Below are 114,098 nucleotides of genomic sequence, written 5' to 3'. Positions count from 1 at the left end.
GAGGAAACTCATGTTTCATATTAGGCAACTCTTGTCGAGTGTGCCGGGAAGAAGCGCTCATGAAAGAAGTCCGGATCGAAGAAAATGGGAACATTGGACCCATCAATGCCGCGGTAATTCCGCGCTATGCCGGAGGCGGAACCTATGCACGGCTTCCGCGGCTGGACCAAGTCCAGAAATCCGATATCAAGATCGTCGGTGTGCCTTTTGACTCCGGTGTTTCCTACCGTTCCGGCGCACGCTTTGGAGCAAACCACGTCCGTGAGTCCTCACGGTTGATCCGCCCATACAACCCGGCCACCGAGGTTTCCCCCTTCGCCTTGAGCCAGGTTTCCGACGCCGGTGACATGGCGGTCAACCCGTTCAACATCAACGAGGCCATCGAGACCATCGAGCACAATGCGCTGGAACTGACCGAAGACGGCTCAACGCTGGTGACCATCGGTGGCGACCACACCATCGCATTGCCCTTGTTGCGTGCGGCCTCGCAACGCGCTGGTGCGCCGGTAGCGATGCTGCATTTCGACGCCCACCTGGATACCTGGGACACCTACTTCGGAGCCGAATACACCCATGGAACCCCATTCCGCCGAGCGGTCGAGGAAGGCATTCTCGATACCGAGGCGATCTGCCATGTAGGAACCCGAGGCCCGCTCTACGGTAAAAAAGACCTCGAAGACGACAAACGCTTCGGGTTCGGCATCGTCACCAGCTCAGATGTCTACTATCAGGGCGCAAAAGAGATCGTTGCAAAACTTCGCGACCGCATCGGCAACCGTCCACTGTACATTTCGGTCGATATCGACGTGCTGGATCCGGCGCACGCACCGGGCACCGGCACCCCGGAAGCAGGCGGCATCACCAGCCGCGAACTGCTAGAAATCTTGCGCGGCTTGCGCGGGTTGAAAATCGTGGGAGCCGATATCGTGGAGGTGGCACCGGCATACGATCATGCGGAGCTAACCGGCGTAGCTGCCTCACATGTCACCTATGACCTGATCAGCCTGATCAGCGAATACCGCCAGCTGAACGGACAGAACAACTAATGGGCAACGAAGTACAACGTAACGGTGGAGATCTCGTCGTTGAGACGCTGACAGCGCTCGGCGCGAAAACGGTCTTCGGCATTCCAGGGCAACATGCGCTGGGGCTGTTCGACGCACTCTCACGCTCCAATCTGCAATTCATTTCTTCCCGGGTAGAAAACAACTCGGCCTTCGCCGCCGACGGCTACAGCAGGGCCACTGGAGAGGTCGGAGTGCTTTTCCTCTCTACCGGCCCGGGAGCGCTGACCGCCCTCGCCGGATTGCAGGAAGCCTATGCCACCGGCGTGCCCATGGTGGTGGTTGCGAGCCAGATTCCTTTGGATGGACTGGGCGCTCGCCGAAAAGGCATGCTGCACCAGCTCGATGACCAGAAGGCCTCGGCCGCAAACGTCACCAAGTTCCAGCAGACGGTGCACCACGCCTCGGGTATTCCCTCGGCGATCCAAGATGCCTGGGCGCAGGCGATCACCGTGCCGATGGGACCGGTCTGGATCGAGGTTCCGCAGGATGTCTTGCTGGCATCGGTGCTCATTCCTCCGGTGCATGATGCCCTTGCCGAAGCCTACGATCATCCACCACGTGTGGAATTGATCGATGAAGCGGTTCGCTGGCTTTCGGAAGCAAAGAGGCCGGTGGTTGTTGCAGGCGGAGGTGTCCGTCGTGCCCAGGCCGAAAACGAATTGCTGGAGGTGGCCGAAAAGCTCAATGCCCCGGTGCTTTGCACCCCGGGAGGCAATGGCGCATTCCCGTGGGATCACGAATTGTCATTGCAATCTTGGGTGGAGGATCGGCATGTCACCGAAGTTCTCGAAGATGCTGACGTATTGGTGGTCGTGGGCTCAGCGCTCGGCGAAGTCTCCAGCAATTATTTCTCCCTCGCACCTCGTGGGCACATAATCCAAATTGATGCCGAACCGCGCGTCCTTGAGTCAAATACGCCAGCATTGGGTATCCGAGCGGATGCCAAGGCCGCGTTGCAGTTCCTAACTTCGAAGCTTAAGGAAGTAAGCCTGCCTAACGCGCCAGATTGGCATGGGCAGAGCCCGACTCAAGTCGTCACCCAGACCTTGGCAAAGGTGCAGGCACGGCTGGCGGAGCAGGGCCTGGACCATGAACGAAGGTTCATGGCTGATATCCGCGAGGCGGTGCCCGCGAAAATGCAGACCTTCTGGGATATGACCATTGCGGCTTATTGGGGTTGGAGTTGCTGGGATTCGCGCCAGGGAGAATTCCATTCGGCGCAGGGTGCCGGTGGACTAGGTTTCGGTTTCCCCTCGGCCATTGGAGGTTCCATCGGGTTGCAGATCGAGGGAGCTACGCCCGAGCAAGCGCGAGTGCTCGCGGTCTCGGGTGATGGCTCGTCGATGTATTCCATTGCAGAATTAGCCACGGCAAAACAGCACAACGTGCCGGTCACTTGGCTGATCGTTGACGACGGTGGTTACGGAATTCTGCGTGAATACATGGAAGGGGCCTTTGGCAAGGCAACGGCCACCGAGCTGGAACGCCCGGATTTCGTTGCCTTAGCCCAGGCTTTCGGAGTTCCTGCGCGACTGGTCGAAGCAGACCAGATCGGTGACGCGTTACGCGAGTCATTCGCCGGAGAAGGCCCAAATGTCATCGTAGTTCAGACGCTCTTACGCATGTTCGCCCCGACGCATTTAGGCGAGTAAGGCATAGCTTCGGCGCCCTTCAAAGGGGGCGCCGAAGTGACTCTTGTTAGTGCGTGAAGTGGTAAACCACGCCAAACATTAATGTGGAGAAGCCCAGGCTGATGCCTATGAGCAGTGGCACCCAGTCTAGAGACTGGCTTGCCAACATCACTGCGAAGATACCGAAGAGCAACATGGCTCCGATTCCTCCGATGATCAACCCTCCGCCACCATGATGCTGCACGGCGGAATGTGCAGTTCGTTGGATACGTGGTGTCATGCACTCATGGTACGACCGAAGCCAAGCAATCTGTGGTGCACCGGATGAGAATCTGGGTATTGTCAGATTTGTTTGACTTGGCTCTGGCTTCTCAACTGATGAACCCGCGAGGCTGATCGAGCCAACGACTCGTAGTCGGCGCCTGGGCCTTGGGCGATGAAACCCTCGCAGAGATGGTCAGCGGCCACCTGCTTGCCGAAAGCCAAGCCTCGGTAACTGCCGCCGGACATTCGAATCAGGTGCGCTCCCGCGGCCACGTCCCAAGGCTTCGTATCGAACCCCACGCTTGCATCGCACCAGCCAGCGGCCACATGAGCGAGCCCGAGAGCGGCAGAAACTTTGCGCCGCACGGTGGCGAAGTCCTGAATCCACTGCCCAAAGAGCTCAAGCGCCAATGGGCCGTCCTTATGCATGGACTCGGCTCCCGGGTAATCTGTCATCAAGTTTGCGCGTGCTTGTTCAGGTCGATTGCCTGGGCTCAACAATTCCCCATTGTGATAGGCAGCCTGATAATTGGCACTGAACTGATCTCCGGAGATCGGGTCGACTATTGCTGCTGCGACCAATTCGTTGTCAATTGCCGCGGCAATTGAAATACAGAAGAACGCGACGCCGTGAACGAAATTACTGGTTCCGTCTATCGGGTCCACAATCCATTGCACTTCGGTCGGGGTAGCTATGCCTGAGTCCGCGGCTATGTCCTCTTCGCCGAGTACCCAAGACTTTGGGAAGGCCTCGCGTAGCGATTGGGTAATGATCTCTTGGCTTTGCCGGTCTATATCGGTGACGAGATCATGGGCGTTCGTTTTTTCTTCGGCTCCGACGCTTCCGCGGAACGCCTCACGAACTCGTGGTGCCGCCTTGAGCGCAGCAATCAGTGCTGCCTGACGCAGTGATTCGGCCAGAGCTTGTCGGGCGGGGGTCATCTGAGCATTCACAGTTCAACCCTATCTTGGTGTTCTAAGTGCACCTTAATCTTATTGACTGAGAACGCTGGCAGAAGAGCGAAGTCTGTAAGGAAGCATTCGGGAACCAAAGTAAGTCCGAGGCCCAACAGCGTTCAAAACCGCAGGAACTCAGGAGCATGATGGCCTGGGGTGCCGCGGTATTGGCGAACGCCGGCGCCGGAATCCGCGAGGTACGAAACCTCGTAGTGCAAAAGTGTTGCGGGGCGCTCAGCGCCCGCGTTGACAGGGGAAGATAGACTTCAAATATGAGTAGCATGCAACCGATCTCGCCCAAAGAATCGTTGACCGAGCAAGTCACCACCAAGATCCGCGCTGCTATCGTGTCCGGCGAAATGACCCCGGACAACCATTATTCGGCAATTGCTATCTCCGAAAAGCTCGGAGTTTCACGCACGCCGGTCCGCGAAGCGCTGCAGCTACTAGAAAAAGAGGGCATCGTGACCGTCGCGAAAAATCGTGGCGTGCGCGTGAACCAGATTTCGCTAGACGACATCGTGGAGGTATTTCAGGTCCGGCTGATCATCGAGCCACCTGCAGCCGCACGAGCGGTGCTCAACGCTAGCGAGGGAGACCTCGAAACGCTTCGTGAGCTACACCGTGAAATGCTTAAGGTGGGGCAGACCGGGGACGGGCGGGCAACGCTGGAGGCAGATAAAAAGTTCCACCTCTATCTGCTAGGCCTGGCAAACAACGCCAAGCTTGACGGCATCGTGGGGGAGCTGCGCAATCTGGTGCTCGCGCACGGACAGGTAACGATTCCTCAGGCAAGAACCAGCCAGGACCTGGCCGGCGATCGCGATGAATTGATGAAGTCCATCTTGGAACGCGACCCATCTGGCGCGGCTACTGCGATGCGCAACCACGTGCTTCGTACTGCGCAGATGCTCGTGACGGCTGTCTGCGCGCGGACCCCGGGACTTGAGGCCGAACGCTATTTGACGCGCTTGGATGAATTGATCTTTTAAAGCCATAAACATATAGCGGTGGTCTTGAACACCGAGGCCACTTGCCATACAGTTGCATGCAACATGTAACAACGTTTTTTCGATGACGAGAACGTAGGTAATCCGATGGCTCAACCAATGCAGGGAATCAAGGTCATTGACCTCTCCCGCATCCTCGCCGGTCCGTTATGCACCATGACATTGGCCGATTTTGGCGCCGAAGTGCTGAAAGTTGAAAGCCGAGACGGAGATGAAACCAGGGCCTGGTTGCCGCCGGTCACCGAAGACGGGGTAAGTACCTACTATTCGGCAGTGAACCGCAATAAGCAGGCAATCGTTGTAGATTTCAACAACTCCGCGGAACTAACCGAGCTGCGCGAGATCATCCGAGATGCCGACGTTGTCGTGGAAAATTTTCGTCCGGGCGTGCTCGCCAAGTTCGGCCTGGACTACGAGTCCTTGAGAGCATCGAATCCTGCGTTGGTCTACTGCTCAATTTCGGGATTTGGCGATGGGCTCGGCGCCTCGCTGCCCGGCTTCGATCTCCTGGTTCAAGCGGTCGGAGGCCTGATGAGCATCACCGGTGAGTCCGAGGGAACGCCAAGCAAGGTGGGAGTGGCGCTGGTTGATGTCCTCGCGGCACAGAACGCCACGACGGGAATACTCTTGGCGCTTCGGGAACGGGATATTAGCGGGCAGGGGCAAAATGTAGGAATCTCATTGATGACCTCCCTGCTGGCGGGATTGACTAATCAAGCTAGCAGCACCGCGGTTACCGGTAATCCGCCACCGCGTTTGGGGAACGCACATCCAAGTATTGCTCCCTATGAAACCTTCGCAACTTCTGATGGTGTCATGGTGATCGCGGTGGGAAACAACCGCCAGTTCACCGCCCTTGGCACAGAGCTGGGGCTGACCGACCTGCCGCAAGATCCACGGTTCGCAGACAATCTTTCGCGTGTGCAACACCGGCAGGAACTCAAAGACCTGATCGAAGAAGTCACCAGGCAAGGATCGGCGGCCCAGTGGACAAATCGACTCATGGAGGTCGGAGTACCTGCAGGAAAGGTTAACTCGGTTCTTGAAGCCTTGGAGTTCGCCGACGAGCTAGGACTGGAACCGGTGGTAACGATCAACGATCTAAAAACCGGACGAAGCTCCCGGCAAATTGCCAACCCGATCGTCCTGTCCCGAACTAAGCCCACATATCGGCTAGTGCCCCCGGCCTTGGGTGAACACCAGCATATCTTCCTCAGCACCACCAGCCTCTAAAGGAGACAGCTCAAATGATTGCCCCTTCACCTAACACCGCCATTGACCCAGCAGACCTGATCAATTTTGATGCACTGCTCAGCGGCGAAGAACTTGCCCTGCGGAATCAGGTCCGCTCCTTCGTGAACGAAAACATCAAACCAAACATTGCCAGCTGGTACGAAACAGCGACGTTCCCCCTGGAAATCGTTCCAGAAATGGCCAAACTCGGTCTGCTGGGCATGCACCTGCAAGGCTACGGCTGCGCAGGACGTTCGGCTGTCGAATATGGGCTTGCGGGAGCCGAGCTGGAAGCCGGCGACTCCGGACTGCGCACCTTCGTCTCGGTCCAAGGATCGCTAGCCATGAGCGCCATTTACAAACATGGTTCTGAGGAACAAAAACAAGAGTGGCTGCCACAGCTGGCCTCCGGCGAAGCAATCGGCTGCTTTGGCCTGACGGAGCCAACCGCCGGATCCGACCCGTCGAGCATGACGACCTTTGCCCGCCGCGACGGGGACGACTGGGTGATCAACGGAATGAAGCGCTGGATTGGCTTGGCAAATGTGGCAAAGGTTGCCGTCATCTGGGCGCAGACCGACGAAGGCATCCGCGGGTTCGTGGTCCCTACCGAGACCGCTGGATTCAAGGCCACACCAATCGAGCCGAAGCTATCGATGCGAGCTTCGATCCAGTGCGAGATCGAATTGACCGATGTGCGGCTGCCAGCTAGCGCGGTGCTACCGAACGTTCTCGGTCTCAAGGGCCCATTCTCCTGTCTCAACGAAGCCCGCTACGGCATTATCTGGGGCGCCATGGGAGCGGCGCGTGACTCCTTCGAGGTGGCGCTGAAGTATTCCCAGGAACGCCTGCAATTCGACAAGCCATTGGCCGGTTATCAGATGACCCAGCAGAAGCTGGTGGATATGGCTTTGGAAATCAACAAGGGCTTCCTCCTCGCCCTGCATATCGGGCGCCAGAAAGATGCAGGAACCCTCGACCTGCACCAGATATCCGTTGGCAAGCTGAACAACTGCCGCGAAGCAATCGCGATCTGCCGCGAAGCGCGCACCATCCTTGGCGGAAACGGTATCACCTTGGACTACTCGCCACTGCGTCACGCAAATAACCTCGAGTCGGTGCGCACCTACGAAGGTACCGACGAGGTACACACCTTGATTTTGGGTAATAAGCTCACCGGTGTCCCGGCCTTCCGCTAAAAATCAGTACAAGGAAAAACTTAGAATATGACACAGCAGACGAAAGTGGAAAGCCTTCGCCAGTACCTGAACGGTGTCTGGCTTCCGGGAAACGCCAGCGAGCTCAGCTCCACCAGCGCCGCCGATTCCTCCTTGACTGTTGCCGCAGGCCAAGCGGCAGATGCCAACCAGGTAGTTGAAGCCTTTGAAGCCGCGAACGCGGCGAAGGCAGGGTGGGCGGCCACCCCGATGGCCGAACGTGCCAGTTATCTGCTGAGAGCTTCGGCCTACCTCACGGAGCATGCGGAGAGAATCGGTACGGAACTTACTCGTGAAGAAGGTAAAACGCTCGCAGAAGGAATAGGCGAGGTACGCCGTGCGGCACAGATCCTCTCCTATTATGCAGGTGAAGCCGAACGTAGCGCCGGAACAATGTTCCAATCTCCGCGCGCTGGGGAGCAGATCTTGGTCTCGCATAAGCCCTTGGGCGTGTTGGGCATTGTGACCCCATTCAATTTTCCGATAGCTATCCCCGCCTGGAAGATCGCCCCCGCGCTGATCTTCGGAAATACCGTGGTTTTCAAGCCGGCGAGCCTGGTCCCGCTGCTGGCGGTGCGGTTGGTCGAAGCCTTCGAAGCCGCCGGACTACCTGCCGGGGTGCTCAACCTGGTGATCGGTCCGGGCGCACTGGGAGACTCGATCATGAGCCACCCCCATCTGGAGGGCTTGTCATTCACCGGATCCACAGGTGTCGGGAGAAAGCTCTGCGCTATGGGTGCTGCGCGTGGCATCCCAGTGCAAGCAGAAATGGGTGGAAAGAACGCCTCGGTGGTGCTGGCCGATGCAGACCTGGACCTGGCCAGCGAACAGGTACTCTTTGGGGCATTCCGCTCCAGCGGGCAAAAATGCACCGCTACGAGTCGACTGATCTTGGATGACTCGATTGCCGATGAATTCTTGGAAAAGCTCACCTCGCGACTGGCAAACTGGGTAACCGGAAATCCACTGGATCCAGGGGTCCAGATGGGACCGGTCATCGACGCCAAATCGGCGAAATCGGTCAGGGCGGGCGTCGCAAAAGCTAGGTCGGAAGGCGCCACCGTTATCTTCGAGGGCGCAGTTCCAGCCAGCGGAAACTACGTGGCACCGACCGTGCTTGGCATCCCAAGCGATTCTCGGGGTCGGGAAAATTGCGCTTGGCGTGAGGAATTCTTCGCCCCGGTACTCAGTGTGCTGCGCGTTTCCGGAACCGAGGCCGCCTTCGAAGCCGCCGCGGATTCCGAATTCGGGTTGAGTCTTGCGCTGTTCACTCGCGACCTGGCTACGGCGATTAGCGCGCAAGAACGCCTGGACGTCGGTATTTTGCATGTGAACTCCGAATCTGCGGGAGCCGATCCGCACGTACCATTTGGCGGGGCGAAAGCATCCGGATACGGGCCGAAAGAACAGGGAGCCGCCGCCCGCGAGTTTTATACCCACACCACTACCGTGTATCTCCGCGGCTAGGAAGAGGAACTAATGGATATTAGGACTATTCTGATCATCGGCGCCGGAACTATGGGCCGGCAGATTGCGATGAGTTGCGCACTGGGCGGTTACACCACGATCCTGCAGGACATCTCGGGCAGCGCTTTGGACGCGGCTCGCAGCGATCTGGAAAGTTGGGCCGCCGGACGTGTCGCTAAGGGCAAGCTGCAGGCAGAGTTTGCCGACGCCGCCTTGGCACGGCTGAGCCAATCTACCGAGCTGGACGCTAGCGCGGCCCAAGCGGACCTAGTGATCGAAGCGGCAGTCGAACGTTTAGACATTAAACGCTCAATCTTCGCCGAACTGGGCAAAAACGCTCCAGCTCATGCCATCTTGGTAACCAATTCCTCGACCTTGGCTTCGTCCCAAGTGGCTGAGGCCAGCGGGCGCGCGAGCCAGGTCTGCAATATGCACTTTTTCAACCCCGCCTTGGTCATGAAGTGCGTAGAAATTGTGCGCAACGAGCAAACCAGTGATGAGACCATCCAGGCGGTGACGGCGGTCGCCCGCGCGCTAGGGAAAGAGCCGGTGCTGGTGAATAAAGAAATCCCGGGTTTCATTGCTAACCGCATGATGGGGGCAATACAGCGTGAAGCGCTCAATCTGGCTTCTGCGGAGGTTGCCAGCATCAAAGATATAGACACCACGGCGCGCACCGCGCTGGGGCACCCGATGGGGCCTTTTGAGCTGATGGACCTCGTGGGTCTGGACGTTATCGATTTCATTGCCCAAGCGACCTACGCAGAGACCGGTGAGGAGGTGGACCAACCGCACCCGTTGATCACGCAAAAAGTGACCGAGGGGAAACTAGGCCGTAAGAGCGGTGAAGGATTCTACGAATATCGCAGGTAGCAGCAAACTGCAGAATCTGGACTCGCGGCCGGTATCGACAATGTGCTGTCCGCGAGCCCATCGTGTTGCTACCGCATATGCGGAGGGATTAGATGGCTTCCGGTTGCTCACCGAGGATGAAATGACGTCCGGAGATCGAGTTGACGGTCACTCTGATCCAAAAATCTTTGATGCTCTGTGCCCAGGGGCTGACACCGCTTTCGAGAGCCTCATTGATATCTGCTTCGTGCTCCAAAATTTCTGCGGTACCGTGCACCACTACGGACCAGGCCTCGTCGGAAAGGATTCCGTCGGCCTCCAAAGCAATCGAGGAGTTCACGACCATCGAAGCGAGTTTGTTTCCCGGCGCAGTGCGTAGGTAGATATTTCCTTTATGCACCGCGTAATTTACCGGAACGATGTCCACGGTTCCGGCCGCCGCAGTGGCTATTCGGCCATGTGCCGTGTGAGCCAATAGCTCCCAGGACTGTTCTTCGGTGAGCACCAAAACTGGAGCATCATTAGTGTGCTGATATCTCATGCAACTAGTTTTCTACGTTATGTAGAAAAGTTCAAGAGTTTGTGACGCATTTGTTTTTAGACGCGTTGCAGTCCCCGAACATGAAAGACTACTAACATGAGCCATGCAGCAAGTAATAGGGTCGCACGCCACGTAGCCTCGCGACTTGAGGACCATGTCCTGCAATGGCGAGCACGCCGTGCCATCGACAAGGGATTGGGTCCGGTTATCCTTCCTTACAACGGGTACGGATATGCGGCCAAAAAAGGCGGATGGGTGCGGGTTCTCGCTCGCGTGGTCATGGCTAAACCCGGCGCGTTCGAGGGTGGCAAGCACCATGCCAAGGTTGTCGAAGATGGGATCCGAGGGTTCCGCAACTTCACCTCGGCGGTACTTCCTTTTGGGAAAGTCACTGTGCTTGCTGACGGAAAGCGGTTCGAAGTCCTCGCGGACCGCGGCGGCGTCCTAGATGTCAAACTTTCGGTGGATCTGCCAGCTGGCTGGAACGATATTGAAATCACTGCCCACAATGGGCAATCCGCCACCGCGCAGATTCTCGTCATCGACGAGACGCAACGTTTCGGCATCATTAGCGATGTGGATGACACGGTTGTCGTGACGGCGCTGCCTAGGCCACTGCTCGCCGCGTGGAATTCCTTCGTGCTTTCGGAGCATGCCCGCGTCGCGACGCCGGGTATGGCGGTGATGATGCAACGCGTTTTGGCGGAGCACCCGACGAGCCCAACAATTTATCTTTCTACCGGTGCGTGGAATGTTGCGCAGACTCTGGAACGATTCATCTCGCGCAATTTGTATCCACGGGGTCCGCTGCTTCTGACCGATTGGGGGCCAACCGACCGAGGCTGGTTCCGTAGCGGTATGCAACATAAAGTTGACCAATTGCGCAGGCTCGCTGTGGAATTTCCAAACATTGAGTGGATGCTTATCGGAGACGACGGGCAGCATGATCCGACGATTTACGCGGAGTTTGCCCGGCGCTACCCGGAGCATGTGCACACGATAGTCATCCGTCAATTGACGCCCTCCGAAGCGGTGCTCGCCGGTGGGCGTTCAACTGATTTGCGCCGCACGACACCAGGCATTCGCTGGAGCTACGAGCCCGACGGGTCCCAGATCCTAGAGCAATTAGCTGCTTATGATGTGATTCGTCCCGATGATCGCTTGGGGGAGGAAAAATAATGTCCGGCTCGGTACTGTGCGTAGAAGTACCCATGCGTTGGGGCGACATGGACGCATATGGACATGTCAACAACGTCAATCTGATTCGGCTTATGGAAGAGGCGCGAATCGCTGGCTTCGGCGTACCTGGCGGAACGGGCGCACCAGGTTCCAAGCCTAAGGTGGATATATTCTCCGCGGTCCCCAATGGGGTGCAGATCCTTGTTGTTGAGCATCGCGTGCGCTACTCCAGGCCGCTGGAATATCGGAATGTTCCGGTCAGAGTCGATCTGTGGGTAGCGAATATCAAGCCTGCGAGTTTTGATATTTGTTATGAATTCCGAGATCCTGTGGAGGGCCACGTCTGCGTAAAGGCCTCGACAACGCTGGCCTATTTTGACCCATTAACTTCACGCGTGCAACGTTTGAGCATCGCGGAGCGTGAATCATTGGCTGTGTTGGAAGGTCCATCGACGTTCGCGCGATAACTGGTGGGCTGTAAATGAATTAGGGTAGGTCTATCTAGTCTTATTCAGTTAGGAAGTGTTTTTGTGGCACGAGCAGAGGGTGGGCGCCCGGTGCGCCCGCAAGTTGTTTTGCAGGTTGTTAAGCGGCAGCAAATTTCGGAACACCTGGTTCGCCTCACCTTTGGTGGCCCTGGGTTTGAGAATTTCGTCGACAAATCAGCGACAGACCGTTACATCAAGATACTTTTCGCCAAGCCGGAGCTGGGCTTGACGCTACCCTACGACATGGATGAATTGCGCGAACGGCTGCCCGGAGAAGATATGCCGGTGCGCCGGACGTATACGGTGCGCCGTTCCGATGCGGCCGCGGGCACTATTGAAGTTGACTTTGTCGTCCATGGAAGCGATGGGCTGGCCGGACCGTGGGCGCGTGATGCGAAGATCGGCGACTCTGTCTGCTTCTCGGGCCCCGGTGGCATGTATGAGCCCAAGGGCGAATTCGATTTCCACCTCCTCGTAGGTGATGAGACTGCGATTCCTGCGATCGCGGCATCGCTCGAGGCCATGCGTGAAGACATGGTGGGGCAGGTGCTCATTGAGGTCGAAGGCGCAGGGGACGAAATTGAAATGCGCGCACCCCGTGGTGTTGATATCCGCTGGATCCATCGCGGCGCGGCGTTTACCCCGGAGGCCTCAACCCTTGAGTCGGCAGTGCGCCAGCACCCTTGGCCGGGCGGACGGGTGCAAGTTTTCGCGCATGGCGAGCGTGAGGTGATGAAGGCACTGCGCTCCTATTTCTATGACGAGCGTGGCGTGGACCGTCGGGATATGTCGCTGTCGGCCTACTGGGCTTTTGGCCGCGCGGAAGATGTATTCCAAGCTGAAAAGCGGACGCCCGTGGGTCAAATATTCAACGAGTAGCCCGAACGCAATTGGCCTGGATGGAGCCTTGGGCCTGCAGTGCAAATGATCCGTGAACTGCAAGTTCGGTTAATTAGGCACCCCTAAGCTTAATAATCGGAAATATGATCATTGATGCTTGACGTTATTGGCTGAATTTGCCGTAAGCTAAGGTCAATGCCTACCCCGTGTGTGGACGGGGAAGGCAAGCAATTTGATCGACGGGGATCGTTCGGTTGCTACCACGTGGCTTACTCACCATGCAGTAGTTGCCGGCGGTACCAGGAAAATTGTAAACAGGGGATCAGCTGGCTTGCTCAATCAGCCGAACCGCAAAATTGAGACGTATCGGCCTAGAATCTGTCGGTGCGTCTCAATTTTTGTTTGCTTCGAAGGCCCACAACAAGACGGTGGCCAGTGATCTAGCGCCTTCTGGAAGCTGAAGGCATTCAATGTCTGGGATGCGCAACTGGCGCATGGCCCGTTTCACTACTAAGTCCGTATCCAAGAATATGGACTTCTGACGTAAGCCACGCAATGCAACATAGTCCCGTGTCCAGGGGCCAACGCCTTTCAGGGCGAGCAGGCTGCTGAGGAACTCGTCATGGTTTTCGGCTAGACGCCCGCCGGTGTGAATAAACCACTTGGCGACCCGGAGAAGCGTCTCTGCGCGGGAAAGCGGGCAGCGGATCACCTGCTGGAGTTCTTCGGCGGTTAGTTGCGCGGTGGCGTGCGCATCGGGGAACGCCCGCAGTCCGCAGGCGTGAAGTTCTCCGAGCGCTTCGACGAATCGGGTGGCGAGGGTTCGGGCTGCGCTCGTTGAGATCTGTTGCCCTAGAACTGTCGTGGCGAGCGCCTCAAAGAGGTCCGGGTAGCTGATAAGCCGCAGGTTCGGGAAGTTGTCCAATGCTGGCTGCAGGGCACTGATGGTGGCCAGTTGCTGATAACTGAGCTCATTCGAGTCAGCTAGGCCTAGCCAGGTGCTAATGATCTTGGCGAGTCTGGGGTGCAGCGATTCTGGGGCTTGCGTGTGCACCGTGGCCTCGTGGGTGCCGAGCAGTATTTTGAGTTCGTGGAGCTGATCATCGATGCGTAGCACGCGGACGACGCTCGACGCTTCGCGATCCAGCCGCTCCTGATTCGGCAATGAATGGATAGCCAGGACCGAGAGTGCGTGCGAGGCATCCAGAACTCCGTCCACTGGAACCGTGAACTTCATCTAGGCTGGCCAGACGCCAGAGGTGCCGCGGCGATGTGAGCCGACTAGGTGCGTATCAACGATCCCAATAGCCTCCATTAGCGCGAACATAGTCGTTGGGCCAACGAACTTAAAGCCACGCTTTTTGAGGTATTTGGCCAGCGCGCTGGACTCCGGGCTCTGCGTGGGAATTTCAGCCAAGGTGCGTGGGAACGGGGTGCTTTCAGGTTTGAAAGACCAGATCAGCTGGGACAGGCCTCCATCGTCACGCAATGCGAGCGTCGCCTGAGCGTTGGCGATGGTTGCCCGAATCTTGAGTTTATTTCTGACAATACCGGCATCGTCCATGAGTCGCTCGTAATCCTGCTCACCGTAGGCCGAGACCAACTGCGGGTCGAATCCCTGAAAGGCGGAACGGAAGTTTTCGCGCTTGGCCAGAATTGTGGCCCACGATAAACCTGACTGGAAGCCCTCTAGGCTGAGTCGTTCAAACAGGGCTTGTTCCCCGGTGACAGGCATGCCCCATTCGGTGTCGTAGTACTCGCGCAGCAGCGCGTTGCTTGCGGCCCATTGCGGGCGGGCCAACCCGTCTGCACCAATAACTAAATCTTCACTCATGAAATCATCATGCCACTTGCGTATCGAGGACGCAGAGTCATAAACGGCCATTTGCAGAAGCTCGAGCTATTATCGTCATATGGCGATAATAGAGTCTTTTGTCGATGCAAAGCTTGGAGCAACTCAACGCATGAAAATGGCAGCGTTGTTCCACGCCCTAGCTGACCCCACGCGGTTGCTCATCCTGGTGCATCTCAAAACAGGTGAACACAAGGTCAAAGAGCTGACCGAACACCTTGGGCTAGCGCAAAGCACCGTCAGCGCTCATCTGGCTTGCCTCCGCGAAAGCGATCTCGTTTCCGTGCGCACGCAGGGACGTGCAAGTCTCTATTCCCTTACTGAGACCACGCAACTGACAATGATTCTCACCCAAGCGGAGAAGTTGGCAAGTTCCAGCGCCAGCGGTCATCGATGGCACGAAGCTCACCCGCACCAATCTCTGGAGGCCTAGGGCATGGGGCATGAGCACACTTCTGGCCATGGCCATGAACATGACCACTCAAATGTGAACCGCACCAGGCTGGCATGGGCATTTGCGATTACCGTGAGTATCTTGCTCGCGGAGATTATTGGCGCGCTAGTTACCAACTCGCTGGCTTTGCTCGTCGACGCGGCCCATATGCTGACCGACTCGGTGGGGCTCTTGCTTGCGTTGACCGCAGCCAATCTGATTCAGCGCAAGCCCACACTCAAACGCACCTGGGGGTTCCGCCGCGCCGAGGTGCTCTCCGCGACCTTACAATCCGCACTGTTGCTCGCCGTCGGCATCTACGCGGCCATCGACGCGGTTCGTCGCCTCTTTGTACCGGCAGAGGTGCACGCCGAAGGCCTCCTGATCTTCGGTATCGTCGGCTTGGCCGGAAATCTCCTAGCCATGTGGATCATCTCCGCGGGGCGCGAGGCCAATCTGAACATGCGCGCTGCGTTCCTCGAGGTCATGAATGACGCACTGGGATCCGTAGCGGTCATTATTGCCGCGCTGACAATCCATTTCACCGGATGGGCGAGCGCGGACTCGGTCGCAGCGCTCGTCATTGCCGCGCTGATCGTGCCACGCGCCGTGAAGCTTCTGGGGGAGACGACGCATATCTTGCTCGAATCAACGCCCCGTGGGTTGGACCTTGAATCGGTACGCCGGCACTTGGAAGAACAGGCGGGCGTGATCGCCGTTCACGACCTGCACGCCAGTCAAATTGCCTCGAACCTTCCGGTGCTCACCGCGCATATTGTCGCCGAGGACCACATGTTCACGGCCGGTGCGGCCGGTCAACTGCTGCGTGAACTTCAACAGTGCGTGGCGGATCATTTTGAGGTCAGCATCGAGCATTCAACCTTCCAGATCGAACCCCGAAGCCACCGCGACTCGGACTACCATTCGCAGTGCTAGGCGTTCGTGACCGTGCACGGGATGAGGGTACCGGGAGGCTCTCTCATCCCGTGGTATGACTCCCGCAGCGTAGATGCAAACCTTCTGACCGATCCTCAATTGGCTAGGAGCTTTATATAATTGATGCATGACAACTGAAACACAGCAGGTAACCGACTATGCAGTCCAAGCTCGAGGACTAAGCAAGAGCTACGGTCGTGACAGCACCCGAGTCGAAGCTTTGCGCGGAGTGGATGTGGCCTTTGCCCGTTCCCGTTTCACCGCAATCATGGGACCCTCAGGTTCTGGCAAGTCGACCCTGATGCACTGCTTGGCGGGCTTGGACAACGCCGATTCTGGCGAAATCATCATCGGTGGCAAGAACCTTACCGAACTCAACGATGACCAGCTGACCACTATGCGCCGCGAGCAGATCGGCTTCGTGTTCCAATCCTTCAACCTCGTTCCAACATTAAATGCCAGGGACAACATCTTGCTGCCGCTGTCCTTAGCCGGCAAGAAGCACGACCGTGAATGGTTCAACGTCGTCATCGATTCGTTGGGTCTGCGTGACCGGCTGACGCACAAACCACACGAGCTTTCCGGTGGACAGCAGCAGCGCGTAGCCGTAGCTCGTGCATTGCTCACCCGCCCTGAAGTCGTCTTCGGCGATGAGCCGACCGGCAACTTGGACTCTCGAACCGGTGCTGAAGTGCTCTCCTTGATGCGCACCTCCACCCGCGAAATGGGACAGACCATCATCATGGTCACCCACGATCCGGCTGCAGCATCCTACGCGGACACCGTATTGCTGATGAAGGATGGAAACCTCGTCGGTTCGCTCGAAGACCCCACCGTAGCCAGCGTCACCGAGGCTCTCGCCTCCCTAGCGGAGTAGGATCATGCTTCAGGTAGCAATAGCGAACATTAAAACTTATGCGCGACGGTATATCGCCGTGCTCCTGGCCGTCGCCATTGGCACGGCCTTCCTTGGCGCCACCCTCGCGGTGGATTCCTCTACGCGTGCAACGCTAAAGAATAGCTTGGGCGACTCATATAAGAACGCCGACCTGGTGGCCTCGGTCGATTGGGAGCTAACACCCAACGATCGCGACACGAGCATGCTGAGCATGGATACGGTCCGTGAAATCCGTGATCTTCCCGAAGTCTCAGGGGTTTATGGCGACGGAGTCATGGGCGCAGCATTGCGTACCGGCGACAACGGCTACACCGTAATGCTGCAACCCATCTCCGCAGAAAATAAGCTCTCGGGTATGTCGATGCTCGAGGGACGTGCCCCGCTGGGCGCCGATGAGGTCGTGATCGACCAGGAGCATGCCGAGCAGATGGGCCTCTCAGTTGCCGACACCGTCGCGTTGTCGAGCATGGAGGATAACGCGAAGATGCGTGAATTGAAAGTCGTCGGAATCGTGGAGACTACCACCGATCCGATGTCTTCGTCCTTCGCCCAGCTCGCCATGCAAGAAGACGCTTGGGAACGCTTTGCAGGCGAGAATGCCCAGCTGAACAGGCTGGTGATCGATGCAGAGAAGGACGTCGCTCAAACCCAAGCCGCAGTGGCCGAGTATTTCCATGGCAAGGACTTGGTCGATGTGGTGGTCAACACCGCCGACGAACAGGTGCTCGACGACGTGGCAAGCATGACCGGAGGAACCGATCAGCTGACCATCATCTTGCTGGTCTTTGCCTTGGTCGCGCTGATAGTCACCGGTCTGGTGGTGATGAATACCTTCTCGGTAGTCATCGCGCAACGCACCCGCGAGCTGGCGCTCTTGCGCACCCTGGGTGCCAAACGCGCACAGATCCGCAGCTCGGTGCTGATCGAAGCGCTGCTGATCGGCGTTATCGCTTCGGTGGTGGGTGTAGCTCTGGCCGTGGCACTGATGGCAGGCCTGATTCAGCTGCTGCGAAATCTAGTACCTGAAATGTCCTACGCAACTTTGGCCGTGGATGCTCGCGGCATCATTATTCCTTTGGCCGTCGGTATCGTGATGACTGTTCTGGCTGCCTGGCTGCCGGCGCGTCGAGCCATGAGCCTGGCCCCGCTTGCCGCCTTGCGCCCATTTGATGCGGCCAGCGTCAAGAACCGTGCAGGCCTCGTACGCATCATCTTCGGCTCGTTACTGACGCTCGCAGGCGCAGCCTTGCTAGCCTATGGAGCACTCAATTCCGAGCTGCTGATTGCCTTCGCCGGTGGGCTGTTGTCCTTCCCCGGCATTTTGATGCTGGCCTCGTTGTTTGTTCCGGCCACGGTGTTCGGTATCGGCAAGCTGATGACCGGTCGCTCGGTGGCTGGCAGGCTGGCTTCGCTCAACGCCGTTCGAAACCCCGGACGCACCACCGCTACTGCCACCGCGCTGCTGATCGGCGTCACGCTAGTCTCGATGATCATGGTCGGCGGGCAGAGTGCCAAGGCCACCTTGAATGGGAGCATCAGCGGCGAATACCCGATCGACTTGACGGTGGCTCAAGACACTTTGACTAGTGACTCCGTGGCGCCTAAGCTCGCCGAGCTGGAGGGCGTTGAAAGCGTGTCGGCGTACACCATGCGCACCGTTGCCACCGAATTCCCCGACGGTTCCTCGAGCGAAGAGTACGCGATGGTTGTCGACCCGGAGTCGTACGCATCGGTAGTCCATGACGAGCAGATCGTTCCACGAGATGGCGAATTGCTTTCGACCTGGTGGCAGATCGAGGCGGACCACGCGACGGTCAACGGTCAGCCGGTGAAGCTCAGAACTACTTCGGCAAGCTTCGTTTCGAACACATTGACCGAAAACACCGCAGCCAAACTAGGCATCTCCGACAAGGAGGGGATGTCCGGGGTAGCGATCAAGGTTGATCCGTCGCTCTCCAATGGGGCGGTCACTGAGCTGGTGGAATCCATTGCGGATGTCGCGGGTGTTGAAAATTCGATGATTTCCGGCGGCGTGACGGAGAAGGCAATGTTCTCCCAGATTATCGACGTGTTGCTGATGATCGTTTCGGGTCTGCTTGCCGTAGCCGTGCTGATCGCATTGATCGGCGTGGCCAACACGTTGAGCCTGTCGGTGCTCGAACGCACCCGGGAAAACGCCCTGCTGCGCGCATTGGGGCTGAAGAAGAAGCAGTTGCGTTCCATGCTTGCCACGGAGGCGGTGCTGATCGGTGGCGTGGCAGCCTTGCTGGGACTCATTCTCGGCGCGGTCTACGGATTGCTCGGTGCGCACAGCGCCTTGTCCAGCGTGGGAAGTATGAGCTACGAGATCCCATGGCTGCAGCTGGCGGCGGTTCTGCTGGTGAGCCTCCTGGCAGCGTTGCTTGCTTCGATTACACCAGGACGTCGTGCGGCGAAGCTATCTCCGGTGGAGGGGCTCGCTACCGAGTAATTGATGATGCGGCAAGGGTCGGAATAGTTGATGAGCAACTATTCCGACCCCGTCGTGTTTAATTTGCCGAAATGCTCCTGGGAGCAGGGCTGGGTGCTGCCTGTTGTCTTGCCGCGCTAACCACGCAGCGTAATGGTGGTGGCCAGCGCCGGGGAGCGACCAGTAGTGACGAAGCCGGAGATATTAGATCCCGGATGCTTGATGATATCGATAATGGAACCCAGGTGGTGGCTCAAATCGATCTTGTCTTCCGGCGCCGCCAGAACCAGATGGAAACCGAACTCCTGCAGCGCACGGATGCCAGCTGCCGCATATTCGGAGTTCGCTTGGATGAACGCTTCGTCAATCATCACGGTGCCGTAGGAAGTGAAACCCGCCGAGGCAAAGCCCAACTGATAGGCCAGGGCTGCGCCCATGATGAAGGACGTGAAGCGCTGGCCCTCACCACCGGATAGCGTGCCAGGTTCCAGGCCGGTCTCCACCTCTCCGTTCGGCTTGTGCTCATTGCAGCTAATCACCACGTGTTGCCGAACATCCAGCACGGTAGACCGCCAGGCGTTCAAGCCTGGATCGCTCAGTGCGGAAACTAGGGCTTCAAGTGCCTGGTAGGACTTCGCCAGGGTACTTTCTTCCTTGGTGGTGTAGGCGTCATTTAATGCCGCCTTCAGTTCCTTGCGGAAGGTTCCAGCCTCAACGGGAATCGAGTTTTCAACTTCCAACCGCAGCATCGAGCCATGTTCGAAGGTGACATCGGCAAGGATCTGGTTTAGCGGTTTGATTCGCTCGGAAATCATCCGGCGTTCCTCGTCAAGCAGCTGCAACAGGTCGCTGAAGCGTTCGTAGGAACGGTTGGCAAAGTACTCGCGGAACTGTGCTTCGTGGTGGGGCAATCCGTCTGCAACGATCTGACCATGCAGTTTGGCATAGTGCTCGGCGGCTTCCGGAGTTGTTCCGTGCGTCTGCGCGTGCGAGGTACCGAATTCTCGGGCAAAGCGTTTGAAGGTGTCGCTTAGCGCCCCACCTACTTCATGGCGTTGCGAGGAGAAATCGTTGAGCTGGCCGCCTAGCTGCACCTTGACCTCGGCGAAGGCTTCGCCAATGGAATCTACTGGCGGGCAATCGCCCGCAGCCACCTGTTCCAAAATCGGGCCAAGGATCGCATGGTGACGCAGATGAGTAGGGACAGCGGAGACCCAGTTGCCGTTTGCATCCTCACCTTCGGTGGTTGCGAGCACTTTCTGCGCACGTTCGTTCTGTAGCTCTAGATCATCAATACGCGAGCGCACCAACGCGAGGTCGCCAACCAACTGCTCAGAATCTGCCTTTGCGTTTTCGATCTGCTGGCGAATTTTCGAAGAATCGCCCGAAAGCACCAGTGCGTCGCCGAGCTTCTGCTCGCTGCGACGCAGGGAATCTAGCGCAGCTGAAGCATCTAGCTGGGCAAAATTGCGTTCGTCGGCAACGATGGCCGCAAGCAGCTGAGACTTCGCAACGACTTGGTTTTTTGCTGCCGTCCGTTCATCGGCGGCATCCTGGGCTTTTAGGATCTGTTCCTTGAGGCGTTCGGCTTTGTTCTGCAATTCCGAAATTTTGGATTCGTTGGTGAAACCAAGCAGATAATCAGAGGCCGGGACGCTGCGGGTATCGCGTTCAAAGCTACCCGCACCGGATTTGATGGTTCCTGCGGGAGTGATGGCCTTGGGATGCACATGCATCGCCGCGTCATTCTCCACACAGGCCAGCGGATAATCGGCGGTGATCTTGGTGCGCAGCCAGGTTCCCGCTTCACCTGAAGCAAAGTCGAGTTTGCTGACCAAATCGGCCGGTCCGGCTTCTGCTTCGCGTGGTTTGACCGACGTATCGACCCAACGTACTCGACCCAATCCGTCGAGTTCGTCAATTGCGTGCGTTACCTGGGTGAGGAATTCGCCTGGCACCAAAATGGTGCGAGCCAGCGAGCGCAATGCCTTTTCGGCAGCCAGCCGCCAGATGGCCGAGTCAGCGGCCACATCCATCAGTTCGCCAGCGAAGGGCAACTGCTCTTCGCTCAAGGAACAAGCCGATGCGATGGCTCTGCGTGCTGCCACTGAACGGTCATCGATATTCGTGCCACGGCGCTGGTAGGAACGAATCTGCTCGTCCAATGCTTCTGCACGCTTGCGCAGCGCCATCAGCGAGGCCATGGCCTCGTACTCAACCGTCTGCGCATCTTTGGTGATGGAAGCCAGCTGTTGCATGGTCCGGGCGGCATTCCCGCGCAGCTCATCGAGCCCGGTGGCGCTGAACTCGAAGTTCAAGCCGGCAGCGGTCGCCTGTTCCTGCAACGCGCGTAACGCGGATTCCTTTTCCGAAAGTGCCTTGCGTGCCGCATCCGCCTCACGCTCTAGTAGCATCAGCGAGGCTGAACCAGCGGAATCGTGGGCCGCCGCGAGCGACTGAAGCTGGCCCTCGGTCCGGCTCTTGCGCGCCAGAATGTCAGCTTCTTGTTCCTTGAGCTCGGCTAGTTCGCGTTGATGACGGTGCAAGTCGTTGCGCAGAATATGCTGGCGGACCTTGGCATCGAGTTGCTGCAGATCGCTATTGAGCAGCTGTTCGGTCTCGCCGATGCGTTGGGCGAGCGTTCGATAAACCTGATCCTGCTCTGGAACCTGGGCCAGCACATCGCGCTGTGCGCGCGCCGTATCCAATTGACGGTAGATGCCGCGCAGATGGGCGAAGTCCTCCACCGCCGCCGCTGCCGCTTTCAGCGTGGTGGGTTCTTCCAACACCTCGTGACGGAAAAACTGGTTGACACCCTTCGCCAACCCTTTGCCGTTTTGCAAGGTGCGAAGCAAGGCAAAAGCCTTGTCGCTTTCCACCCCAAGGCGGCGGCGGACACGTTCGATGAAGGCCTTGTGCGTATCAAATGCCTCGGTTGGTTCCAAAGACTTGGACAGCGAAGACACGGTAAAACGTCGTGGCCCATGATGTTCAAGCTCCGCAATATCCAGCGCGCCTTCACTGAGCAGATAATGCTTGGACACCTGATTCTCTAACCCTGCGTCTGGCAGGTCGAAAACCGCGCCAATGCTGACGGTGTTGCCCAGGCCATCCTCGTAGCCCAGCAAGATGGCGCTCCATGTAGCGCCGGGGCGCTGATAGACGGTGCCCGAGCTGGTCTTGAACTTGCGGCCACGCAGGTAGGAGAAGGTGGTGCGGCGATCGGCGCGAGTTGCGGCATCGTTTGCAGACTCGTTGAGCTTGGGGGTCGCAAAGAAGATGTGCCCCATGGCATCAAACAAGGTCGACTTACCCACGCCGGGGTGTCCGGTGACCAGCGTTCCAGCGCGATCAATTTCAAGGTTGTGCAGGCCGTGGAAAGTGCCCCAGTTAACGATCTGGATCCGGCAGAGCCGATGCTGTCCCGGGTTGAGGGCGCCACCGAGCGGGAGGGTCATTTCTATACTCATCGGCTACTCCTGCACCAGGTCGGTTGAATCCAGGGACAGTTCTTCGGAAGTGTCGGCGGACAGATTCAGCGTCGATTCGTTTGCATCGATCGCAGCGATATATTGGGGAATATCTTCGATTCGTGAAATGGGCAGGGCCATCGCTAGGGCCGGAGAAATCCTGAATTCGTCGGCTAATTCCGTGCCGGTGAGCAAGCGCAGGGAATTCAGCCGGGCAATTGCCGCGTCACAGGATTCGGCAAAGCGTTTGTCATCGCGATCGGAGGGACTACGATGTTCGGCCAAGATCTCATGCATGGCGCTTCGTGAAAGGACTGCGTCGGTTCCGGTGCCGGAATGCTGTTCCAGCAGTAGGCGCAGGCGTAGCGCGAGCAAGGTTTCGTCGCGCTTCAAGGCGCGGCGCGGGGCAATCGGAGAGGTGTGCACCTGATCGATTTGCGCTGGAGTAAGCATCGCAATTTTTCGATCCGTGTCCATGGAGATGGTCAGAAAAATTTCCGAAACATAGGCTCCTACTACTTCCTGCTGGTCTAGCAATAGCTGCCAAGCCGCCGGGTCGGTTGACCCATCGAGGTAGGGGCCGCGTAGCAAACGTACTAGTAATTGCCGCAGCTCCAATGAGAAGTTGCCGCGGTCTCCCTCAAAGAGCGATTCGGTGATGGGTGCAGCATATGAATTTGTGCTGGTCATAGCGGCTCCTTCGTGAAAGTTAGGGCGGGAAGAATTGCTGTACGTTCAGAACCATCAATCTGCCGGAAGGTGATGGTCATCAAATCCGTTTCACTCAGTGATTCGCCGTTGGTCCGGCCTATTTCGATCAAGGCACGCACGGTATTCAGATGGCGGTGCTCTTCGGGCAGATCATTGAAAATTTCATCGAGCGGGAGCCGATCCTCTGAGCGGTGGCCAAGCTTGCTTGTTACCGACTCACGGAGGAAAGCCATATTCGCTTGCGGAGTGGATGGGGTGCGCACGATATCGGAGGCGCTGTAGTCCGGTGCTGCCGCCAACGGCGGCGGGGCCACATGCTCGGACGGGTCAAAGATGCCTAGGCCAGCAAGCGTCATGAACTGTGGGGCGAAAAGTTCAAGCGGAGCCAAAGCACTGCGTGGCCTGAGCGTCACAGACTTCACGATCGCCGCTTCAGCACTACGTACCGCCTGGCGCAGAAGCTGTGCTTGTTGGTAGTCCTCAGACTGAACAAAGGCATGCAGCGATTCGGAGAGCTTTCCGTACGAAGTATGGACTTCTGCTGCCTGACGTCGGAGCTCACGAAGCAAATTGGTCAGAATCTGGCGTTCCGGAGTATCGAGGTCGTCCACGAAGTTGCGTTCTAGGACTTCAGAAAGTGCGGCGCGGAAACGCTGTTGCGCGTCTGGAGAGTTGAGGAACTCCGTGAAGCCCCGGAAGGTCTCGCCCTCGGCGGTTGAACGGAGCTGGCGGTCGGCTTCTAAGACTTGGCCTACCGCAACGCCTTTTGCCGTAGACGCGTCCAAGATGCCTTCCCGTAGGGAATGCAACATCTCCTGAACCCCGTCGCGCATTAGGCGGAAGTCGGCAGGAAGGCTCGAAGCCAAGTCAAGCACCGAGCGAGTCGCGGACAGCGCGGTGGCACGCGAAAGCACCGCAGGAGCATCACCGGTGCGCAGTTCATTGATCTGCGCTTGCCGCATGGCAATCTGTGACTCCAAGGCACGAATACGCGCTTCAGGGTCTGGATCTGTCTCGTGGGCTAAGGACTCCAGCGAGGACAGCAAGGTATTCAAGCGAGAAGAGTTCAGGTGCGAGTCGTCAGCCGAAAAATCTGCGAGGAAACGCAGGGTACGCAAGGTCTGTGCGCTCGGTTCGTAGACGAAACGCCCGTCGATCAGGGGACGGGCCAAGATTCCCTGCTTGACCCAGACCTCGGCGAAGTCTTGGGCGGAATACGTTTGGGGAATCTGTTCGTCGCTGGTGCGAGCGAGCTTCAAGAACGAATCCAATGAAGCATGGAAAAGTTCTAGGGCTACACGTGGCTTGTCCGCAGTAAATTCTGATCGGATAAAGGCAACAGCCCAAGGCTGCGCGGTAAGAAGCCGATATGCTGCCGAACTCCTGAACTGCTGGGACTGAAGCCACAAGCTGTTCGCGCGATGCGAGGGCTGCATGTACATCCTTGATCTTTCGACGCCTAACCTATCAATTCTAAGCCATCGAGCCTGAAGGTTCATGTGAGAAATTGTGAAGTGAAAAGTGTTGCCAAGTTGTTGCCCGGCCGACTGCGTCCAAGGGTACAAACCCCAGATAAGTATGTGTAAGGTCGGAAACAAGGTGATGGCAAGGAGAAATCGTAGCGTCCATGGGGATAGCCGCTACGAGGAGAGAGATGCGAAGTGAAGCACATCAAGATCGCGGTAGTGGCCACAGTCGTCTTGGCATTGGCCGGTTGTAGTGACCAAGTCGACCCTGAAATAGCTGCTAGTAGCGCGTCTCAAGCAGCCGTAGAGGCTCAAAAGGCTGCAGATGAAGCTGCACGCGAAGAAGGCGTCCTTGCCCAGATCAATCGACTTGCCGACGGGTACGACTACAACGCCGCCATCAAACTGGCGGAGGAAGACCCTAGCGCCAAACTCAACGACTTGGTTCGGGGTCTCGAATCTGAAAAGAAGGGCACCTCTGCGTGGGAACACCCCGACCAGATTCCGCACTTATTCTTCCACTCGCTCGTTGTTGATCCGAAGCGCGCCTTCGATAAAGACAATAGGGCACAGGGCTACCGGGACTATATGGTGACGCAAAAGGAATTTGAAGCGATCCTCCAAGAGCTGCACAGCCGTGATTTCGTGCTGGTCAACCCTGCTGACTTCGCCGGTCTCGATAAGAAGAAAAATATGAGCTACCGGGAAATTATGCTTCCGGCCGGGAAAAAACCCATCGTCTTATCCCTTGATGACCTGAGCTACTACGAATATATGGAAGGCGATGGTTTCGCCGACCGGCTGGTGCTCGATAAGAAGGGCAACGTCCGAAACGAATATGTAGACGGTGACGGTAAGAAGCATGTGGGCGCGTACGACGTGACCACAGTGCTCGATGACTTTGTAGCCGAGCATCCGGATTTTTCCTACCGGGATGCTCGCGGGATCATCGCCATGACCGGCTATAACGGTGTATTCGGCTACCGGACTTCGCAAAGCCAATATCCGGATAGTAAGAATCTTAAAAAGGACCGGGAAGAAGCAACCAAAATCGCCGAGGCGATGAAAAAGGAAGGGTGGGTCTTCGCCTCTCATTCATGGGGTCATATCGCAACCGGAACCGTGAGCCTGGGCCGTTTCAAACGTGACATGAAGCTGTGGAAGGACGAAGTCGAACCAATCCTGGGCGAAACCGATCAGTTCATTTACCCTTTTGGCTCAGATATCGCTCGCACCGGGTCATACTCGGGTGCACGATTTGAGCTGTTGAAGAAGGAAGGGTTTATGTACTTCTACGGTGTAGACGGCACCATCACCGCATGGATGCAGCAACGCGATGATTACCAGCGGCAGATGCGAATAAACGTCGATGGCCTGCAATTCGACAAAGAGCAACGCGGGGATCGGCCCGTGCTGAAGTCCTTCTTTGACGTAGCAGAAGTTATCGATTCGGCGCGGTGAAAGACGCGCCGAATCGATGGACGGCCAATGGTTAAAGCGCCATGAAAGCACCGAGTTGCGACAATGCGGCGGGATTCGATGGCAGGAAGTCGGTGAGTCGCTCGCTACGCACGATCACCGCTTTCCACTGGCCTCGGGAGATGGCCACGTTGATGCGATTTCGGTTCAACAGGAAATCGATACCTCGTGAAGCATCGTCGGCACTTGAACAGGCCATTGTCACCAGTACCACTGGTGCTTCTTGACCCTGGAATTTGTCCACCGTGCCGACCTTCACCCCGGAAAGCTGTTCCCCGTCAAGGATCTCGCGCACCAGATTCACCTGGGCGTTGTAGGCGGCCACGACAAGAATGTCTGCTTCGGCCAGTACCCGCGGTTCCTTCCCGCCACCCGGATTCCACAGCATTCCCAGATGCTCGCGGACTAGCCCCGCAATGGTTGAGGCTTCTTCGGCACTGCTGGTCGTGTTCCCACGGTGCTGCACGATGCGGGTCTCAACGCCAGGGGCTGTTCCTCTCAGTTCGCGGAGCCCCGCGGCCTTCGCGGAGAACAACTTGTGGTCGTAGCTCAACGCCGAGACTTTTTCGCAAAGCTGCGGGTGCATGCGCCATGATGTTGCAAGGAAGTAGCCCAATTCCTCCGGTAGTACCGGGCGACCTTCGGATAGCCAACCCAATGCTGATTCATCCACAGGCTGGGGATGAGAACCCTGGGTTACCTGCGGTAACTGTTGCGGATCTCCGAGCAGCAGAAGGTTACGTGCTGCCCGTGAAACGGCCAAGGTGTTAGCCAGCGAAAACTGTCCGGCTTCGTCGATGACCAATAAATCCAAACTCGCGGCCGGGATCCGTTTGCCGGTCATCGTCCACGCGGTGCCGCCAACTAGCGCACCGTCTGCAGAGCGGATCGCATCGTCAATCGCCGCGGCGCTGATACCAGTCCACGGCACCGGGTCCTTGTGCTTGACTTCCTTCGCAACCTGATCGGGGTGCACGCCTGCTTCGATGGCCTTGCGCAAAACGTTTTCAACTACCGCGTGAGATTGGGCGACGACTCCAATCTTCCAGCCGTCCTTAACCAATTCGTGAATCACATGCGAAGCGACAAAGGTCTTGCCGGTGCCCGGAGGGCCCTGAACAGCAAGATAAGAATGATCCAGGTCCTTCAGGGCTTCCACCAAGGCAGGATAAACTTGGGCGTTACCGTCCACTATTGCTGGGGCGGTCGGGGTAGCTAGAGTTTTCAACCGCGGTGGAATTCGACGCAGAATATCTATGCCAGGCTGTTGCGGTAGCTCCGGGACAATGGCACCGACCTCTTGGGCGATCTGTGCCAATGCTTCGTCAATGCTTTTGGTGGCTATTGGCTGGCCTGGGGTGAGCGCGACGGGGAAAGACCCGTATTCGGAGACTTTCCCACTGGTCTTTTCTGCGATGGCAATCCATCCTTCGCCAACCTCGACCACCGTGGCGTTGAAAGCTCCGCCGCGAAGCGCGTCGTCGCCTGCTTCCATGCCTTCGGGCAGGGGTGCGGCAAACATGGCAAAGACCCCGGTGCCCGGGCTGAGCAGTGATCCTTCGGCCAGAGTTCCGTAAAGCTTGGTGACTCTGGTCAACGTCCGGGCGCGTTCGGTTGCTTTATGCCAATCTTCAAGTAGCTCTGCGGAGTCCACCGTGAAGATGCCGCGTACCTCGGACCAATCGTCCATAGGTGCGGAGAGCCGGTCGAAATGCTCCCACCAGAACTGCTTTCTCTCGCGGCGATTGTAGCCAGTGGCCGCCGCGACCATGGCGATTGCCCGGTCATCGTCACTCAGTGCTTGGTTGTGCGGGAGCCCGGCCAAATATTCTTGGAGCCGTAGCTCTTCTTCGGTGGGCTCATATTCGTCGGGGACTTCGTCCAAAAGCTCTACATCAGGATGCCTTTGTGGCTGGAAGTCTACGAGCGACAAGAGCCAATCGCGCAAGCGAAGCGTCGACAGGCAATCGTATTCATTGTAGTCAGCGATTGATTCGAGAATCTGCGCTGCCTGCGCATCAGCACCGGAGGCCAGCGCAGATACATAGTGGGCATAGGCGACCACGGAAGCACCCGCATCGGTGACATCACCGGAGCGCAGATGCTCTTTCATATATAGCGGTTCAAGCTTCTTGATTGAATACGAACGGGTGGACACCACCAACGAGTTTCGTACCGTTTCATAGAGATCAATGAGTAGATTGTCGCGGAGCCACTGGTCGACTTCGTCTTCTCCTGCAATATGAACCTGTGAGAGTTTACGTAGTGCACTTTTTTCATAGGCCGCGTAGTGGTAGATCTTCATGTTCGGGAAGCGCTGACGGCGCGCTTGCACGTACTCAATAAAGTCCAAGAAGGCTTGTCGTTCTTCGGCGCGGCTGTGTGCCCAAAAGGGGCGGAATACCGGTGCTCCAGTATCATTTTCAATGACCCCGAATAGGTATTCCAATCCCCACGAGTTATCGACGGGTTCCTGATATAGCGGGTCGCCTTCGAAGTCGAAGAATATGTCACCTTGGTCGGGGTTGGGCAGCGTCGATATCGTTTGCGACGACTTCACCCGGTAGGACACCCCCTGCTCGGTACCGTCCACCTGTCCCAAACCCAATTGCATTCTTGCTTGATCGACCGTGCGGGCCAGCGAGGTGCCTTCCTTGGCGTTCGTTGCGGCAAGCTGGTCGATAGTGAAGATTCCTTGTCGACGAAGCTTCTCACGTTGCACCATGGACATATTGGCTACCAGCAGCACATCGCGTGTGATGCTCACCTGCTCCGCGCAGAAATCACAACGGCCACAAATGCGTATTGTGTCCGAATCCCAGAGCACCGGGCCATTGGCTGCGGAGTGCTCACCGACCATCTTGATAAATCGTTCGCGCTGAGCGCGGAACACCGGGAGGATCTCGTCGATTCGGTGCACCGAGTGAGTACCGTCGCCAAGAACCAATGTTGTTTGTGGGTGTACGGCTATGTTTTCGGCTTGCAGTTGGTCTGCGTAGGCGGCAACTTGAAGCAATGCGGAAACCCTGGCATGCCTTGCGAGTTTGGTGTCCCAAACAGCCCAGCTGCCGTCGGGCTGGCGAACCAAGAAATCGGCGAATCCGATAAAAGAGCCGTCAAAGAACGTAGCTTGGAAGATGACGTCCGCACCGCTGCGAAGCGTTTGGATGGTTTCGCGGTGCGCTGCGTGCAAGGACGCAGCATTGTGTTCGGGTCTTGTGAGGAGCTGTTTGACGCCGGTGCCGGACTGCGGGTCGTAGTCACCGTATTGCTCAATTAGTTCCGCAAGCACGTTTCGTTCGTGGACGTCTCCGAGCTCCGCGGTTCTTACAAGCATTTCGTCGGTAGCCGACTCGGTCTTTCCCCGGCGCCCGAGTTTTACATCCAGCAGGCACAACGATTGAAAATGACAGTCGACTGCGACCGCAAGGTCACTAGCCGAAAAGACGAACTGATCACCAAAGAAGAACACGGGGGCGGTGCCTTTCGCAGACTGGGTGGTTACCTAGTCAACGTAGCACTCTGCCCCGACCAATTGATGTCCGTTGCCTAGTCTTGCGAAGGCTTCGTCGCGCCGCCGACAACTAGCGAAAGAACACCCACCGCGGCGGTGACCGTGTTGACCGCTGGCCAAGCTCCGATTTTCTTTGACAATGGGTGCGATGCACCGAAAGCAGTGAGGTATGCGCCGACCAAGGCAATTGCCTTGGCTGTTCCGGCATCCTTTTTCCAGATGAAGAATGCCCCGGTACCGGCTGCTGCCAACACCACCGCGGCAAGTGGGCGCTTCTTGGTGATGCGACCCGTGGCGTATCCGCCAGTCAATCCGGTGACGGCAATGGCGGTAGAAGCTAAGCGAGACAAGGAAACCTCCAGAAAACGACAACAGTATGCTGCCGTTAATCGTATTGCTCTCACCTGTGACCATCCCCAGAAGTTGGTGCATGGTCGAAGTGGCAATTCGGGGAATGCGCTAGGGATTGAAAGAATGAGAGAAATCGACGATCGAAATGCATCTGGAGCGAACATGATTGTAGATCTCAATGGAGCTTGGGCTCGGCTATGGGAATCGCAACCTGTTGATCTCGTCTCCGGGCAATGGACAATCCTATTAGTCCTTGTCCTTGGGCTGGTACTTCCACGCCCGGTATGGCGAATTACCGGAATGTATTCCACTCTGGTCCATGAGCTAGGACATGTAATCAGTGCGCTGTTCACCGGGCGCTTCGTCACTGGGCTCCGCCTCGGCTGGGACCACTCCGGCGAAGTTGTCAGCCGTGGTCGGGGAAAGGTCTCGATCATTATTTCTGGGATCTTTGGCTATCCCGCGCCACTTCTAGTCTCGGCTGCATTATTGTGGGCCACTGCCGCCGGCTATGCCGGCAGAGCCTTGGGCATATACGCGTTGTTCTTTGTGCTTGCCTTAGTTTTCGTGCGTAACTGGCCAGCATTTGTCGTGTGCAGCGCGAGCGCTTTGGTTGCTCTCGGAGTCGTTTTCTTTGCACCGTCCAGTGCTTACATATATTTGGCCTTGCTCCTTGGCGGATTCCTGCTTTGCTCGGGAATCCGTGATTACCTCAAGGTCTTGGCAGTTCATACTTGGCGGCGCCGTGACATTGAGCAATCCGATGCTTACCTGATTGCCCGCGCCACCGGGACCTTTGCCACGCTTTGGCTGTTGGTCATCATGGCGTTGGGCGGAGCCGGCATATTCTTAGGAGTCCAGAGTCTTCTTCGGCTGTTTTAGCTTTTTAGTCGCACGGCTACGCGACACCAGCCAAGCCGTGGCAGCCGCAATGCCAACCGGCAGCCACTTTGTTTTGCGCTTGGTCCGTCCGGCCGGGTCAATTTCCATATCTTGTAATGGATCTCCGCCATGATTGATGCGAATCTCCTGGGCTCGGACTAAGTCCTTGTAAACCGCAAGTTGTTCGCGAGCCACCATGGTGTTGTCGCGCAAGGGAAGATGCACCTCAGCTGCTGAGGCAAGGCCGGTTCGTAGTTGGCGCAGACGGGTAAATTCAATGTCTACCAATGCCCCGATAATGAGTGCGATATTGCTGATCCAGCAGGCCAGAACGAGAACAATGACGCCGCCAATCGCTCCGTATGTGGCCGAGTAGCTTGCAAATTTTGCGAGGTAGACGGTGAATCCCACTGCGGAAAGGCCAAGAACTATCAGAGCCGTAAATGTTCCTGGGGAAAACCAATGGAACTTTACGCGTCTAACGTTCGGGGTGAAGTGGTACAACAAGGCAAGAACCAGCAGGATCATCACAAATAGGGCTGGCGGTTTGGCGATGTTCAGCAGCAGCACGAAGCTGTCGCCGAGTCCGAAAAGATTTCCCATGGCCCGTGCGATCGAACCGGACGTTACCAGCAGTGCCAAAGAAATCACGGCCACGACCATGATCAGCACGGTGATGGCAAACATTTGCGGGCGTCTCTTCCATTGTGGACGACCTTCGCGTACACCGAAAAGCCGGTTCATTTGCCGGCTGAATGCGGTCACGTATCCGGAGGTGCTCCACAGGGCACCGAGGGAACCAATCAAAATGGCCCAAAATGTGCCCTTGGCTGAGCTCGCGAGGCCGGTGAGTAGCTGCTCAGCGGTTTCGACTAGTTGCTGGGCGTCGCCGGTTTGCTGTCCGCTAGCAGCGAGGCTTTGGCGAATCAGATCCATAATCCATTGAGTGCTACTTTCGCTTGCTCCAACCAGCGAAAGCAAAGAGATCAGTGCCAGCAGTCCGGGGAACATCGCTAGAACCATATAGTAGGAAAGGGAAGCGGCTCCGTCTAGCCCGTCGATTCGGAAGAATTCTCGCATCGCCCGGGGATAGCAGCTCAAGGCCTCCCTGACTCGTTCCTTGGTCAGTCGGTCGCTAAATGCCATCGGGTTCCCTTATCTGCCGTTTTGCAGAAACACTACTTGTTATTCCGAGTCCCACACTACCTAAATACCGTGCGGTGAGGCGGCAGTTAGAAGTGGATCGAAGTTTCCCAATCAGCGGCTCGGGAGGCAAGGAGGTGGCGAACGGTGAGGAAACAAACTTTCTCGTTAGTGCACCATCGGGCAGTGAACCTAGGTGGAGGACACAGCGAGAAAACGGTGAAAGCTGTATCACAAAAGCACAAGCAAGATCCACTTAGAAAAGATAACAACTTCGGCGGTGGATTCGAAGAAATCGCCCAAAAAAGGGATCGTCGAAAAAATTTCTTTGGCCGTTTTGACCTGTATTTACGGGGTTTCTGAAAGAATCCTGAGTTGCGTAGGGTGCGGGGTCGTGCGCTATGGTCATTTATAACGTTTCGATAACACTCGCAGTGTTATGGGGAAACACCTACTGCCGGGACTTCCAAACCGCTCACCAGGGCAGTACTTCAAAAAAAGTCGAAATGCGACGCAGAGCGGTGCACAGGGATGGCCTAGGAAGGCCTGAGCGTGGAAGGGCACTGGAGAGTCATGATCCAGCAGAAGACCAAAAACATCATTCGTCGCGGTGGAGCCACCTTGGCCGCCGTAGCAGTAGCAAGCACCGCAGTCGTCGCCTCGACCGTGCCGGCTTCCGCGGCTAGCAGCTGGGACAAGCTTGCACAGTGTGAATCCGGTGGCAACTGGTCCATCAACACCGGCAACGGTTACTACGGTGGCTTGCAGTTCTCGCTTCAGACTTGGAAGGCATTCGGCGGCAGTGGCATGCCTAACCAGGCTTCGAAGGCCGAGCAGATTCGTATCGCCACCAAGGTCCAGGCCGGACAGGGTTGGGGTGCGTGGCCAGCTTGCTCGGCGAAGCTTGGGCTGAGCGGCACGCCATCGGGCAACTCGGCTCCGGAAGCTCCAAAGAAGCAGGCTCCAAAGCAGCAGGCAGCGCCAAAGCAGCAGGCAGCGCCTAAGCAGCAGACCACCAAGAAGGCTGCGCCTTCGCAGTCGTTGGAGCGCACCGGTAGCTCCAAGAAGGTCACGCAGCCAAGCGCTGGCAAGCACGTTGAAGCGGCACCTCAGGCACCAGTTTTCAACATCAAGGTTACCGACTCGGGCAAGGACTACACCGTAAAGTCCGGCGATACTCTTGCGAAGATTGCTGACAGCTTGGGCGTCAAGGACTGGCGTGGATTGTTCGTGCTGAACGACGATCAGTTGAATGACCCAGATCTGATCATGGTTGGTCAGACCCTGAACGTACCAGCGAACTAATTTCGCTTTTGGTCTTGAGCTCGTGCCATTACCCAGCTGGGTAATGGCACGAGCTCAAGGTGTTTAACCCTGCGTCTGCAGGGCAGGCACCGCGGTATCCGCAGCATTTGCCTGTGATTGAGCGCAATGGCACGCTAGCCACATGCCTAAAAGTCAGTTCACGCGGGGATGAGTACCTCCCAGCTCCGAGGTGTGCCTTCACTCGATGCCGAATTTGCCCAGTGTGGGCTGCTTCCAGCTCTGCGTGCAAAGAACTGGAGTGGGCCCCGGCGGTGGTGGGGTGGGCCTTTGGACGTTGAGGGGCTAACGATTGCCTCCACCGAATTATGTGCCGCGGCGGTTAATCAGCTGACCGGCAGCCAAGATTTGTTCACCATCGATGCTCGCAGGGCTGCCGCCGCCTTTGCTTCCACGAAACACTTGCGCATCGCTGGGCAACGAAGAGATGCGTTCGATGCCTGTTCTGGGTTCTATCAAACGAGCGACGGCTGGATACGCACGCACGCGAATTATCCGCATCACCGTCGCGCCCTGCTCCAAGCCTTGAGGATTGACCGCCCCGAACGGCTCGCTGAGTCTCTTCTGATGGTTGAAGCCGGCGACGTCGTCGAACTGATCACCGCCTGCGGAGGGATCGCGGCAGAGGTTCGAACGCGCGCGCAATGGCAAGCTACGGCAATGGGGCAAGCGGCTGCCGCCGGACCTTGGGTCGAGTTCGCGATGAGCGAGGTGTCGCAGGGCCGATTGTGGAAATATTCTCAAGACTTAGTCAAGCCGCTTCGAGGGCTACGCGTCCTGGACTTCACCCGGGTCATAGCGGGACCCACTTCCTCGCGTACCCTAGCGATGTTGGGTGCCGACGTCCTACGTGTCGATCCTCCGCAAATGCCCGAACTGCAGGGCCAGTACATAGAAACCGGATTCGGAAAGCGAAGCACGGAAATTGACCTGCGCGATCTGCGGCAGGCAAACACCGTGCATGAGCTGTTGAGCGAAGCAGACGTGGTTTTACTCGGGTACCGTCCCGGTGCTTTAGCGGCGCACGAATTGCGGACTCAGCAGCTACGCGAACGCTATCCGAATCTAATCATCGTCGAGTTGTGCGCATGGGGTGACACCGGCCCCTACGCAAAGCGTCGTGGCTTCGACAGCATCGTACAAGCCGCATGCGGTATCGCGGATATCTACCGGGACGCCGAGGGCAGACCGGGCGCATTGCCGGTGCAGGCGCTGGATCATGCAACCGGATACGGGATGGCTGCGGCCGTGGTGTCCTTGGCGGCTGCGCGAAGAACCCAGGGAATGACCGGCCACGCGAGATTCTCGCTGGTTCGCACGGCTACGGCACTGCTGGAGCAGCCCTTGCCAACTGCGGACATTGAACCGCTGGGTCAACCCGCAGTGCGCAAGATCAACAGTACGTTCGGAGAACTGACCTATGCCCCGCCAGCTCTATCGTGTGGAGGCCTGGCACTTGATTATGCAGGGCCGCCGGCTCCCTACGGCACAGATGAGCCCGTCTGGCGCTAATCGAAGGATTTCAGCCCGCCAAGCGCAGCAGGTGCTCGGCATGTGCCGCAGCCCGGTCTTTGAAGGCGGCCGAAATTTCCACGAACCGCTCCCGGCTTGCTTGGCCAGGCCAGTTATCGGGGAGCATCTGTTCGGGGAGACCCGGATCAAGGTACGGGATGGCTCGCCACGCATCAATGAGCACGACATAGCCGAGATAGGCATCTTCAGCGTCTATCGACGTCGCGTCGAGTCCCGCCGTGGCAGCAAGAAAAGAGCGGTGGAGTTTGGCCAATTTATCCAAGTCCCACCACTGTGCGGAGGCTTCACGGGCCGATCCCGGGTGGTCGAATGTCTCCGAAATGAAAAGCGTGGCGTAGTTCCTCGCGTCCAAGGCTCCCAGGACTTCCAAGACCTCGGATTGCAAATATTCGGGGAAGATCCACAGGCCAGCCGAGACGAGGCCTCCACCTAACTGGACGAAATGTTTGCGCAGCTGATGCCGGGTGGCGCGCAGGGCTTCCGGCAAGGAAAAAGCGACAAGGACCCAACGATCGGAATGTTCCATGCAACGCGGAGTGAAAATACGCCTATTGCCGCGGGCAAACATCGCCATAGCGGGCGTGGTCACCGAAAGTGCCGCAGGCCCCGCGGTTTCCAGTACTCCGCGGTCGATGAGCCGCGAAACAGCGGTCTGTGCTGCGGGAGTCGACACCCCTGCCGCTCGAGCCATCTCAATGATTCGGGGACGTGGAACCGGCGTTGTCTCATGGCGCAGGTAGAGGCCGGCAATGGTGCGTACCACCGACGCCGCGCTACCGGTCCTAGACTCGAAATCATCAAGGGCGAATGCGGCAAGGGGGCTAGTCGGAGCCAATTTCTGTACGCACCGCAAAGAGCTCGGGGAAGAAGGTCAGGTCCAGTGCGCGTTTCAGGAAGCTGACGCCTGATGAGCCGCCGGTCCCGGATTTGAAGCCGATGGTTCGTTGCACCACGCGCAAGTGGCGGAAGCGCCAAGCTTGGAAGTTGTCTTCCAGATCCACTAGGTCTTCACAGGCCTGGTAGAGATTCCACACGGTATCTTCGGACTCGTAGATTTCCTTGAAGATTGGCACTAGCGACGCTTGGAATTCCCAGGGCTTGGTGACATCGCGTTCGAGGATTTCTGAGGAGATCTGGTAGCCCTTGCGCGAAAGCGCAGCGAGGAAGGCGTCGTAAAGTGTTGGTTCGTGCAGTAGCTCGGTGAGCGTTTCGTGTGCCTTCGGGTCTGATTCGTGCACCTTGAGCATGCCTTCGTGCTTGTTGCCGAGGATAAACTCCACCGCACGGTATTGGAATGACTGAAAACCCGAGGATGAGCCGAGGAAACCACGGAACTGCGCGTATTCGCGTGGTGTGAGCGTTGCGAGAACAGACCACTGCTCGGTGAGGGTTTTCTGGATATGTTTCACACGAGCGAGGCATTTCAGGGCCTTGCCGAGGTCGTCCGAGTCGATCAGCCGGCGAGCTTCGAGCAGTTCATGCAGCATCAGCTTCAGCCAGAGTTCGCTGGTCTGGTGCTGAATAATGAACAGCATTTCGTCGTGATGCTCTGGGACGCTGACCGGGTGCTGGGCCGAAAGGATGCGTTCCAAATCCAGGTAGCTTCCGTACGACATGGCATTTCGGAAATCGGTGCGAACGCCGGACTCGATGTCGCGCTGATTCTTGGACTCTGCATGGTCATTGCTCATAAAGATCATCGTATCAATATCTTTGCGACCGTCACAATAATGAAAACAAGTTCCCAAGATGAGCTGCAGGGGCATTCGCGCCGGGGCGGGAATAGAATCAACCGCCCGCCCGTTATTACATGCATACGCATATAAAATTTGGATTCAGGATGGGAATAATGAGCAAATCAATCGTGGTCATCTCCGGCGGACTGGGCAACCCTTCGAGCACCTCGCTGCTCGGGCGCCAGATCGGTGAAAGCGTCGCAGCGGAACTGGCCGGTGCAGGAGTCCAAGCCGACGTACTCAACGTAGAATTGCGTGAATTTGCGCAGGACATCGTGAATAACATGCTTACCGGGTTCGCTCCACCTGCGCTGCAGGAAGTCGTGGATGCGGTTGTGAATTCCGACGTACTGGTGGCTGTCACTCCGGTCTTTTCGGCCTCGATTTCGGGACTGTTCAAATCCTTTATCGACATCCTGGATCCGAGGTCGCTGGACGGAAAGCCGGTAGTTTTGGCTGCAACTGCCGGCTCGCAGCGCCATCAACTTGCCGTGGACTACGCCATGCGACCGATCTTCTCCTACCTGCGTACGCAGATCATGCCTACTACCGTTTTTGCCGCTTCGGAAGATTTTGGCGGCGAGGGCCTTGCCGGGACCCTGGCCGAACGCACCCGGCGGGTGGCTCGCGAGGTCATTGTGGCCCTTGCCGCGGATGGAGGAAACCTCCAAGCCGATACCGATCTGGCGGATACGCGCTCGATTGCTCCATCGGTCAGCGACACGGCAAACCCCAACGACCCGCTAACCACACTTCCGTTCGAAGCCCTACTGGCGAACATCCAGGGGAGCAAAAGCTGATCCACGATCTAGCCGTTGCCTCCGGACGTTGCGGGCGGCGGATGTTAGTACGATGTGCCAGAAGCCTTGAAGCTCGATAGCATATTTACTTGTGAGCTATGTCATCCACAAAGCCCATGTAGATTTAATTCGAATGCGAAAGGTGTAGCCGTCGATGCTATCCGAGGAAATTATCACGGCGATTGCCGATGAACTTGTCGAGGCAGGCGCTACCCGTACGCCCGTGCCGCTCCTGACCGCACGCTACCCGGAAATGACCGTCGAGGACTCCTACCGGGTGCAAAACCTGTGGCGCCAGCGCAGCGAAGCCAACGGCCGTGTCTTGGCAGGCAGGAAGATCGGCTTGACCTCGCGCGCCATGCAGATGGCGACCGGAATCACCGAACCTGACTACGGCATCATTTTCGAAGATATGGTGCTGGACACCGGGTGCACCTTCAACTGGGATCAATACACGTTCCCACGAGTGGAGATGGAACTCGCTTTTAAACTGAAGAAAGATATCGAAGGCCCAAACGCGAATATTTTTGACGTGCTGGAGGCCACCGAATATGTGATTCCGGCCCTGGAGATCCTAGACTCCCGCATTGAGATGAAGGGCCGCAGCATCGTCGACACCATTAGCGACAACGCCGCGATGGGTGCCATGGTCATCGGTGGCACACCGATGAAGCCGGATGCCATCGACCTGCGTTGGGTCTCGGGCATCCTGTTCAAGAACCAGACCATCGAAGAGACCGGGGTCGCAGCGGGCGTGCTAAACCACCCGGCCGCTGGAGTGTATTGGTTGGCGAACAAAATCGCTCCGCACGGGGATAAACTCAACGCCGGGGAGATCATCCTGGCCGGCTCGTTCACCCGTCCCATGCCGGTGGACAAGGGCGACACGGTCTTCGCGGACTACGGACCGATGGGAACCGTGACATGTCATTTCGAGTAGAACCCGACCCGTCGCTCAAGGACGCGCTGCGCGAGGCAGACCATGCGCTCACCGGCATCTGGGTCTGCTCCGCCTCGGCGCTCAACGCAGAGATCTGCGCGGGCGCAGGCTTTGACTGGGTATTCATCGATGCCGAGCATTCACCCAATGACTTGCAGAATATCTTGGCGCAGCTCCAAGCGGTGCGCGGTTATTCCACCATCCCGGTAGTGCGCCCGCCGGTCAACGACCCGGTCATTATCAAGCAGTTCTTGGACCTTGGCGTGCAGTCGCTGATCATCCCGATGGTCAACGATGCCCAGCAAGCGGCCAACGCGGTCGCCGCCTGCAACTATCCGCCGCTTGGCGTGCGCGGTGTTGGCTCGGCGCTGGCGCGCTCGGCGCGCTGGAACCGAATTCCCGACTATCTGCATCGTGCAGGCGAAACGATCACCGTGATGGTGCAGATCGAATCGGCGGAAGCGGTGGAAAACGTCGCCCAGATCGTTGGCACCGAAGGTGTCGATGGGATCTTTATCGGCCCCTCGGATCTGGCAGCATCAATGGGGGTGATCGGTCAGCAAGCCCACCCGGATGTGGTCTCCGGCGTGCTGCAGTCCATCGAGGCAGCAAAAGCCGCCGGCAAATATGCCGGTGTGAATGCCTTCGATCAGGCAAGTGCGCGAAAGTACATCGAAGCCGGCGCCGATTATGTGGGTGTAGGTGCCGACGTTGCCTTGCTTGCCCGGGCCACCGAGGCATTGGCCGCGAGCTTTAAGGACGATGGACAGGCAGCTGCTCCGGCAAGTTACTAGCCTCCGGTCCTATGACCTGATGGGTTGCCGTTGCGCGTCGCTTCTCAGTGGGCGGCGGCAATGGTGGCACCATTGAAGATGATGAGCCGCGAAAAGAAACCCACGAAAGCCGTGATGCTGCGCTTGCGCAACGGATGGCCAATGCCCCTTGCCCTGCAGGGTGTGTTCGAGATTGTGCAATCTGTCGTGTTCTGCATGGCGCTGCTGATCGTGCCCCTGGTTGCGGTGTATTTCAGCGGTGGATTCCTCGAAGAATCCTTTGAGACGATCCTGCAATTTGGCGGCCTGCTGTGGCTATTGATTCACGGGGTTCCGCTAGAAGTCATGAACCTCGGACCGGAGGCAGATCCCAGCTCGGCCTCCGGGTGGTTGACACTTTTGCCCTTGGGCTTGAGCTTGCTGCCATTCATTTTCTGCTGGCGCGCAGGGCGGCGAATCGCGAGGGCCTCATACACCGACCAGTTGTGGCAAGGCCTTGCAGGGGCATTCATTACCTATGGTGCCATCGGCACCGGCATGGCCTTCCTGGCGAGTAACGCATACGCGAGGGCAGACGTCGTGCCGGCGACCTTTATCCCGCTGATCATCGCCTTCATCGGACTGATCTTTGGCGCACGCCGGGAAGCCGGTACCTGGGGCAGGCTCATCGGCGTCGACGTTGCGGCACATATATCGCGTGTCTCGCCACATCGGCGTTGGGCCGGATCCTATGTATGGCACGTCATCGTGGCCGGTTTCATCGGATATATGGCCGCCGTAGCTATTTCCGGCATCTTGATGAGTGTGACCGTGGGATTGCACTGGGCCGATGTAGCAAATATTTACCAGGAGCTGCGTCCGGGCCCCATCGGTTCCTTTGCGCTGACCCTGCTGCAGCTGGGGCTGATCCCGAATGCGGTATTTTGGGTGCTGTCTTGGATTAGCGGTGGCGGTTTTAGCATCGGCGCCGGAAGCACGCTTTCAACGTTGGAAACCACCGTGGGTCCGCTGCCGTCCATGCCGCTCTTCGCGGCATTGCCCTCGGGCGAAGCGGGAAATCAATGGCTATTTCTCTTGCTCCCGGTAGTTGCCGGAATCGTTGCTGGCTGGTACTTCCTTCGTGTGGGAGAAAACCATCTGGAAGATTGGTTTGCCCGCCGCATCCCTTTTACAATTCTCTCCCTTGGCCTGTCCACCATGTGCCTTTCAATCTTCACCGGAATAGTCGCCGGTCTCGTGAGCTTGAGCGGTTCATGGTTATCTTCGGGTTCCTTGGCCGTTGGCCGGCTGACCGAGTTGGGCCCGCATATGTGGATCACCGCCGGCGCGTTGGCGCTGCAAATTGGTTTGGGTACCGCGATCGGCTATCTGGTTGCTCCCTTGTTCGAAACTGATCCCGTACTAGAAGGATAGAAAACCCCGGCAACCTCAGGTTCGCATTCAATTCAGCGAAGGGCAACCGGCCTCCGAGTTGGTTGGGCCTTGTAGCCAGCGGGGCGAGAGGCGCAGAAAAGCATGCGATCTTTTTGCACAGCGCTGCGGTGGTGGCGCACCCGCGTATGGACCGAATCAACTGTCGAGCACTTTGGCGTTTCAGCGTAGATCATTGCATCTGAGATTCCAAGGTGTTCGTTTTTGCTTTAATCCAATGGCCGTATCGTCAGCGAATCACCATTCGGGCGGGGAAGCTGGAAATCGCCCAGTTCCTGAGAAGTCTCTGAAGTCATGACAAGCAAGACGGCCGAATCATTGCTGAGGATTTCCACCGCAGGACGAAGGTCGGTGTGATTATTGGGTACTAGCTTGTTGATCGTCTCGGTGGCGGTTTGCTCTGAAATATCCGGTGGCAACAGGAATGTCACCACGTCGAAACTCGACTCGCCGCCGGTTACCGCTAGCAGGATACCGTTCTCGGCCACATGCTCGACCGGTGGACAGGTTGAGGCGGCGACTTCGGGTTCCATGCCTTGCTCTTTTGGTGCGGCCACGGTGATCAAGCAGAGCTCGCCGTTGACGCCTTCGGCCACAAAATGGTCGCCATAACTCGACTGCGCCAACATCCTCAGCGCTTCGGCGGTGTAGGCCTCGGAAGTCTCGAAACCCTCCGGTAGCCGGTCTGCGTCTCCAGCTTCTTCGCTCAACACCGGCATTAGTTCGGTTGCGTCCGGAACCGGGGCGGTAGTTTCTTCGGACGCGGTATCGGCACTGCAGGCCGAAAGCATGAACAGCCCGAGGAGAGCCAAGACCAATACCTTGCCGGCGTGATGATTCTTCATACTCTTGCGGTCCTTGAACTGTGAGGATTTGGCGTGCTTATCAAGCAGTCTAATCAAGGAGATCCGCGGGGCAAAAAACGGTTGAAATAAATAACTCCTAGTAGTCCGCTAGGCTTTCAAATCCCAAATGTGGTGCAGTACATCGTGCCAAGCGTACTGGTTCAAAGTAGCTACGGTGAAGGCTGCGCCATTGGAGCGCAGCCCCTTGCGGCCATAATCGGAGCTGTCGATGCGGGCCAGCTTGTTGCTATAGAGCGAGGCTGCGGCTCGCAACCGTGCTGCTGCCTCGTCGACTTCGAGCTGGTTGTAGTTGCCCTTTTCGGCGGCCTGGTCCTGGTCCCAGCTGGGGAAGGTCGGATCATCCTGAGTGGTCATAAGCTCCAAACGGCGAGTCATCGTCACCAGCATCTCGGCTACATGAAGCACATATTCTTGATCGCTCCAACGCGTCGGGCTGGTGCGCTCTTGCGCCTGCGGGCGGCGCAATGCGAGCAGGTAGCGGTCGACGAGCTGGGGGAGCTGTTCGATAACATCGGCTGGAGACACGTTCCTCACGTCGTGATGGCATTCGGTGCAGACGGATTCTAGGACGAAGGTCCAATTCTTGTCATCCGGAATGATCTCGGTCATGGCATGCTCCTTTTCTGGTTGCGCTTCTGCCCAGTCTAGGCTGTGCAGCGCAGCTATTGTGAGCGCCGTTACTTCACCTGCCGGCGGCGGCGATAACCGCACGCCAAAGGAACCGTAGAATAGCCTGTATGCGCATTGTTGTACTTGTTTCCGGAACCGGTTCGAACCTTCAATCGGTCATTGACGCCGTGGCAACTGGCGAATTGCCTCATGTAGAGATCGCCGCAGTCGGTGCGGACAAGCACGGCACCTACGGCGTTGAGCGTTCGGCGGCCGCCGGCATCGAAACCTTCGTGGTCAATTTCAAGGACTACGCCGACCGCGGGCAGTGGAATCATGAGCTCACCGAAAAGTGCCTGTCCTACCGGCCCGACTACGTGGTTTCCTCCGGATTCATGCGCATTGTCGGCGAGGAATTCATCGATGCTTTCGACGGCACGTACATCAACACTCACCCGGCCTTGCTGCCTTCCTTCCCGGGAGCCCACGGCGTGCGGGACGCCTTGGCCTATGGGGTCAAGGTCACCGGCTGCACGGTGCACATCGCCGACGCCGGGGTAGACACCGGCCCGATCCTACGTCAAGAAGCCGTGGCAGTGCGCGACGAGGATACCGAAGACACCTTGCACGAACGCATCAAGCTGGTCGAACGCCGCTTGCTGATCGATACCTTGGCGGATCTGGCAACGGGCAAGTAGCCAGCAACGGCACAAAGTAGACTGGATGGCGACATGACTGAACATCCACACCCGGCAGAGCCCACCGGCGACGACGCCCACTTTACCGAAGCCGAACTCGAAACCGCCCTGAAGGTCTTGGGCATGGTGCACCGGCTTCCCAGCGAGGATGAGCGGCATATCGCCGTCCGCCGTGCCACCAGCAACATGTTCAAGGCCGCCAAACGCCACCGCAAATCCCAGAAGCGCGCCGAAATCACCGCGGCAGACCGGGCGGTCATCGAACGCACCGCCACCGGCTCGCCACATCGCTTGGATGACGAAACCCTGGGTCTGGATCTGAGTTCCTCCGCCGCGGAGCAAAGCGCAGGTGAATACCTGCGCCCGCGCGGCTGCTACATCTGCAAGCAGCGCTACACCACGGTCGATGCCTTCCACCATTACCTCTGCCCCGCCTGTGCCGCGCAGGGCCGCGAACGCCGGGACGCCCGCGCAGACCTCAGCGGAAGACGCGCACTGCTCACCGGTGGCCGGGCAAAAATCGGGATGCATATCGCGCTGCGCCTGCTGCGCGACGGCGCCCACACCACCATCACCACGCGTTTCCCACGCGACGCGGTCCGGCGTTTCGCCGCGATCGAAGACTCGGCAGACTGGATGCACCGGCTGCGCATCGTCGGAATCGACCTGCGTGACCCCGCTCAGGTGATCTCGCTGGCCGACCGCGTCGCCGCCGAAGGCCCGCTTGACATCCTGATCAATAACGCGGCCCAGACGGTGCGGCGCACCACCAATTCCTACCAGCACCTGATCGAAGCCGAGCATCAGCAACTTCCGGCTGAGCTCGAATTCGTGCGCGGCGGACCGGAACTGTGGGGCGAGGCCAATCCGCCGACAGAACACCCCAAGGCGCTGGCCAGCGCGTTCCGGCTCGAAGATTCAGCCCTGCTGGCACCGGCAGCCCATGCGCAATACGATGCGCAGGCGCTCGCCGAACTAGCGATGACCGCGGGTTCGGCCACCCTCGAAAAAATTGCCACCGGCACCGCGATCGACGCCGGCGGGCTGGTGCCCGACGTGGTCACCGAAAACTCCTGGACGCAGATCCTGGGGGACGTCGACGCGCTGGAAATGCTCGAGGTGCAGCTGTGCAACGTCACCGCGCCGTTCCTGCTGGCCTCGCGGCTGCGCCCGGCGCTGGCGGCCTCGGACGCGCACCGCAAGTACATCGTGAACGTCTCGGCCATGGAGGGCCAGTTCTCCCGGCGCTACAAGGGCGCCGGGCACCCGCACACCAATATGGCCAAGGCCTCGCTGAACATGCTCACGCGCACCAGCGCCGAGGAAATGCTGGCCACCGACCGGATCCTGATGTCCGCGGTGGACACCGGATGGATCACCGACGAGCGCCCGCATGACTCCAAGGTCCGCATGGTCGCCGAGGGCTGGCACGCGCCGCTGGACCTGATCGACGGGGCGGCCCGGGTCTACCAGCCGATCGTCGACGGGGAACGCGGCATCGACCTCTACGGCTGCTTCCTCAAGGACTACGAGCCCTCCCCCTGGTAGGCCACCGGCCACATCCCGGGCTGAGCGAGGCTCGTACCGGGAGCGGCTAGATTCTTGCCCGCCACGCTGGCCGGGCGCCAACCGGATGGCAGGATCACTGGCTGCCGGCGGTGGACCGCCAGCAGCTAGCTTGACTGCGGCGCGGGATGCGCAGGCAATTGCAGCTCGGCGAGAACTTTCGAATCGACGTCGCGCAACTGAATCGAGGAAATCTCGTCCAGCTGCACGGGGACGGCACCGGTCATCTGGGTCTTGCCCGTTTTCGTGGCGCTCCAAGCGCCAGCCTGGTCCACCGCGCCGGTGGAATCGACCACCCAGAGCGACAGCGTGCCCTGAGTGGGAAGTCCGCTACCTTCGAATCGGAGTTCGGTGCCCCAGGCCTTTGCATTCAGCCCCAGACCGACCTGTTGCCCGGTGAGGCCAACAACCTCATAGCTGGCATCCGGCGCCGGGGCTGGGCGCACTACCGGGGCCAGGAAGACCCCGGCGGCCACCGAAGCTGCGACAGCGACCGCGAGCGCCGACCGCTGAATCAGGCGCCGCGAGCGCCGCCGGGCACGCAAGGAGTCCAGCAAATCAACCTCGGCAGTCACCTCTGGTTCTGTGGGGCGCGGCTCCAGCAAGGTCCGCGCAGTGCCCGCGTCCACCGAACCTAAACGCCCGGCCACGGGAGCGAAGACAGCCAATTCCTGCCGGCATTCCAAGCATCCGGACAGGTGCAGTTCGAAGGCAGCCTGCTCATCAGGGCTCAGCCCGCCGAGCACATGCGCTCCAAGATCAATGTGCTCGTTCACTGCCCAACCCCCATCTCCTCCAAGATCCCGCGCAGGGAACGCATCGCGTAGTAGGCCCGCGATTTCACCGTACCCTCCGGGATGCCTAGATCCTGTGCTGCCTGCGCCACCGTGGAACCGAAATAATGCAGATGCAAAACTACCTTGCGGTGTTCGAAGCTCAAGCGCATGAGCGCTTCCTCCATCAGTATCCGGTCCAAGGCCTCGGATATTTCTCGCGAGGTGTCGCCGGCCTCCGGATCGGTTTCGCCCAAGGGCTGAGCCGAAATTCGGGCAGCCGCCCGGCGGTGCCGATCGATAATCACATTGCGCGCCGTCGCAAACAGATAACTGCGCAGCGAGCCGGTCAATACCGGCGCAGCCTTCCAAACTTTTAGCACGGTCTCCTGCACCACATCTTCGGCCTCGTCCCGATTGTCCGCGACACGCAAGGCAAAGCGCCGCAGCGCCTCTCCATGCTCGCGGTAGATGTCGGAGACTACCTGTGCGTCTAATGGCACCTTCGCTCCAGTCGGTCGTCGTGAGGGCAAAGCTTCACCCACTAAGACGCGCCGGTACGGAAAATGGTTCATTCACATTCCAAGTATGCGCAGAAAAAATTGCAAAAACATGAACCAGAACACATTTCTCTGCGTCTTAGACATTGAGGGCAGTTTGCGGGCAACTCTGCTCAATGGCCTCGCGTGGATTCGGTCTTGGCCGGGGCCAGACCGCTCAGCCCGTCCGATGAAAGGAATGCATCATGAATACGATCAGCCGCAGGAAATTTGCTGCTCCCGCCGCGGTGTTATTTGGCGCGGCCTTGCTGCTTGCCGGTTGCGGTGGCGGCGCGGGCAGCGGCGACGACAGCGGTGGCGGCATGTACGGCGGGCCGAAGAGCACCTCCGAAGCGCCGATGGACACCGCTGCGGGCGTTGACTTGGGTGTTGCTTTCACGAGTTTGGGTGATGTCGTGGTGGACGCGAACGGCATGACCCTGTACTACTTCACCAACGACACGGCCGGCACCACGACCAGCGCCTGCACCGGCGAGTGCCTGGCCAATTGGCCGATCGCCACAACCACCAGCGACACCCCGACCCTGGAGGGAGTCACCGGCGAAGTTGGAACTATCACCAGTCCCGAGGGCGAAATGCATCTGACGCTCAACGGAATGCCGCTGTACACCTTCATCAGTGACAGCAAAGCGGGTGATGTTGCCGGCCAAGGGGTCAACGAAGTCTGGTACGCGGTCGCACCCGACGGGACGATGATCCAGTAGCGGCGCCGGATACTGCGGTCGACTCACGGAGCGTCAAGGGGTACCTGGTCCACGCGAGACAGCGCGTGGACCAGGGGCCCCTTGCCTGCAGCCGGCTAGCTGGCCAAGCCGAAGCGAACCGTGCGCACCTCGAAGGCGCCCAAGGCAAGGCGCACCTCAGCGTCTGCCACCTCGGGGCCGTCCTCGGGGAGCGCATCTTCCAGCAGGCTCACGGTACTCGCCGCCGCGATTTTTGCGTTGATTTTCAAGCTGCCGCGCGCTCGCCGTCCCAGCGACTCGTAGACCCGAACTACCAGGTCGCCGGAGCGATCGGAGGCAAGCTTCACGCTGGAAACCACCAGTCCTTCGCCGTCGAGGGTGACCAGCGGAGCCACCGGCGTGGCACCCTGGATGACCCGCTCGGCGCTGTTCAGCAAGGCTCCGGCCTCGGTCGCCGAGGCGATATCCGCACCGATGACCAAACCGTAGCGGTGGGTCTGGCGCCCCTGGTCGGTTTCCGGGTCCGGGAACCGCGGAGCGCGCAAGAGCGACAAGCGCAAGGTGGTGGAGATGCCGGCCTCGGTGGAGTCGCGGGTGACATCGAAGCCATAGATGGAATCGTTGATCAGTGCCGCACCGAAGCCGGGCTCCTGCGCGAGCACGAAGCGGTGCATGGAGGTTTCAAACTTTGCAGCCTCCCAACTGGTGTTCACGTGGGTGACTCGTTGGTGGTAGCCGAACTGCGTCTCAGCGATCGTATGCTCCGCACGAATATCCAGCGGGAAGGAGACCTTGAGGAACTTCTCCGCCTCATGCCAGTCGGTGCTCTGCTTGATCTGCAGGGTCCGGGAGCCAGGAGCTAGAACGAGCTGTTGTTCGATCTTGGAATTCGAGAAGCTGCGCAGAATTTCCAGCGTCACGCTTCCATCCGCTTCACGGGAAAGCTCCATCGAGTCCACCGCGCGCAGGTCGGTGACCTGATTGCGGTAGTACTTGTCCACGTCCCAGGCATCCCACATATTCGGGAAGTCCTGATGCAGCTGCAATAGGTTCGCCACCTGCCCCGGAGCGATGGTTTCCCGGCCGGTAGCCACATCGATTGCGGAGCTCACCAGACCCTCGGCGGTGACGAAAATCCGCACCAGAGCGTTCTCCAGCAGGTATCCGCCCTCATGCTCGGCGATCTGCACCGCCTCGTGTTCGGCTGCGCAAATTTCGCCGGCGGCCCCGAAGGGTATGCCCGCACGGGCAAAGGCTGCGCCGTTGAAGGTCAGCGACGTCGTGCCCGTTCCGGCGAGCGTTTGCTGCGCTGCGCCAATGAGCGCTTCTGCTTCCTCGATGACCTGCCCGTACCGGGCCACCACCTCGCGGTGCACCCAGGCGATCGAGGTACCCGGAAGGATGTCGTGGAACTGGTGCAGCAATACCGTCTGCCATAGCGCGTCGATCCGCTCGTAGGGGTATTCGGCGCCGGCATAGATGGCGGCGGTGGCCGCCCATAGTTCGGCTTCTACCAGCAGCTGCTCGGTGCGCCGGTTCCCCTGTTTGGTCTGGTGCTGGCTGGTGAGCGTGGCGCGGTGAAGCTCAAGATAGAGTTCGCCCACCCAGACCGGCGGGCTTGGCAACTCCTGCTGGGCGCGGTCGAAGAAGTCGTTGGGATGTTCCCACTTCACCGTGGCGCTGCCTTCAAGGTTTGCCAGGCGGCGTGCCTTGCCGGTCATCTCGCGCGTGGTTCCGCCGCCACCGTCGCCCCAGCCCACCGGGGCGATCGAATTGTTGGTCAGCCGTGACTCGCGGAATTGTCGGGAAGCCTTGGCGACTTCCTCGCCGGAAAGCTGCGAGTTGTAGGTATCCATGGAGGGGAAGTGGCTGAATATTCGCGATCCGTCGATTCCCTCCCACAAGAATGAGTGGTGCGGGAATTTATTCTGCTGGTTCCAGGAGATCTTTTGGGTGAAGAACCATTCAAAGCCTGCCCGGCGCATCAGCTGCGGCAGCGCGGGGGAGTAGCCGAAGGAATCCGGAAGCCACACTCCGGCCGAGGTGATCCCGAATTCGTCGCGGAAGAACTTCTGTCCATAGAGGAATTGACGGACCAGCGACTCCCCGGAAGGCATCACCGTGTCCGATTCGACCCACATGCCCCCTAGGGGGAGGAAACGGCCGTCGGCCACCGCCTTTTTCACACGGTCCCACACTTCGGGGCGGTGTTCCTTCAGCCAGGCGTATTGTTGAGCGCTGGACATTCCGTAGAGGAACTCATCATCGTAATCCAGCAGTTCCACCATGGAGGAACAGGTGCGTGAGACCTTACGGATGGTTTCGCGCAGTGGCCACAACCAGGCGGAGTCGATATGCGAGTGGCCGATCGCCGAAATCTGATGGGCGCTGTGTTCCGCCGGGGCGGCGAGCACCTGGGAAAGACGGTCGCGTGCGGCCTGCGCGGTGTCAACGATGCGCTGCAGGTCCAGCACGTCCATTGAGTTATCCAGCGCCTGCAGAATCTGCATGCGCCGTGGACCGTCGGGCAGCTCGGCTTGCAGATCCAGCAGCACTTCAAGGTCGAGGACCAGATCATGGACGACCGGTTCGAAGACCGCTAAATCCATGCGGCGAGTGGTGTAGAGCTTGCGCGGGGACGAAGTAAGGATATCTCCCTGCTCGGTGGGCAAGAACGGGTGATAATCCAGGAGCACCGGATTGGAAGCTGCCTCCAAGAAGAGCTCGAGTTGTTCACCGCCTTCGGCTGACTCGCTGACCGGAACCCATTGATTGCGCGGGTTCAGCGCCTTGATGGTAATCCCGTCGGGACGGTAAATCAGCCCTTCGCACTGGAACCCGGTCATGTTGGCATCGAAGCCTAGATCAATGACCGCCTCCACGCGGCGTCCGGCCCAACTTTCTGGGATCTGTCCGCGAAGCCTGAACCAGGTGGTACCCCAAGCGGCACCCCACGCGCCGCCGACCTGGGTCGGCGTGTAGTCAAGGGCAATACCTTCCACGGCGGGGATCGGTTCACCTGGCAGCTCATGCCACGACACCTCCAGCGGGACAGAATCCGAATACACCGAGGGAAGGATTCGTTCATTGAGGACGCGTTTGACGCGTCCGGTGGTCAGCGAGATGTCATCATGCATGAATGCCTTTCTCGGAACAAGGGTTCCTTGAGAACAGTAAGCTTGCTTTTAGACTATCCAATAAGCGGAATGGTTGAGCTCTCCACCGCGCTCTCACGTGGACGGTTCTGCAAGATCGCGTTCTGTGCAGGTGGTTTGGCTGCTTGCTCGGCCATTGGGCAAGCGCGATGAAAAGCTAAAGCCGGGTAAGAGCCCGAAGAGACGGCAGACAAAGGTCACCATGGAATCGACGCACGCAAGTGAATCAGTACCGCTTCGACTGATCGCGCTCGATATCGGTGGAACAAAAACGCACGCGGTGCGCTACCTGGACGACCAGATCGTTGCAGAGGTTCGCACCGGCAGCGCCAACGTGCAAAACGTCAGCCTGGATGAAGCCCGGCAGGCGCTACGCGAAGCGTTCGCGGAACTCGGCGAACCGCAGGTTGATTTGGTGATTGCAGGTGCCGGAGGGATCGACACCGACGCCGATAGCCTGGCGCTGCGCAAGCTCATCGAACCGTTTGTTCCGGATGCGGAGGTCCGGGTGGTGCACGATACCCGGCTGATCCTGGCCGCCGGGCAATCGGACCTGGGGATCGCGGTCATTCTGGGAACCGGGTCAGCGATTTGGGGTCTGAATTCCGCCGGGCAGACCGCACGGTACGGGGGATGGGGTTACCTGCTGGGAGACGAAGCAGCGGGCTACTGGTTTGGCCGAGAGGCGGTGCGCCACGCCCTGGATGAGTTCAACCGAGGTCGGCGCGAGTCGGCTCTGACCTCGTCGTTGCTGGAGCATGTCGAGTGCGCGAATCCCGAAGAGCTCATTGGGCTCTTCCACAAGCGAAGTTCGCGTGAATACTGGGCTCGGTGCGCACCGCTAGTTTTCCAAGCTATTGCGGCGGGGGATGCTGCGGCCGAAGAAATTCTTCAGCAGGCGATCACCTTTGTGGTCTCCAAGGTGTGCGTTGTCGCCGGCCAGCTGGGAATCTCCGCTCCCATAGTGCTCGGCGGTGGGGTAATCGAGCACCAGCCCATTTATCAAGAGCGCCTCCGCGCGGCACTAGCCGCCGAAGGTTTCGAGGACCTTCGCTTCTTGGCCCGAAGCCCGGTGCACGGGGCGGCATTCCTTGCCGGCCTAGCGGATGATCTCTAAGGTTTTCACAGGGATGCTGCACGAAGCGCGAGCGATAGCCAGCCCGCCGTAAATCCGGTTGTTCACCCCGGTGTCATCGCACCAGTCCACCGCGTGCGGAAAGGCGCTGATAGCCGCCTTGCCAAGTTCCATGTCCTGCGGCACTTCGAAGGTGTAGCTGAACTTCCCGGCATCGCCCATGGATTCGGTGGTGTGGATGACTTCGTTGCCTTGCACATCGGTGATGCTGATTTCCACCTGGGCTTGGGGTCCGTAACGAGGGTCGCAATCCGCATCTGGTGCCGAAAATTGCACCGGTTCTCCGCGCTGCGCGGTCCCGTGGGACAGCGAAAATTCCGGCGGCATGCAGGCCGAATCCGGCCAGGTGGCCGCGCTGCAGGAGGCCAGCGTTCCCGCCAGGGCGCCCGCGAAAATCAGCGGGAATGCTACCCGGTGCGTGACGCCGAGTGGCCGCACAGTTCCGAGCCTAGGCATGAGCTCACAATACCTCGGTAAGCGAGGAAAAAGTCGCCTCGTCCACCACGAAGTATTCATGCTCCCTTTAGCTTGCGCGGTTCCTAGTGGAGGTCGCGCCCGCGGGTCTCCGGGGCGAAGCGGGCCATGAACAACACCGCGAGGATCACCAAGAAGGTAGCCCCGGCGAAGAGCCAGGGAAGTCCGACGATCGGCCATAGCGCGGCGAAGAGCAACGGACCAAAACCCGCGGCAAAGCGGGACATGGTTGAGGCCCAGCCGAAGCCACTGGCGCGCAGTTCGGTCGGGTACAGCTCGGAGACGTAGGCATACAACACCGGAATCGCCACCTGGACCACAACGCCGAACACCAGAATCCAGGCCACCGCGGTGGCCGGTGCATCCAGGCTGACTGCGACCACGATCAGCACGATCCCCGCCAGTGGTGCGGAGATGCCGAGCAGCCATTTGCGGCCCACTCGCTCTACGAGCAAGGCGGCGATCAGCACACCGACCAGACCCATCAGGGCCATCACCGCGGTGGCGAAAAACGAGGCGGACTGCGCCATGCCGGCTTCGGTCAAAATGGTGGGAAGCCAAGTCAGTGCCAGGTAGTAGACGAGCAAGACGGTGACGAACAACAGCCAGCTGGTTGCCGTCAGCTTGGCCGAGTAGCGCCACAGCTCCACGACTTGCTCCCACCAGCGTGGTCCCTTGCCAGATGGGGCCGCCTCGATGACGTAGTCCCGAGGTGCGGCACCGGTGCGCTGCACCAATTCATCGATGACTTGTCGGGCTTCGACCTCGCGTCCCTTGGCCGCCAGGAACAGCGGGGATTCGGGCATCTTCAAACGCACCAGAAACACCATGAAGGCCGGAAGGATCATCACCGCGAGAATCAAGCGCCAGTTCTCGGCAGTGGCCATAACCCACCCGGAAACGAAGAAGGACAGCGCCGCGCCGATGGGCCACCAGCCATCCATTGCCGTGAGCACCCGTCCGCGCAGTTTTGCCGGGGTGAATTCGCCAACCAGGGCGTAGTCCACCGGAATGCAGCCTCCCAGACCTACTCCTGCAAGGAAGCGGAAGACAACAAAGAAACCAAAGTTAGGGGAGAGCGCGCCAAGCACGGTGAATATCGAAAACATCAGCAAGGTAAGTGAGAAGGCATTTTTGCGACCGTATTTGTCCGCGATCCCACCCCAGAGGAAGGCGCCAAGCGCCATGCCCACCAGGTTAGAGGTTCCAAGCAACGCGGCTGTGGGGCGGTCCAGGCCCCATTCGGCGGCCACCAACGGGATGAGCGCACCGTTCAGGGTCACGTCCCAGGCATCAAACATGAAGCCCAGCCCGCCAATGATGAAGATGGTGCCTTGCACCTTCCATTTGAAGGGCAGCTCCTGCACAATGTGCGTGCCGGAGGGGAGTATGGCAGTTGACACTGTCGTTGGCCTTTCCTTGGATTGGCCACATAAAGTGCGGCACGCTTCGCGTCGAAGCATACCGAAACCTGTAGCTTCAGCGCACCTCATTACGCCTTTTGCACCGCTTCGTCAAGGCCTGTTGCGCGTGGCCAGAAGGGAGTATTCTCTGGTCATGGGAGTAGATTGGACCGCTCTCGAAGAGGCGATACGGGTGGCTGCCCTTCGACACGCGGCGGAAGTGATTGCCGAACACCCGGAACAGAACTTCTATGCCATTGCCCTGCATGGGGTCAGCACCTCGGAGAGCGAGAACATCGCTATGCCGCTGCTGGCATTAAATTCTGTTGAAGCGCTCGAACGCGATCGCCAAAGCGAATCTCGGGACTTACTGGTGGAACGCGGCGAAGATCTCGACGAGGACGACAACTACGAGGATCGTTCGGACGCTGAGGTTCAGGGGCAGCTCAGCGTTGAGCATGTCACCGAATCCGAGGATGAGTTGCAAGACTCCGCGGATGAGACCGACGCGGACGAGGACAGCGAAGATCTCGATGCCGTCCTGAGCGCCATCGAGGCAGATCTCGAAGAAGACGATGGCGACAGTTTCTACTCAGATAAGTGGGAACCGAGCGATTGGCATTGGTCCGCAATCGATCTATGCCAAGACCCGGCCGCGCAAATCTGGTCAGATGCGATGACGGATCTAGCTACCCGCGAAGGGTGGGAGAGCACAATTAAGCGTTATTATCACACCCTCGTTGCCGTCGCTCAGTCATTGCGTGAGGAGCTGAACGAACGGACAAAAGTCGACTTGGTCGCCTATGTTGCCGACGACGATCATGCAGAAAAACTGCTCGAACTCTGCCTGACACCGCAGCAGCTCGTCGAGCATTTCCCGCAGCTGGAGCAACCAGTTCAGTAGCGCTGACATGAACTGAAGAATCGCCTGCTTCCGGCGCTAGAATAGGAAAGGCGACCATTGGTTGCCCGCCCCTTTTCATCTCACCGCCGGGAGAGCATTTTCGTGAGTAAGACCGTCTTGGATCGTGTGGCCATCCGCCGCGCCTTGATTTCCGTATACGACAAGACTGGCCTGGAGGAACTGGCCGCCGGACTGCACCAAGCTGGCGTGCAGTTGGTCTCCACCGGTTCCACCGCCAAGAAGATCGCGGCAGCAGGGATTCCAGTCACCGAGGTAGAGCAGGTAACCGGCTCCCCGGAAATGCTCGATGGCCGTGTGAAAACCCTGCACCCGCGCATCCACGGCGGCATCCTCGCCGACCGTCGCGTGGGCGAACATATGGACACCCTGTCCGCCATGGATATCGAGCAGATCGATCTAGTCGTGGTGAACCTTTACCCATTCGTCCAGACCGTAGCCTCGGGAGCCAGCCAGGATGAGGTTGTCGAGCAGATCGATATCGGAGGACCTGCCATGGTCCGCTCGGCCGCGAAGAACCACGCAGCCGTGTCCATCGTGGTGGACCCAACCTTCTACTCCAAGGTCGTCGAGGCCGCCGCAGAGGGCGGCTTCGATCTGAAGACCCGTCAGCGTCTGGCAGCGAAGGCCTACGCCCATACCGCGGCATACGACACCGCAGTGGCTTCTTGGACCGCCAGCCAGTTCCTTGACGAGGACGGCGACGGTGTTATCGACTGGCCAGCCTACGCAGGCGTAGCCCTGCAGCGTGCCGAAGCCCTGCGCTACGGTGAAAACCCGCACCAGCAGGCAGCCCTGTACGTTGATGAAGCGGCCCCAGCCGGTATCGCTCAGGCGGACCAGCTGCACGGTAAGCCGATGAGCTACAACAACTACGTGGATGCCGATGCGGCGCTGCGCGCCGCTTTCGATTTTGAGCAGCCCGCGGTGGCAGTGATCAAGCACGCCAACCCCTGTGGTGTTGCGGTCGCTTCCCCGGAGGCGGCCAATCCAATCGCCGAGGCCCATGCCAAGGCGCATGCCACCGATCCGGTGTCGGCTTTCGGCGGTGTCATCGCCGCTAACCGCACGGTGACCAAAGCAATGGCCGACACGGTCAAGGGCATCTTCACCGAGGTGGTCATCGCACCGGACTTCGAACCAGAAGCAGTAGAGATCCTCTCGGCCAAGAAGAACATCCGCCTGCTGGCATTGCCAGAGGGCTACGCGCGCAACGCAAACGAGTTCCGTCAGGTTTCCGGCGGCATGCTGGTGCAGGCCAGTGACAAGATCACTGCTGCCGGTGACGACGTGGCGAACTGGACCCTTGCAGCCGGCGCAGCTGCCGACGAGAAGACGCTGGCAGATCTTGCCTTCGCTTGGCGTGCGGTGCGTGCGGCGAAGTCGAACGCAATTCTTATCGCCAAGGACGGTGCAGCCGTGGGTATCGGCATGGGCCAGGTCAACCGCGTCGACTCGTGCAAGCTTGCGGTCGAGCGCGCCAACACCCTCGGCGTGAAGGTTGAATCCGGTGCAGATGCCGCCGGGGGCGCGGAAAACGTTGACGGCTCCGCTTCTGAACAACGTTCCGAAGGCGCCGTTGCCGCCTCGGATGCGTTCTTCCCGTTCGCCGATGGCCTGCAGATCTTGCTTGACGCCGGAGTGAAGGCTGTCGTTCAGCCTGGTGGTTCGGTTCGTGATGAGGAAGTTATCGCCGCGGCGAATGCTGCTGGCATCACCATGTACTTCACCGGAGCGCGTCACTTCTTCCACTAGGAAATTTCCACGGTGCGGGCCGTCAAATCATCAATCATTGATGATTTGGCGGCCCGCTGCCGGTTAACACTAAGTATTCGTTATTTATATTGAGAATCATTCTCATGTAAGCTCGAGCCTTATGAAGCTTATTTTTGTCTCATCTTTGGAAGTCCACTGCCGAGATGTCGCCGTCAGTCGACTGCTTGGGAAATATCCCGAGGCGCTGGTCATCGGCCACGATCTGCTAGAGGGCAATCGCGTTCTGCGCCGCGTTGAAGGAAAGCATAATGCTACCGAGCGCGCCGAATCCGTACTCGAGCACGGCTGCATAGGCTGCGCTGTGCGCTTTGAAATTCTCCCGACGCTGTTGCGCCTGCTACCTGGGCGCGAAGATGCCGTGGTGATCCAACTGCTGCCGGCTACTTGGCATAGTGATCAGGTCTTGGACATAGTGCGTTCCGACCTTGCGGGGCGTGGGGTCACAATCGACCACGTGGTCCTCGCGCTGGACCCGGCCGCGACGGAAGACCAGTTTTGGGATCGACGGACCCTGTGGGAATCAGGCTTCAACGCCATGCCAAATGATGAGCGAACCGCAGGGGAGTTCCTGATCCGCGAACTCGCGCTGGCCGATAGCCTGATGCTCGTTGAAGGGGTGAGCGTAGAGCTTCTTGGCGAATCGGCTGAGCATCTAAAAACTTCCGGTGAGCAATACGAGCATGGGGCGAGGCTGATCGCGGAATTAGCGCCGCATGCGGTGCTCAATTCAGGCGCAGGCGAAGTTGTTCTGGGCGATTACGACCAGCACGAAGCCCTTCGTAGGTCTCGCCCCGGCCATTTCTCCCAGGGTGCGGGTGCTTCGGAGATTGCAGATTCAAAAATTCTCATCAGAGTCGAGCGACCACTTGATGCCGACCGTTTCCGCGAGGTGCTGCCGGAGGTTGTCGCAACCTGCATGTGCGTTCGCGGGACGCTCTGGATGGCAAGCTGCCCCGGAGTACGCGTTGCGCTCACCGGTACGGGGCCACGGGTCTGGATGGAATCAACCGGGGCATGGGAAAGCGACGTCGCGTGCACTCATCTGGAATTGACCGGCTCGGAGCATTGTGAAGCTGAGGTCAGGGCGCTTTTGGAATCCTGCGAACTAAGCGATGAACAGCTTCTGGCCCTGCATGGCGCTTCGAGTGCAACTGGGCCAGATCAGGAGGAGTCGGATATATGGGGAAGAGGTGAAAGCGTATGAAGGTTAGAAATTCAATCCGAGCACTGAAGAAGGTGCCCGGTGCTCAAGTGGTCCGCCGTCGCGGCAGGGTCTTTGTGATCAACAAGAAGAATCCAAGGATGAAAGCGCGTCAGGGCTAGTCATGCTCGCGCGGCACCTCGGCTCGCAAAAGCCCTGAAGTTGTTTTTTTGCGGGTCGAGGTGTCGTATTTTAAGAATTCTTGTGCCAATGTTTGGGTACGCAGTTGCAGGTCAATCGCGGTCTCTGGAAAATCCGGGAAGAGGATTGTTGAACAACCTCTTGTGCAGATTGTTGAACAACCTGTATTCTTCTGTGAGTCACCAAGACTTGTGACCGCAGTCACCGCAACCTGTAATGGATGGAACCATGGCACATTCAGAGACTCAGCCGCAGCTCAGCAGTAGGGCACGGCGCACAGCCCTTATGGGCGCCATGTTCCTCATGGCAACAAGCGCAATCGGGCCGGGGTTCATCACCCAGACCTCGGAATTTACGGTCAAGCTAGGAGCGTCCTTCGCCTTCGCGATCGTCGTTTCGATCTTGGTAGACATCGCAGTTCAGCTGAACGTCTGGCGAGTTATCGGAGTCTCCGGAATGCGCGCCCAGGAATTGGGCAACAAGGTGCTTCCCGGCGTCGGCTGGTTCCTTGCAGCGCTGGTATTTATCGGTGGCATGGTCTTCAACATTGGCAATATTGCCGGCACCGGTCTTGGCATGAACGCGATGATGGGCGTTGACCCAAAAATAGGTGGCGCAATTTCAGCGGCAATCGCCATTCTCATCTTCCTATCGAAGAAAGCCGGCATGGCACTGGACCGGATCGTGGTACTCCTCGGGGCGATCATGATCCTGTTGATGCTCTACGTTGCAATCATTGCTGCCCCGCCGGTTGGCGAAGCGCTGAAGAACACCGTGATGCCGGAAAACATAGATTTCTTGGTCATTACAACGCTGATCGGCGGCACCGTCGGTGGCTACATTACTTATGCCGGTGCGCACCGCATGATTGACTCCGGCACTTCGGGCGTCGAGCATGTCAAGGCCGTTAGCCGCATCTCGGTTGTCAGCATCATCGTCACAGGTGTCATGCGAGTATTGTTGTTCCTCGCCATCTTCGGCGTCGTTGCCGGTGGCGTGGCCTTGACCAGCGACAACAAGGCCGCCGAGGCCTTCGGCGCAGCAGCCGGAGATATTGGACTACGCACCTTCGGCGTCATCCTCTGGTCCGCCGCGTTGACTTCCGTCATCGGAGCCGCCTACACCTCGGTTTCCTTCGTCACCAAATCGGTGACCAAAGAACGCACACGAAATCTGATCACTGTGGCGTTCATCGCCGTATGCGCCGCAATCTACCTATTCCTGGGCCAAGCCCCACAGACCTTGTTGATCTTCGCCGGCGCCTTCAACGGATTGATCCTCCCCGTTGGCTTTGCGGTCCTGTTGTGGGTGGCTTGGCGCCGCCGAGACTTGCTGAACGACTACAAGTACCCGGCATGGCTGTTGATTATTGGCGCCTTGACTTGGCTCTTGACCATTTACCTCGGATGGATGTCGCTCACTGGCCTGTCAAAAATGTGGGCCTGAGCTCGCGTCTGAGATCTAGGAGAACTTCATGATCCCGCTCGAACCACATCGCGACGAACGTGCCAGTATGGCCCCGTCAGCAGCCCGTAAACTCTTTCGGCAAGGACTGAGCGTACCCACCGCTGGGTATGCTGCCGGATATGCCCAAGCGAATCTGATCATCGTGCCACGCGAGCTGGCCTTTGAGGTACTACTCTTTGCCCAGCGCAACCCGAAGTCTTGCCCGATTCTAGGGGTACTGGAAGCGGGCCAGACGAGCAACGAATTACTGCCCGATGGCGATATTCGCACCGATCTTCCGAAATACACGGTCTACCAAAACGGCCAGAAAATAGCCGAACCTACGGATCTGAGCGAGTATTGGCGAGATGATCTGGTGACTTTCATCGTGGGGTGTTCATTCACCTTCGAAGCGGCCCTGATTGAAAATGGCATAGGCGTTGCCCACATCGACCAAGGTGTGAACGTGCCTATGTACAAGACGAACATTCGCAGCGCCTCGGCCGGGAGTATTTCCGGACCGATGGTCGTCTCCATGCGTCCAATACCGGCTTCTCAGGTAGCGGACGCCGTGCGTATCACTTCCCGCTACCCAGCGGTACACGGAGCCCCGGTTCACGTGGGCAATCCCGAAGAAATAGGCATCACGGATCTGGGCAAACCAGACTTCGGAGATGCACTCACCATTCCGGACGGAACCATTCCAATTTTTTGGGCATGCGGCGTGACCCCACAAGCCGCTGTCATGGAATCCCGTCCTGTGCTGGCTATCGGACACGCCCCCGGGCATATGTTAATCACCGATGCCAGGGACTCGATGTATCAGGTGCCGTAACCCCCAAAGTACGAGTACCTGTTGAGTCCAGTGCCGCGATTCCATCCCCAAGGAATCGCGGCACTTCTAATTAACGCGGCTCCGCGTCCGCCTGTAATTCGAGCCACGCATCAACCTCGGCTACGCGAGCCGCTTTTTCTCCCGCTTCGAGGAAAGATCCGTCAAAGGAATTCCGGGCCAGCGTAGCCAGCTGCGAGGCAGTCAAGGAGAATTGTTCGGTGATGGCCGAAAAGTTGGCATCCATATAGCCGCCGAAATAGGCAGGATCATCCGAATGGATGGAAACCTTCAGCCCAGCTTCGAGCATCTGAGGCAACGGATGATCTGCCAGGGTATCCACTGCACGCAATCGCACATTCGAAAAAGGACATACCGTCAGCGGCATCTGTTCATTGACCAAGCGTGTCACGAGCTCAGGGTCCTCCAAGCAACGGATGCCGTGATCAACGCGCTCAACCCGCAACAGGTCCAAGGCCTGACGGATATAGTCAGCTGGCCCTTCCTCGCCCGCATGGGCCACCAGATGCAAGCCGTGCTCGCGGGCGTAAGCGAAGACCTCAGTAAAGAGCTCAGGAGGGAATCCAAGCTCGGAAGAGTCCAGTCCGATTCCGTCGATCTCATGCTTTTCGGAAACAATCAGCTGCAGGATTTCCATGGCAGAGGCTGCCGGGGCGTGTCGCCAGAAACAGGCAATGAGCTTATGAGTCATGCCCCAACGCTGCTTGGCTTCATCAAGACCAGCACTGATTCCGGAAATCACGTCGGACAGTGTCAGCCCGCGTTCCAAATGTGCTTGGGGATCAAAGAACAGTTCAACGTGACGAACACCAGAATCGTGTGCTCGCTGCAGGTAGGCGCGAGTGATTTCATGGAAATCTTCGCTGGTGCGCAGCACGGCCATATTCGCGTAGAAAAGATCAAGGAAGGACTGAAGGTTGTTAAAATCGTACTGCTCCCGCAGCTCCTCCACCGACTGGTAGGGCAGAGCGATCCGATTTTTGGCGGCAAGGGCAAAAATCGTTTCGGGCTCTAACGAACCTTCCAAATGGATGTGTAGTTCGGCTACAGGCAGTTTCAAGTCTTGTCCTTTCGGAAAATGAACCAAAGAATGGCTGCTTCGGTCCGTCGCAGCATCGGCGCAAGGAAAATATGCAGTATCCGTGGCGGACAAACTCCACTCAAGTTGCTCTGGCCACGTACTAATTGACCTGCTAGCCGTTTCTAACGATACTCTCCAAACAGAACGCTGGGCCCAAGGCATGATGAGGTGGCGATCACCCAAGTGCTGGAAGGACCGGCTTAGCTGCCGGTTTGAGATTCACCAGAATTACCAGACCAGAGCCTAATGAGTTCCTGGCGAATTCGGTTGGGAGTGGTTCCCAACCTTTTGAAGGCTTTGGACGCGATGCCTTCGCTACCGCGAAGCAGCCCCAATAAGAGATGCTCGGTGTCGACCAAGTCATGGCCTAGCTCTTTGGCCTCGTGCAGCGATAGCTCTAAGAGCTTCTTTACATGCTTGGTGATCGGCAGCTCGCCAGTAATTCCGGACTTCTCGTTGCCTGCCAACGCGTTGACCTGCTCGCGCACATTTTCGTAGGAGATGTTCAGGGCCTCAAAAGTTTTGGCAGGAATACCAGCAGGTTCTCGCACCAGAGCGAGCAGGAAATGCTCCGTGCCTAAATGGTCGTCGTTTCGAGCAGTGGCTTCTTGCTGTGCCAAGACAACGACAAGCCGTGCTCGATCGGTGAATTTCTCAAACATGTCGGCACGGTCCTTCCCACCTAGTACTTCGATGCTACGCGCTTCACGGATCATGTGAAGAGAAAATGCCGTGCAGATTTTCAACGAAACAGCGTATTCGCGAGCACGGCTAGGGGCCTCTGCAACCGTATTGAGGACAGTTTTTGGTTAGGGATTTTCGCACACCGAGTCATCGGCACAGCCCGGACATTAATCTACGACCGGCTATGCCGGTCCCATAACCTGGTATACCTCAGGACTGGACGACCAGGCGCAGACGCACTTAGCTCGCCAGCAATGAGTGGACGTACGCGTACTTTTCCGCCAACCGGGTTCGTACCGCGTCCTCAAGCAGCGCAGTGCGTTCCGGGGAGGTGTTGTCCGCGAGGTCGGCGTACTTGACCATGAGCCCGATGGGGTTTGCCCGGACCCGGGCACAATAATCTTCGATTTTCTCCCCTTCGCGTTTGGTCACCGAAATGACAGCATCGATGACCTGCTGCGGAATCCCAGTAGACCGAAGATCCGAGGAAGTGACCGCGCAATCTTCAAGGACGTCGTGTAGCCAGGCCGCAGCGATAGCCGCTTCGCTACCGCCTTGTTCACTAACGTTGGCCGCCACGCGAGCAGGATGCATAATGTAATCCGCGCCTGACTTATCGTTTTGCCCTTCGTGGGCTCGACGTGCAATCGTTTCGGCCAATGCAGGCAAAGAAGACTCAGGCATAGCGCTCCTAGATCTTTTGAGATGACTCGTAATGGTCGAGAAGTTCGGCTTCCGCGGTATCCAGGTAGCCCAGTAGGGTTTGGGCTGCTTCGTTCCGTTGGCCGGAGGCCAGCAATTCAACAAGTGCAGCGTTTCGTTCCACATAGTGCGAATGGAAATCTGGGGCATCACTCATCGAATGGAAGACCAAGCGCATTTTGGCGAGAATTCGGCCCATGAGTTCGAGCAAGTGAACGCTCCCGGTGGCTCGCACCACGGACTCATGAAAGCGTTGATTGGCATCAGCCATGCCCGGAACGTCATGCGCTTTGGCCGCGGCGCGCGCCTCGACGATCGCCTGGGCCAGTGCCGGGACATCCAAAGCGGGCCCCCACGCAAGCGCTGCGGGTTCGATGGTGCGACGCACCGCGTAGATCTCACGGATGTCTGCGGCACCCGGGGACGACACGAACACTCCACGGTTTGGAATTCGCGTGATGATCAATTCACTGTCCAAGAGCGTGAACCCCTCGCGGAGGGTATTACGTGAGACTCCCAGCGCGTCGGCCAGCGCCTGCTCCGACAGCTTAGAGCCTGGCAACAGCCGCCCCTGGGCGATTTCTTGGCGCAACGTCGAGGCCACCCAGGTGCTGGTATGCGCATGGGTGGATCCGCTGCCCAGCGGAATCGAAGTGTAGATCTCGTTCACGCTCATTCCTCTAATCTAGCCAGTGCTTCGCAGAATCCCGCATTGGCTAAGCAATGCTTCCCAATGACTCACCACGATTAATTGCCTGTCCCGGGTTAAACGATGCCGCGGTGAAGACTCCATCGCGATGCGCGATGACCGGTGATTCCATTTTCATTGCTTCCAAGACTGCCACCGTCTGGCCTTTGGCCACCGGGGTTCCGTCCTCGACCGAGAAAGAGACCAGATTTCCGGACATGGGGGACAGCAGTGCGTCGGCGTCGACCACCGAAGCCTCGCCTCCGCCTGCCCCATCCGAGGCGGAACCACCGTGGCGGATGGCGTGCACCAGCGCGGCAGGCAGGCCCAACGCCATCGCCTTGCCGTCTAGATCGATGGTGAGCACTTCACGCTCACCGCCGACGGACGTGGTGGCGATTTCCTCGCTATTTGCCAGTTCCTCGGCGAAGTCCGATTCGATCCAAGTGGTGTAGACCTTAAAGCCTTGCTCGGCGGTGAAGTCTGGATGCTTGGCGACGGCCCGGTGGAAGGGCAAAACCGTGGGAACACCCTCGATGGTGAACTCCGCCAGAGCCACCTGGGCGCGGCGCAGAGCCTGCTCGCGAGTCGCACCATGCACGATCAGCTTAGCCATCAGCGAATCATATTGCCCGGGAATATTCGAGGTGCTGCGCACCCCGGCATCGACACGAATTCCGGAGCCGGTAGGGACCTCGAACCGGGTGATGGTCCCCGGGCCGGGCAGGAAACCACGGGCCGGATCTTCGGCGTTGATGCGGAATTCGAAGGCATGGCCTACCGGCTGCGGATCTTCCTTCAAAGACAGTTCTTTGCCCTCGGCGATCCGGAACTGTTCGATGACCAGGTCCACTCCGGCAGTCTCCTCGCTAACGGGATGCTCAACCTGCAAACGGGTATTAACTTCCAGGAAGGAGATGAGTCCGTCCGGCGCAACCAGGTATTCGACGGTTCCTGCGCCTACGTAGCCTGCCTCCCGGCATATGGCCTTGGCCGACTCGTGGATCTTGGCACGCTGCTCATCCGAGAGGAATGGGGCTGGCGCTTCTTCGACGAGTTTCTGGTGACGGCGCTGCAACGAGCAATCGCGAGTACCCACCACGATGACATTGCCGTGCGTATCGGCGAGAACCTGTGCCTCGACGTGGCGCGGCTTGTCCAGGAATCGCTCCACAAAGCACTCGCCGCGGCCGAAGGCGACGGTGGCTTCACGGACCGCCGATTCGAAGGCGTCCTCGATTTCTTCCATGGTGCGCGCAACCTTCAACCCGCGTCCGCCGCCTCCGAACGCCGCCTTGATGGCTACCGGCACGCCATGCTTCTCGGCGAAGGCGCGCACCTCGGATGCGTCGGCCGCGGGTGCATCGGTACCGGGCACCAGCGGGGCACCGGCGCGTACCGCAATTTCGCGCGCCGTCACCTTATTGCCCAATAGCTCAATAGCTTCAGGGGTTGGGCCGATCCAGATCAGCCCGGCCTCGATGACTGCGCGGGCAAAGCCGGCGTTCTCCGAAAGGAACCCATAGCCCGGGTGGACCGCGTCGGCCCCGGAGCGGTTGGCAACGGCGATGATCTTGGAAATATCCAGATAGGTTTCGGCACTCGAAGTCCCACCCAGCGCGTAGGCTTCATCGGCCCGGCGCACATGCAGGGCATCCGCATCGGGATCGGAATAGACGGCAACCGATACCAAATTGGCGTCGGCTGCGGCGCGGGCAATACGAACAGCGATTTCGCCGCGGTTGGCGATCAAGACCTTTTTCATGCCTGGGATCCTTCGGTGCTTGGGGTGGATTCGGAAAGTTCAAAACGAAGCTGTGAGCCTGGCGGCAACTGTGCCGCGGCGGATAGATCCTCGGCGATGACCGTGGCGATCACCGGGTAGCCGCCGGTGACCGGGTGATCGGCCAGGAACAGCACTGGCAATCCCGAGGGAGGTACCTGCAAGGAGCCGAGCGCGACGCCTTCGCTGGAAAGCTCGCCGGACCGAACGCGTTCAAGCGCGCTGGCGTCCCCTTCCGCGCCCAGCCGCACGCCGATGCGGTTGGACTCGCTGGTGACCAGCCAGCGCTGGTCCAGTAGTTTCGGCAGTCCGGCGGGGCCGAACCAGTCATCGCGCGGGCCAGCCTGGACGCGCAGAACATAGCAGCCCTCGGCATCTGGCCGGGGCAGGGTGCTCGGTTCGCCCTGTCCCACGATTTGCAGGTTCTCCGGCAGCGATACCGGCAGGAAGCTTCCATCCATCAGTGGAGCCGGACCCACCCCGGAGAGCGTGTCGGTGGACAGCGAACCCAGAATTCGGGGCAGCTGGATCTTGCCTCGAATCGAAAGGTAGCTGCGCAATCCGTTCCCGGTGGGCTCCAGATCCAGGCGCTCGCCGTCCAGCAAGGCGAAGGGCGCGTCCATGCAAACCTCGCGTTCGGCACGGAGGTCGTCGCCGGCCGCCGGAGTGATGACCAGCCTCGCTTCGGCTCCGCACACCGCAAGGACCTGGTCGCCGTGGGCGAGCAGGCTCATCCGACCGGTCAGGTTTTCGATGCAGGCAGAATCGGCCGTATTTCCAACCAGCCGATTTGCCTGATGCAAGGAGGCGAGATCGGCGGCGCCGCTGGCCGGTACGCCGAGCCCGCCAAAGCCCTGCCGGCCGGTGTCCTGGAGCAGGCTCTGCAAACCCGAATCGAGAATGGCCAATCCGGTACCCGTTGGAGCTTCGGTTTCGGTAGCGGCCGAGGCCGCCGTTTTCACGGTCAGCGCTTGGCGTGAGGCAATAAACTGCACACGGTCCTGCGGGCGGATGAGCGCCGGATTTTCTCGACCCAGATCCCACAGCGCGACATTGGTATGGCCGATCAGTTGCCATCCGCCGGGGGACTGGCGTGGGTAAACGGCCGAGTACTCACCGGCGAGGGCCACGGAACCGGTGGGCACCTGGGTGCGGGGGCTCTCGCGGCGGGGAACCTGCAGGTCGGTGTTTTCTCCCAGAAGATAGGCGAAACCGGGCGCGAATCCGCCGAACGTCGCACGCCACTGCTGGCCGGTATGCGCGTTGATAACTCCCTGGGCCCCAAGGCCGGTGAGCTCCCCGACGGTTTCCAGATCCGCACCGTCGTAATAGACCTCGATGGTGACAAGTTTGCCCGTAGTTGCCGCTGCCGTGTTCAATGTCAGCTTGGGCAACAGCTGCCTGGCCTGCCGGGCCTGTTCGACGTTTTCGAATTTCACCATGAGCGTCGCGGCGGCAGCTAGGACGTCGCGTTGCCCAGGCAACGGTTGGGCCTGCAACAGGGCGTCGAGGGAAAGGACGGATTCGAGATCATCCAATTCGACGAGCACATCGTGGCTTCCGGCGGCGTGTACCGCGGTGATGCTCATGCGAAGCTCTTGATCTGCACGCCGGCCGATTCAAGTCCGGCGCGGACCGCGGCCGCCATCGCGACCGATCCTGCGGTATCGCCGTGCACGCAGATCGACTCGGCTGGCATCAGGATAATCGAACCGTCCACCGCCTTGATGGTCCCCTCGGTGGCCAGGCGGATCATGTTTTCGGTGACCAGCACGGAGTCGTGGAGCACGGCGTTCGCCTCGCGGCGCGAGACCAGGGTGCCCTCGGGGGTGTAGTTGCGGTCTGCAAAGGCTTCGGCGACCGGACGCAGCCCGGCGGCCTCGGCCTTGGCCAGTGCCACCGAACCGGGCAAGAGCAGCACCGGAAGATCGTCGCCGAACGCTTTAATGGCGTCGATGACGGCTTGAGCGTGGACCTCATGGTGCACGATGGTGTTGTAGAGGGCGCCGTGCGGCTTGACGTACTTGATGCTGGATCCCGCAGCTCGGGCCAAGCTCTGCAGTGCGCCCAGCTGGTAGAGCACGTCATCGGCGAGTTCGGTAGCGGAGCAGTCGAGGAATCGACGACCGAACCCGGCAAGATCGCGATATCCGACATGTGCACCGATGGTGACGCCCGCGGAGACTGCAGCGCGGCAGGTCTGCGCAATGCCGGTGGGGTCCCCTGCATGGAAGCCGCAAGCTACGTTGGCCGAGGAGACGGATCTGAAAATGGCCGCATCGTCGCCCATAACCCAATTGCCAAAGGATTCGCCTACGTCGGAATTCAGGTCGATGCATGTCATTTGTGATCCCCGTCTCGCTGTGCCGTTTATCTAAGCATGCACCAAAAATAGAGATTGTTCAACAATCTTTTGACTGGATCGTAAATTTGCTGTGCGGGGCGGGGTGCGGCCGAAGTGAAGGCAATCGTTAAAAGAGCGCGGGGTTCCGCAGCCACTGGCTGCTGAACCCCGCGCAATTTTGCCCGCGCTTCGGGCAATCGTGGCTAGCCGCGCTTTTCAACCGTCACGAAGAGGGAAAGCACCACGCCGGCCGTGCCGAGCAACGCACCAACGATGAAGGCAGCGTGGGCGCCGGCAAACAAGGCTTCGGCAAGCTCGGCGCCCTCTTGGAGCTTGGCGTTTGAGAGCGCCGTCAGCACGGTGATGAAGATGGTGGTGCCGATGGCACCGCCGAGCTGCTGGCCGGTGTTGAAGATGGCCGAGCCGTGGCCGTAGAGGCGTGGATTCACCGAGGCCATGGCCGAAGACATCAAGCCGGTCATGAGCAGTGCCAGGCCAATCGAGAAGACGCTGTGACTGAGCATGAACATCCATAGCTCGGTCTCGGTGGTGACCGAAACGTACATCCACTGTCCCAGCGCGAGCATGATGGCACCGGGGATCAGCACCGGGCGTGGTCCGTGCCTGTCGTAGATGCGACCAAAGATGGGCGAAACGATGGCCTGGGCCAGGCCGCCCGGCAGCAGCATCATGCCGATTGCCAGGGAGCTGATGCCCTTGCCGGATTCGAGGATGATCGGAACCATCATGATCGAGCCGAGCAAGGTGCCGAAGGCGATCATGATCATCAGAATCGCGAAGGTGAAGGTTCGCGAGGTGAACGGGGTGAGGTTCAGCAATTCCTTGCCCTCGCGGGTCAAGCGAATCTGGCGCCTGATAAATAGGGCCAGGGAGACCAAGCCGATGGCGAAGGTTGCCACGGTGAGCAGCATGTTTTCGCTGGCCTTGTCGATGGTGGAGATTCCGTAAACCAGCAGACCGAATGCAAGCGCGGAAAGAATCACGGAGATCACGTCAACGGGAAGTTTGCGCGTATTCGAGGGAAGCTTGAGGAAGATGATGCCCAAGGCCAGGATGATCATCGATAGCGGGGCCATCAGGACGAAGATGTAGTGCCATCCCCAAGCATGGACGATCGCGCCGGATACGGTTGGGCCGACTGCCGGTCCGACGGAGATCACGATGGAGTTCAGGCCCATCACCGCGCCGCGCTTGTGCATTGGAATCAGCGTCAAGGTGGTGGTCATCAGCAACGGCAAAACGATCGCGGTACCAATAGCCTGGATGATTCGGGCGGCAAGCAAGACGGCAAAGCTCGGGGCGAAGATGGCGAGCAGCGTGCCGATGAAGAAGCTGGACAGCGCGAAGATGAACAGCGAGCGGGTGCTGAAACGCTGCAGCAGGAAGCCGGTGGTGGGAATGACCACGGACATGGTGAGCAGGAATCCGGTGGTGAGCCATTGGCCGGCCGCCGCCGAAATATTCATGTCGGACATGATTCCGGGCAACGCCACGGTCAGCACGGTCTCATTGAGGATCATCAGGAAGGCGGCAAGTGCCAGTGCGCCGATGATTCCGGTGAGCTGTTTCGTGGTCAGTTCGGGTTTCTCAGGCCGCGGAGGGGCGGACTCGGCCTTGATTTCGGTGCGCTCGGAAGTCACGGATTCCTCTTTCTAGGTGATGTCAACTTTCAAATTCTGTCACAGAGTGACAGAATTTCGTAAGAAGAACTGGCAGACTGTGACAGGAAATAAGTTTTCGCCGTGCGGTCATGGGACGATAAATGCACGCAGAATGACAGGGGGAGCGCAATGGGAATTCGTGACGAACGCAAAGCCGCGACCAAACGGGAGATTCAGGCCGCGACCCTCGACCTTGTCGAAAGCTTGGGGCTAGAGGCCATCACGGTGGCGCGGATCTCCGAACGCGTAGGGATCTCGGACCGCACCTTCTTCCGCTATTTCGATTCCAAGGAATCCGCTATAGTTCCGGGCCAGCGAGAACTGATCAACGCGCTCGTCGCCGCCGAAATGACCCCGGGAAGCTCCGCCGCAGAAATTTTTCACGCACTGCTCGAAGTGTGCCGCGGGCACTTCAGCGTTGAAGTCAGGCACCATGAATTCCGCAGGATCTCAAGGCTCATGCTGCAGGATCCGAAGCTGCTCATGATCGCCACGCGGCGTGAGCAGGAACTGGTCGTAGCGCTGAGCCAATCGTTGATTGACCGCGAGCTGCTGGATTCGATCCAAGCCCTGCTGCTTGCCGAAATGCTGGCGACTACCTGGCGCGTTGCGTGGCAATGTTTCGCCCATGAAGAACGGGCGGGAATTGATTCAAAGCCTGCTGAACTTTTTGAGAAGGCGGTACTGGGTCTGGCGCAAATCGCTTCATTGCCCGCTCCGAGCGCCGAAAAGACGCCATAGCCCGCTTTGAGTTATTGCGCATTAACTTAAATGTGACGAACTGCTCTACCGCCATTCATCCCGGCATTTCGGGGCTAAACGCTGTGCTGCCCGGGGAAATCTGGGCACCCAAAAGTGTGGTGCAGGCCAAAATCAGGTAAGTTTGGAACGTTGAGTTTAGGGCGGTTAGCCCGCTTCCGCACGACGTTCAGGGAGACGCCACACCTATGGCCAAGATTATTTACACCCACACCGACGAAGCCCCGATGCTGGCAACCCACTCGTTCCTGCCGATCGTGGAGGCCTTCGCGTCGACCGCCGGTGTTGAACTTGAGACCCGCGACATTTCGCTGGCAGGACGCATCATCGCCACCTTCCCGGACTACCTCGCCGAGGAACAGCGCATCTCCGATGCCCTGGCAGAGCTTGGCGATTTGGCCAAGACCCCAGAGGCAAACATCATCAAGCTGCCGAACATCTCGGCTTCCATCCCGCAGCTGAAGGTCGCCATCGCCGAGCTCCAGGCAGCCGGCTACGCGCTTCCGGATTACCCGGAAAACCCATCCTCGGATGAGGACACCGACGTCCGCGCACGCTACGACAAGCTCAAGGGCTCGGCAGTGAACCCTGTGCTGCGCGAAGGCAACTCGGACCGCCGTGCGCCGTTGAGCGTGAAGAACTACGCACGCAAGTACCCGCACTCCATGGGTGCCTGGGCAGCCGACTCGAAGACCAATGTCGCCACCATGTCCGCCGATGACTTCGCCTCGAACGAGAAGTCCGTCGTCATCGACAAGGACAAGAGCATCTCCATCCGCTTCGTGGGCGAAGACGGAGAAGTCAAGGTTCTGAAGAAGCCATTCAAGGTCCTCGAAGGCGAAGTCATCGACGGCACCGTCCTGCACGTGGCGGCACTGTCCGAATTCCTGAAGAACGCAGTGGCCCGCGCCAAGGAAGAAGGAGTGCTCTTCTCGGCACACCTGAAAGCCACCATGATGAAGGTTTCGGACCCAATCATCTTCGGACACGTCGTCAAGGCGTACTTCGCCGAACTCTTCGAGACCTACGGCGACGAGCTGGCAGCAGCCGGCCTGAACCCGAACAACGGCCTGGCGGCCATCATCGCCGGACTGGACGAGCTCTCCGACGACGTGCGCGCCGGTGTGGAGAAGCTGATCGCCAAGGGACTTGAAGAGGGCCCAGCGGTTGCCATGGTCGATTCCGACAAGGGCATCACCAACCTGCATGTCCCTTCGGATGTGATCGTTGATGCTTCGATGCCAGCAATGATCCGCCTCGGCGGCAAGATGTGGGGCCCAGATGGCAAGGAAGCCGAGACTTTGGCAGTCCTGCCAGATTCCTCCTACTCGGGCGTCTTCCAGACCGTGATCGAGGATTGCCGTGCAAACGGCGCCTTTGACCCAACCACCATGGGCACCGTGCCAAACGTTGGCCTGATGGCTCAGAAGGCCGAAGAGTACGGCTCCCACGACAAGACCTTCGAACTGGCGGCCAACGGCCACGTCCAGATCCTGGACGAGAACGACGCGGTCCTCATCGAGCACCAGGTCTTCGCCGGTGACATCTGGCGTGCCTGCCAGACCAAGGACGTTGCCATCCGCGACTGGGTCAAGCTTGCCGTGAACCGTGCCCGCGCCTCGGCCACCCCGGCCGTATTCTGGCTGGATGAAAAGCGCGCGCACGACGCGGTGCTGATCACCAAGGTCAACGAGTACCTCAAGGATCTGGATACCGCCGGCCTGACCCTCGAGATCCTGGATCCGATTGCGGCCACCAAGTACACCATCGAACGTATCCGCCGTGGCGAGGACACCATTTCGGTGACCGGCAACGTGCTTCGCGACTACCTGACCGACCTGTTCCCAATTCTGGAACTGGGCACCTCGGCAAAGATGCTCTCGATCGTTCCGCTGCTTGCCGGCGGCGGGCTGTTCGAGACCGGTGCCGGTGGTTCGGCTCCAAAGCACGTCCAGCAGCTGGTGAACGAAAACCACCTGCGTTGGGATTCGCTCGGCGAGTTCCTGGCCCTGGCCGCTTCCTTCGAGCACCTGGCCACCACCAATGACAACGCCCGCGCTCAGGTGCTGGCTGACACCCTTGATGCCGCGACCGGCACCTTCCTGTTGGAAGACAAGTCGCCAAAGCGCAAGGTTGGCCAGCTGGACAACCGTGGCAGCCACTTCTACCTGGCTAAGTTCTGGGCAGAAGAACTGGCCAAGCAGGACAAGGACGCTCAGCTTGCTGAGGCCTTCTCCGCAGTTGCCAAGGCACTGGGCGAGAATGAGGAAGCAATCGTTTCCGAGCTTGCCGAGGTCCAGGGCAAGGCAGTGGATATCGCTGGTTACTACCGTCCGGACGAGGCCAAGACCTCAACCGTAATGCGTCCAAGCGCCACCCTGAACAAGACGCTGGAACTGCTGACCAAGTAGTCTTAGCCGGCCAAAAACCGTGGGCACCAACTCGAAAGAGTTGGTGCCCACGGTTTTAACCTGAAGTATCTGAACTCGTGCATAGAGTTTCCAGGATCAGCCTTCGACCGCGGCAATCGAGATGGTCACTTCGCTGGCGCGCAGCTGCTGAAGCTGGAATGAGACGGCCTCGGCGTAGTCAGGAAGCTCGATCTCTGCGTACCTGACCGGGCTCTCTGGCGAGCAAAGAATCTCCAGCTGGCCTCGATTGTTCTCGGTGCCGCCAGCCCAGGGGATGTGTGTTGCTTGGTCCTGACCGTTGCACCGGACCGCAATCGAATAGCGACCGCCGGCGATAGCGCGGCCGATGGAAATTTCTTGATTATTGTTCTGAACAACCGTAGATAATACGGCGATCTCATGGCCCTGCAAGGACGGCGGGGCATCGTCGTTCGATCCAGCTGGCCGTATGTCACCTGTGGCATCGCAAGCAGCCAGCTGCGTCGCCACGGCAAATGCCGCAGCCACGACTGCGAGAGGTCTTAGCTTCAATTTCATTCCTCGCTGAGTTGGTTTCGGAGCAAGCCCACGAGGGGCCGCTTATTAGCCTAGCCACTAAAAGTAAAACTACGGTAGAGAGCTCCGACGGTGTCCGACCGATTGAGCGGCGAACATACGTTGTCCAAGAAAGTAATGGTCTGTGCCTCCGAGCGCACGGGTTGATTGCCCGCTGGCACATGGCGAGTGAACGCTTCCTCCAAGGTGTTGGCCGACGCTGTGGCACACCACGCGTGTTGTTTCGCGTGGCTCCAACTGCCAGACTCTACCTATGCAAGAAGTCTGGGAACTAGTACATGCCGAACGCAAGGCACTGATCGATGACCTGTCCGTCCTGAGCCCGGAGCAGTGGGAGCGTCCATCGATGTGCTCGGGGTGGACGGTTCACGACGTCGCCGCTCATCTCGTGAACAACGCGCGCACCACCACCCCTGGGCTGCTGCTCGCCATGCTCCGGGCGCGCTTTGATTTCGACCGGCAAAACTCAAATGGAGTCGCCGCCGAAAAGGGCGCGACTCCGCAACTGACCTTGCAGCGGCTGCGCGAAGTAGCTGTGCGCAAGAGCGGGCCGCCGGCTCCGCTCGCCAGCCGACTCGTCGAAGAAGTCGCCCATGGCGAAGATATCCGCAGGCCCTTGGGGATCACCCGCAGCTATCCGGCGCAGGCCGTCACCGCGGCTATTCGCTACCAGACCCGGACGAGCCAGTCCTTTGGCGGCGCGAAGGAACTGGCCCAACGCGTCAGCCTCGTGGCCGAAGATGCGGGTGTCATCTTTGGCACCGGACCCGAAGTCCGCGGCCCGGCGCTAGAGCTGCTGATGATCGCCACCGCCCGCGAGGCGCGCGAGGGCAGCCTCTCCGGACCCGGCATCGAGTTGCTTTAGTCGGGCAATGGCTTCGGCGAGCTACAGCCCGCGCCCGGCCTCCCAGAGGTTATCCGCCGTACCTGCCAGCAAGGCATTCAGCGAGACCGCCTGGGCATCAGTGAACGAGGCAATGTAATCCACGATCGCTCGGGCCTGGCCCAAACGCTGCACCTCATCCGGTCCGGCCTGCAAGAAAAGCTCGGGGGAGTGCGCGCGCAATTGACGGTATTCGTCGGTAGCGGCTTCCACCGAATCAAGCAGCCGGCGCGGGGCACGCGCCGCATCCTCCGCGTCGTTGAGCCAACTATGGAAGCCCTCGGCCAAGGACCTGACGATGCGCGTCTGGCCACGCTGGTACACGGCCAAATCCGAGCGGTCCAGCACAAAGCGCGAGTGCACGAACTTCAGCACGCCCACATCGTGCCAGGCCTCCTTGGTGAGGCGGACGTGTCCGCTGCGGATCGTCGGATTGCGTTCCACCGTGACGGATTCCTGCAGCCGGTCGATCCAGCGCCGGGTGAAAGCGGTGACCGCCCGATCCGCCTCCAGGCCACCGTCATAAGGAACCGCCAGCAGCCCCTCGACCAGGTCATGGCCCACGCGTTGCACCGAGGCGCGGAAGGCCTCCGCGTCGGCGATCCACGGGTCCTTTGCAAAGGCGCGCCGCCAGGTGGATTCCAAGGCGTGGCCCGGCTTGCGCAGGTCGAGATCGGCCTGGCGCATGGCAGCTAGCTGCGCCGTTTGATCGAGCCAGGCACGGAACTCGGCCGAAACGGTGGTGTACTGCAAGATCCCTGCACGGTAGAAATCGTCGAGGTCGTGGACCGCGTAGGCGATATCGTCGGCGATATCCATCACGGAGCTTTCCAGGGTCTGCTGGAATTTGCCGATGGCGGGGAACACCGAGAGCACATCGCGCATTTCGGCGGCCTCGATGTCGTAGGCGGAGTACTTCAAGGCTCCCGCCGCCGGGTCGGTCCCCACCCCGCGGGGCAGCATTTCCGGGGCGAGCGGAGCCATAGTGCGCCATTCGTTGCGAGTCCACGGGTATTTCAGCACCGCGCCGCGTACGGCACGGGTCAGATTCATCCCGCGTGGTGTGGCATCGCAGCTATCCAGCGCGGTGAGGATGCGGAAGGTCTGCGCGTTGCCTTCGAAGCCGTCGGGCAACCCCAAGGTATTGCGGGCAACACGATCCAATTCCTGCTCACCCAAATGCCCGAATGGCGGGTGGCCCAAATCGTGGGCCGCGGCCGCCGCCTGCACGACCACGGGGTCGCAGCCGCCGAGCTCGGCGACGAGTTTTCGGGTTGGCTCATCTGCGGTGCGCAAGCGGATCGCGATGGTGCGGGCCACCGCGGAGACCTTCAAGGAGTGCGTCAACCGGTTGTGCACGGTGGTGCCCGAACCCGCCTGCGGAATCACCTGGGTCACCGCCGAGAGGCGCGAGAAGTACGGGGAGAATCGAATGCGCTCGATATCGATGCGGAACTCGTCCTCACCTGTACGGTTAGCCTCGTCGATCGCGCGTTCCCGGCCGCCGGTGTCATGGGTTTTCTGCCTGATATCCATCGTAGGAACCAGCCTAGGTGATCGGACCCCGGGGAGCAGGCAAGCTAGGAAAATTTGGTGATGCTAATTTTGCTTCTCCGCATGGCGGACCACATGCAGTGGCTCGACTCCCGCGGCGATGCGTTGGATCTGTTCAACGGCCAGATTCATGGACAGATCGATGAACATCCACGTGTTTCCGGCAATATGCGGGGTGATCAGGCAATTCGGGGCCGCCCACAAGGTGTGGGATTCGGGCAATGGTTCCGGATCGGTGACATCCAATGCCGCGCGCAGCCGCTCGGACTGCAATTCGGCAAGCAGCGCGTCGGTATCGACCACTGGACCACGTCCCACATTTACCAGCAGGGACTGGTCCGGCATATGGGCCAAGAACTCGGCATCGACGAGTCCGCGTGTCGACGGGGCATCGGGCAGAGCCACGATCACGACCTGTACTTGGGGCAATAGCGCTGGCAGCTCATCGATCCCATGGACCGGTGTGCCATCGGGCAGTTGCCGAGCACGGCTGGCTACCGCGATCACTTCCTTGGGCTTGAAGGGCAGCAGACGGTCGCGGATTTCCTGTCCGACGCCGCCGAATCCCAAGAGCAAGACGGTGGCTCCGTGGAGCGTGCCACCCCAGAGCGGATTCCAATCCCGCTTGAGCTGTTGAGCCCCGGCCTCCGGAAGCTCACGCAGCGAAGCCAGAACCAGAGCCAGCGTGTGCTCGGCGGTGGCGTCTTCCACCGCCCCGCGGGAATTGCTCAAGCTGACGTCGGGGTTCAGGTGTTCCAGGACCCATTCATAGCCAAGGGAGAGCAGGTGCACGTGGCGCAACCCTGGAATCTGCGCGACCCGTGCACGCCGTTCGACCAGCAGCGGACGCTCGGTGATCAGCACCTCTGCTTCCGGCGCTTCTTCGTTCGAGTCGTTGAGGTGCCAGTAGATCGGAGTGATGCCAGGTAAATCCAGTTTCATTGCCAGCCGGCCATTGGGCACGAGCACACGTAAAGTCAAAGGGTTCCCTCCAGAGCTGGCTACACCGGTGACGTAAGTTTTTGGTGCGAGCCTCGGAGCTTATTCTGCGCATCTTTGCCACACCGTGCAAGTGCCTTGTCCTTGTGTGAAGCGCGCGCTGAGTAGGCGAGTCAGGCGCTTCATGAAACCCTTCTGATTGTCAAGATGTTAGAGTTTAGGCATGCCGCAGCCGGAAGAATACGTGAATACCTCCAACAAGTCCCAGGCGAATACCAGCTCGTCGATCTTCATGTATTTGGGATGCACGGTGATGGTTCTTGGCCTCGCCAGCCTCATCCTAGGTGGTGGAATCAGCGGTGGATTGCTGCTGCTCTCCGGTGCCGTGCTCTACGTGGGAACCACCATCACCGAGGCAATCCGCACCAAATAGCCTCGCCGGCCGCGTTGGCACCTCGGTGCCAAGGTGTTGCCGCAGATCCGGATGTGCCATCCTGGCCTTGCAGTTCCGATGGGTGCCGCAGGTAGCTCTGCGATCTTTATCTTGTGATATTTCCTGCGGGATCTTCCGTAGCCTGTGCGAGTATCGATTCGACGATTCTCAAATCTTCAGCAGGCTTTCGAACGATCTTGCCGCGCTTGTTGCTGAAGTCCTTGAAATCAATGATGACAAGCTTCAAGTCGTGCTCCGGAATGAGTTCTGCTTTGCGGGCATCGTAGATTCTGCGCTGTTCGCCGCGTCGTCGTCCGCTCGCCGTGATTTTGTCGTCGAAGAACGGCACCGATTCGGTGTGCTGCCTTTCGTGATATTCCACGACTACTCCTAGTTCAGCCCAATAACCGTCCACCGGTAGCGGCTTAACTTTTCCATTCTTGGCTGACGGATCGCCGACGAGCCAGGGGAACGTTTGCTGGCCTGTCCGCTTTGCCTCCAGCACCTGATCGCAGAGCTCGAGCACGTAGTGCTCGTCGCTGTCAGCGCGTTTGCTGAGCGTGGGTGCGGGCAGATGTTTCGGCGGCGCCGGCACACGGTGCCTGCTGCACCACCCCAGCTCCCAGCCGAGTGAATCGTCGAAGTAGTCGGCGTAGGCAACGGGGAGATCAGTCAGGCTATGAACTTGGGACAAAAGCATCGCGTACCAGTTGGTGTATTGCTGGTTTCCGCTCTCTTGGCGCATACCGCGCTGGAGCGACGGCATCGCCTCAAGAATTGCTTCCGCAACGCTCACATGGCTGACGTCTTCGGGAAATTGGATGTCATTGTTGAAGACGTTCTGGCCAGCGGTGGAGTAGAGGCAACGCTCTTCCGCGTTATAGGGGTCGCCGAACTCATCCTCGAAATTCCATTCCGTGACGTTGAAAATAACAATCCGCCAGGCCGTACCTGAGGCATTCATTCCGGGCAAAACACGCAGACCGTAATAGCCCAAGCGGTGCAGCAGTCCAACGGCTTCAAGTATTCGCAGAGGCAGCTGAGAGTCCAATTAATATCCTTCGATAGTGGTCTGACTCAATGCTGACATGTCCGACCGACAGTTAGGATCAACGTAGTTTGCGCAAGGTCGCATCGGCTCGATTACTTGAGAACCCGGAGAATCAGCCTAGGCGGCGGAACCGCACGAAGTAGCATCGTTGACCGTTTTGCGCATCGTGGACAGGGAGCTGGCCCCTCAGCCTTCGGTGTCGGTGGCTTCCAGCTCGGCCAGGAACTTGGCAAGCCGCGCGCTCCGGGTCTTCTCGGTCCGGGCAATCATCAGCTGGTGCAGGATGTGATAGCGCGGCTGTGACTTCAACGCGGCGAAATTCTTGGCAGCAAGCGGGGCGCGGTCCAGCGCATCTTGGAGATCTTGCGGCACCTGGGCGGTGGCTTGGCCTTGGTACGCGCGTTCCCACCGTCCATCGTCCTTCGCCTTTTGGATCTCCGCATACCCTCGCGGGCGCATGCGGCCTTGGTCGATCAGCTCCTGGGCATATCCAGTATTCTTCTCCGACCAGACAGAGGCCTTGCGCCGAGGGGTGTAGCGCTGGAGGAAGGTCGTCTCATCGCGCTTGCGACGAATGGCATCAATCCATCCGCTGCATAGCGCCTCGGGCAGGGCTTGGGTGACCGTCAGCGTTGTCGGAGTAGTTGTACCTTTTTTGGCAACTACCAGCCAAATCCCATCACTGGTTTCTTCGTGCTCGTCGAGCCATGCGCGCCAAGCGGCAACGTCGGGAAGAATCAAAGCATCGTCAGGATCCATGGCACCTATCCTGCCCCTAGTTGCTGATTGCCGCTAGGGATGCATCCGGCGCCAGGACGATTGCTCTGGACCGGTCCCTGCAATGGTGATTGTTTCCGTCCAGTGGTGGCCGGCACGCGGGTCAGAGATTGGCCCTATTTCCCGGCTCTGGAACGGCGAGACCCATCAGCCTCCGGCTGGTGCCGGGGCTGATGGGTCTTCGGCCTTCATGCAAGAACTTCGCTAGGGCCTTCCGCAGCCGGCGGCTGAGACCCAGCGTGCAAGATGAAGCCGATCCGTGAATTGGCCGTCGCCAGCTCAGACGCGTGCGGCAACCAGCTCCTCGCGCAGGATGCCGGCTCCCGCGCTGAGCGCGCTCAGCTTGGCCAGCGAGACGTCGCGGGGGAACGGTGCCATGCCGCAGTTCGTGCTGGGCACCAGCTTGTCCGCGTCGACGAATTCAAGTGCATTGCGCAGCGTCTGCGCGACCTCTTCGGGGGTTTCCACCGTTTCGCTGGCCACATCGATGGCGCCGAGCATGACCTTTTTGCCGCGCACCAGCTCAACGACCTCGAGCGGGACATTGGAGTGGTGGGACTCCAGGGAGATGGTGTTGATGGAGGAGGCCTGCAGCAGTGGGAAAGACTTCTCGTAGTGGCGCCACTGGGCGCCGAGAGTTGCCTTCCAATCGTTGTTCGCCTTGATCCCGTAGCCGAAGCAGATGTGCGCCACGGTCTCAGCTTTCAGCCCCTGGCAGGCGCGCTCCAGCGCGGCGACGCCCCAGTCCGCGACCTCGTCGAAGAACACGTTGAACGCCGGTTCGTCGAATTGGATGATGTCCACCCCGGCTGCTTCGAGTTCTCTGGCCTCCTGGTTGAGGATGGCCGCGAACTCCCAGGCCAGTTTCTCGCGGCTTCGGTAGTGCGCGTCATACAGCGTGTCGACCATGGTCATCGGGCCGGGAAGGGTCCACTTGATCTGGCGGTCGGTGCACGAGCGCAGGAACTTCGCGTCCTCAACGAACACCGGCTTCTCACGCCGCACCGCACCGACCACGGTCGGCACGCTCGCGTCGTAGCGGTTGCGGATGCGCACCGTTTCGCGCTTTTCAAAATCGACCCCGGTCAGGTGCTCGATGAAGGTGGTGACGAAGTGCTGGCGGGTCTGCTCGCCGTCGCTGATGATGTCGATGCCGCGCCGGGTCTGCTCCAGCACCGCTGCGCGCATGGCGTCCTGCTTGCCTTCGCGCAGCTGCGCGCCTTCCAGCTTCCAATCAGACCAGAGGGTTTCGGGCTTCGCCAGCCAGGAAGGCTTGGGCAGGCTGCCGACAATGGAGGTGGGAAGTAGCTTTGATGTCATCGTGTGTCTTTCGGTTCTCAGGCGACGGGAGCGGGGCAAGTGGCGGCCCACTGGTCCAGCAATTCGCGGTTCGGGGTGATGAAGTGCTCCGCGGTGTACTTGCCCTGCACTGCGCCGAGCCGGGTGCGCTCTTCGCGGTCGTAGGAGATCCTGGTCGGGGCGAAATCCTGTGCCCCCAAGCTTGGGCGATAGACGGCCGGTGCAGCGGAGCTTGCGTTGTAAATCTCGGGGCGGTAGATCTTCTGGAAGGTCTCCATGGTGGCGATGGTGCTGATCAGCTGCAGATTGGTGTAATCGTTGAGCAAGTCGCCACGGAAGTAGAACGCCAGCGGAGCGACGGCGCCCGGTGGCATGAAATAGCGCACGCGCAGCCCCATCTTGCCGAAGTACGCATCGGTCAGGGAGTTCTCATCCTGCTGGTATTCCAAGCCGAGGACCGGGTGGCTGTTGCCCGTGCGGTAGTAGGTTTTGGAAGTGGAGACGCTGATGCAGACCACGGGTAGTTGCGCAAAGCGCTGACGATAAGCCTGCGAATCCAGGAAGTGCTGGAAGAGCTGGCCATGAAGTTCGCCAAAATCTTCAGGCAATTTAGGGGCACCGGAGCCGTTGCCGGCCGCCGGAAGCACCACGCTGAAGTCGTAATCGCGCACATAGGAAGAGAAATTATTGCCCACCATGCCGTGGCTGCGGGTGCTGGTGGCTCGGTCCACGATGGTGGTGTCTAAGACTTCAAGCAGCGGGAACTGCTCCGCTGCGTTCGCCGAGTCGAAGTGCACATTGGCGGAGATGATCTCCAGCTCGAGTTCATAACGATCGCCCTGAGGATTGTCCCAGTGAGCCAGGGAATTAAAGCGGCGGTTGATCATCGTCAGAGCGTTGCGCAGGTTCTCCTGGCGGTTTTCCCCGCGGGCCAGGTTGGCGAAGTTTGTCGTGACTCGTGAGCTCGCACAGGGGGTGTAGTCTTCGTCGAATTTGGTGGTGCTGATGCTGAAGGTGAACGCGTCTGCCATGGTGGCCTATCTGGTGCTCAGTGGCCTGGGCCGGCCGAAAGTAAGTCGATGCGTCCATCATGCAGTGAGATCGAGGATATCAGGTAACTCGATATAACTATGGATTCGTATAGACTCGCACTATGGTTCAGGGGACGAGTGGTTTGACACTGCAGCAGTTGCGCTATTTCATTGCGGTCGCCAGCGAGGGGTCGATCTCCGCGGCGGCTGACCTAATTTACGTCGCACAGCCGAGCATGTCGGCGGCGATGAAGGAGCTCGAAGCCCGCGTGGGACGCACCTTGCTGGTCCGCTCGGCCAGGGGAGTGACGCTCACCGCCGAGGGAGCAGAATTCCTTGGTTATGCCCGGCAGGTTCTGGAGCAGGTGGAGCTGCTTGAGCATCGCTACCTCGGGCGTCCCTCGGTCCGTCGCCTGCTCGGCGTCTCCACGCAGCACTATTCCTTCTCGGTGGATGCGTTTGTCAGGATGGTTCAGGCCAGCGGGGCCGAGGAATATCAATTCTCGCTGCGCGAGACCCGCACCGAACAGATCATCGAGGACGTGCGCACCCTGCGCAGCGACATCGGCATCCTCTATCGCAACGACTTCAACCGGAAGGTCATCGACAAGCTGCTGCGCGAGTCCCGGCTCGTATTCCACCCCCTGTTCCTCGCCGATCCGCACATCTTCATTTCGCGCAGCAACCCGCTGGCCTCCCGGGCGCGGGTGACGCTCGAGGAACTCGAAGACCTGCCGCGCTTGACCTTCGACCAGGGTGCGAACAACTCGTTCTACTTCGCCGAGGAAGTGCTCTCCACCAGCTCCAGCAAGCGCGAAATCCAGGTTTCGGACCGCGCGACGATTTTCAACCTGATGATCGGCCTGGGCGGGTACACCATCTCCACGGGCATCATCAGCGACGAGCTGGACCCGTCCATCGTCGCCATCCCGCTGGATGTCGATGAGCGCATCGAGATCGGCTGGATCGACCATGCAGCGATTCCGCTGACCGAGCAAGCGCGGCGCTATCTGGACGAGGTGCGCTCGGTCGTCTCAAGCTTCGGAGTTGAGCTCCTGGACTGAATCCCCGGGCCCCAAGACGTAACACCGTGTCATTTGGCGGACCGCCGGCGACATAATAGTTGCGCAAAACCCTGGCTCTTCAAGGATTCTGGCGGTTGCCGCGCGTCACAAAGGGACTGCGGGCCGGGCCCCATTACGGGACTGGCGCGGGATGTGAAGCCAGGTGCCCCTGTATGAAGCGCGGGTGTGGGCGTCGTTTGCGCCGCCGGATGCCGATGTCCAACCATGGAAGAACAACAACCCATCAAGAGCGACCGAGAGATCTGGCTCGTAGACGTCGCAGCAACCATCGGGAAACCGAAAGGTGCTAATGCCAGGAACGATGGAGCAGTTCCGAACGTGCCATAAGGCGCCATGCTTCGTACCGTTGTGGCCTCAGGTCGGCCGAGGGGCGGTATGTCGCCGGGTGTTCGGTGCACTCTCTCGTGGATCAGAAACGAGAAGGAGCTATGAGCCAACGCCAAGGAACCGACGCGGTCCATGCAGGGTATCGTCCGAGCGGAGATTTCCGCCCGATGCTGCCGCCACTGCACAATTGCGCAGCGTACCAGTTCGAATCGCACGCAGAAGCGATCGAAAAATTCGCGTTGCGCCAGTCCGGCTTCACCTATTCACGCACCGGCAACCCCACCGTGGCCATCCTGGAACAGCGGGTGGCCGCCCTTGAAGGCGGAGCCCAAGCGGTAGCCACCGCCTCGGGGCAGTCGGCCGTTGCGCTCTCGCTGCTTGCCCTGACCCAGGGTCCTAAGCACATCGTGGTTTCCTCCTCGCTGTACGGCGGCACCGTGGACCTGTTCACCGACACCTTTTCCGACTTCGGCATCCGGGTCAGCTTTGTCGACCAGGCCGACCCCGCAGCTTGGGCCGGGGCCATCGAAGAAGACACCCGGGCGTTCTTCCTGGAGTCCGTCTCCAACCCGCTGTGCACCGTGGCGGACCTGCCCGCTATCTCGGCGATCGGGCACGAGCACAACATTCCGGTGGTCGTCGACAATACGCTGGCCACCCCGCTGAATATTCGCCCGCTGGATTTTGGCGCCGACATTGTGGTGCACTCGGCCACCAAGGGGCTAGCCGGACACGGCTCGGTGCTCGGCGGCGTGGTCGTGGACTCGGGGAAGTTCGATTTCTCGGATTCCACCCGCTGGCCGCAAATCGCCGCCCCGCGAGTGCGGCTGAACAATGCCTCGCTGCTTGAACGCCACGGATCGGCCGCCTACGCCATGCTGGTCCGCTCCAAATTCCTGCACGACCTGGGGCCGGCCTTGGCCCCGGCCAGCGCCCAAGGCATTCTGACCGGCATCGAAACCTTGCCGGTACGTGCCGCACACGTGCAGCGCAGCGTGAGCACCCTGATCCAGGAACTTGCAGATCACCCGGGCATTGCGGCCATCCACCACCCTTCGCTGCCGGCCCACCCGAGCCACGAGCTGGCCAAAAAGCTCACGCCCAAGGGCACCGGTTGCGTGCTGGCCATCGAACTGGCCCACCCCTCGCTGGTGTCCCCGGTGATCGACGGGCTGCAGCTGATTTCCCTGGCCGCAAATGTGGGCGATACCCGCACCATGGTCGCCCACCCGGCCACCATGACGCACTGCCGGCTCTCCGCGGAGCAACTTCTCGCCGCGGGCCTGAACACCTCCACCCTGCGCATTTCGGTGGGGCTTGAAGACCCCGCCGATCTGCTCGCCGACCTCACCCAAGCGCTGGACGGCGCACTAAACCGGGCCCTGGCCCCGCAAACCCAAGGAGCATCATGAGCGGCTTCAACACCCTCGCCGTACACGCCGGCCAGCATAAAGACCCGCACACCGGAGCCGTGGTCCCACCGATCTACCAAACCAGCACGTTCATCCAGGACGGAATCAACGTCTTGCGCTCCGGGCACGAATACTCCCGCGGCTCGAACCCGACCCGCGATGGCTTCGAAGCGCAGCTCACCGCCCTGGAAGGCGGAGCCGCGGGGTTCGCCTTCGCCTCGGGCATCGCCGCCGAAGACGCACTGCTGCGTGCGGTCCTCGAACCCGGCGATCACATCGTCCTTGGCGCCGACGGCTACGGCGGCACCAACCGGCTGATCTCCAAATTGCACAGCAAATGGGGCATCACCTCTTCTGCGGTGGATATCACCAACCTGGACTCGGTGCGCGCAGCGGTGCGCCCGAACACCGCGCTGCTTTGGGTGGAGACTCCCTCCAACCCGCTGCTGGGCATCGCCGATCTTGCCGGCTGGGCGGACATCGCCCGCGAGCACGGCGCCCTGCTGGTAGTGGACAACACCTTCGCCACTCCCTACCTGCAGCGGCCTTTGGACTTCGGGGCCCACGCGGTGGTCCACTCCACCACCAAGTACATCGGGGGACACTCGGATGTGCTCGGCGGCGCGGTGATCGTCGCCGAGCACCTCTTCCGTGGCCAGGCGCTGGCCGAAGCCGTCGGCTTCCAGCAATTCGCCGGCGGCGCGGTGGCCGGCCCGCAGGATTCCTACCTGGCCGCACGCGGCCTGAAGACCTTGGGATTGCGCATGGAACGCCACTGCGCCTCCGCAGCTAAGCTGGCACGCTGGCTTGATAGCCAGCCTGAGGTGACGCGGGTCTATTACCCCGGGTTGGAATCCCATCCCGGCCATGAGCTTGCGGCGCGTCAGCAGCGGGGTTTTGGCGGCATCGTCTCGTTGCAGCTCACCGACGAACCCGCCGCGCGCGCATTCGCCGAATCCATGGAGTACTTCCAGCTCTCGGTCTCCCTGGGCGGGGTGGAATCCCTGGTCTGCTACCCGCGCGAAATGACCCATGCCTCGCTGATCGGCACCGAGCTGGAAATCCCGGCCAACCTGGTCCGCCTTTCGGTGGGCATCGAGGAACCCGAGGACCTCATCGCGGATCTTTCCCGCGGGTTGGCCGCCGCGCGTAACGCCGCCGGCCCGGCACGCACCACTTGTCCACAGCCGGCGAGAGAACCCGCACTGCAGCTTTAACCACCGCGCACACTGGGGCCATGGACAACTCCCGCAGCACCGCAGAGGCCCTGGGCCAGCTGGCCCGGGGCCTGGCGCTGATGACCGCCGCGACGCAGGCCATCGCCGCCGAGACGCCCGCCCCGGGGCACGCCGCCTACTTCGCCTGGCTCACCGAGCGGGCCGCCGCGGCCGTGGCCCACGCGCAGATCCATGCGGCCGACGCGCTGCGCCGCAGCGGAGCGCACAAGCTGGACCAGCAGTCCCTCCAGAAGATTTCCGACGCCGGCTCGCAGACGGCACCCGAAGAGCTCGACGCACTGCACGGGCAGACCACCACCGGCCGGACGCAGTTCAAGGCGACCGCGGAGTTGCTGCACGGCTGGCTGGGCGTGCCCGCAACCACCGCGCGGGAACGCCTGGTGCAGGCCGATTGCCTGATCGCCGGGGTCGACGAAGCCGGGCAACGCCTCGACCCCTGGCTGCCGCAATTGGCAGAGCAGTTCGCCGATCCCGCCGCAGATCCGCGCCTGGTCGTGGGGACGGCGAAGAAGATCCACGCGGCCCGCAACGATCTGGGCCAAGGAGCCGAGGGCGAGGCCGCCAAAGCGCGGCTGCAGGCCGAAGCGGTGAGCTTTATCAAGAACGAACCGGAAACCGCGCGCAAGCATGTGGCGGATCTGGTCGCGCAGGTGAAGGCCGGGAAGCGGCCGATGAAGGCGCTGCTGGCGGAAATCGGCTTTTTCAAGCTCGGGGTGCGCAACGGGCTGGTGGAGTACTTGCTGCGCGTGCTGCCTGCGCAGGCGGCGCAGATCGAAGCGTTCCAGCAGGCGCTGAACAATCCGAAGACGATCGCGGGCAACCGGGAGGCGTTGAAGGATTTGGATGCCGAGCTGACCGGGGAGCCAGGCAGCGCGTGGGACGACTCGGATTCGATGCCCGGCTGGGCCAAAGGCGACGCGGATGCCGAGAACGTCGAAAACCGCCCAGCGCATGCCGAGCCCGGCAACGACGCCACCGAGCCCGCGGAAAACGACGAGCCAGGCAACGCCGTGGAGCGCGGCAGCGCAGCCCAGGATGAAGAACCGGCGGCTCCGGCGGCGGAAGCCGAAAGCCGCCCAGCGGATCTGCCCGGCGGCTGTCCTGCAGCGCCGGCGCTCCCGGGCACCGATGCGCCGCGGTTCTCGACCCCGGTGGCGCAGAGCCGCGATGCCGAGGACCTTCCCGATTCCGCGGTTGACCCGCCAGATCTTGCCCGTGCCGGCCCTGAGGCGCAGGCGCCGTGGGAAGAGCTGCGGCCCGAACGCCGGTATCTGATCGGCTTCATGGCGCTGCTGATGGCCGACCGCACCGGTTCGGGTGGTTCGAAGGGGAAGCGGCCGGGACTGGTCGCCCCGCAGGTGAGCATCATCTTGGACTACGAGAAGATGCGCGAGCGCGGCAAGGATTTCGCCGTAACCTCCTCGGGCATCGAGTTGTCGGCAGGCGAAACCCGGGCGGCGTTATGCAACGCGGGAGTGTACCCGTTGGTGCTCAACGGCAAGAGCCTGCCATTGGACTTGGGACGCACCCAGCGGTTGTTTTCCAAGGCTCAGGGCCGGGCGATACGCGCCGCCTATCGGGGGTGCGCCTATCCTGGATGCAGCATGCCCGCCGAGCGGTGCGAGCTGGATCATCTGGACGCCTGGGAGAAGGGCGGAGCCACGGATGTGGAATCCTCGGAGTTGGGCTGCTCGGTGCACCATATCGAGCGGCACTGCGGATTGTTCCACGCGGTGAAGATCAAGGGGTGCCGGCCAATGGTGCTGCTCTCCAAGGAGCTGGATCCACAACAGCGCCTGCGGGTCAATACGTTTTTCATGACGCCTTCGGAGGCCTTGGAAGCCGAGGAGCTGGCGCAGCGGATGACGCGGTTGTGGCGCGCGGGGCAGCTGGACGTGGAAATCGTCGATCCCTGACCGCCTGCGCTTGATCGAATTGCCGTCACAATTGGCGCAACGATGATCGATTTGCCAAGATTATCCCATGTCTTCTGATCTTCCTGTTCACTCCGCGCCCGAAAAGGCCGGCGAGGAACACAGCGCCAAAGTTGCGGTCACCCTCTTCCCGCTGCTGGTGCTGGCCGGCGGCGCGCTCGCACTGCTCACCCCCGAAACCTTCTCCGGCTTCTCCAAGCTGATCAATCCGCTGCTGATGGTCATCATGTTCGGCATGGGGCTCACGCTCACCTTGCCCGATTTTGCCCTCGTGGTGCGCAGGCCACTGCCGGTGCTCCTCGGAGTCATCGCCCAATTCATCATCATGCCGCTGCTGGGCCTGGGCATCGCCATGGCGTTGGCGCTGCCTCCGGCGCTGGCCGCCGGCGTCATCCTGGTCGGTTGCGCCCCGGGCGGCACCGCCTCGAATGTGGTCACCTACCTGGCCAAGGGCGACGTGGCCCTCTCGGTGACGATGACCTCGGTCTCGACGCTGCTCGCGCCGATCTTCACCCCGCTGCTGGCCCTGTGGCTCGCCGGGCAATACCTGCCGGTGGCCGCGGGAACCATGGCGCTGTCCATTGTGCAGATCGTGCTCATTCCGGTGGTCCTGGGCCTCGTCTTGCGCACGATCCTGCCCCGCCTGGTCAACATGGTGCTGCCGGCCCTGCCGTGGGTTTCGGTCATCGCGATCACCTTCGTGGTGGTCATCGTGGTGGCCGGCAGCTCGGCGGCCATCTTCAGCGCGGGCCTGCTGATCCTGCTCGCGGTGATCCTGCACAACGCCGGGGGCATCGCCCTGGGCTATGGCACCGCGAAGCTGTTCAAGCAGCCGATCGCGAGCCGCCGCACCATGGCGGTGGAGATCGGCATGCAGAACTCCGGCCTCGCCTCGGGGCTGGCCAAGGACTTCTTCACCCCCGAGGCGGCGCTTCCCGGCGCGGTCTTCTCCGTCTGGCACAACCTCTCCGGCGCGCTCATTGCCGCCTACTGGCGGCGCAGCAGCGCCAAAAATGACCAGCTGGCCACCGCGGAACAGCCCGTCAACTAGCCGCACGGCTGCACCACGCAAAAAGCGCCGGCCTCACGTTGAAATTCAGCGTGGGGCCGGCGCTTTTGTGCCGCAGAGCTTTTCCGCGACCGGAGCTCAGCGCGTCACCAGATCGTTCGGGTAGACGACCCCTGCAGACTCGCGGATCGTATCGAAGAGCTCCATGGTTTTCACCGAGTGCTCCCAGGGCATCGTGGGCGACTGGGTGAGCCCCTGCTGGATGCAGCGGGTCGCCTCGCGGAATTCGTATCCGTAGTTCTCGCCTACCGCCTCGAACTCTTCTACGCGGGGCGGGCCATCGGTGGGGTGGATGAATAATTTGCTCGCGTTGTTCAGCGGCGCGTTCGTGGCCAGCCATCCGCCGGTGCCGGTGACTCGCGCCTGCTGCGGGGCGCCCCCGTTGAGCGTCAGCAGCAACTGGGCATGCTTGCCACCGGCGTATGAGAGGTTCATCGCGGTCTGCGTATCCACGCCGTCCCGATTGAGCTGAGCTACCGCGTGCACCGACTCGGGGAAGCCGAGGGCGCCGATGGCCCAGGTCAGCGGGTACACACCCAGATCCAGCAGGGCCCCGCCGCCGGCCTTCGGGTCGAAGAGGCGCGAGGCCGGATCATAGGCGGCGTGGAACCCCAGATCCGCCTGCACCCAGGTGACCTCGCCCAGTTCCCCCGATGCGAGGATCGCCAGGGCCCGGGCGAATGCCGGAGTGAAGCGTGCCCAGAGCGCTTCCATCAGGAACAGCGAACGTTCGGCCGCGAATTCCACCAGCGTGCGCGCCTCGGATGCGTTGATGGTCAGCGACTTCTCGCAGACCACATGCTTGCCGGCCGCCAGCGCAGCCATGGCGATCTCATAATGCTGCCCATGCGGGGTCGCGATGTAGACGACCTCCACCTGCTCGTCCGCGAACAGCTCCTGATAGGACCCGTAGGCCCGATCAATGCCGTGCTTGTCGGCGAATTCCCGCGCCTTGGCCGTATTCCGCGAGGACACCGCGCAGACTTGCGCGTCGGCTAGAGCCTGCAGGTCTCCGATCACCTTGGAGACGATCCGCCCGGTGGACACCACACCCCAGTTCAGCGTCCGTCCGGTGGCCTCGGCGGCCGGCGGAGCCGAGGGCTGTGCGGTGGGCGGCGTGCTGATATGCGAGGTCATCGGCGGTGTCCTTGTACTGGGAGTCGAGAATCGGCGGGGCGGTCAGGAACCGTTGGCGGCCAGGTGCTTGGCGGCGAGCACCAGATAGTGCTCGGCGTTCACGTTCAGGCTGGCGACCTCGTCCGCGGTCAGTTCGCGGCGCACCTTCGCGGGAACCCCGGCCACCAGCGAGCGCGGCGGCACCTGCGTGCCCTCAAGCACCAGGGCCCCGGCCGCCACCAGCGACTGCTCGCCGATGACCGCGCCGTTCATGATCGTCGCGCTCATCCCGACCAGACAGCCATCGCCCACGGTGGCGCCGTGCACCACCGCGCTGTGGCCGACGGATACCGCGTCCCCGAGCGTGCAGGGGAACCCCGCATCGGCATGCAATACGACGTTGTCCTGCAGATTGGTGCCCTTGCCCACCCGGATCGGGGCCGAATCGCCGCGCACCGAGACACCGTAGAAGGCGCTGGCGCGATCAGCCAATTGCACGTCGGCGCTCAGCGTCGCGGTCGGGGCAAGGAAAACTTCGGCGCCCACGGTAGGGGTAACGCCGTCAATGGTAATTATGTGAGCCATGGCACCCATCCTATCCGCAGCCGGGGTCCGGCTCGGCGAAGCGCTGCGCGGTGCGCGCCGCCGGGCACTGCCGCGAAACTAGGAGAAGACGATGGTGCGCTGCCCATCGAGCATCACCCGGTGCTCGGAGTGCCACTGCACCGCACGGGTCAGCGTGCGGCCCTCGACGCTGCGCCCGAGCGCGACCAGCTGGGCGGGGGTGCGCGCATGGGAAACCTGGGTGACCTCCTGGTCGATAATCGGCCCCTCATCCAGGTCCGCGGTCACATAGTGCGCGGTCGCGCCGATCAGCTTCACCCCGCGGGCGTGGGCCTGGTGGTACGGCTTCGCCCCCTTGAAGGAGGGCAGGAAGGAGTGGTGGATGTTGATGACCCGTCCGGCCATCCGCTCGCACAAGGCGTCGGAGAGGATCTGCATGTAGCGGGCGAGCACCACCAGTTCGATATCGTACTCATCGGCCAGGGCCAGCAGCTCCGCCTCGGCCTGGAACTTGTTCGCCGGGGTCACCGGCAGGTGCACGAAGTCCACCCCGTAGAACTCGGCCATCGGCTTCAGATCCAGGTGGTTGGAGACGATCACCGGCACCTCGATGGCCAGATTTCCGGCGCGCTGGGCGAAGAGCAGGTCGTTGAGCGCGTGCCCCGCCTTGGAGCACATGATCATGGTGCGGGTGCGCTTGGCCGCGTCGTCCACGCGCAGCGACATCACGAATTCCTCGCGGATCGGCGCGAGCGCCGCGCGCACCTGGACCAGGGACTGTTCGGTGGCCACCTCGATGCGCATGAAAAAGGTGTTCGAATCCGGCGATTCATACTGCTGGGACTCGGTGATATTGCAACCAGCGCCCAGCAGCCCGCCGGAAATTGCATGCACGATGCCCGGTCGGTCCAGGCAGGAAAGGGTCACGATGTACTGGTTGCTCATGGATCGAGGTTAACCTCCCGGAGCCCCCTGCGCCGAATCCGGCGTCTTGCCAGCGCGATATTTACCTGGCCGTTGTCATCTGCGGCGGGCGATTTTCGGCCCCCGCTTCGCTCGCGTCCGCGGAACCAACCGCCACCCCGAGCTCGGCCAACCGGCGCACCGCCGCCACCGCGGCTTTCCGCCCGGCCCGGGTTGCCCCGATCGTGGAGGCCGAGGCGCCGTACCCGACGAAGAACATTCCCGGCAGCGCCGCGGCGCTCACCGAATCGGCAAGCACCCGGATCCCGCCGGTGCTGGTGTGCAGATTCAGCCCGCGCAGGTGCCGATGGGCATGGCGGAAGCCCGTGGCCCACAGGATCGCGTCGATCTTTTCGCTCGTGCCGTCGGCAAAGCGCACCGACCGTGCATCCAGCCAGGAGATGGCCCCGCGGGAGATCAGCGCACCGGAGTCGATGCCCGCCCGCATCGCCTCGGTGAGAATCAGCCCGGTGGTGCCGACCACGGATTTCGGCGGCAGCCCGGCGGCGGTCCGCGCGTTGACCTCGCGCTCCACGGCCACGCCCCATTCGGGATCGTTGCCCACCTCCCGCCAGTCCGGGGCGCGCCGGGTGGACCAGAGGGTGTCGATCCCGGCGGCCCGCAGCGCCACGATGAACTGGGTGGCGCTCGCCCCGCCGCCGACCACCAGCACCCGCTGCCCGGCAAACTGCTCCGGCGCCACAAATCCGGAGGTGTGCACTTGCGGCCCGGTGAATTCTTGGCTGCCGGGGTAGACCGGCCAGAAGGGGTTGGTCCAGGTGCCGCTGGCGTTGATCAGCGTGCGCGTCGCGAGCTCCTCGCCGCTGGAAAGCCGAACGCTGAACCAGGTTCCGTCGTGGCTGACCGCCGCTACCTTCGCGGGCCGGCGCACCGCCAAGCGATGCAGCGCTTCGAACTGCGCATAGTAGTCGGAGACCACCGCGGAGGCTGGCCGCGTGGGGTCCTGATTTTCGAAGGGGAAGTCCGGCAGCGGGTGGATCCGGTGCGTCTTGCCCAGGGTGAGGGTGTCCCAGCGGTGCTGCCACGCGCCGCCGGGGCGCTCGTTCGCGTCGAGCACCAGGAAATCCTCGCCGGGTACCAGTCCGCGCCGGTGCAATTGATAGGCCGCCGAAAGCCCCGCCTGGCCGGCGCCGATCACGATGCTCTGGTAGCTCACCCGAACCTGCTTTCTCCACGTTGCGCTCACCGGGTACAACAACCCCGGAGCGGTGCGCATTCCCGCCGCACCCGCTACATGGTGCACAGCCTTCGGCCGAGGAAATCACATTTTTCGCCCGTCATCCACCGGTGTGCGCACCGCGAAGTTCGTTAGACTTGTGCGCAGAAGCATCGTGACTGGCGTGAGGTGGATAACCACCGGGGAGCGAGCAACCTGCAGTGAATACGGACCGCGCGCCTGGGTCTGGTACCGAACAGCATCGTGAGCCGCGCAGCAGCTGCGCAGGCCACAACGGAAGGAACAGTGTGAGCGCACGTATTCTCGACGGCAAGGCCACCGCGGCAACCATCAAGGCGGAGCTGGCCGAACGCGTCGCCAAGCTCAAGGAGCAGGGTTACGCCACCGGGCTGGGCACCATCCTGGTGGGCAACGACCCGGGCTCGGCCTGGTACGTCGGCGGCAAGCACAAGGACTGCGCCGAGGTCGGCATCGAATCGATCCGCGTGGATCTGCCGGAGGAAACCACCCAGGACGAGCTGCTGGCCAAGGTGCGCGAGCTGAACGAGAACCCGGATTGCACCGGCTACATCGTGCAGCTGCCGCTGCCCAAGCATATCGACCAGGACACGATCCTGGAGGCGATGGATCCGCAGAAGGACGCCGACGGGCTGCACCCGATGAACCTGGGCCGCCTGGTCGCCAACGTGAACCGCCCGATGGCCTCCCCGCTGCCATGCACCCCACTGGGCTGCGTGGACCTGCTGGCCCGGCACGATATCGATCTGAACGGCAAGCACGTGCTGGTCCTGGGCCGCGGCGTGACCATCGGACGTCCGGTCGGACTGCTGCTCACCCGCTGGTCGGTCAACGCGACCGTCACCCTGGCGCACACCGGCACCACCAACCTGCCCGAGCTGCTGGCCCAGGCCGATGTCATCATCGCCGCCGCCGGCGTGCCGCATATCGTCAAGGCCGATGCGATCAAGCCCGGCGCGATCGTGCTCGACGTGGGGGTCTCCCGGGTTGACGGCAAGGTCACCGGGGATGTGGATCCGGCGGCCGCCGAGGTCGCTTCGTGGATCAGCCCGAACCCGGGCGGCGTAGGCCCGATGACCCGCGCGATGCTGCTGAACAATGTGGTCGAGGCGGCAGAACGCAACGCCGCCCACGCCGCCCACGCCGCCAGCTAGGCGCTACGCAACCCGAAGGCCCGTGGGCCATCCCCGCCGCGGCGGGGATGGCCCACGGGCCTTTTGCGTACCCGGAGCGCCGTCCGTCGCGGACACGCAAGTGGCATATGTGCAGCGTTCTGGGCAGCCCGGGCACGGCAATGCCCCGGCAGGAAACCCATTTGGTTTCTTGCCGGGGCATTGCTGTATGCCAGGTGCCGTTTAGCGGTTGCTCAGATCCTTGGCAGGTTCTGCCACGCGCTTGTCGAAGACCAGCGCGCCGACTTCCTGTTCGGCCTGATTGCGGAAGGACAGGTCGATGCCTTTCCGATCGCGGATCATCGAGACTGCGATCAGCGAGATCGCCACCACGATCAGCAGGTAGGTGGCCACCGCGTTCGTCCCGCCGGTCGCTTGCACCAGCGCCTGGGCGATGGTCGGGGCGAAAGCGCCGCCGACGATCGCGCCGATCGCGTAGGAGATCGACACACCGGAGAAGCGCACCGAGGCGGGGAACATTTCGGAGTACAGCGCCGACTGGGCGCCGTAGGTCAGCCCCAGCCCGATGCCGAAGATGCCGAAGGCCAGGTAGAGCAGGCCCAGCGACCCGGTGTTGACCAGCGCGAAGACCGGGAACATCGACAGTCCCAGAATCACGAAGCCTACCTGGTAGGTGCGCACGCGGCCCAGCACGTCGGCCAGCAGTCCGGCGATCATCGTGAAGATCAGCCAGATTGCGGCCCCGAAGACCACCGCGATGAGCACGTCGGTGCGTTCCAGACCGATTGGCCCATCCGGGTCGGTGGTGTAGGACTGGAAAAAGCCGCCGGTGGTCATGTAGCCGGCCGCGTTGTTGCCCGCGAATACCAATGCCGCGACGACAACCAGACGCCAGTGCTTGCGGAACAGCTCGAGGATCGGCACCTTGGTCTGCGCCTTCTGCTCGGCGATCTCTTCGAAGACCGGGGACTCGTCGACCGCGCGGCGCACGAAGTAGCCCACGGCGATCAGCACGATGGAGGCCAGGAACGGCACGCGCCAACCCCACTGCACGAATTCTTCGCCCGGGGAGATGACGCCGGTCATCAGCGCCATGGTGCCCGAGGCGAGCAGCATGCCCAGCGGCACGCCGATCTGCGGGTAGGAACCGGCACGTCCGCGATGGGTATCGGGTGCGTGCTCGACGGCCATCAAGACCGCGCCGCCCCATTCGCCGCCGGCGGAGATGCCCTGCAGGATGCGCAGCGTCAGCAGCATGATCGGTGCCAGGATGCCGGCGGTCTCGTAGGTTGGCAGCACGCCGATGAGCATCGTCGCGGCGCCCATGAGGCTCAGCGTGAGCACCAGCATCGCCCGGCGGCCGATCTTGTCGCCGTAGTGCCCGGCGAGGAACGCACCCAGCGGGCGGAAGAGGAAGGACAGGCCCACCGAGGCGAAGGAGATCAGCAGGCCGATTTCCTTGCCGGCAGGTTCGAAGAACAGCTGGCTGAAGACCAGACCGGCGGCGGTGGCGTAGATGAAGAAGTCGTACCATTCAACGGTGGTGCCGATGATGGTGGCAAAAGCGACGCGCCGTTGATTGGACTTGGCGTTCCGTCCTGCGATGTTTGCGGTGTTACCCATGGTGCTCCTCGCTGAGCTGCGCTGGCCCCAAAAAACCAGTACTGCGTGAGTTGTAAGTCACTACAGTGTTGCACCGCACAAACCTTAGGTAAACTTCAAAGATGTGCAGAACTATTGAAGGTAGACTTAACTGTATGCCGAAGTTCACCCTGCGCCATCTGGAAATCATTGCCGAACTGCCCGAACATTCCACCCTTGGCTCGGCCGCCAGCGAGCTGAATATTTCAGAATCGGCGCTGTCGCAATCGATTACCGCAATCGAAAAAATCGCCGGCGAACCCTTGTGCCTGCGCCGCAAGGCCCATGGCGTCTCGATGACCGCCTCGGGGGAGTACTTCGCATCGATGGCGCGAAAAATCATTGCCCAGGTCGATGAGCTGCAGGCAACCTTTCCGCACCAGGAGGGAAAGCTGCGCGGCCCGGTGCGTTTTGGCTGCTTCGCCTCGCTCTCACCCCATGTGGTCCCCGCGCTGCTCGAGGGCTTTCCCCGGGTGCATCCGGAGTTGGACGTCAGCGTGCGCGTGGGCACCCACGAGGAACTGATCCCGGCGTTGAACTCCGGGGATCTCGATGTTGCCTTCGTCTACGACCTGTTGCTGCCGCAAGAGATGAATAAGCAGGTCATCTACGAGACCGAGATGCAGGTGGTGCTGCACCCCGAGCATCCGCTGGCGCGCCTTGAGCGGCCACTGGAACTAAGCGATCTCGTGACGGAACCGTTGATCATGTACCAGTCGGTACCGAGCACCGAATACACCATGCAGCTTTTTGCGGCGCGCGGGCTGGTGCCGAGGATCACCGCCTCGGTGCCGCAGATGATCCTGGTCAACGCGATGGTTGGCCGCGGGCTGGGCTACGGGCTGCTGATGTCACGGCCAAACAATGCCGAGCTATCGCTCGAGGGGCGCAAACTGGCAATTCGCCGGCTCAACCCGCCGAATTATCCCAGCGCCGTCGTGGCGATCTGGCCGCGCAAGGCGCAGCTCTCGGCGCGGGTGCTCGCCCTGATCGACTATGCCATTACCGCGATGAACGAGTCCTGGCAGCGTGCGAAACCGGAGAACCAGAGCTCTGCCGGCAGTTAGTCCGAATCGGCAAAAACCCATCGCACCAAGCCATATGCCAAACCGCCGCCTAGCGTGGAATCTTGCGCCGACGGGCACTATCGCCGGGGCGTGCGGCTGGGCATAATGGGAAGCATCCGAAGCACACACGACTTTTCAAGGCGAAGGGCTAAGGAAATGATTGGCACATGGCAGGCCATGGTCATCGACTGCGAGGATCCCAGCGCGTTGGCCACATTCTATGAGCAGCTACTGGGCATGATCCGGCTCGACGATGAGCCGGACTGGGTGAGCATCGGTGACGCACCGGACCGTCCCGGACTGGCTTTCCAGGCGGTCAGCCCGTATGTGGCTCCCGAATGGCCGGGGCATCTGCACCCGCAGCAGGCGCACCTCGATGTGAAGGTCAAGGATCTGGATCTCGCGGAGCAGCAGGTGCTCGCGCTCGGCGCCGCGCTCACCGGTGAAGGCTCGAAGACCTTCCGCGTGTATTTGGACCCGCAGCAGCATCCGTTCTGCCTGGTGAGCTGGTAAGCCGCGCGGGTTTTGCCTAGCCCCAGTGCGCAAAGGCGATCTTTGCCGCCTGCAATCTGGAGCTGACCGACAACTTGCCCATCACCCGGGATACGTGGGTTTTCACCGTCGTTTCCCCGATGCCCAAGCGCGCGGCGATCTGCGGGTTGCTCAGTCCCGCGCCGAGCCCGGCCAGCACCTCCAATTCCCGCTCGGTGAGGGTCTCGGGCAGCGGGGGCGGCGCCGGTTGCGGGTCCAGTGCCGCCATCGCCTGCGCCACGACGCGGGAGGTCACTTCGGGGTCCAGCACCGAACAGCCGCGCGCGGCCGTTTTCACCCCGTCGAGGATTTGCGCCGGCGTGGAACTTTTCAGCAGGAACCCGTGAGCGCCGGCCTGCAGCGCACCGAAGAGGTAGGCGTCGTCGTCAAAGGTGGTCAGCACGAGCACGCGGGCCAAGCCAGCGGAGCTGATTTCGGCCGTCGCGGCGACCCCATCGAGGATCGGCATGCGCAGATCCATGAGCACCACCTCGGGGCGCAGCGCCCGGGCCATATCCACCGCTTGCCTGCCGTCGGACGCCTCGCCGACCACTTCAAGGGCAGAGTCGGCCTCGAGAATCAGCCGGATCCCCATGCGCACCGTGGAATGATCGTCGACGATCAGGGTTTTGACGCTCATCGCGGGTCACCGCCCTTCAGGGTCTCCGGATCGGTGGGGAATTCGCACCTTGCCCAGAATTTGCTGCCGCTGCCAAATTCGCAGTGCCCGCCCAGGGCCTGCACGCGCGAACGGATATTATTCAACCCGCTGCCGGCTCCGCCGGCGCTAGGGGTGCCGGCCGAATCGGGCGCGTCGCGCAGCGTATTGCTGGACTGCACCACCAGGGCCGCCGGTGCCTGGAGCAGCTCCAGGCGCAGTGCGCTGCCCGGGGCGTGCTTTGCATGATTGACCAGCAGCTCACGGACCGTCCGGTAGATCGCCGTCTGGGTCGGCTCGGATACCAGGGCCAGATCCGAAGCCACGCCGGTGTCATAGCTGATTCGCTGCCCGGCCTGTTGGAAAGACTGCACCAATTCGGGCAGCCCGCTAAGGTCCGCGCGCAGCGCCGAGCTGCTGCCCGCGTGCAGCATGCGCACCATCGAAGTCATCTCCTGCAGCCCGGCTACCGATTCGGCACGGATGCTTTCCAGCGGGGCGCGCAGGCCCGGCTGGCTGGTCATCGGCTCGCGTTCGAGCAATGCGCCGCTGAGCAGCGCGATGGAAGAGAGCCGTGCGGAAAGCACATCGTGCATCTCCCGGGCCAGCGCGGTGCGTTCCTCGATATTCGACGCACGATGCTCGGCCACCAGCCGCTCCTCGCGATCCGCCGCGGCGGCGCCTACCGCGGCGGCCCGTGCCGATTCGCTGTGCGCCAGCTCCTTGGCGGTACGCACGTTCTCCGCCCAGAGCATCGGGGTGAAGAAGACAAACCCGGCGATGAAGATCGCCAGCACCGCATCGGAGGTGGACCCGGTCTTCGCCCAGATGTATCCGGCCACGGTGAGCGTGACCAGGCTCAACACGATCAGCGTCCAGCGCCGCACCGGTGCGCCGGCCAGCAGGTAGATGGTGAATACGGATTCGAAGAGCAGGAAGTACCCGCCGATGCTGCCCATCGCCAGCAGCAACGCCGCGAACAGCAGCAGCCATAAGGCGCAGATCGTGGGCATCCGGCGGCGCAGAAACAGCGGAGCCGTGCCAAGGGCCAGCACCGGGAACCACCATCCGGCCAGCGCAGCAAAACTCGCCAGCGGCGGATTGACCAGGTTTGCCAAGTGCAGCACGGAGGTGAGCAGCAAGTACATGCCTACGGTTTCGGGTTCCTGATCCCCGCTGCCCAGGCGGCGCAGCAGCTGCGCTAGTTTTCTTCTCACCCATTAAGCATGCCCGTTGTTCCGGCCGCCGCGCGTCCTCCTAAAGTAGGAGGCCAGGTGGCCCGTTGCCCGATTTTCAAGCACGCCGCGAAGCCGCACAGTGAGAAACATGAACTTCTTAATGCAGTCCCCGGGCCTGATGCTGCTAGTCCTCGCGCTCATCGATGCGACAAGCATTGGCACCCTGGTCATCCCGATCTGGTTGCTGCTGCGGCGCGACTACCGGCGAGCCATCCCGCGCGTGATTGTGTATCTGGGGCTGCTCGCGGCGTTCTACTGGGTGATTGGCGTGCTGATCGGCTCGGGCTGGAACCTTGGTGCGGGGCTGGTTCCGGCCGGCTTCTTCCAACACCCGACGATCAGGCTGCTCAGCCTGTTGCTCGGGGCGGGCATGATCATCTGGGCGTTGACCTACAAAACCGATGCGCAAAAGGCCGCGGCGCTGCGCAAATCGGCAGTCGGGGGCGCGTCCCAAGAGCGCGCGGAGCCAACGGACCCAGCTACGCCGGGGGATGCCGGGCCGCAAGTGCCGAAGAACCTGCGCGGGTTCATGGCCCGGGCACTGGATAGCAAGTCCGGGATCGCGGTGCTGGCGCTGGTCGCGGGGTTGCTGGAACTGCCCACGATGCTTCCGTACCTCGGCGCCATGGCGATACTCAAGCAGAGCGGTTGGTCCGAACCGATGCAGCTCTCCTTGCTGGCGGTCTACTGCGTGGTGATGATCGTCCCGGGCCTCATTTTCGTGGCCATCCGTGCGGCGGCCGGAGACCGCCTGGATAACTGGCTGCAACGGGTGGGCACAAAGCTCGGCGGCTACGCGCAGGAAACCCTCGGTTGGGTGGTGGGCATCGCCGGCTTTCTGATCATCCGGGCAGCGCTGGACGGGATGCCGCTGGGGGACTTCATGAGTCGCGTATTCAACTCCTAGCGCCACCGGGCACGCTGTGGGCGAACCGGTGGCCTGAAAATTGGTCAGCACGGAGCCAAAATGAGATAATTTCAGCTATGGAACCTCTAGGCAGCACCGCGAAGCAGGGCAAAAAAGTCACCCTGAACGCATCGACTCTGGCCATGGCAGTGATGGTCGTCGTCCTCCTGGTGGCGGTCGTGTTCGCCGCCAACTCGAACGAGGTCGTCGGCTGGTTCATCGTCGCGATCTCCGCCGGCTGGCTGCTGCTTGCGGCGTTCATGATGTTCGGCCTGAAGCGCGGGGCGGATAAGATCAATACCTCGCTGCGCGAAGCCACCGCGGCAGCCACCGGCCGCGCGCAGGGTGGCTCCACCGTCGTCGTCGACGAAGGCACGAGCCAGCGCGATATGAAGCTGGACCACTCCTTCAAGATCATCCAGGTGCAGGCCCGGGTGATCGCCGAACAGCGCGAGCAGAACGCGGAGAATTCCGCGGAAATGATCGACCGCGCCCTGGAAACCATCCAAATGACCGCGACCAACGCGCGCGACATGATGAAGCCCTCCGGCGAGGCCATCGACGGCGAGATCGTCAACTAATTGATTTTGTTACCGCGCAGCGCAACGTTCACGCCGAACGTTGCGCTGTCTTTTTGTAAGGTGGAACTGTGATACCTACCAGCGTGGAAATTTTGAGCAAGCTTCAGGGCGCCGTGCGCGTCGCCTCGGTCAACGTCAACGGCATTCGCGCGGCCTACAAGCGCAATATGGCCGACTGGATCGCCGCCCGCGACGCGGACATCCTGTGCCTGCAGGAGGTGCGCGCGCCGGATGCGATCGTGCGCGAACTGATCGGCGAGGGCTGGCACATTCTGCACGCCGAAGCCAAGGACAAGGGCCGCGCCGGGGTTGCGGTGCTTTCGCGCGCCGAGCCGACCGCCGTGCGCGGGGACATCGGCGAGGAATACTTCGCCGAATCCGGGCGCTGGGTGGAAGCGGACTTCGCCATGGAAGACGGCAGCACGCTCTGCGTGGTCTCCGCCTATGTGCACTCCGGGGAGCTGAATACCCAGAAACAGGTGGACAAGTACCGTTTCCTCGAGCGCATGAATGTGCGCCTGGTCGAGCTGAAGAACGAGAAGGACCACGTGCTGGTGGTGGGCGATTTAAACGTCGTGCACACCGAGAAGGACATCAAGAACTGGAAGCCGAACCACAATAAGCGCGCCGGCGTGATGGACGAGGAAATCGCCTACTTCGACGGATTCTTCGGCGCGGAGATCGGGTACAAAGACGTGGCCCGCGAACTGGCCGGCCCCGACGCGCAGGGTCCCTACACCTGGTGGTCCTTCCGCGGGCAGGCCTTCGACAATAATGCCGGTTGGCGCATCGACTACCAGATGGCCACCGCGCAGCTCGCGGCGAAGGCCATCAAATCCCACGTAGACCGTGCCTCGGCCTACGATCTGCGCTTCTCCGACCATGCACCGCTGGTCGTCGACTACCAGTTCTAAAGGACCACTTCATCCCATGAGCGAAACATTCGCCACCACCACCCGTCCCCGCGTGCTGTCGGGCATGCAGCCCTCGGCGGACTCGCTGCACCTGGGCAATTACCTCGGCGCGCTGGTCAACTGGGTCAAGGCCCAGGACGACTACGAGGCGTTCTTCTTCATCCCCGATATGCACGCGATCACCGTGCCGCAGGACCCGGCCGAGCTGCGCAAGCGCACCCGGGTGACCGCGGCCCAGTACATCGCCGGCGGCATCGATCTGGAGAAATCCACGCTGTTCGTCCAGTCCCAGGTCCCCGAGCACGCGCAGCTGGCCTGGGTGCTGAACTGCCTCACCGGTTTCGGCGAGGCGAGCCGGATGACCCAGTTCAAGGACAAGAGCTCCAAGGGCGGGTCCGACCAGTCCAGCGTCGGGCTGTTCACCTACCCGATGCTGATGGCCGCGGACATCCTGCTCTACCAGCCCCAAGGCGTGCCGGTGGGCGATGACCAGCGCCAGCATGTGGAGCTGGCCCGCGACCTGGCCAAGCGCTTCAACCACCGCTTCGGCGAGACCTTTGTGGTGCCCGAGGCCTTCATCCCGAAGGAAGGGGCGCGCATCTACGACCTGGCGAACCCGACCTCCAAGATGTCCAAGTCCGCAGAGTCCCCGGCCGGGCTGATCAACGTGCTCGACGAGCCGAAGCTGATCGCCAAGCGGATCAAGTCCGCGGTCACCGATGCGGGCAGCGTCGTCGCCTACGACCGGCAGGAGCAGCCCGGGGTCTCGAACCTGCTGGACATCCTGGCGGCGATGACCGGGCGCCAGGTGACCGAGCTGGTCGCCGAATTCGAGGGCAAGATGTACGGGCACCTGAAGGTGGCCGTGGCCGAGGCCGTGGTGGAACGGCTCACCCCGATCCGCGAGCGCACCCTGGCGTTGCTCGATGACCCGGCGGAACTGGACCGGCTGCTGCTGGCCGGGGCCGCCAAGGCGCGCACGGTGGCCTCGGCGACGATAACCGATGTCTACGAGAAGGTCGGCTTCCTGCCGCCGCTGGGAAGCCACGGCTAACCGTGATCGAGCCGCAGGCCGGAATGCTCGAGCCCCGCTTCACGCTGGGGGTCGTCATTCCCGTGCCCGAACCACAGCGCAGCGTGCTGCGCGAATGGCGGCGGGTTTATGGGGGAGCGGCGACCGAGCCGATCGCCCCGCATATCACCTTGATCTCCGGGTCCTACGGCGAGTCCTGGGAGCAGGCGGCCAGGCAGGTGCGCCGAGTTGCCCAGGGCAGTGCGTGCTTTGAGGTGCGGCTCGCCTCGGTCGGCTCCTTCCGCCCGGCCAGCGAGGTGGTCTACCTGCCGCTGGCGGCGGGGGCCGAGCGGTGCTGGGAGCTGCATCGGCAGCTGCTGGCCGACCAGTTGCGCCACGAATCGCAATTCGAGTACCACCCGCACCTGACGATCGCGCAGAACGTGCCCAGTGCGGACCTGGATGCCGCGCAGGAACAGCTGCGCGAGGTGGAGCTGAGCTTCGAGGTGCGGACTTTGCAGCTGTTCGACACCCGCGGCGGGGCGTGGAATCTCAGCGAGGAACTCGCGCTGCGATGCTAGCGTTAACCGAACGGAAAGCAAAAACCCCGTGGAACAAAAATGTTCCACGGGGTTTTTCTCTGTCCGGCCAGCTGCACGGAACCCCAACAGCGCTACACATACTGACTCACGATGTGACGCGACCCGTGGGGTGCATCACATAATAGTCAGTGGGCCACGGTGATGGCCAGGGCAACGCGGCGGAGGAGAGACATGGATGTTCGGCAGCTGAGGTATTTTCTAGCGGTGGTCGACCATGAGGGGTTCAATCGGGCGGCCGAGCATTTGCTGATCGCACAACCATCGCTGTCGCAAACTATCAAAAGCCTTGAACGGGAAATCGGGCTGCCGCTATTCCACAGGGTCGGGCGCAGGGCCGTGCTCAGCGAGGCCGGCAAGGAGCTTGTGGGACCCGCGCGACTGGTGGTCCGGGACCTGGATGCCGCGCATTCGGCCATGTCAGCGTTGAAGGGGGTGCGCCGCGGGCGCCTGGAGCTGATCGCCATGCCCTCGCCCGCAATCGAACCGCTGACCACGCTGATAGCCGGCTACACCGAACGCTATCCGCAGATCTCCGTGAGCACCGCCGCGGCGTTTACCGTCGACGATGTGGTTTCCTCGGTGCGTAACGGCAGCAATGAAATAGGACTGCTTGGCGCGGATCGGCCCATCACCGCCCCCGGGGTCGACGTGGTGCAACTCGAACGCCAGCCGCTGATGCTGATCATCAATCCGACGGCCGATAATTTTGGGGCACGCGAGGTGCTCAGTGGCCAGGATCTCGGTGGGGAACGCGTCATCATCTCGCAGCGGGGCTCACTGATGCGCGCCCTGGTTGACGACCTTCTCGCCGGTGGCGTCAACATTGAGATCGTGGCGGAGGTTGCACATCGCACCTCGATACTTCCGCTGGTGTTGGCCGGCGTGGGGCACGCGATCCTCCCCGTCTCGTGGGCGCCGCTGGCGCGCCGTTCGGGACTTCGCGTGACGCGGCTGGAGCCTGTGGCCGAATTGCATGTGGCGATTATCAGCAGGCAGTCGAACCTGACGCCGGCAGCCCGGGCGTTTCTGAGCGTCGCCGAAGCGTATGCCGCGTCGAGTCTTGGCCATCACTCATAGGTTTTTCCTATTCGGAATATGCAATTTCAGTCTTGGACGCAATTCAGCGGAGCCGGTCTAATTGAAACTAAGTTCGCATGTGACGCGGAACACTTTCACTCCAGAGGAGAACGCTATGAGCCAGACCAAGGTATTCAAGATCGCTTCAATCCCGGCCGACGGCGTCGGCAAGGAAGTTGTTGCGGCGGGGCGCCGCGTGCTTGACACCATCGCCGAGCAATCCTCGGGCAAATTCGCCTTCGACTGGACCGAATTTCCTTGGGGCTGTGAATACTACGCCCAGCACGGGGTCATGATGGATCCGAACGGACTGGAAACGTTGAAGGACTTCGACTCGATCTATTTCGGTGCCGTCGGTTGGGAAAACGTCCCCGACCATGTCAGCCTGTGGGGTCTGCGCCTGAACATCACGCAGAACTTCGACCAGTGGGCCAACATCCGACCAGTGAAGTTCCTGCCCGGTGTCACCTCGCCGCTGCGCAAGGCCGACGACACCGAACTTGATTGGATCGTCGTGCGCGAGAATAGCGAGGGCGAGTACGCGGGACTGGGCGGGCGCAACCTATCGGGCCGTGGACCGGGCAACGAAATCGCGTTGCAGACCGCGTTGTTCAGCGAGAAGGGCTGCGAACGCATCATCCGCTTCGCCTTCGATCTGGCTCGCACTCGCACGGTGAAGAAGGTCTCCTCAGTCACCAAATCGAATGCCCAGCAGTACGGCATGGTGCTCTGGGACGAGGTCTTCAACCGGGTGGCCCTGGATTACCCGGAGGTGCGCACTGAAAGCGTGCTCGTCGACGCGATGAGCGCGAAGTTCATCCTGAATCCGGAAGAACTCTCGGTGGTCGTGGCCTCAAATCTCAATGCGGACATCCTTTCGGATCTCGGATCGGCTCTCGCCGGCAGCCTGGGCCTGGCGGCCAGCGCGAACCTGAATCCGGAACGCCGTTTCCCCTCGATGTTCGAACCGGTCCACGGCACCGCTCCGGATATCGCTGGCCAGGGGATCTGCAATCCGATTGGTGCGATCGCCAGCGCCGCGCTGATGCTCGAGCACTTTGGCCTTGAGCAGGAGGCGCGCCGAGTGGAGGCGGCCATCGAGGTCGCCACCGGCTCCGGAAACCTGACCCGGGACATCGGCGGCAACGCCGACACGGAAGCAGTCACCGAAGCCATCGTCCACGCGCTGAGCAGCACCCTGGCAGCCGTCTAAGCTGCGCCACGGCGCTCTCGGGTCGGGTGCTCGACCCGACCCGAGAGTCCGCACTCCGCCCACGGAGCGACTTAGTCTTCGACCCCCCACATATTTTCTAGTCTCGCTCCTAAGCACGCCTGAGATCCACGGAGTAAGACTTATTCCAACACTGAGGTAGGAATCATGGGCAATACCATGCACAGCGAAAGCAACCCTCCCGTACGCAAGCGCTGGTACCGGCAATTGTACTTCTGGGTGCTGATCGCCATCGTCGCCGGCATCATTCTGGGCTGGCTCGCGCCGAAGACCGGTCAAGCCATGCAACCGATCGGTACGACATTTGTCGAAGCGATGAAAATGCTCATCGGTCCCATCGTCTTTTTGACCATTGTTGGCGGCATCGCCAGCGTTGCCGACCTGAAGAAGGTCGGAGCCACGGGGCTCAAGGCATTAGGCTACTTCCAGATCGGCACCATCTGCGCAATGCTCCTGGGACTAGTAGCGATCAACATCTTCCGCTTGGGTGACGGTGTGAACGCCGATGCGAGCAAGATCGAAACCACCGGCCAGGCGGCCGAACTCATAGACAAGGGCGAGAACCAGCAGTGGTGGGAATTCCTCACCCATATCATCCCGGGATCCGTCGCTTCGCCATTCGTCGAGGGCGACATCCTGCAGATCATTTTCATGGCTGTGGTGTTCGGTATCGCGATCAACGCGGTCGGTAAAATAGGTGCCCCGGTGCTGGAGATGGTTCAGCGTCTGACAACGGTCATCTTCAAGGTGTTGAACTTCATCATGAAAGCAGCCCCGCTGGGCGCCTTTGGCGCCATGGCCTTCGCCGTGGGCAAATACGGGGTGGAAACGCTCTCAAGCTTGGGCTGGCTGATCCTGCTCTTCTATGGCACTTCTATCGTCTTCGTCGTCTTCTTCCTTGGCGGAATCATGGCCTTCTTGGGACTGAATATTTTCAAGATGTTTAAGCACTTCCGCGAAGAACTGCTGCTGATCCTGGGTACCTCAACGGCCGAACCGGCTCTTCCGGGGCTGATGAAGAAGCTGGAACATGCAGGAGTGAAGAAGGAAACCGTGGGCCTGGTGGTCCCTACCGGCTACAGCTTCAACCTCGATGGGGCGGCGATCTACCTGTCGCTGGCTGCCGTGTATATAGCCCAGGCCACCAACACGGACCTTACCGTCGGTCAGCAGATTGGAATGCTTGCGGTGATGCTGCTGACCTCGAAGGGCGCGGCAGGCGTGGCCGGCGGTGGATTCATCGCACTGACGGCAACGCTGAGCACATTGGGCACCATTCCGGCAGCGGGCATTATGCTGATCTTCGGCATCGACAAATTCATGTCCGAGTGCCGTGCTCTGGTGAACTTCTGCGGCAATGCGGTGGCTACGTTGTTCATCGCCTGGTGGGACAAATCCCTGGATATCGACCGGGTCCGCCGGGTTTTCAACGGGGAAGACGTTCCCGCCCTTGGAGCAACGGGCACAAACCGGGAGCAAGTCTCCCCGGAGCATGAAACGGAAGCAGTCCTGGAATCGGAACCCGATCCGCATAAGTGCGATGAACCCGAAAATCAGTCAGAATCGCTAACGGGAGCTACAGCACGCTAACGGTTAAGCAAAAAAACAGGTTGGTCCCCGCGANNTCGCGGGGACCAACCTGTTTCAGCTCACTCTCCTGCACCCGGAAGAGCGCCGCGCAATGCCTACTGGGCGCGCACGTTGGCTTCGATCTTGGCTCCGACGTCCGGGTCGATATTCTTCCAGTATTCGATGGCGTTGGTGAGCACCGGTTCGATCACTCCGCCCAGCGCGCCGGTGACGGTTTCCACGAGTTCGGCGCGCTGGGCGTCGTCCATCACCTCGCGCACCAGGATGCCTGGCTGGACGAAGTCGCCATCGTCCTCACGCAGGGTGTAGGCCGAGCGGACCAGCTCGCCATCGGACTCGAAGGAGTTCTCCGCCGGACCGGTCTGGTCGCTGTAGCTGTCGCCGAAGGAGTTCGGGGCGTAGACGCTGCGATCCGAGGTGTGCTCGTAGGTCATGCTTCCCTCGAAGTTGTACGAGGTGACCGGGCATTTCGGCTTGTTCACCGGCAGCTGCTGGAAGTTGGTGCCGATGCGGTAGCGCTGGGCATCCGCGTAGGCGAAGTTGCGGCCCAGCAGCATCTTGTCCGGGCTCATGCCCATGCCGGGAACCATATTGCCCGGGGAGAAGGCCGCCTGTTCGATCTGCGCGAAGAAGTTCTCCGGGTTGCGGTTCAACGTCATCGTGCCGACCTTGATGCGCGGGTAGTCCTTCTTCGACCAGACCTTGGTCAGATCGAATGGGTTGTAGCGGTAGGTCTTGGCCTCGTCGTACGGCATGACCTGGATGTACAGGTCCCACTTCGGGAAGTTGCCGGCCTTGATGTTCTCGAACAGGTCGCGGCGGTGGAATTCGGCATCGGAGCCGGCCAGCGATTCGGCCCTCTCCCCGCCCATGGTTTCGAACTTCTCGGACTGCTGGTTCAGGAAGTGGTACTTCACCCAGAACTTCTCGCCATTGGCGTTGACCCACATGTAGGTGTGCGATCCGTAGCCGTTCATTTCGCGCCAGGTCTTCGGCAGGCCGCGCTGGCCCATGATGTAGGTGACCTGGTGGGCTGATTCGGGGTTCTGCGTCCAGAAGTCCCACTGCATGGTGCCGTCGCGCAGCCCAGAGTCGGGCAGGCGCTTCTGCGAGCGGATGAAGTGCGGGAACTTCATCGGGTCGCGCACGAAGAATACCGGGGTGTTGTTGCCGACCAGATCGAAGTTGCCTTCGGTGGTGTAGAACTTCATCGAGAAGCCGCGCACATCGCGCCAGGTGTCCGGGGAGCCGAGCTCGCCAGCGACGGTGGAGAAGCGCATCAGGGTTTCGGTTTTGACGCCGGGCTGGAACAGGGCCGCCTTGGTGTACTGCGAAACGTCTTCGGTGGTTTCGAATTCGCCGAAAGCGCCGGAGCCCTTGGCGTGCGGGCGGCGTTCCGGAACGTTCATCCGGTTGAAATGCTGCAGGGTTTCGACTAGGTGGTGGTCGTGCAGGACGATCGGCCCGTCGGCGCCTACGGTGAGCGAGTTGCGATCGCTGACCGTCGGAATGCCAGCCTGGGTGGTCGAACCAGAGGGGTTCACGTTCTTGTTCTCAGCCATTGTTTCTCCTTTGCATGGAAATTACATATTTGCCAGGAACGGGTTTACCCCGTGCGCTCCGCGGGCAGCTGCGACGCGGACGCCCTGTGCATGGGCCTCAACCACGGACGGGTGGCGTGCGTGGAAGTCTGTGAAATTTTTAGGGCTGCTGGCGTCGCCGCCAGCTCCCTTGTTGCTCATCATGCCACAAATCAGAATCGGTCAAAATACGCTGGCGGGAATTCCTCTGCTGGTTGCCAGCAGTTAACGCGAAGGGGCCCGAACCGGATGGTTCGAGCCCCTTGGCGGGTTAAGGAAGAATCCTTAGATGGTGCGCGACAGGATCGCCTGCTTGACCTCGGCGATAGCCTTGGTCACCTGGATGCCACGTGGGCAAGCTTCGGAGCAGTTGAAGGTGGTGCGGCAACGCCACACGCCTTCCTTGTCGTTCAGGATCTCCAGACGCATGTCGCCTGCATCATCGCGCGAGTCGAAGATGAAGCGGTGCGCGTTGACGATGGCTGCCGGGCCGAAGTACTGGCCGTCGGTCCAGAAGACCGGGCAAGACGAGGTGCACGCGGCGCAAAGAATGCACTTGGTAGTGTCCTCGAACTTGGCGTGGTCTTCTGCCGACTGGTAACGCTCGCCGGAAGGCTCATGGCCTTCGTTGATCAGGAACGGCATGACCTCGCGGTAGGACTGGAAGAACGGTTCCATGTCAACGATGAGATCCTTTTCAAGGGGCAGGCCCTTGATGGCTTCAACGGTGATCGGCTTGGAGGTGTCCAGATCCTTGAGCAGGGACTTGCAGGCCAGGCGGTTGCGGCCGTTGATGCGCATCGCATCGGAACCGCAGACGCCGTGGGCGCAAGAGCGGCGGAAGGACAGCGAACCGTCGTGCTCCCACTTGATCTTGTGCAGGGCGTCCAGCACGCGGTCCGTGCCGTACATGGTCAGCTTGAAGTCTTCCCAGTAAGCGTCAGCGGTGCTCTCCGGGGTGTACCGGCGAACACGCAAGGTGATGTCGAAGGTAGGGATCTCTCCGCCGCCGCCGACACCTGGCTTGAGTTCAATCTTTGATGCTGGTTCCGGAAGTTCCGTGCTCATTAGTACTTACGCTCCATCGGCTGGTAACGGGTGAAGATTACGGGCTTGGTTTCCATGCGAATGCCGGAAATGCCCTCGGTGGTAGCCGTTGCGTCGCGGTACGACATCGAGTGCTTCATGAAGTTCTCGTCGTCGCGGTTCGGGTAATCTTCGCGGTAGTGTCCGCCGCGTGATTCCTTGCGGTGCATGGCTGCAGCGGTCATGACCTCTGCCATGTCCAGCAGGAAGCCGAGCTCGATGGCCTCAAGCAGGTCAAGGTTGAAACGCTTGCCCTTGTCCTGGACCGAAACGTTCTTGTAGCGCTCGCGCAGTTCTTCGATGACTACCAGTGCACGATTCAGCGAATCCTTGTCGCGGAACACCTGGACGTTCGCATCCATGATGTCCTGAAGTTCCTTCCGCAGTACCGAAACGCGCTCGGTGCCGGTGGAGTTCAGCATGGAGTCGATCTGGGAGCTGGTGAACTTCTCTGGATCTTCCGGAAGTTCCACGAAGTCCGCGGTGGCCGCGTACTTGGCCGCGGAGAGGCCAGCGCGCTTGCCGAACACGTTGATGTCCAGCAGCGAGTTGGTGCCCAGACGGTTCGAGCCGTGGACCGAAACGCAAGCAACTTCGCCGGCGGCGAAGAGGCCCGGGATCACGGTGTCGTTGTCCTGCAGGACCTCGGCCTCGATGTTGGTTGGCACGCCGCCCATCACGTAGTGCGCGGTCGGGAAGACCGGAACTGGCTCGGTGTACGGCTCAACGCCCAGGTAGGTGCGGGCGAACTCGGTGATGTCTGGAAGCTTCGCATCGATATGCGCCGGTTCCAGGTGGGTCAGGTCGAGCAGCACGTAGTCCTTGTTCGGGCCGCAGCCGCGGCCTTCACGCACCTCATTGGCCATCGAACGTGCGACGATGTCACGCGGAGCGAGGTCCTTAATGGTCGGAGCATAACGCTCCATGAAGCGCTCACCCTCGGAGTTGCGCAGGATCGCGCCTTCGCCACGGGCCGCTTCGGAAAGCAGGATGCCCAAGCCGGCCAGGCCGGTCGGGTGGAACTGCACGAATTCCATGTCTTCCAGCGGGATGCCCTTGCGGAAGGCGATGCCCATGCCGTCGCCGGTCAGGGTGTGTGCGTTCGAGGTGGTCTTGAAGACCTTGCCCGCGCCGCCGGTTGCGAAGACAACCGACTTGGCCTGGAAGATGTGCAGCTCGCCGGTAGCCAGATCGTAGGAAACGACGCCGGCAACGCGCTTCTGCTTGTAGGCGGTGCCGTCCTCGCGGTAGGCATCCTCCTCAACCATGAGCATATCCAGCACGTAGTACTCGTTGTAGAACTCAACGTTGTGCTTGACGCAGTTTTGGTACAGGGTCTGCAGAATCATGTGACCGGTGCGGTCAGCTGCGTAGCAGGCGCGACGCACGGCGGCCTTGCCGTGGTCACGAGTGTGGCCGCCGAAGCGGCGCTGATCGATCTTGCCATCCGGGGTGCGGTTGAACGGAAGACCCATTTTTTCCAGGTCGAGCACGGCGTCGATGGCTTCCTTCGCCATGACCTCCGCTGCGTCCTGGTCCACCAGGTAGTCGCCACCCTTGACGGTGTCGAAGGTGTGCCACTCCCAGTTGTCTTCCTCGACGTTGGCAAGTGCTGCGCACATGCCGCCCTGGGCCGCACCGGTGTGCGAACGGGTTGGGTAAAGCTTGGTAAGCACTGCGGTGTGCGCGCGCTGACCGGACTCGATCGCGGCACGCATACCTGCACCACCGGCACCGACGATGACTACGTCGTACTTGTGTACCTGCATTCTTGATGCTCTCTTTTCTGAAAAATCTGTGTGGCTAAAAAAGGGGTTTTAGCACTGTGGCAACGGGCTGTTCACAACGCAAGGATCGAAGGTGAAGATCACCAGGGAGCCAAGCACGATGATGAAGATCGTCGACACATAGAGGACGCCCTTGAGCCAGGCACGGGTTGCGTGCTTCTCGGCGTAGTCGTTGATGATGGTACGCACACCGTTGGTGCCGTGCAGCATCGCCAACCAAAGCAGCGCCAAATCCCAGAACTGCCAGATTGGTGAGGCCCACTTGCCGGCAACGAAGCCGAAGGACAGGGCGTTGATGCCCGTGCCGGTCAGCAGGTTGGCGATCAGGTGACCGAAGATCAGAACGACCAGTACTACGCCGGATAGGCGCATGAACAGCCATGCGAGCATCTCGAAGCTGCTGCGGGACTTTGGTCCGCGAACATACTTCGGGTCTATACGCTGGCTACGGGGGGCAGCAATTTCTGCGCTCATGGTTTAGTGTCCTCCGAATGCAAGCGAGAGGTGGCGGATTGCGAAGCCGGCGAATACAACGACCCAAACGCCGATGACGCCCCACAACAGCTGGCGCTGGTACTTGGTGCCCTGCTTCCAGAAGTCAACCAAGATCAGACGCAGTCCATTGAATGCGTGGAAGAGGATGGCGGCGACCAAAGCGGTTTCACCGAGTGCCATCAGGGGGTTTTTGTACGTGGCAATCACTGCGTCGTATGCACTGGCATCGACGCGTACAAGTGCTGTATCAAGCACGTGCACTAAAAGAAAAAGGAAAATAACGACACCGGTGACCCGGTGTCCCACCCAGGACCACATGCCTTCACGGCCGCGGTATAGGGTGCCTGACGAAGTCTTCGACACTGAACTAAACCTCCAAGGCTCGCAACGGCGCATGTGTATATTGCACACAATGAGATTTGACGCACTTGTGCGAGCGTTCCTTGTGCGAGTCTAAACCACATATGAGCCTCGGTTCTATCTTGAGTCTCGCCCTTGTGAGTATGTTCACCGAATAGTGGCAAATATGCGCCAGAAGGCCGGAAATACGCGCGTAATAACGCATAGACACGTTTCGTATTTATTGATCGCCCGAGAGCTTCAATGACCGGGTTTGCCCACCGAATGAATTAGTGTTGTGCTCGTGAATGCAGACCTTTTAGCGCGATTCCATGGCGTGATTCCGGCCGGTGGCGTCGGAACCCGACTGTGGCCCCTCTCCCGAGCCTCGGCTCCCAAATTCCTGCACGATCTCACCGGCTCGGGTTCTACCCTGATCCGTGCGACGTACGACAGGTTGGTGCCATTGGCCGGTGAGCGGATTATGGTCGTCACCGGTCGTGCCCACCGCGGCGCGGTCATGGACCAGCTCCCCGAACTGTGTGACGAGAACCTGGTGCTCGAACCCGAGCCACGTGATTCGGCGGCCGCGATCGGACTCGCCGCAGCCATCCTGTATCGCCGTGACCCGAATATCATCATGGGTTCTTTCGCCGCCGACCAGGTCATTGGCCCGGTGGACATCTTCCAGAAGGCGCTGAGCGAAGCGATCCATACCGCGGCCACGGGCAAGATCGTGACGATCGGCATCCATCCGACTCATGCCTCGACGGCCTTTGGCTACATCAAGGCCGGCGATTTGCTGAATGTTGCCAACGCGCCCACCGCCCGCGCCGTCGTGGAATTCGTGGAGAAGCCGGATGAGGATACGGCCCGCGGCTACCTGGCCGGCGGGGGATTCCTCTGGAATGCCGGAATGTTCGTCGCCCCCGTGGGGCTGATGCTCGAGCACCTCAAGTCGAACGAGCCAGATCTGCATGCCGGCCTGATGCGCATCGCCGAGGCGTGGGATACCGACGAGCGCGAAGCCGTCATGAACGCGGTCTGGACCGACCTGCCCAAGATCGCGATCGACTACGCGGTGGCCGAGCCCGCCGCGGCCGCCGGCGACGTCGCGGTGATTCCCGGCGTTTTCAACTGGGATGACGTCGGGGACTTCGCCGCCATCGGTCGGCTGAACAAGGCCAGCGAGGACACCGGGGTGATCTCTCTGGGGGAGAACGTTCGGGTGTATTCGGATAATGCCACCGGCGTAGTCTATGGGGATCGCCCCCGGGTGGTTGCGCTGATCGGAATCGACGATGTGATCGTCGTGGATACGGCCGACGCCTTGCTCGTCACGACCAAGGAGCACGCGCAGAAGGTCAAGCAGACGGTGGAGAAGCTCAAGGCCTCCGGAGCTACCGACGTGCTCTAGCGCACGCAGTTTCCGACGCCCGTGGCCGACTCGAAAGGGTAGGTCACGGGCGTTTTTGCTGGTTGTGAGGACTATCTCGAAGCAGCGGATGGCGAAGGCGGCCAGGCGCGCCAGCAAGCCGGTATAACTAGACCCGGCGGCACAAATTCGGATGCTCGCGGTGCCTCGGATTCACGGTTTCGGGTGCTTTTCGACACGAATTTGAGTAGGTTTGAACGCATGTCAACGGCTAAGAATGATTCCGAACCGCCAAGCAAACCCAACGACCAAGCCAAGGTGCCCGAACCGGTCCAGAAAGAAACTCGAATCAATCGAGTTGTCTTTTTCGGTTCGGCCTCGCTGGTGCTCGGCATTGCCCTGTGGGCCATTCTCGACAGGGAGTCTGCCGACGCAGTGATCGGTGCCACGGTCGCCTGGATCGGCAAGAACTTCGGCTGGTACTACACGCTCATCGTCGTCTCCGTGCTCGTCTTCGTCATCAGCATCGCCATTTCGAAGGTCGGCAAGACCCGGCTGGGGCCCGACCATTCACGGCCGACCTTCAACGTTTTCACTTGGGCTTCGATGCTTTTCGCGGCCGGCATCGGCATCGACCTGATGTTCTTCTCGGTGGCCGAGCCGATCACGCAGTACCTAGCGCCACCTACCGGCGACGGCTCAACCGTTGAGGCGGCCCGCCAAGCGGTGGTCTGGACGCTCTTCCACTATGGACTGCTGGGCTGGGGCCTCTACGCGCTGATCGGGCTGGCGCTGGGCTATTTTGCCTACCGGCACAATCTTCCGCTGTCGATCCGTTCCGCCCTCTACCCGCTGCTGGGCCGCCGGATCAATGGCTGGATCGGCCACTCGGTGGATATAGCGGCCATGCTGGGTACGATTTTCGGCATCGCGACCTCGCTGGGCATCGGCGTGGCCCAGCTGAACTATGGGTTAAATTTCATGTTCGGAATTCCCGAGAACATGAGCTGGCAGATCGTGCTGATCGTCGCGGCCGTTTTCATGGCGACGATCTCGGTACTGACCGGTGTGGAAAAGGGCATTCGACGGTTATCCGAACTCAACGTGCTGCTGTGCATTGCGCTGATGCTCTTTGTGCTGATCGTCGGCGGTACCGCCTACCTCTTCGACGGGATCATCATCAACATCGGCGACAGCCTCGCGAACTTCCCGGGCATGGCGCTGGATACCTTCGCCTATGACCGCCCCGATGAGTGGCTCAATGGCTGGACGCTCTTCTTCTGGGCGTGGTGGATCGCCTGGGCGCCCTTCGTCGGGCTGTTCCTCGCCCGCATTTCGCGTGGGCGAACCATTCGGCAGTTTGTCACCGGCGTTCTGGTAGTGCCTTTCGCCTTCATCCTGTTGTGGATCTCGATCTTCGGCAATAGCGCGCTGGCGCTGGTGCGCGGCGGAAACGCGGCCTTCGGCGAGGTCGCCATGAACACCCCGGAGCGGGCCTTCTATTCGCTGCTCGAGCAGTACCCGGGTACCCCCATCACCGCGGCGATCGCCACCTTCACCGGCCTGCTGTTCTACGTCACCAGCGCCGACTCCGGCGCGCTGGTGATGGCGAACTTCACCTCGCACCTGAAAGATGCGCAATCGGACGGCTCCAAGCCGGTGCGCCTGTTCTGGTCGCTGGCCACGGGCCTGCTGACCTTGGGCATGCTCTTCGTCGATGGCGTGCCGACCCTGCAAGGCGCGACCGTCATCATGGGCCTTCCCTTCTCCTTCGTGCTGCTATTCATCATGCTGGGACTGTTTAAATCCCTGCGGGTTGAATCGGCGCTGGCCGATAGCTACCAAGGGGCCATGCACAAGGTGCTGAGCAGCCGGATGGGTCCCAGCACCGAACGGCGCAGCTGGAAGCAGCGTCTGTCCCGGGCGATGAACTATCCCGGGCACCGGGCGGTGCAGCGCTACCTCGCCGAGGTGGCCGAGCCTGCACTGCGCGAGGTGAGCGAGGAGTTCACCGCCCGCGGCGCCGAGGTCCAGCTGGATACCGAAGCGGTGCATAACCTGAACCTCGACTCCCTGGACCTGGTGGTCGGCAACGGGCAGGAACGTCCCTTCAAATACCAGGTGTACCCGGTCCAGCTTCCGGTACCGAGCTACGCGAGGGTCTCCGCGGGCGATGACATCTACTACCGCATCGAAGTCTTCTCCCAAGAAGGCAGCCACGGATACGACCTGATGGGGCTGAGCAAAGAGCAGCTCATCTGCGATGTGCTGGACCAGTACGAAGCGCATCTCACCTTCCTGAATACCCAGATCGAATCCGATGGACCCAGCCAGATCAACGCGGCGGGAGCCGGAAAGTCTGATTGGGAGTCGGACTTTGAAACTTCCTCTATTCCCCTGATTGCTAAGACGAAGGACGAGTCATGAGTTTTCCGCAGAACCAGAACGAACTACTGCTCAATGCCGCGACGATTTATATTGACGGCAGCTTTGGGCCGGCCAGCTCCGCCGCGACCAGGCAGATCTCCTGCCCGGCCAACGGCGAAC

At 60.5% G+C, this 114,098-nt stretch carries 103 protein-coding genes and 1 riboswitch; of the genes, 55 read left to right on the top strand and 48 right to left on the bottom strand.

Annotation, left to right across the window (positions count from 1 at the left end):
- The first annotated feature begins 59 nt into the window (after positions 1-59).
- Positions 60-1,046 carry an agmatinase gene (gene speB / locus CIK76_RS18390; protein ID WP_096289163.1) on the top strand — a complete coding sequence of 329 codons (987 nt, stop codon included), beginning with the start codon at positions 60-62 and terminating at the stop codon, positions 1,044-1,046.
- Entirely contained in the window at positions 1,046-2,719 is a 1,674-nt protein-coding gene (locus CIK76_RS18385; protein ID WP_096289161.1) for a thiamine pyrophosphate-binding protein, read from the top strand. The genes speB and CIK76_RS18385 overlap by 1 nt, the downstream gene beginning before the upstream one ends.
- Before the next feature lie 46 nt (positions 2,720-2,765).
- Here the strand turns inward: CIK76_RS18385 and CIK76_RS19200 are convergent, their stop codons facing one another.
- Together CIK76_RS19200 and CIK76_RS18380 are read right to left on the bottom strand one after the other, a co-directional pair.
- Positions 2,766-2,978, bottom strand: a complete 213-nt coding sequence (locus CIK76_RS19200) for a hypothetical protein (protein ID WP_141393624.1) — start codon at positions 2,976-2,978, stop codon at positions 2,766-2,768.
- A 62-nt stretch (positions 2,979-3,040) separates the two neighbouring features.
- Entirely contained in the window at positions 3,041-3,916 is an 876-nt protein-coding gene (locus CIK76_RS18380) for an inositol monophosphatase family protein (protein WP_255248542.1), read from the bottom strand.
- 275 nt (positions 3,917-4,191) lie between these two features.
- On the opposite strand from CIK76_RS18380, the gene CIK76_RS18375 reads away from it, so the two are divergent.
- The 5 genes from CIK76_RS18375 to CIK76_RS18355 all read left to right on the top strand — a co-directional run bounded on the left by CIK76_RS18375 (position 4,192) and on the right by CIK76_RS18355 (position 9,719).
- Positions 4,192-4,911, top strand: coding sequence for a GntR family transcriptional regulator (locus CIK76_RS18375; RefSeq protein ID WP_096289157.1), 720 nt, complete (start codon positions 4,192-4,194; stop codon positions 4,909-4,911).
- Between the two features lie 105 nt (positions 4,912-5,016).
- Positions 5,017-6,162, top strand: coding sequence for a CoA transferase (locus tag CIK76_RS18370; protein ID WP_096289155.1), 1,146 nt, complete (start codon positions 5,017-5,019; stop codon positions 6,160-6,162).
- Between the two features lie 14 nt (positions 6,163-6,176).
- Positions 6,177-7,361 (top strand): acyl-CoA dehydrogenase family protein, encoded by a 1,185-nt coding sequence (locus CIK76_RS18365; protein WP_096289153.1) that lies wholly within the window; start codon positions 6,177-6,179, stop codon positions 7,359-7,361.
- A gap of 27 nt (positions 7,362-7,388) precedes the next feature.
- A complete protein-coding gene (locus tag CIK76_RS18360; RefSeq protein ID WP_096289151.1) occupies positions 7,389-8,846 on the top strand; it encodes an aldehyde dehydrogenase family protein in 1,458 nt (485 codons plus the stop codon).
- A 12-nt stretch (positions 8,847-8,858) separates the two neighbouring features.
- Entirely contained in the window at positions 8,859-9,719 is an 861-nt protein-coding gene (locus CIK76_RS18355; protein ID WP_096289149.1) for a 3-hydroxyacyl-CoA dehydrogenase family protein, read from the top strand.
- Positions 9,720-9,807: 88 nt separating this feature from the next.
- Here the strand turns inward: CIK76_RS18355 and CIK76_RS18350 are convergent, their stop codons facing one another.
- Positions 9,808-10,239 (bottom strand): pyridoxamine 5'-phosphate oxidase family protein, encoded by a 432-nt coding sequence (locus CIK76_RS18350; protein ID WP_096289147.1) that lies wholly within the window; start codon positions 10,237-10,239, stop codon positions 9,808-9,810.
- A 96-nt stretch (positions 10,240-10,335) separates the two neighbouring features.
- Between CIK76_RS18350 and CIK76_RS18345 the strand changes: the two genes are divergently transcribed.
- From CIK76_RS18345 to CIK76_RS18335, 3 genes are all read left to right on the top strand, one after another.
- Complete coding sequence (locus CIK76_RS18345) at positions 10,336-11,418, top strand: phosphatase domain-containing protein (RefSeq protein ID WP_096289145.1); 1,083 nt, start codon at positions 10,336-10,338, stop codon at positions 11,416-11,418.
- Positions 11,418-11,885 carry a thioesterase family protein gene (locus tag CIK76_RS18340; RefSeq protein ID WP_096289143.1) on the top strand — a complete coding sequence of 156 codons (468 nt, stop codon included), beginning with the start codon at positions 11,418-11,420 and terminating at the stop codon, positions 11,883-11,885. Before CIK76_RS18345 ends, CIK76_RS18340 begins: the two co-directional genes overlap by 1 nt.
- 63 nt (positions 11,886-11,948) lie before the next feature.
- Positions 11,949-12,785: a siderophore-interacting protein gene (locus CIK76_RS18335; RefSeq protein ID WP_096289141.1), complete on the top strand. Its 837-nt coding sequence runs from the start codon at positions 11,949-11,951 to the stop codon at positions 12,783-12,785.
- A gap of 352 nt (positions 12,786-13,137) precedes the next feature.
- Here CIK76_RS18335 and CIK76_RS18330 read toward each other — a convergent pair whose 3' ends face one another.
- On the bottom strand, positions 13,138-13,983 hold the full coding sequence (locus tag CIK76_RS18330) for a DNA-3-methyladenine glycosylase (protein WP_096289139.1): 846 nt from the start codon (positions 13,981-13,983) through the stop codon (positions 13,138-13,140).
- Positions 13,984-14,580 (bottom strand): DNA-3-methyladenine glycosylase I, encoded by a 597-nt coding sequence (locus tag CIK76_RS18325; RefSeq protein WP_096289275.1) that lies wholly within the window; start codon positions 14,578-14,580, stop codon positions 13,984-13,986. It lies immediately after the preceding gene.
- 79 nt (positions 14,581-14,659) lie between these two features.
- Here CIK76_RS18325 and CIK76_RS18320 point away from each other — a divergent pair, with 79 nt between their 5' ends.
- The 4 genes from CIK76_RS18320 (at position 14,660) to CIK76_RS18305 (ending at position 19,335) form a co-directional block, all read left to right on the top strand.
- Positions 14,660-15,031: a metalloregulator ArsR/SmtB family transcription factor gene (locus CIK76_RS18320; RefSeq protein WP_096289137.1), complete on the top strand. Its 372-nt coding sequence runs from the start codon at positions 14,660-14,662 to the stop codon at positions 15,029-15,031.
- Positions 15,032-15,034: 3 nt separating this feature from the next.
- Entirely contained in the window at positions 15,035-15,967 is a 933-nt protein-coding gene (locus CIK76_RS18315) for a cation diffusion facilitator family transporter (protein WP_096289135.1), read from the top strand.
- Positions 15,968-16,094: 127 nt separating this feature from the next.
- Positions 16,095-16,844 carry an ABC transporter ATP-binding protein gene (locus tag CIK76_RS18310; RefSeq protein ID WP_096289133.1) on the top strand — a complete coding sequence of 250 codons (750 nt, stop codon included), beginning with the start codon at positions 16,095-16,097 and terminating at the stop codon, positions 16,842-16,844.
- 4 nt (positions 16,845-16,848) lie between these two features.
- The gene (locus CIK76_RS18305; protein ID WP_096289131.1) at positions 16,849-19,335 is read left to right on the top strand and encodes an ABC transporter permease; all 2,487 of its coding nucleotides are present in this window, start codon (positions 16,849-16,851) and stop codon (positions 19,333-19,335) included.
- 116 nt (positions 19,336-19,451) lie between these two features.
- On the opposite strand, the gene CIK76_RS18300 is transcribed toward CIK76_RS18305, so the two are convergent.
- Genes CIK76_RS18300 through CIK76_RS18290 form a run of 3 tightly spaced genes read right to left on the bottom strand, consistent with a single transcriptional unit; the run spans position 19,452 to position 24,931 of the window.
- The gene (locus tag CIK76_RS18300) at positions 19,452-22,784 is read right to left on the bottom strand and encodes an ATP-binding protein (RefSeq protein WP_096289129.1); all 3,333 of its coding nucleotides are present in this window, start codon (positions 22,782-22,784) and stop codon (positions 19,452-19,454) included.
- A gap of 3 nt (positions 22,785-22,787) precedes the next feature.
- A complete protein-coding gene (locus CIK76_RS18295; RefSeq protein WP_096289126.1) occupies positions 22,788-23,474 on the bottom strand; it encodes a DUF4194 domain-containing protein in 687 nt (228 codons plus the stop codon).
- Positions 23,471-24,931: a DUF3375 domain-containing protein gene (locus CIK76_RS18290; protein WP_096289273.1), complete on the bottom strand. Its 1,461-nt coding sequence runs from the start codon at positions 24,929-24,931 to the stop codon at positions 23,471-23,473. The genes CIK76_RS18295 and CIK76_RS18290 overlap by 4 nt, the downstream gene beginning before the upstream one ends.
- Before the next feature lie 225 nt (positions 24,932-25,156).
- On the opposite strand from CIK76_RS18290, the gene CIK76_RS18285 reads away from it, so the two are divergent.
- Positions 25,157-26,422: a polysaccharide deacetylase gene (locus CIK76_RS18285; RefSeq protein ID WP_096289124.1), complete on the top strand. Its 1,266-nt coding sequence runs from the start codon at positions 25,157-25,159 to the stop codon at positions 26,420-26,422.
- A 31-nt stretch (positions 26,423-26,453) separates the two neighbouring features.
- Here the strand turns inward: CIK76_RS18285 and CIK76_RS18280 are convergent, their stop codons facing one another.
- Positions 26,454-29,777, bottom strand: coding sequence for a bifunctional RecB family nuclease/DEAD/DEAH box helicase (locus CIK76_RS18280; RefSeq protein WP_255248541.1), 3,324 nt, complete (start codon positions 29,775-29,777; stop codon positions 26,454-26,456).
- 212 nt (positions 29,778-29,989) lie between these two features.
- A complete protein-coding gene (locus tag CIK76_RS18275) occupies positions 29,990-30,304 on the bottom strand; it encodes a hypothetical protein (protein ID WP_096289120.1) in 315 nt (104 codons plus the stop codon).
- Between the two features lie 124 nt (positions 30,305-30,428).
- Between CIK76_RS18275 and CIK76_RS18270 the strand changes: the two genes are divergently transcribed.
- A complete protein-coding gene (locus CIK76_RS18270; protein ID WP_176484312.1) occupies positions 30,429-31,187 on the top strand; it encodes a M50 family metallopeptidase in 759 nt (252 codons plus the stop codon).
- On the opposite strand, the gene CIK76_RS18265 is transcribed toward CIK76_RS18270, so the two are convergent.
- Complete coding sequence (locus tag CIK76_RS18265) at positions 31,155-32,267, bottom strand: YihY/virulence factor BrkB family protein (protein WP_255248547.1); 1,113 nt, start codon at positions 32,265-32,267, stop codon at positions 31,155-31,157. The two genes, CIK76_RS18270 and CIK76_RS18265, sit on opposite strands and share 33 nt — an antisense overlap.
- Positions 32,268-32,477: 210 nt before the next feature.
- Between CIK76_RS18265 and CIK76_RS19195 the strand changes: the two genes are divergently transcribed.
- From CIK76_RS19195 to CIK76_RS18255, 3 genes are all read left to right on the top strand, one after another.
- Entirely contained in the window at positions 32,478-32,693 is a 216-nt protein-coding gene (locus CIK76_RS19195) for a hypothetical protein (RefSeq protein WP_141393623.1), read from the top strand.
- A gap of 210 nt (positions 32,694-32,903) precedes the next feature.
- The gene (locus tag CIK76_RS18260) at positions 32,904-33,635 is read left to right on the top strand and encodes a transglycosylase family protein (RefSeq protein ID WP_096289114.1); all 732 of its coding nucleotides are present in this window, start codon (positions 32,904-32,906) and stop codon (positions 33,633-33,635) included.
- A gap of 192 nt (positions 33,636-33,827) precedes the next feature.
- On the top strand, positions 33,828-35,165 hold the full coding sequence (locus CIK76_RS18255; protein WP_255248540.1) for a CoA transferase: 1,338 nt from the start codon (positions 33,828-33,830) through the stop codon (positions 35,163-35,165).
- Positions 35,166-35,175: 10 nt separating this feature from the next.
- Here CIK76_RS18255 and CIK76_RS18250 read toward each other — a convergent pair whose 3' ends face one another.
- Positions 35,176-35,877: a PaaX family transcriptional regulator C-terminal domain-containing protein gene (locus tag CIK76_RS18250; protein WP_176484311.1), complete on the bottom strand. Its 702-nt coding sequence runs from the start codon at positions 35,875-35,877 to the stop codon at positions 35,176-35,178.
- A 130-nt stretch (positions 35,878-36,007) separates the two neighbouring features.
- Positions 36,008-36,877 (bottom strand): tryptophan 2,3-dioxygenase, encoded by an 870-nt coding sequence (gene kynA / locus CIK76_RS18245; RefSeq protein ID WP_096289271.1) that lies wholly within the window; start codon positions 36,875-36,877, stop codon positions 36,008-36,010.
- A gap of 158 nt (positions 36,878-37,035) precedes the next feature.
- Here kynA and CIK76_RS18240 point away from each other — a divergent pair, with 158 nt between their 5' ends.
- From CIK76_RS18240 to CIK76_RS18225, 4 genes are all read left to right on the top strand, one after another.
- Positions 37,036-37,722 (top strand): CE1759 family FMN reductase, encoded by a 687-nt coding sequence (locus tag CIK76_RS18240; RefSeq protein ID WP_096289108.1) that lies wholly within the window; start codon positions 37,036-37,038, stop codon positions 37,720-37,722.
- Between the two features lie 154 nt (positions 37,723-37,876).
- Positions 37,877-38,662, top strand: coding sequence for a 2-oxo-hept-4-ene-1,7-dioate hydratase (gene hpaH / locus CIK76_RS18235; RefSeq protein WP_096289106.1), 786 nt, complete (start codon positions 37,877-37,879; stop codon positions 38,660-38,662).
- Positions 38,647-39,456 (top strand): aldolase/citrate lyase family protein, encoded by an 810-nt coding sequence (locus CIK76_RS18230; protein ID WP_096289104.1) that lies wholly within the window; start codon positions 38,647-38,649, stop codon positions 39,454-39,456. The genes hpaH and CIK76_RS18230 overlap by 16 nt, the downstream gene beginning before the upstream one ends.
- Positions 39,457-39,516: 60 nt before the next feature.
- On the top strand, positions 39,517-40,848 hold the full coding sequence (locus CIK76_RS18225) for a DUF6350 family protein (protein WP_255248539.1): 1,332 nt from the start codon (positions 39,517-39,519) through the stop codon (positions 40,846-40,848).
- A 227-nt stretch (positions 40,849-41,075) separates the two neighbouring features.
- On the opposite strand, the gene CIK76_RS18220 is transcribed toward CIK76_RS18225, so the two are convergent.
- Together CIK76_RS18220 and CIK76_RS18215 are read right to left on the bottom strand one after the other, a co-directional pair.
- Positions 41,076-41,711, bottom strand: a complete 636-nt coding sequence (locus CIK76_RS18220; RefSeq protein WP_096289100.1) for a hypothetical protein — start codon at positions 41,709-41,711, stop codon at positions 41,076-41,078.
- 108 nt (positions 41,712-41,819) lie between these two features.
- Positions 41,820-42,341, bottom strand: a complete 522-nt coding sequence (locus CIK76_RS18215; protein WP_096289098.1) for a DinB family protein — start codon at positions 42,339-42,341, stop codon at positions 41,820-41,822.
- A 128-nt stretch (positions 42,342-42,469) separates the two neighbouring features.
- Between CIK76_RS18215 and purN the strand changes: the two genes are divergently transcribed.
- Together purN and CIK76_RS18205 are read left to right on the top strand one after the other, a co-directional pair.
- The gene (gene purN, locus CIK76_RS18210; protein WP_096289096.1) at positions 42,470-43,039 is read left to right on the top strand and encodes a phosphoribosylglycinamide formyltransferase; all 570 of its coding nucleotides are present in this window, start codon (positions 42,470-42,472) and stop codon (positions 43,037-43,039) included.
- A gap of 123 nt (positions 43,040-43,162) precedes the next feature.
- Positions 43,163-44,587 carry an SDR family NAD(P)-dependent oxidoreductase gene (locus tag CIK76_RS18205; RefSeq protein WP_096289269.1) on the top strand — a complete coding sequence of 475 codons (1,425 nt, stop codon included), beginning with the start codon at positions 43,163-43,165 and terminating at the stop codon, positions 44,585-44,587.
- Positions 44,588-44,712: 125 nt separating this feature from the next.
- On the opposite strand, the gene CIK76_RS19515 is transcribed toward CIK76_RS18205, so the two are convergent.
- Complete coding sequence (locus CIK76_RS19515) at positions 44,713-45,381, bottom strand: zf-HC2 domain-containing protein (protein WP_176484309.1); 669 nt, start codon at positions 45,379-45,381, stop codon at positions 44,713-44,715.
- Entirely contained in the window at positions 45,378-45,881 is a 504-nt protein-coding gene (locus tag CIK76_RS18195; RefSeq protein ID WP_096289094.1) for a sigma-70 family RNA polymerase sigma factor, read from the bottom strand. The genes CIK76_RS19515 and CIK76_RS18195 overlap by 4 nt, the downstream gene beginning before the upstream one ends.
- A 242-nt stretch (positions 45,882-46,123) precedes the next feature.
- Between CIK76_RS18195 and CIK76_RS18190 the strand changes: the two genes are divergently transcribed.
- A complete protein-coding gene (locus CIK76_RS18190) occupies positions 46,124-46,642 on the top strand; it encodes a hypothetical protein (protein WP_096289092.1) in 519 nt (172 codons plus the stop codon).
- Positions 46,643-46,737: 95 nt separating this feature from the next.
- Here the strand turns inward: CIK76_RS18190 and CIK76_RS18185 are convergent, their stop codons facing one another.
- On the bottom strand, positions 46,738-49,758 hold the full coding sequence (locus tag CIK76_RS18185) for a glycoside hydrolase family 38 C-terminal domain-containing protein (protein ID WP_096289090.1): 3,021 nt from the start codon (positions 49,756-49,758) through the stop codon (positions 46,738-46,740).
- Positions 49,759-49,978: 220 nt separating this feature from the next.
- Here CIK76_RS18185 and CIK76_RS18180 point away from each other — a divergent pair, with 220 nt between their 5' ends.
- Positions 49,979-50,893: a BadF/BadG/BcrA/BcrD ATPase family protein gene (locus CIK76_RS18180; RefSeq protein ID WP_096289265.1), complete on the top strand. Its 915-nt coding sequence runs from the start codon at positions 49,979-49,981 to the stop codon at positions 50,891-50,893.
- On the opposite strand, the gene CIK76_RS19950 is transcribed toward CIK76_RS18180, so the two are convergent.
- Together CIK76_RS19950 and CIK76_RS18170 are read right to left on the bottom strand one after the other, a co-directional pair.
- The gene (locus CIK76_RS19950; protein ID WP_255248538.1) at positions 50,876-51,367 is read right to left on the bottom strand and encodes a hypothetical protein; all 492 of its coding nucleotides are present in this window, start codon (positions 51,365-51,367) and stop codon (positions 50,876-50,878) included. The genes CIK76_RS18180 and CIK76_RS19950 overlap by 18 nt on opposite strands.
- Positions 51,368-51,450: 83 nt before the next feature.
- Positions 51,451-52,788, bottom strand: a complete 1,338-nt coding sequence (locus CIK76_RS18170; RefSeq protein WP_255248537.1) for an MFS transporter — start codon at positions 52,786-52,788, stop codon at positions 51,451-51,453.
- 154 nt (positions 52,789-52,942) lie between these two features.
- On the opposite strand from CIK76_RS18170, the gene CIK76_RS18165 reads away from it, so the two are divergent.
- The 6 genes from CIK76_RS18165 to CIK76_RS18140 all read left to right on the top strand — a co-directional run bounded on the left by CIK76_RS18165 (position 52,943) and on the right by CIK76_RS18140 (position 59,109).
- Positions 52,943-53,692: a DUF4303 domain-containing protein gene (locus CIK76_RS18165; protein WP_176484308.1), complete on the top strand. Its 750-nt coding sequence runs from the start codon at positions 52,943-52,945 to the stop codon at positions 53,690-53,692.
- A 102-nt stretch (positions 53,693-53,794) separates the two neighbouring features.
- A complete protein-coding gene (purH, locus tag CIK76_RS18160; protein WP_096289259.1) occupies positions 53,795-55,465 on the top strand; it encodes a bifunctional phosphoribosylaminoimidazolecarboxamide formyltransferase/IMP cyclohydrolase in 1,671 nt (556 codons plus the stop codon).
- A 121-nt stretch (positions 55,466-55,586) separates the two neighbouring features.
- Entirely contained in the window at positions 55,587-56,690 is a 1,104-nt protein-coding gene (locus CIK76_RS18155) for a GTP-binding protein (RefSeq protein ID WP_096289086.1), read from the top strand.
- Positions 56,687-56,809 carry a type B 50S ribosomal protein L36 gene (gene ykgO / locus CIK76_RS18150; RefSeq protein ID WP_096289084.1) on the top strand — a complete coding sequence of 41 codons (123 nt, stop codon included), beginning with the start codon at positions 56,687-56,689 and terminating at the stop codon, positions 56,807-56,809. Before CIK76_RS18155 ends, ykgO begins: the two co-directional genes overlap by 4 nt.
- A 247-nt stretch (positions 56,810-57,056) precedes the next feature.
- Positions 57,057-58,274, top strand: coding sequence for an NRAMP family divalent metal transporter (locus CIK76_RS18145; protein WP_096289082.1), 1,218 nt, complete (start codon positions 57,057-57,059; stop codon positions 58,272-58,274).
- Positions 58,275-58,302: 28 nt separating this feature from the next.
- Positions 58,303-59,109, top strand: coding sequence for a putative hydro-lyase (locus CIK76_RS18140; protein WP_217990442.1), 807 nt, complete (start codon positions 58,303-58,305; stop codon positions 59,107-59,109).
- 70 nt (positions 59,110-59,179) lie between these two features.
- On the opposite strand, the gene CIK76_RS18135 is transcribed toward CIK76_RS18140, so the two are convergent.
- From CIK76_RS18135 to CIK76_RS18100, 8 genes are all read right to left on the bottom strand, one after another.
- Positions 59,180-60,370, bottom strand: a complete 1,191-nt coding sequence (locus tag CIK76_RS18135; protein WP_176484307.1) for an adenosine deaminase — start codon at positions 60,368-60,370, stop codon at positions 59,180-59,182.
- A gap of 38 nt (positions 60,371-60,408) precedes the next feature.
- Positions 60,409-60,870, bottom strand: coding sequence for a Clp protease N-terminal domain-containing protein (locus CIK76_RS18130; protein ID WP_176484306.1), 462 nt, complete (start codon positions 60,868-60,870; stop codon positions 60,409-60,411).
- A gap of 262 nt (positions 60,871-61,132) precedes the next feature.
- On the bottom strand, positions 61,133-61,576 hold the full coding sequence (locus CIK76_RS18125; protein WP_096289076.1) for an HD domain-containing protein: 444 nt from the start codon (positions 61,574-61,576) through the stop codon (positions 61,133-61,135).
- 7 nt (positions 61,577-61,583) lie between these two features.
- Positions 61,584-62,270 carry a GntR family transcriptional regulator gene (locus tag CIK76_RS18120; protein ID WP_096289074.1) on the bottom strand — a complete coding sequence of 229 codons (687 nt, stop codon included), beginning with the start codon at positions 62,268-62,270 and terminating at the stop codon, positions 61,584-61,586.
- Positions 62,271-62,310: 40 nt separating this feature from the next.
- Entirely contained in the window at positions 62,311-64,047 is a 1,737-nt protein-coding gene (locus CIK76_RS18115) for a biotin carboxylase N-terminal domain-containing protein (protein WP_096289072.1), read from the bottom strand.
- Positions 64,044-65,654, bottom strand: a complete 1,611-nt coding sequence (locus CIK76_RS18110; RefSeq protein WP_096289070.1) for a carboxyltransferase domain-containing protein — start codon at positions 65,652-65,654, stop codon at positions 64,044-64,046. Before CIK76_RS18110 ends, CIK76_RS18115 begins: the two co-directional genes overlap by 4 nt.
- The gene (locus CIK76_RS18105) at positions 65,651-66,409 is read right to left on the bottom strand and encodes a 5-oxoprolinase subunit PxpA (RefSeq protein ID WP_096289068.1); all 759 of its coding nucleotides are present in this window, start codon (positions 66,407-66,409) and stop codon (positions 65,651-65,653) included. Before CIK76_RS18105 ends, CIK76_RS18110 begins: the two co-directional genes overlap by 4 nt.
- Before the next feature lie 203 nt (positions 66,410-66,612).
- On the bottom strand, positions 66,613-68,070 hold the full coding sequence (locus CIK76_RS18100) for an MDR family MFS transporter (RefSeq protein ID WP_255248536.1): 1,458 nt from the start codon (positions 68,068-68,070) through the stop codon (positions 66,613-66,615).
- A gap of 150 nt (positions 68,071-68,220) precedes the next feature.
- Here CIK76_RS18100 and CIK76_RS18095 point away from each other — a divergent pair, with 150 nt between their 5' ends.
- Positions 68,221-68,832 carry a TetR/AcrR family transcriptional regulator gene (locus CIK76_RS18095; protein ID WP_096289066.1) on the top strand — a complete coding sequence of 204 codons (612 nt, stop codon included), beginning with the start codon at positions 68,221-68,223 and terminating at the stop codon, positions 68,830-68,832.
- Positions 68,833-69,038: 206 nt separating this feature from the next.
- Complete coding sequence (locus CIK76_RS18090; protein WP_096289064.1) at positions 69,039-71,261, top strand: NADP-dependent isocitrate dehydrogenase; 2,223 nt, start codon at positions 69,039-69,041, stop codon at positions 71,259-71,261.
- 96 nt (positions 71,262-71,357) lie between these two features.
- Here CIK76_RS18090 and CIK76_RS18085 read toward each other — a convergent pair whose 3' ends face one another.
- Positions 71,358-71,792: a hypothetical protein gene (locus CIK76_RS18085; RefSeq protein WP_141393620.1), complete on the bottom strand. Its 435-nt coding sequence runs from the start codon at positions 71,790-71,792 to the stop codon at positions 71,358-71,360.
- 277 nt (positions 71,793-72,069) lie between these two features.
- Between CIK76_RS18085 and CIK76_RS18080 the strand changes: the two genes are divergently transcribed.
- A complete protein-coding gene (locus CIK76_RS18080) occupies positions 72,070-72,681 on the top strand; it encodes a maleylpyruvate isomerase family mycothiol-dependent enzyme (protein WP_096289060.1) in 612 nt (203 codons plus the stop codon).
- 21 nt (positions 72,682-72,702) lie between these two features.
- Here the strand turns inward: CIK76_RS18080 and dgt are convergent, their stop codons facing one another.
- Entirely contained in the window at positions 72,703-74,235 is a 1,533-nt protein-coding gene (gene dgt / locus CIK76_RS18075) for a dGTP triphosphohydrolase (RefSeq protein ID WP_096289058.1), read from the bottom strand.
- Positions 74,236-74,298: 63 nt separating this feature from the next.
- The gene (locus CIK76_RS18070; protein ID WP_096289056.1) at positions 74,299-75,222 is read right to left on the bottom strand and encodes a 2-hydroxyacid dehydrogenase; all 924 of its coding nucleotides are present in this window, start codon (positions 75,220-75,222) and stop codon (positions 74,299-74,301) included.
- 193 nt (positions 75,223-75,415) lie between these two features.
- On the opposite strand from CIK76_RS18070, the gene CIK76_RS18065 reads away from it, so the two are divergent.
- Positions 75,416-75,625 (top strand): hypothetical protein, encoded by a 210-nt coding sequence (locus CIK76_RS18065; protein ID WP_096289054.1) that lies wholly within the window; start codon positions 75,416-75,418, stop codon positions 75,623-75,625.
- Positions 75,626-75,731: 106 nt separating this feature from the next.
- Here the strand turns inward: CIK76_RS18065 and CIK76_RS19705 are convergent, their stop codons facing one another.
- The 4 genes from CIK76_RS19705 to CIK76_RS18045 all read right to left on the bottom strand — a co-directional run bounded on the left by CIK76_RS19705 (position 75,732) and on the right by CIK76_RS18045 (position 79,783).
- A complete protein-coding gene (locus CIK76_RS19705; protein WP_217990441.1) occupies positions 75,732-76,676 on the bottom strand; it encodes a hypothetical protein in 945 nt (314 codons plus the stop codon).
- A 186-nt stretch (positions 76,677-76,862) separates the two neighbouring features.
- A complete protein-coding gene (locus CIK76_RS18055) occupies positions 76,863-77,435 on the bottom strand; it encodes a YdeI/OmpD-associated family protein (protein ID WP_096289052.1) in 573 nt (190 codons plus the stop codon).
- 297 nt (positions 77,436-77,732) lie between these two features.
- Positions 77,733-78,773, bottom strand: a complete 1,041-nt coding sequence (locus CIK76_RS18050; protein WP_096289050.1) for a methionine synthase — start codon at positions 78,771-78,773, stop codon at positions 77,733-77,735.
- Positions 78,774-78,790: 17 nt separating this feature from the next.
- Positions 78,791-79,783 (bottom strand): DUF1852 domain-containing protein, encoded by a 993-nt coding sequence (locus CIK76_RS18045; RefSeq protein WP_096289048.1) that lies wholly within the window; start codon positions 79,781-79,783, stop codon positions 78,791-78,793.
- Positions 79,784-79,905: 122 nt separating this feature from the next.
- On the opposite strand from CIK76_RS18045, the gene CIK76_RS18040 reads away from it, so the two are divergent.
- From CIK76_RS18040 to CIK76_RS18020, 5 genes are all read left to right on the top strand, one after another.
- Positions 79,906-80,847, top strand: coding sequence for a LysR family transcriptional regulator (locus tag CIK76_RS18040; RefSeq protein ID WP_096289046.1), 942 nt, complete (start codon positions 79,906-79,908; stop codon positions 80,845-80,847).
- Between the two features lie 238 nt (positions 80,848-81,085).
- Positions 81,086-81,176: riboswitch (SAM riboswitch) on the top strand.
- A 120-nt stretch (positions 81,177-81,296) separates the two neighbouring features.
- On the top strand, positions 81,297-82,607 hold the full coding sequence (locus CIK76_RS18035) for an aminotransferase class I/II-fold pyridoxal phosphate-dependent enzyme (protein WP_096289044.1): 1,311 nt from the start codon (positions 81,297-81,299) through the stop codon (positions 82,605-82,607).
- Positions 82,604-83,824 carry a cystathionine gamma-synthase gene (locus tag CIK76_RS18030; RefSeq protein ID WP_096289042.1) on the top strand — a complete coding sequence of 407 codons (1,221 nt, stop codon included), beginning with the start codon at positions 82,604-82,606 and terminating at the stop codon, positions 83,822-83,824. The genes CIK76_RS18035 and CIK76_RS18030 overlap by 4 nt, the downstream gene beginning before the upstream one ends.
- A 20-nt stretch (positions 83,825-83,844) precedes the next feature.
- Positions 83,845-85,761 (top strand): HNH endonuclease, encoded by a 1,917-nt coding sequence (locus CIK76_RS18025; RefSeq protein WP_096289040.1) that lies wholly within the window; start codon positions 83,845-83,847, stop codon positions 85,759-85,761.
- Positions 85,762-85,828: 67 nt separating this feature from the next.
- The gene (locus tag CIK76_RS18020; protein WP_096289038.1) at positions 85,829-86,830 is read left to right on the top strand and encodes a bile acid:sodium symporter family protein; all 1,002 of its coding nucleotides are present in this window, start codon (positions 85,829-85,831) and stop codon (positions 86,828-86,830) included.
- A 96-nt stretch (positions 86,831-86,926) separates the two neighbouring features.
- Here the strand turns inward: CIK76_RS18020 and CIK76_RS18015 are convergent, their stop codons facing one another.
- The 4 genes from CIK76_RS18015 to CIK76_RS18000 all read right to left on the bottom strand — a co-directional run bounded on the left by CIK76_RS18015 (position 86,927) and on the right by CIK76_RS18000 (position 90,755).
- Entirely contained in the window at positions 86,927-87,985 is a 1,059-nt protein-coding gene (locus tag CIK76_RS18015) for a Gfo/Idh/MocA family oxidoreductase (protein WP_096289036.1), read from the bottom strand.
- Positions 87,986-88,027: 42 nt separating this feature from the next.
- Positions 88,028-88,549, bottom strand: coding sequence for a gamma carbonic anhydrase family protein (locus CIK76_RS18010; protein WP_096289034.1), 522 nt, complete (start codon positions 88,547-88,549; stop codon positions 88,028-88,030).
- A gap of 78 nt (positions 88,550-88,627) precedes the next feature.
- Positions 88,628-89,473 (bottom strand): formyltetrahydrofolate deformylase, encoded by an 846-nt coding sequence (purU, locus tag CIK76_RS18005; RefSeq protein ID WP_096289032.1) that lies wholly within the window; start codon positions 89,471-89,473, stop codon positions 88,628-88,630.
- A 61-nt stretch (positions 89,474-89,534) separates the two neighbouring features.
- The gene (locus CIK76_RS18000; RefSeq protein WP_255248535.1) at positions 89,535-90,755 is read right to left on the bottom strand and encodes an NAD(P)/FAD-dependent oxidoreductase; all 1,221 of its coding nucleotides are present in this window, start codon (positions 90,753-90,755) and stop codon (positions 89,535-89,537) included.
- Between the two features lie 221 nt (positions 90,756-90,976).
- On the opposite strand from CIK76_RS18000, the gene CIK76_RS17995 reads away from it, so the two are divergent.
- Positions 90,977-91,861 carry a bifunctional methylenetetrahydrofolate dehydrogenase/methenyltetrahydrofolate cyclohydrolase gene (locus tag CIK76_RS17995; RefSeq protein ID WP_096289028.1) on the top strand — a complete coding sequence of 295 codons (885 nt, stop codon included), beginning with the start codon at positions 90,977-90,979 and terminating at the stop codon, positions 91,859-91,861.
- Between the two features lie 201 nt (positions 91,862-92,062).
- Here CIK76_RS17995 and CIK76_RS17990 read toward each other — a convergent pair whose 3' ends face one another.
- Positions 92,063-93,463, bottom strand: coding sequence for an MFS transporter (locus CIK76_RS17990; RefSeq protein ID WP_096289026.1), 1,401 nt, complete (start codon positions 93,461-93,463; stop codon positions 92,063-92,065).
- Between the two features lie 134 nt (positions 93,464-93,597).
- On the opposite strand from CIK76_RS17990, the gene CIK76_RS17985 reads away from it, so the two are divergent.
- A complete protein-coding gene (locus CIK76_RS17985) occupies positions 93,598-94,548 on the top strand; it encodes a LysR family transcriptional regulator (protein WP_096289024.1) in 951 nt (316 codons plus the stop codon).
- A gap of 156 nt (positions 94,549-94,704) precedes the next feature.
- Positions 94,705-95,061 (top strand): VOC family protein, encoded by a 357-nt coding sequence (locus tag CIK76_RS17980; RefSeq protein ID WP_096289022.1) that lies wholly within the window; start codon positions 94,705-94,707, stop codon positions 95,059-95,061.
- A 16-nt stretch (positions 95,062-95,077) separates the two neighbouring features.
- Here CIK76_RS17980 and CIK76_RS17975 read toward each other — a convergent pair whose 3' ends face one another.
- Entirely contained in the window at positions 95,078-95,719 is a 642-nt protein-coding gene (locus CIK76_RS17975; RefSeq protein ID WP_096289020.1) for a response regulator transcription factor, read from the bottom strand.
- Positions 95,716-96,954, bottom strand: a complete 1,239-nt coding sequence (locus CIK76_RS17970) for a histidine kinase (RefSeq protein ID WP_141393618.1) — start codon at positions 96,952-96,954, stop codon at positions 95,716-95,718. Before CIK76_RS17970 ends, CIK76_RS17975 begins: the two co-directional genes overlap by 4 nt.
- 109 nt (positions 96,955-97,063) lie before the next feature.
- On the opposite strand from CIK76_RS17970, the gene CIK76_RS17965 reads away from it, so the two are divergent.
- From CIK76_RS17965 to dctA, 8 genes are all read left to right on the top strand, one after another.
- On the top strand, positions 97,064-97,882 hold the full coding sequence (locus tag CIK76_RS17965) for a GAP family protein (RefSeq protein WP_096289016.1): 819 nt from the start codon (positions 97,064-97,066) through the stop codon (positions 97,880-97,882).
- A 77-nt stretch (positions 97,883-97,959) separates the two neighbouring features.
- Positions 97,960-98,463 carry a hypothetical protein gene (locus CIK76_RS17960; RefSeq protein ID WP_096289014.1) on the top strand — a complete coding sequence of 168 codons (504 nt, stop codon included), beginning with the start codon at positions 97,960-97,962 and terminating at the stop codon, positions 98,461-98,463.
- A 68-nt stretch (positions 98,464-98,531) separates the two neighbouring features.
- A complete protein-coding gene (locus tag CIK76_RS17955; protein ID WP_176484305.1) occupies positions 98,532-99,377 on the top strand; it encodes an exodeoxyribonuclease III in 846 nt (281 codons plus the stop codon).
- Positions 99,378-99,393: 16 nt separating this feature from the next.
- Positions 99,394-100,431 carry a tryptophan--tRNA ligase gene (gene trpS / locus CIK76_RS17950; protein WP_176484304.1) on the top strand — a complete coding sequence of 346 codons (1,038 nt, stop codon included), beginning with the start codon at positions 99,394-99,396 and terminating at the stop codon, positions 100,429-100,431.
- 62 nt (positions 100,432-100,493) lie between these two features.
- Positions 100,494-100,970, top strand: coding sequence for a 2'-5' RNA ligase family protein (locus CIK76_RS17945; protein ID WP_176484303.1), 477 nt, complete (start codon positions 100,494-100,496; stop codon positions 100,968-100,970).
- 192 nt (positions 100,971-101,162) lie between these two features.
- A complete protein-coding gene (locus CIK76_RS17940) occupies positions 101,163-102,068 on the top strand; it encodes a LysR family transcriptional regulator (RefSeq protein ID WP_096289008.1) in 906 nt (301 codons plus the stop codon).
- 115 nt (positions 102,069-102,183) lie between these two features.
- Positions 102,184-103,281 carry a tartrate dehydrogenase gene (locus tag CIK76_RS17935; protein ID WP_096289006.1) on the top strand — a complete coding sequence of 366 codons (1,098 nt, stop codon included), beginning with the start codon at positions 102,184-102,186 and terminating at the stop codon, positions 103,279-103,281.
- Between the two features lie 165 nt (positions 103,282-103,446).
- Complete coding sequence (gene dctA, locus CIK76_RS17930) at positions 103,447-104,889, top strand: C4-dicarboxylate transporter DctA (protein ID WP_096289004.1); 1,443 nt, start codon at positions 103,447-103,449, stop codon at positions 104,887-104,889.
- A gap of 95 nt (positions 104,890-104,984) precedes the next feature.
- Here dctA and CIK76_RS17925 read toward each other — a convergent pair whose 3' ends face one another.
- The 6 genes from CIK76_RS17925 to sdhC form a co-directional block, all read right to left on the bottom strand.
- Positions 104,985-106,451: a catalase gene (locus CIK76_RS17925; RefSeq protein WP_096289002.1), complete on the bottom strand. Its 1,467-nt coding sequence runs from the start codon at positions 106,449-106,451 to the stop codon at positions 104,985-104,987.
- Positions 106,452-106,472: 21 nt separating this feature from the next.
- Entirely contained in the window at positions 106,473-106,634 is a 162-nt protein-coding gene (locus tag CIK76_RS19510) for a hypothetical protein (protein WP_176484302.1), read from the bottom strand.
- Between the two features lie 120 nt (positions 106,635-106,754).
- Positions 106,755-107,537: a succinate dehydrogenase iron-sulfur subunit gene (locus CIK76_RS17920; protein WP_096289000.1), complete on the bottom strand. Its 783-nt coding sequence runs from the start codon at positions 107,535-107,537 to the stop codon at positions 106,755-106,757.
- Complete coding sequence (gene sdhA / locus CIK76_RS17915) at positions 107,537-109,324, bottom strand: succinate dehydrogenase flavoprotein subunit (RefSeq protein WP_096288998.1); 1,788 nt, start codon at positions 109,322-109,324, stop codon at positions 107,537-107,539. The genes CIK76_RS17920 and sdhA overlap by 1 nt, the downstream gene beginning before the upstream one ends.
- 48 nt (positions 109,325-109,372) lie before the next feature.
- A complete protein-coding gene (locus CIK76_RS17910) occupies positions 109,373-109,816 on the bottom strand; it encodes a succinate dehydrogenase hydrophobic membrane anchor subunit (protein WP_096288996.1) in 444 nt (147 codons plus the stop codon).
- Positions 109,817-109,819: 3 nt separating this feature from the next.
- Positions 109,820-110,200 carry a succinate dehydrogenase, cytochrome b556 subunit gene (sdhC, locus tag CIK76_RS17905; RefSeq protein ID WP_096256553.1) on the bottom strand — a complete coding sequence of 127 codons (381 nt, stop codon included), beginning with the start codon at positions 110,198-110,200 and terminating at the stop codon, positions 109,820-109,822.
- A 280-nt stretch (positions 110,201-110,480) separates the two neighbouring features.
- Here sdhC and CIK76_RS17900 point away from each other — a divergent pair, with 280 nt between their 5' ends.
- Together CIK76_RS17900 and betT are read left to right on the top strand one after the other, a co-directional pair.
- Positions 110,481-111,593 (top strand): mannose-1-phosphate guanylyltransferase, encoded by a 1,113-nt coding sequence (locus CIK76_RS17900; RefSeq protein WP_096289249.1) that lies wholly within the window; start codon positions 110,481-110,483, stop codon positions 111,591-111,593.
- Between the two features lie 219 nt (positions 111,594-111,812).
- Positions 111,813-113,978, top strand: a complete 2,166-nt coding sequence (betT, locus tag CIK76_RS17895) for a choline BCCT transporter BetT (RefSeq protein ID WP_096288994.1) — start codon at positions 111,813-111,815, stop codon at positions 113,976-113,978.
- Positions 113,979-114,098 lie beyond the last annotated feature (120 nt).

Source organism: Glutamicibacter sp. BW80, from assembly GCF_002332385.1.
In the GTDB taxonomy this organism is placed as follows: domain Bacteria; phylum Actinomycetota; class Actinomycetes; order Actinomycetales; family Micrococcaceae; genus Glutamicibacter.
The sequence above is the reverse complement of the archived record's forward strand: the minus strand, read 5'-3'. Positions and strand labels throughout refer to the sequence as shown.

Excerpts from the sequence above, each read along its gene's own strand:
- CIK76_RS18180 (WP_096289265.1), top strand. The coding sequence starts at position 49,979 with ATGGAATCGACGCACGCAAGTGAATCAGTACCGCTTCGACTGATCGCG.
- CIK76_RS18360 (WP_096289151.1), top strand. The coding sequence starts at position 7,389 with ATGACACAGCAGACGAAAGTGGAAAGCCTTCGCCAGTACCTGAACGGT.
- CIK76_RS18385 (WP_096289161.1), top strand. The coding sequence starts at position 1,046 with ATGGGCAACGAAGTACAACGTAACGGTGGAGATCTCGTCGTTGAGACG.
- CIK76_RS18295 (WP_096289126.1), bottom strand. The coding sequence starts at position 23,474 with ATGACCAGCACAAATTCATATGCTGCACCCATCACCGAATCGCTCTTT.
- CIK76_RS18355 (WP_096289149.1), top strand. The coding sequence starts at position 8,859 with ATGGATATTAGGACTATTCTGATCATCGGCGCCGGAACTATGGGCCGG.
- CIK76_RS18340 (WP_096289143.1), top strand. The coding sequence starts at position 11,418 with ATGTCCGGCTCGGTACTGTGCGTAGAAGTACCCATGCGTTGGGGCGAC.
- CIK76_RS18110 (WP_096289070.1), bottom strand. The coding sequence starts at position 65,654 with ATGAGCATCACCGCGGTACACGCCGCCGGAAGCCACGATGTGCTCGTC.
- ykgO (WP_096289084.1), top strand. The coding sequence starts at position 56,687 with ATGAAGGTTAGAAATTCAATCCGAGCACTGAAGAAGGTGCCCGGTGCT.
- CIK76_RS18325 (WP_096289275.1), bottom strand. The coding sequence starts at position 14,580 with ATGAGTGAAGATTTAGTTATTGGTGCAGACGGGTTGGCCCGCCCGCAA.
- CIK76_RS18345 (WP_096289145.1), top strand. The coding sequence starts at position 10,336 with ATGAGCCATGCAGCAAGTAATAGGGTCGCACGCCACGTAGCCTCGCGA.
- CIK76_RS18095 (WP_096289066.1), top strand. The coding sequence starts at position 68,221 with ATGGGAATTCGTGACGAACGCAAAGCCGCGACCAAACGGGAGATTCAG.
- CIK76_RS17965 (WP_096289016.1), top strand. The coding sequence starts at position 97,064 with ATGAACTTCTTAATGCAGTCCCCGGGCCTGATGCTGCTAGTCCTCGCG.
- purU (WP_096289032.1), bottom strand. The coding sequence starts at position 89,473 with ATGAGCAACCAGTACATCGTGACCCTTTCCTGCCTGGACCGACCGGGC.
- purN (WP_096289096.1), top strand. The coding sequence starts at position 42,470 with ATGCGCATTGTTGTACTTGTTTCCGGAACCGGTTCGAACCTTCAATCG.
- CIK76_RS18010 (WP_096289034.1), bottom strand. The coding sequence starts at position 88,549 with ATGGCTCACATAATTACCATTGACGGCGTTACCCCTACCGTGGGCGCC.
- CIK76_RS17980 (WP_096289022.1), top strand. The coding sequence starts at position 94,705 with ATGATTGGCACATGGCAGGCCATGGTCATCGACTGCGAGGATCCCAGC.
- hpaH (WP_096289106.1), top strand. The coding sequence starts at position 37,877 with ATGCTATCCGAGGAAATTATCACGGCGATTGCCGATGAACTTGTCGAG.
- CIK76_RS18270 (WP_176484312.1), top strand. The coding sequence starts at position 30,429 with ATGAGAGAAATCGACGATCGAAATGCATCTGGAGCGAACATGATTGTA.
- CIK76_RS18215 (WP_096289098.1), bottom strand. The coding sequence starts at position 42,341 with ATGACCGAGATCATTCCGGATGACAAGAATTGGACCTTCGTCCTAGAA.
- CIK76_RS18165 (WP_176484308.1), top strand. The coding sequence starts at position 52,943 with ATGGGAGTAGATTGGACCGCTCTCGAAGAGGCGATACGGGTGGCTGCC.
- trpS (WP_176484304.1), top strand. The coding sequence starts at position 99,394 with ATGAGCGAAACATTCGCCACCACCACCCGTCCCCGCGTGCTGTCGGGC.
- CIK76_RS18155 (WP_096289086.1), top strand. The coding sequence starts at position 55,587 with ATGAAGCTTATTTTTGTCTCATCTTTGGAAGTCCACTGCCGAGATGTC.
- CIK76_RS18090 (WP_096289064.1), top strand. The coding sequence starts at position 69,039 with ATGGCCAAGATTATTTACACCCACACCGACGAAGCCCCGATGCTGGCA.
- CIK76_RS18240 (WP_096289108.1), top strand. The coding sequence starts at position 37,036 with ATGAGCAAATCAATCGTGGTCATCTCCGGCGGACTGGGCAACCCTTCG.
- CIK76_RS17985 (WP_096289024.1), top strand. The coding sequence starts at position 93,598 with ATGCCGAAGTTCACCCTGCGCCATCTGGAAATCATTGCCGAACTGCCC.
- CIK76_RS18120 (WP_096289074.1), bottom strand. The coding sequence starts at position 62,270 with ATGAGCGTGAACGAGATCTACACTTCGATTCCGCTGGGCAGCGGATCC.
- CIK76_RS18145 (WP_096289082.1), top strand. The coding sequence starts at position 57,057 with ATGGCACATTCAGAGACTCAGCCGCAGCTCAGCAGTAGGGCACGGCGC.
- CIK76_RS18080 (WP_096289060.1), top strand. The coding sequence starts at position 72,070 with ATGCAAGAAGTCTGGGAACTAGTACATGCCGAACGCAAGGCACTGATC.
- speB (WP_096289163.1), top strand. The coding sequence starts at position 60 with ATGAAAGAAGTCCGGATCGAAGAAAATGGGAACATTGGACCCATCAAT.
- CIK76_RS18065 (WP_096289054.1), top strand. The coding sequence starts at position 75,416 with ATGCCGCAGCCGGAAGAATACGTGAATACCTCCAACAAGTCCCAGGCG.
- CIK76_RS18035 (WP_096289044.1), top strand. The coding sequence starts at position 81,297 with ATGAGCCAACGCCAAGGAACCGACGCGGTCCATGCAGGGTATCGTCCG.
- CIK76_RS17990 (WP_096289026.1), bottom strand. The coding sequence starts at position 93,463 with ATGGGTAACACCGCAAACATCGCAGGACGGAACGCCAAGTCCAATCAA.
- CIK76_RS18125 (WP_096289076.1), bottom strand. The coding sequence starts at position 61,576 with ATGCCTGAGTCTTCTTTGCCTGCATTGGCCGAAACGATTGCACGTCGA.
- CIK76_RS18205 (WP_096289269.1), top strand. The coding sequence starts at position 43,163 with ATGGTGCACCGGCTTCCCAGCGAGGATGAGCGGCATATCGCCGTCCGC.
- CIK76_RS19510 (WP_176484302.1), bottom strand. The coding sequence starts at position 106,634 with ATGATGAGCAACAAGGGAGCTGGCGGCGACGCCAGCAGCCCTAAAAAT.
- CIK76_RS18315 (WP_096289135.1), top strand. The coding sequence starts at position 15,035 with ATGGGGCATGAGCACACTTCTGGCCATGGCCATGAACATGACCACTCA.
- kynA (WP_096289271.1), bottom strand. The coding sequence starts at position 36,877 with ATGAGCAATGACCATGCAGAGTCCAAGAATCAGCGCGACATCGAGTCC.
- CIK76_RS18130 (WP_176484306.1), bottom strand. The coding sequence starts at position 60,870 with ATGTTTGAGAAATTCACCGATCGAGCACGGCTTGTCGTTGTCTTGGCA.
- CIK76_RS18250 (WP_176484311.1), bottom strand. The coding sequence starts at position 35,877 with ATGGCTCGAGCGGCAGGGGTGTCGACTCCCGCAGCACAGACCGCTGTT.
- dctA (WP_096289004.1), top strand. The coding sequence starts at position 103,447 with ATGGGCAATACCATGCACAGCGAAAGCAACCCTCCCGTACGCAAGCGC.
- CIK76_RS18305 (WP_096289131.1), top strand. The coding sequence starts at position 16,849 with ATGCTTCAGGTAGCAATAGCGAACATTAAAACTTATGCGCGACGGTAT.
- CIK76_RS18190 (WP_096289092.1), top strand. The coding sequence starts at position 46,124 with ATGAATACGATCAGCCGCAGGAAATTTGCTGCTCCCGCCGCGGTGTTA.
- CIK76_RS18220 (WP_096289100.1), bottom strand. The coding sequence starts at position 41,711 with ATGAAGAATCATCACGCCGGCAAGGTATTGGTCTTGGCTCTCCTCGGG.
- CIK76_RS18015 (WP_096289036.1), bottom strand. The coding sequence starts at position 87,985 with ATGACCTCGCATATCAGCACGCCGCCCACCGCACAGCCCTCGGCTCCG.
- CIK76_RS17935 (WP_096289006.1), top strand. The coding sequence starts at position 102,184 with ATGAGCCAGACCAAGGTATTCAAGATCGCTTCAATCCCGGCCGACGGC.
- CIK76_RS17960 (WP_096289014.1), top strand. The coding sequence starts at position 97,960 with ATGGAACCTCTAGGCAGCACCGCGAAGCAGGGCAAAAAAGTCACCCTG.
- CIK76_RS18020 (WP_096289038.1), top strand. The coding sequence starts at position 85,829 with ATGTCTTCTGATCTTCCTGTTCACTCCGCGCCCGAAAAGGCCGGCGAG.
- CIK76_RS18050 (WP_096289050.1), bottom strand. The coding sequence starts at position 78,773 with ATGACATCAAAGCTACTTCCCACCTCCATTGTCGGCAGCCTGCCCAAG.
- CIK76_RS19950 (WP_255248538.1), bottom strand. The coding sequence starts at position 51,367 with ATGCCTAGGCTCGGAACTGTGCGGCCACTCGGCGTCACGCACCGGGTA.
- CIK76_RS18115 (WP_096289072.1), bottom strand. The coding sequence starts at position 64,047 with ATGAAAAAGGTCTTGATCGCCAACCGCGGCGAAATCGCTGTTCGTATT.
- CIK76_RS18185 (WP_096289090.1), bottom strand. The coding sequence starts at position 49,758 with ATGCATGATGACATCTCGCTGACCACCGGACGCGTCAAACGCGTCCTC.
- CIK76_RS17925 (WP_096289002.1), bottom strand. The coding sequence starts at position 106,451 with ATGGCTGAGAACAAGAACGTGAACCCCTCTGGTTCGACCACCCAGGCT.
- CIK76_RS18030 (WP_096289042.1), top strand. The coding sequence starts at position 82,604 with ATGAGCGGCTTCAACACCCTCGCCGTACACGCCGGCCAGCATAAAGAC.
- sdhA (WP_096288998.1), bottom strand. The coding sequence starts at position 109,324 with ATGCAGGTACACAAGTACGACGTAGTCATCGTCGGTGCCGGTGGTGCA.
- CIK76_RS19200 (WP_141393624.1), bottom strand. The coding sequence starts at position 2,978 with ATGACACCACGTATCCAACGAACTGCACATTCCGCCGTGCAGCATCAT.
- CIK76_RS18055 (WP_096289052.1), bottom strand. The coding sequence starts at position 77,435 with ATGGATCCTGACGATGCTTTGATTCTTCCCGACGTTGCCGCTTGGCGC.
- CIK76_RS17920 (WP_096289000.1), bottom strand. The coding sequence starts at position 107,537 with ATGAGCACGGAACTTCCGGAACCAGCATCAAAGATTGAACTCAAGCCA.
- CIK76_RS18290 (WP_096289273.1), bottom strand. The coding sequence starts at position 24,931 with ATGCAGCCCTCGCATCGCGCGAACAGCTTGTGGCTTCAGTCCCAGCAG.
- CIK76_RS18320 (WP_096289137.1), top strand. The coding sequence starts at position 14,660 with ATGGCGATAATAGAGTCTTTTGTCGATGCAAAGCTTGGAGCAACTCAA.
- CIK76_RS18300 (WP_096289129.1), bottom strand. The coding sequence starts at position 22,784 with ATGAGTATAGAAATGACCCTCCCGCTCGGTGGCGCCCTCAACCCGGGA.
- CIK76_RS17910 (WP_096288996.1), bottom strand. The coding sequence starts at position 109,816 with ATGAGCGCAGAAATTGCTGCCCCCCGTAGCCAGCGTATAGACCCGAAG.
- CIK76_RS18260 (WP_096289114.1), top strand. The coding sequence starts at position 32,904 with ATGATCCAGCAGAAGACCAAAAACATCATTCGTCGCGGTGGAGCCACC.
- CIK76_RS18140 (WP_217990442.1), top strand. The coding sequence starts at position 58,303 with ATGATCCCGCTCGAACCACATCGCGACGAACGTGCCAGTATGGCCCCG.
- CIK76_RS18045 (WP_096289048.1), bottom strand. The coding sequence starts at position 79,783 with ATGGCAGACGCGTTCACCTTCAGCATCAGCACCACCAAATTCGACGAA.
- CIK76_RS17975 (WP_096289020.1), bottom strand. The coding sequence starts at position 95,719 with ATGAGCGTCAAAACCCTGATCGTCGACGATCATTCCACGGTGCGCATG.
- CIK76_RS18310 (WP_096289133.1), top strand. The coding sequence starts at position 16,095 with ATGACAACTGAAACACAGCAGGTAACCGACTATGCAGTCCAAGCTCGA.
- dgt (WP_096289058.1), bottom strand. The coding sequence starts at position 74,235 with ATGGATATCAGGCAGAAAACCCATGACACCGGCGGCCGGGAACGCGCG.
- CIK76_RS18330 (WP_096289139.1), bottom strand. The coding sequence starts at position 13,983 with ATGAAGTTCACGGTTCCAGTGGACGGAGTTCTGGATGCCTCGCACGCA.
- CIK76_RS18280 (WP_255248541.1), bottom strand. The coding sequence starts at position 29,777 with ATGCTTGTAAGAACCGCGGAGCTCGGAGACGTCCACGAACGAAACGTG.
- CIK76_RS18370 (WP_096289155.1), top strand. The coding sequence starts at position 5,017 with ATGGCTCAACCAATGCAGGGAATCAAGGTCATTGACCTCTCCCGCATC.
- CIK76_RS17940 (WP_096289008.1), top strand. The coding sequence starts at position 101,163 with ATGGATGTTCGGCAGCTGAGGTATTTTCTAGCGGTGGTCGACCATGAG.
- CIK76_RS18105 (WP_096289068.1), bottom strand. The coding sequence starts at position 66,409 with ATGACATGCATCGACCTGAATTCCGACGTAGGCGAATCCTTTGGCAAT.
- CIK76_RS18265 (WP_255248547.1), bottom strand. The coding sequence starts at position 32,267 with ATGCGAGAATTCTTCCGAATCGACGGGCTAGACGGAGCCGCTTCCCTT.
- CIK76_RS18025 (WP_096289040.1), top strand. The coding sequence starts at position 83,845 with ATGGACAACTCCCGCAGCACCGCAGAGGCCCTGGGCCAGCTGGCCCGG.
- betT (WP_096288994.1), top strand. The coding sequence starts at position 111,813 with ATGTCAACGGCTAAGAATGATTCCGAACCGCCAAGCAAACCCAACGAC.
- CIK76_RS18230 (WP_096289104.1), top strand. The coding sequence starts at position 38,647 with ATGTCATTTCGAGTAGAACCCGACCCGTCGCTCAAGGACGCGCTGCGC.
- CIK76_RS18040 (WP_096289046.1), top strand. The coding sequence starts at position 79,906 with ATGGTTCAGGGGACGAGTGGTTTGACACTGCAGCAGTTGCGCTATTTC.
- CIK76_RS18350 (WP_096289147.1), bottom strand. The coding sequence starts at position 10,239 with ATGAGATATCAGCACACTAATGATGCTCCAGTTTTGGTGCTCACCGAA.
- CIK76_RS18365 (WP_096289153.1), top strand. The coding sequence starts at position 6,177 with ATGATTGCCCCTTCACCTAACACCGCCATTGACCCAGCAGACCTGATC.
- CIK76_RS18225 (WP_255248539.1), top strand. The coding sequence starts at position 39,517 with ATGGTGGCACCATTGAAGATGATGAGCCGCGAAAAGAAACCCACGAAA.
- CIK76_RS18135 (WP_176484307.1), bottom strand. The coding sequence starts at position 60,370 with ATGCCTTGGGCCCAGCGTTCTGTTTGGAGAGTATCGTTAGAAACGGCT.
- CIK76_RS18375 (WP_096289157.1), top strand. The coding sequence starts at position 4,192 with ATGAGTAGCATGCAACCGATCTCGCCCAAAGAATCGTTGACCGAGCAA.